This window comes from Arthrobacter sp. YAF17 (assembly GCF_052113365.1).
GTDB lineage: Bacteria > Actinomycetota > Actinomycetes > Actinomycetales > Micrococcaceae > Arthrobacter.
In genome coordinates this window covers 1-104,211 of record NZ_JBFRDB010000013.1, presented here as the reverse complement: position 1 = coordinate 104,211, position 104,211 = coordinate 1, and the positions used below count along the sequence as shown (strand labels likewise).

At 67.8% G+C, this 104,211-nt stretch carries 102 protein-coding genes and 1 tRNA gene; 70 read left to right on the top strand and 33 right to left on the bottom strand.

Features of this window, described 5'->3' with window-relative positions:
* Window positions 1-144: 144 nt before the first annotated feature.
* The gene (locus AB4Y67_RS12485) at window positions 145-633 is read right to left on the bottom strand and encodes an inorganic diphosphatase (RefSeq protein WP_441406094.1); all 489 of its coding nucleotides are present in this window, start codon (window positions 631-633) and stop codon (window positions 145-147) included.
* 153 nt (window positions 634-786) lie between these two features.
* On the opposite strand from AB4Y67_RS12485, the gene dacB reads away from it, so the two are divergent.
* The 15 genes from dacB (at window position 787) to AB4Y67_RS12410 (ending at window position 16,321) form a co-directional block, all read left to right on the top strand.
* Window positions 787-2,307 (top strand): D-alanyl-D-alanine carboxypeptidase/D-alanyl-D-alanine endopeptidase, encoded by a 1,521-nt coding sequence (dacB, locus tag AB4Y67_RS12480; protein WP_441406093.1) that lies wholly within the window; start codon window positions 787-789, stop codon window positions 2,305-2,307.
* Between the two features lie 77 nt (window positions 2,308-2,384).
* Window positions 2,385-3,503: a zinc-dependent metalloprotease gene (locus tag AB4Y67_RS12475; protein ID WP_441406092.1), complete on the top strand. Its 1,119-nt coding sequence runs from the start codon at window positions 2,385-2,387 to the stop codon at window positions 3,501-3,503.
* A gap of 110 nt (window positions 3,504-3,613) precedes the next feature.
* On the top strand, window positions 3,614-4,651 hold the full coding sequence (gene tilS / locus AB4Y67_RS12470) for a tRNA lysidine(34) synthetase TilS (protein ID WP_441406099.1): 1,038 nt from the start codon (window positions 3,614-3,616) through the stop codon (window positions 4,649-4,651).
* 29 nt (window positions 4,652-4,680) lie between these two features.
* Window positions 4,681-5,232, top strand: coding sequence for a hypoxanthine phosphoribosyltransferase (gene hpt / locus AB4Y67_RS12465; protein WP_069950289.1), 552 nt, complete (start codon window positions 4,681-4,683; stop codon window positions 5,230-5,232).
* A gap of 270 nt (window positions 5,233-5,502) precedes the next feature.
* A complete protein-coding gene (gene ftsH, locus AB4Y67_RS12460; protein ID WP_441406091.1) occupies window positions 5,503-7,569 on the top strand; it encodes an ATP-dependent zinc metalloprotease FtsH in 2,067 nt (688 codons plus the stop codon).
* A 9-nt stretch (window positions 7,570-7,578) separates the two neighbouring features.
* Window positions 7,579-8,220, top strand: coding sequence for a GTP cyclohydrolase I FolE (gene folE, locus AB4Y67_RS12455; protein ID WP_441406090.1), 642 nt, complete (start codon window positions 7,579-7,581; stop codon window positions 8,218-8,220).
* A 12-nt stretch (window positions 8,221-8,232) separates the two neighbouring features.
* Window positions 8,233-9,165 carry a dihydropteroate synthase gene (gene folP, locus AB4Y67_RS12450; RefSeq protein WP_441406089.1) on the top strand — a complete coding sequence of 311 codons (933 nt, stop codon included), beginning with the start codon at window positions 8,233-8,235 and terminating at the stop codon, window positions 9,163-9,165.
* Between the two features lie 15 nt (window positions 9,166-9,180).
* A complete protein-coding gene (gene folB, locus AB4Y67_RS12445; RefSeq protein WP_441406088.1) occupies window positions 9,181-9,549 on the top strand; it encodes a dihydroneopterin aldolase in 369 nt (122 codons plus the stop codon).
* Window positions 9,546-10,073, top strand: a complete 528-nt coding sequence (gene folK / locus AB4Y67_RS12440) for a 2-amino-4-hydroxy-6-hydroxymethyldihydropteridine diphosphokinase (protein WP_441406087.1) — start codon at window positions 9,546-9,548, stop codon at window positions 10,071-10,073. The genes folB and folK overlap by 4 nt, the downstream gene beginning before the upstream one ends.
* Window positions 10,073-10,594, top strand: a complete 522-nt coding sequence (locus AB4Y67_RS12435) for a DUF3180 domain-containing protein (RefSeq protein ID WP_441406098.1) — start codon at window positions 10,073-10,075, stop codon at window positions 10,592-10,594. The genes folK and AB4Y67_RS12435 overlap by 1 nt, the downstream gene beginning before the upstream one ends.
* Window positions 10,575-11,087, top strand: coding sequence for a PH domain-containing protein (locus AB4Y67_RS12430; protein ID WP_441406086.1), 513 nt, complete (start codon window positions 10,575-10,577; stop codon window positions 11,085-11,087). Before AB4Y67_RS12435 ends, AB4Y67_RS12430 begins: the two co-directional genes overlap by 20 nt.
* An 81-nt stretch (window positions 11,088-11,168) precedes the next feature.
* Window positions 11,169-12,797 (top strand): PH domain-containing protein, encoded by a 1,629-nt coding sequence (locus AB4Y67_RS12425; protein ID WP_441406085.1) that lies wholly within the window; start codon window positions 11,169-11,171, stop codon window positions 12,795-12,797.
* Window positions 12,790-13,698 carry a Rossmann-like and DUF2520 domain-containing protein gene (locus AB4Y67_RS12420; RefSeq protein WP_441406084.1) on the top strand — a complete coding sequence of 303 codons (909 nt, stop codon included), beginning with the start codon at window positions 12,790-12,792 and terminating at the stop codon, window positions 13,696-13,698. The genes AB4Y67_RS12425 and AB4Y67_RS12420 overlap by 8 nt, the downstream gene beginning before the upstream one ends.
* Before the next feature lie 15 nt (window positions 13,699-13,713).
* Entirely contained in the window at window positions 13,714-14,613 is a 900-nt protein-coding gene (panC, locus tag AB4Y67_RS12415; protein WP_441406083.1) for a pantoate--beta-alanine ligase, read from the top strand.
* 205 nt (window positions 14,614-14,818) lie between these two features.
* A complete protein-coding gene (locus AB4Y67_RS12410) occupies window positions 14,819-16,321 on the top strand; it encodes a DHA2 family efflux MFS transporter permease subunit (RefSeq protein WP_441406082.1) in 1,503 nt (500 codons plus the stop codon).
* Window positions 16,322-16,405: 84 nt separating this feature from the next.
* On the opposite strand, the gene AB4Y67_RS12405 is transcribed toward AB4Y67_RS12410, so the two are convergent.
* From AB4Y67_RS12405 to otnK, 4 genes are all read right to left on the bottom strand, one after another.
* Entirely contained in the window at window positions 16,406-17,239 is an 834-nt protein-coding gene (locus AB4Y67_RS12405; RefSeq protein WP_441406081.1) for an alpha/beta fold hydrolase, read from the bottom strand.
* Between the two features lie 109 nt (window positions 17,240-17,348).
* Window positions 17,349-18,179, bottom strand: coding sequence for a DeoR/GlpR family DNA-binding transcription regulator (locus tag AB4Y67_RS12400; protein ID WP_441406080.1), 831 nt, complete (start codon window positions 18,177-18,179; stop codon window positions 17,349-17,351).
* A 14-nt stretch (window positions 18,180-18,193) separates the two neighbouring features.
* Window positions 18,194-18,841 (bottom strand): class II aldolase/adducin family protein, encoded by a 648-nt coding sequence (locus AB4Y67_RS12395; protein WP_441406079.1) that lies wholly within the window; start codon window positions 18,839-18,841, stop codon window positions 18,194-18,196.
* Entirely contained in the window at window positions 18,838-20,067 is a 1,230-nt protein-coding gene (gene otnK, locus AB4Y67_RS12390; RefSeq protein ID WP_441406078.1) for a 3-oxo-tetronate kinase, read from the bottom strand. The genes AB4Y67_RS12395 and otnK overlap by 4 nt, the downstream gene beginning before the upstream one ends.
* Before the next feature lie 175 nt (window positions 20,068-20,242).
* On the opposite strand from otnK, the gene AB4Y67_RS12385 reads away from it, so the two are divergent.
* Window positions 20,243-21,619: a homoserine dehydrogenase gene (locus AB4Y67_RS12385; RefSeq protein WP_441406077.1), complete on the top strand. Its 1,377-nt coding sequence runs from the start codon at window positions 20,243-20,245 to the stop codon at window positions 21,617-21,619.
* Window positions 21,620-21,674: 55 nt separating this feature from the next.
* Entirely contained in the window at window positions 21,675-23,039 is a 1,365-nt protein-coding gene (locus AB4Y67_RS12380) for an SLC13 family permease (protein ID WP_441406076.1), read from the top strand.
* A gap of 102 nt (window positions 23,040-23,141) precedes the next feature.
* On the opposite strand, the gene AB4Y67_RS12375 is transcribed toward AB4Y67_RS12380, so the two are convergent.
* Window positions 23,142-23,768 carry a thymidine kinase gene (locus AB4Y67_RS12375; protein ID WP_441406075.1) on the bottom strand — a complete coding sequence of 209 codons (627 nt, stop codon included), beginning with the start codon at window positions 23,766-23,768 and terminating at the stop codon, window positions 23,142-23,144.
* A 47-nt stretch (window positions 23,769-23,815) separates the two neighbouring features.
* The gene (locus AB4Y67_RS12370) at window positions 23,816-24,742 is read right to left on the bottom strand and encodes an alpha/beta fold hydrolase (RefSeq protein WP_441406074.1); all 927 of its coding nucleotides are present in this window, start codon (window positions 24,740-24,742) and stop codon (window positions 23,816-23,818) included.
* A 104-nt stretch (window positions 24,743-24,846) separates the two neighbouring features.
* Here AB4Y67_RS12370 and lysS point away from each other — a divergent pair, with 104 nt between their 5' ends.
* The 10 genes from lysS (at window position 24,847) to dhaM (ending at window position 36,306) form a co-directional block, all read left to right on the top strand.
* Window positions 24,847-26,379, top strand: a complete 1,533-nt coding sequence (lysS, locus tag AB4Y67_RS12365) for a lysine--tRNA ligase (protein ID WP_441406073.1) — start codon at window positions 24,847-24,849, stop codon at window positions 26,377-26,379.
* A gap of 2 nt (window positions 26,380-26,381) precedes the next feature.
* Window positions 26,382-26,570 carry a hypothetical protein gene (locus tag AB4Y67_RS12360; protein ID WP_441406072.1) on the top strand — a complete coding sequence of 63 codons (189 nt, stop codon included), beginning with the start codon at window positions 26,382-26,384 and terminating at the stop codon, window positions 26,568-26,570.
* A 137-nt stretch (window positions 26,571-26,707) separates the two neighbouring features.
* Entirely contained in the window at window positions 26,708-27,034 is a 327-nt protein-coding gene (locus AB4Y67_RS12355; protein WP_441406071.1) for a histone-like nucleoid-structuring protein Lsr2, read from the top strand.
* Between the two features lie 450 nt (window positions 27,035-27,484).
* Window positions 27,485-29,977, top strand: a complete 2,493-nt coding sequence (locus AB4Y67_RS12350) for an ATP-dependent Clp protease ATP-binding subunit (protein ID WP_441406070.1) — start codon at window positions 27,485-27,487, stop codon at window positions 29,975-29,977.
* Between the two features lie 139 nt (window positions 29,978-30,116).
* Window positions 30,117-32,240: a prolyl oligopeptidase family serine peptidase gene (locus tag AB4Y67_RS12345; RefSeq protein ID WP_441406069.1), complete on the top strand. Its 2,124-nt coding sequence runs from the start codon at window positions 30,117-30,119 to the stop codon at window positions 32,238-32,240.
* A gap of 606 nt (window positions 32,241-32,846) precedes the next feature.
* Entirely contained in the window at window positions 32,847-33,356 is a 510-nt protein-coding gene (locus tag AB4Y67_RS12340) for an amino-acid N-acetyltransferase (protein ID WP_441406068.1), read from the top strand.
* 233 nt (window positions 33,357-33,589) lie between these two features.
* Window positions 33,590-33,859: a hypothetical protein gene (locus tag AB4Y67_RS12335; protein WP_441406067.1), complete on the top strand. Its 270-nt coding sequence runs from the start codon at window positions 33,590-33,592 to the stop codon at window positions 33,857-33,859.
* 145 nt (window positions 33,860-34,004) lie between these two features.
* Window positions 34,005-35,006 carry a dihydroxyacetone kinase subunit DhaK gene (gene dhaK / locus AB4Y67_RS12330; protein ID WP_441406066.1) on the top strand — a complete coding sequence of 334 codons (1,002 nt, stop codon included), beginning with the start codon at window positions 34,005-34,007 and terminating at the stop codon, window positions 35,004-35,006.
* A gap of 2 nt (window positions 35,007-35,008) precedes the next feature.
* Entirely contained in the window at window positions 35,009-35,635 is a 627-nt protein-coding gene (gene dhaL, locus AB4Y67_RS12325) for a dihydroxyacetone kinase subunit DhaL (RefSeq protein WP_441406065.1), read from the top strand.
* On the top strand, window positions 35,632-36,306 hold the full coding sequence (dhaM, locus tag AB4Y67_RS12320) for a dihydroxyacetone kinase phosphoryl donor subunit DhaM (RefSeq protein WP_441406064.1): 675 nt from the start codon (window positions 35,632-35,634) through the stop codon (window positions 36,304-36,306). Before dhaL ends, dhaM begins: the two co-directional genes overlap by 4 nt.
* 10 nt (window positions 36,307-36,316) lie before the next feature.
* Here the strand turns inward: dhaM and AB4Y67_RS12315 are convergent, their stop codons facing one another.
* The 3 genes from AB4Y67_RS12315 to AB4Y67_RS12305 all read right to left on the bottom strand — a co-directional run bounded on the left by AB4Y67_RS12315 (window position 36,317) and on the right by AB4Y67_RS12305 (window position 38,450).
* Entirely contained in the window at window positions 36,317-37,009 is a 693-nt protein-coding gene (locus AB4Y67_RS12315) for a hypothetical protein (protein ID WP_441406063.1), read from the bottom strand.
* 24 nt (window positions 37,010-37,033) lie between these two features.
* Entirely contained in the window at window positions 37,034-37,531 is a 498-nt protein-coding gene (locus tag AB4Y67_RS12310; RefSeq protein ID WP_441406062.1) for a hypothetical protein, read from the bottom strand.
* A gap of 82 nt (window positions 37,532-37,613) precedes the next feature.
* The gene (locus AB4Y67_RS12305; protein WP_441406097.1) at window positions 37,614-38,450 is read right to left on the bottom strand and encodes an A/G-specific adenine glycosylase; all 837 of its coding nucleotides are present in this window, start codon (window positions 38,448-38,450) and stop codon (window positions 37,614-37,616) included.
* A gap of 249 nt (window positions 38,451-38,699) precedes the next feature.
* Here AB4Y67_RS12305 and AB4Y67_RS12300 point away from each other — a divergent pair, with 249 nt between their 5' ends.
* Entirely contained in the window at window positions 38,700-39,461 is a 762-nt protein-coding gene (locus tag AB4Y67_RS12300) for a hypothetical protein (RefSeq protein ID WP_441406061.1), read from the top strand.
* A 136-nt stretch (window positions 39,462-39,597) separates the two neighbouring features.
* Here AB4Y67_RS12300 and disA read toward each other — a convergent pair whose 3' ends face one another.
* Complete coding sequence (gene disA / locus AB4Y67_RS12295; protein WP_441406060.1) at window positions 39,598-40,674, bottom strand: DNA integrity scanning diadenylate cyclase DisA; 1,077 nt, start codon at window positions 40,672-40,674, stop codon at window positions 39,598-39,600.
* A 439-nt stretch (window positions 40,675-41,113) separates the two neighbouring features.
* Between disA and AB4Y67_RS12290 the strand changes: the two genes are divergently transcribed.
* Complete coding sequence (locus AB4Y67_RS12290) at window positions 41,114-42,727, top strand: peptide chain release factor 3 (RefSeq protein WP_441406059.1); 1,614 nt, start codon at window positions 41,114-41,116, stop codon at window positions 42,725-42,727.
* Window positions 42,728-42,928: 201 nt separating this feature from the next.
* Entirely contained in the window at window positions 42,929-44,284 is a 1,356-nt protein-coding gene (locus AB4Y67_RS12285; RefSeq protein WP_441406058.1) for a protein kinase domain-containing protein, read from the top strand.
* Between the two features lie 99 nt (window positions 44,285-44,383).
* Here AB4Y67_RS12285 and AB4Y67_RS12280 read toward each other — a convergent pair whose 3' ends face one another.
* A complete protein-coding gene (locus AB4Y67_RS12280) occupies window positions 44,384-45,586 on the bottom strand; it encodes a PucR family transcriptional regulator (protein ID WP_441406057.1) in 1,203 nt (400 codons plus the stop codon).
* Window positions 45,587-45,686: 100 nt separating this feature from the next.
* Between AB4Y67_RS12280 and AB4Y67_RS12275 the strand changes: the two genes are divergently transcribed.
* Together AB4Y67_RS12275 and AB4Y67_RS12270 are read left to right on the top strand one after the other, a co-directional pair.
* A complete protein-coding gene (locus tag AB4Y67_RS12275) occupies window positions 45,687-46,757 on the top strand; it encodes a ferredoxin reductase (protein ID WP_441406056.1) in 1,071 nt (356 codons plus the stop codon).
* Between the two features lie 14 nt (window positions 46,758-46,771).
* Window positions 46,772-47,974, top strand: a complete 1,203-nt coding sequence (locus AB4Y67_RS12270; RefSeq protein WP_441406055.1) for a fatty acid desaturase family protein — start codon at window positions 46,772-46,774, stop codon at window positions 47,972-47,974.
* Window positions 47,975-48,201: 227 nt separating this feature from the next.
* On the opposite strand, the gene AB4Y67_RS12265 is transcribed toward AB4Y67_RS12270, so the two are convergent.
* From AB4Y67_RS12265 to AB4Y67_RS12240, 6 genes are all read right to left on the bottom strand, one after another.
* Window positions 48,202-48,837 carry a class I SAM-dependent methyltransferase gene (locus AB4Y67_RS12265; protein ID WP_441406054.1) on the bottom strand — a complete coding sequence of 212 codons (636 nt, stop codon included), beginning with the start codon at window positions 48,835-48,837 and terminating at the stop codon, window positions 48,202-48,204.
* Between the two features lie 16 nt (window positions 48,838-48,853).
* A complete protein-coding gene (locus AB4Y67_RS12260) occupies window positions 48,854-50,983 on the bottom strand; it encodes a heavy metal translocating P-type ATPase (protein ID WP_441406053.1) in 2,130 nt (709 codons plus the stop codon).
* Window positions 50,984-51,068: 85 nt separating this feature from the next.
* Window positions 51,069-52,547 carry a multicopper oxidase family protein gene (locus AB4Y67_RS12255; protein ID WP_441406052.1) on the bottom strand — a complete coding sequence of 493 codons (1,479 nt, stop codon included), beginning with the start codon at window positions 52,545-52,547 and terminating at the stop codon, window positions 51,069-51,071.
* Window positions 52,547-52,864: an SHOCT domain-containing protein gene (locus tag AB4Y67_RS12250; protein ID WP_441406051.1), complete on the bottom strand. Its 318-nt coding sequence runs from the start codon at window positions 52,862-52,864 to the stop codon at window positions 52,547-52,549. Before AB4Y67_RS12250 ends, AB4Y67_RS12255 begins: the two co-directional genes overlap by 1 nt.
* 312 nt (window positions 52,865-53,176) lie before the next feature.
* The gene (gene radA, locus AB4Y67_RS12245; RefSeq protein WP_441406050.1) at window positions 53,177-54,550 is read right to left on the bottom strand and encodes a DNA repair protein RadA; all 1,374 of its coding nucleotides are present in this window, start codon (window positions 54,548-54,550) and stop codon (window positions 53,177-53,179) included.
* 83 nt (window positions 54,551-54,633) lie between these two features.
* Complete coding sequence (locus AB4Y67_RS12240; RefSeq protein WP_441406049.1) at window positions 54,634-55,761, bottom strand: FUSC family protein; 1,128 nt, start codon at window positions 55,759-55,761, stop codon at window positions 54,634-54,636.
* Window positions 55,762-56,014: 253 nt separating this feature from the next.
* Between AB4Y67_RS12240 and pstS the strand changes: the two genes are divergently transcribed.
* The 4 genes from pstS to pstB all read left to right on the top strand — a co-directional run bounded on the left by pstS (window position 56,015) and on the right by pstB (window position 60,161).
* On the top strand, window positions 56,015-57,133 hold the full coding sequence (gene pstS / locus AB4Y67_RS12235; RefSeq protein WP_441406048.1) for a phosphate ABC transporter substrate-binding protein PstS: 1,119 nt from the start codon (window positions 56,015-56,017) through the stop codon (window positions 57,131-57,133).
* Between the two features lie 150 nt (window positions 57,134-57,283).
* Window positions 57,284-58,216 (top strand): phosphate ABC transporter permease subunit PstC, encoded by a 933-nt coding sequence (gene pstC / locus AB4Y67_RS12230; protein ID WP_441406047.1) that lies wholly within the window; start codon window positions 57,284-57,286, stop codon window positions 58,214-58,216.
* Complete coding sequence (pstA, locus tag AB4Y67_RS12225) at window positions 58,217-59,326, top strand: phosphate ABC transporter permease PstA (RefSeq protein WP_441406046.1); 1,110 nt, start codon at window positions 58,217-58,219, stop codon at window positions 59,324-59,326.
* Between the two features lie 55 nt (window positions 59,327-59,381).
* On the top strand, window positions 59,382-60,161 hold the full coding sequence (gene pstB, locus AB4Y67_RS12220) for a phosphate ABC transporter ATP-binding protein PstB (protein WP_441406045.1): 780 nt from the start codon (window positions 59,382-59,384) through the stop codon (window positions 60,159-60,161).
* 79 nt (window positions 60,162-60,240) lie between these two features.
* Here pstB and AB4Y67_RS12215 read toward each other — a convergent pair whose 3' ends face one another.
* Both AB4Y67_RS12215 and AB4Y67_RS12210 read right to left on the bottom strand, forming a co-directional pair.
* Window positions 60,241-61,257 (bottom strand): anion permease, encoded by a 1,017-nt coding sequence (locus tag AB4Y67_RS12215; protein ID WP_441406044.1) that lies wholly within the window; start codon window positions 61,255-61,257, stop codon window positions 60,241-60,243.
* A gap of 1 nt (window position 61,258) precedes the next feature.
* Window positions 61,259-61,876 (bottom strand): DUF47 domain-containing protein, encoded by a 618-nt coding sequence (locus AB4Y67_RS12210; protein ID WP_441406043.1) that lies wholly within the window; start codon window positions 61,874-61,876, stop codon window positions 61,259-61,261.
* A 345-nt stretch (window positions 61,877-62,221) separates the two neighbouring features.
* On the opposite strand from AB4Y67_RS12210, the gene arsB reads away from it, so the two are divergent.
* The 5 genes from arsB (at window position 62,222) to AB4Y67_RS12185 (ending at window position 66,857) form a co-directional block, all read left to right on the top strand.
* Window positions 62,222-63,319 carry an ACR3 family arsenite efflux transporter gene (gene arsB, locus AB4Y67_RS12205; RefSeq protein ID WP_441406042.1) on the top strand — a complete coding sequence of 366 codons (1,098 nt, stop codon included), beginning with the start codon at window positions 62,222-62,224 and terminating at the stop codon, window positions 63,317-63,319.
* 26 nt (window positions 63,320-63,345) lie between these two features.
* A complete protein-coding gene (locus AB4Y67_RS12200; protein ID WP_441406041.1) occupies window positions 63,346-63,765 on the top strand; it encodes an arsenate reductase ArsC in 420 nt (139 codons plus the stop codon).
* A 10-nt stretch (window positions 63,766-63,775) separates the two neighbouring features.
* Window positions 63,776-64,750, top strand: a complete 975-nt coding sequence (trxB, locus tag AB4Y67_RS12195; protein ID WP_441406040.1) for a thioredoxin-disulfide reductase — start codon at window positions 63,776-63,778, stop codon at window positions 64,748-64,750.
* A 194-nt stretch (window positions 64,751-64,944) separates the two neighbouring features.
* On the top strand, window positions 64,945-66,330 hold the full coding sequence (locus tag AB4Y67_RS12190) for an FAD-dependent oxidoreductase (protein ID WP_441406039.1): 1,386 nt from the start codon (window positions 64,945-64,947) through the stop codon (window positions 66,328-66,330).
* Between the two features lie 104 nt (window positions 66,331-66,434).
* Window positions 66,435-66,857 (top strand): arsenate-mycothiol transferase ArsC, encoded by a 423-nt coding sequence (locus AB4Y67_RS12185; protein ID WP_441406038.1) that lies wholly within the window; start codon window positions 66,435-66,437, stop codon window positions 66,855-66,857.
* Window positions 66,858-67,236: 379 nt separating this feature from the next.
* Here the strand turns inward: AB4Y67_RS12185 and AB4Y67_RS12180 are convergent, their stop codons facing one another.
* Entirely contained in the window at window positions 67,237-67,893 is a 657-nt protein-coding gene (locus AB4Y67_RS12180; RefSeq protein ID WP_441406037.1) for a hypothetical protein, read from the bottom strand.
* Window positions 67,894-68,128: 235 nt separating this feature from the next.
* Here AB4Y67_RS12180 and AB4Y67_RS12175 point away from each other — a divergent pair.
* The 5 genes from AB4Y67_RS12175 (at window position 68,129) to AB4Y67_RS12155 (ending at window position 70,598) form a co-directional block, all read left to right on the top strand.
* Window positions 68,129-68,201: transfer RNA gene (locus tag AB4Y67_RS12175), tRNA-Lys, on the top strand.
* 172 nt (window positions 68,202-68,373) lie between these two features.
* Window positions 68,374-68,766: a VOC family protein gene (locus AB4Y67_RS12170; protein WP_441406036.1), complete on the top strand. Its 393-nt coding sequence runs from the start codon at window positions 68,374-68,376 to the stop codon at window positions 68,764-68,766.
* 115 nt (window positions 68,767-68,881) lie between these two features.
* Window positions 68,882-69,391: a MarR family winged helix-turn-helix transcriptional regulator gene (locus AB4Y67_RS12165; protein ID WP_441406035.1), complete on the top strand. Its 510-nt coding sequence runs from the start codon at window positions 68,882-68,884 to the stop codon at window positions 69,389-69,391.
* A 152-nt stretch (window positions 69,392-69,543) separates the two neighbouring features.
* Window positions 69,544-69,702, top strand: a complete 159-nt coding sequence (locus AB4Y67_RS12160) for a hypothetical protein (RefSeq protein WP_441406034.1) — start codon at window positions 69,544-69,546, stop codon at window positions 69,700-69,702.
* A gap of 20 nt (window positions 69,703-69,722) precedes the next feature.
* Window positions 69,723-70,598, top strand: coding sequence for a serine/threonine-protein kinase (locus tag AB4Y67_RS12155; RefSeq protein ID WP_441406033.1), 876 nt, complete (start codon window positions 69,723-69,725; stop codon window positions 70,596-70,598).
* A gap of 45 nt (window positions 70,599-70,643) precedes the next feature.
* Here AB4Y67_RS12155 and AB4Y67_RS12150 read toward each other — a convergent pair whose 3' ends face one another.
* Complete coding sequence (locus AB4Y67_RS12150; RefSeq protein ID WP_441406032.1) at window positions 70,644-71,816, bottom strand: GGDEF domain-containing protein; 1,173 nt, start codon at window positions 71,814-71,816, stop codon at window positions 70,644-70,646.
* Window positions 71,817-71,998: 182 nt separating this feature from the next.
* Here AB4Y67_RS12150 and AB4Y67_RS12145 point away from each other — a divergent pair, with 182 nt between their 5' ends.
* A complete protein-coding gene (locus tag AB4Y67_RS12145; RefSeq protein ID WP_441406031.1) occupies window positions 71,999-73,018 on the top strand; it encodes a PHP domain-containing protein in 1,020 nt (339 codons plus the stop codon).
* 377 nt (window positions 73,019-73,395) lie between these two features.
* A complete protein-coding gene (locus AB4Y67_RS12140) occupies window positions 73,396-74,229 on the top strand; it encodes a putative protein N(5)-glutamine methyltransferase (protein ID WP_441406030.1) in 834 nt (277 codons plus the stop codon).
* 15 nt (window positions 74,230-74,244) lie between these two features.
* On the opposite strand, the gene AB4Y67_RS12135 is transcribed toward AB4Y67_RS12140, so the two are convergent.
* The 6 genes from AB4Y67_RS12135 to AB4Y67_RS12110 all read right to left on the bottom strand — a co-directional run bounded on the left by AB4Y67_RS12135 (window position 74,245) and on the right by AB4Y67_RS12110 (window position 78,450).
* Window positions 74,245-74,724 carry a hypothetical protein gene (locus AB4Y67_RS12135; protein ID WP_441406029.1) on the bottom strand — a complete coding sequence of 160 codons (480 nt, stop codon included), beginning with the start codon at window positions 74,722-74,724 and terminating at the stop codon, window positions 74,245-74,247.
* Between the two features lie 109 nt (window positions 74,725-74,833).
* Complete coding sequence (locus tag AB4Y67_RS12130) at window positions 74,834-75,097, bottom strand: GlsB/YeaQ/YmgE family stress response membrane protein (protein ID WP_441406028.1); 264 nt, start codon at window positions 75,095-75,097, stop codon at window positions 74,834-74,836.
* A gap of 223 nt (window positions 75,098-75,320) precedes the next feature.
* The gene (locus tag AB4Y67_RS12125; RefSeq protein ID WP_441406027.1) at window positions 75,321-76,292 is read right to left on the bottom strand and encodes an aldo/keto reductase; all 972 of its coding nucleotides are present in this window, start codon (window positions 76,290-76,292) and stop codon (window positions 75,321-75,323) included.
* 44 nt (window positions 76,293-76,336) lie between these two features.
* A complete protein-coding gene (locus tag AB4Y67_RS12120) occupies window positions 76,337-76,546 on the bottom strand; it encodes a dodecin (RefSeq protein WP_441406026.1) in 210 nt (69 codons plus the stop codon).
* Window positions 76,547-76,657: 111 nt separating this feature from the next.
* Complete coding sequence (locus tag AB4Y67_RS12115; protein ID WP_441406025.1) at window positions 76,658-77,401, bottom strand: SGNH/GDSL hydrolase family protein; 744 nt, start codon at window positions 77,399-77,401, stop codon at window positions 76,658-76,660.
* Window positions 77,402-77,649: 248 nt separating this feature from the next.
* Window positions 77,650-78,450 carry an IclR family transcriptional regulator gene (locus AB4Y67_RS12110; RefSeq protein ID WP_441406024.1) on the bottom strand — a complete coding sequence of 267 codons (801 nt, stop codon included), beginning with the start codon at window positions 78,448-78,450 and terminating at the stop codon, window positions 77,650-77,652.
* A gap of 117 nt (window positions 78,451-78,567) precedes the next feature.
* Here AB4Y67_RS12110 and AB4Y67_RS12105 point away from each other — a divergent pair, with 117 nt between their 5' ends.
* The 9 genes from AB4Y67_RS12105 to AB4Y67_RS12065 all read left to right on the top strand — a co-directional run bounded on the left by AB4Y67_RS12105 (window position 78,568) and on the right by AB4Y67_RS12065 (window position 86,200).
* A complete protein-coding gene (locus AB4Y67_RS12105; RefSeq protein ID WP_441406023.1) occupies window positions 78,568-79,077 on the top strand; it encodes a tripartite tricarboxylate transporter TctB family protein in 510 nt (169 codons plus the stop codon).
* Between the two features lie 2 nt (window positions 79,078-79,079).
* Window positions 79,080-80,582 carry a tripartite tricarboxylate transporter permease gene (locus AB4Y67_RS12100; protein ID WP_441406022.1) on the top strand — a complete coding sequence of 501 codons (1,503 nt, stop codon included), beginning with the start codon at window positions 79,080-79,082 and terminating at the stop codon, window positions 80,580-80,582.
* A gap of 52 nt (window positions 80,583-80,634) precedes the next feature.
* Entirely contained in the window at window positions 80,635-81,639 is a 1,005-nt protein-coding gene (locus AB4Y67_RS12095) for a tripartite tricarboxylate transporter substrate binding protein (RefSeq protein WP_441406021.1), read from the top strand.
* 36 nt (window positions 81,640-81,675) lie between these two features.
* Window positions 81,676-82,305, top strand: coding sequence for a methyltransferase (locus AB4Y67_RS12090; protein WP_441406020.1), 630 nt, complete (start codon window positions 81,676-81,678; stop codon window positions 82,303-82,305).
* 20 nt (window positions 82,306-82,325) lie between these two features.
* Window positions 82,326-83,114, top strand: coding sequence for a DUF1932 domain-containing protein (locus tag AB4Y67_RS12085; RefSeq protein ID WP_441406019.1), 789 nt, complete (start codon window positions 82,326-82,328; stop codon window positions 83,112-83,114).
* An 81-nt stretch (window positions 83,115-83,195) separates the two neighbouring features.
* Complete coding sequence (locus tag AB4Y67_RS12080; protein WP_441406018.1) at window positions 83,196-84,533, top strand: TRAP transporter large permease subunit; 1,338 nt, start codon at window positions 83,196-83,198, stop codon at window positions 84,531-84,533.
* A gap of 12 nt (window positions 84,534-84,545) precedes the next feature.
* Window positions 84,546-84,803 (top strand): hypothetical protein, encoded by a 258-nt coding sequence (locus AB4Y67_RS12075; protein ID WP_441406017.1) that lies wholly within the window; start codon window positions 84,546-84,548, stop codon window positions 84,801-84,803.
* Entirely contained in the window at window positions 84,800-85,789 is a 990-nt protein-coding gene (locus tag AB4Y67_RS12070; protein WP_441406016.1) for a cyclase family protein, read from the top strand. Before AB4Y67_RS12075 ends, AB4Y67_RS12070 begins: the two co-directional genes overlap by 4 nt.
* A 153-nt stretch (window positions 85,790-85,942) precedes the next feature.
* Window positions 85,943-86,200, top strand: a complete 258-nt coding sequence (locus tag AB4Y67_RS12065; RefSeq protein ID WP_441406015.1) for a metal-sensitive transcriptional regulator — start codon at window positions 85,943-85,945, stop codon at window positions 86,198-86,200.
* Window positions 86,201-86,323: 123 nt separating this feature from the next.
* Here AB4Y67_RS12065 and AB4Y67_RS12060 read toward each other — a convergent pair whose 3' ends face one another.
* Window positions 86,324-87,034: a FadR/GntR family transcriptional regulator gene (locus AB4Y67_RS12060; RefSeq protein ID WP_441406096.1), complete on the bottom strand. Its 711-nt coding sequence runs from the start codon at window positions 87,032-87,034 to the stop codon at window positions 86,324-86,326.
* A 149-nt stretch (window positions 87,035-87,183) separates the two neighbouring features.
* On the opposite strand from AB4Y67_RS12060, the gene AB4Y67_RS12055 reads away from it, so the two are divergent.
* The 9 genes from AB4Y67_RS12055 to AB4Y67_RS12015 all read left to right on the top strand — a co-directional run bounded on the left by AB4Y67_RS12055 (window position 87,184) and on the right by AB4Y67_RS12015 (window position 96,041).
* Complete coding sequence (locus AB4Y67_RS12055) at window positions 87,184-88,716, top strand: four-carbon acid sugar kinase family protein (protein ID WP_441406014.1); 1,533 nt, start codon at window positions 87,184-87,186, stop codon at window positions 88,714-88,716.
* Window positions 88,717-88,752: 36 nt separating this feature from the next.
* Window positions 88,753-89,646 (top strand): NAD(P)-dependent oxidoreductase, encoded by an 894-nt coding sequence (locus AB4Y67_RS12050; protein WP_441406013.1) that lies wholly within the window; start codon window positions 88,753-88,755, stop codon window positions 89,644-89,646.
* Window positions 89,647-89,759: 113 nt separating this feature from the next.
* Complete coding sequence (locus AB4Y67_RS12045) at window positions 89,760-91,226, top strand: GntP family transporter (RefSeq protein WP_441406012.1); 1,467 nt, start codon at window positions 89,760-89,762, stop codon at window positions 91,224-91,226.
* Window positions 91,226-92,101 (top strand): class II fructose-bisphosphate aldolase, encoded by an 876-nt coding sequence (locus AB4Y67_RS12040; RefSeq protein ID WP_441406011.1) that lies wholly within the window; start codon window positions 91,226-91,228, stop codon window positions 92,099-92,101. Before AB4Y67_RS12045 ends, AB4Y67_RS12040 begins: the two co-directional genes overlap by 1 nt.
* A 45-nt stretch (window positions 92,102-92,146) precedes the next feature.
* Window positions 92,147-92,539 carry a DUF1304 domain-containing protein gene (locus AB4Y67_RS12035; protein WP_441406010.1) on the top strand — a complete coding sequence of 131 codons (393 nt, stop codon included), beginning with the start codon at window positions 92,147-92,149 and terminating at the stop codon, window positions 92,537-92,539.
* A 126-nt stretch (window positions 92,540-92,665) separates the two neighbouring features.
* A complete protein-coding gene (locus AB4Y67_RS12030) occupies window positions 92,666-94,000 on the top strand; it encodes an acyltransferase family protein (RefSeq protein WP_441406009.1) in 1,335 nt (444 codons plus the stop codon).
* Window positions 93,997-94,341: a GNAT family N-acetyltransferase gene (locus AB4Y67_RS12025; RefSeq protein WP_441406008.1), complete on the top strand. Its 345-nt coding sequence runs from the start codon at window positions 93,997-93,999 to the stop codon at window positions 94,339-94,341. Before AB4Y67_RS12030 ends, AB4Y67_RS12025 begins: the two co-directional genes overlap by 4 nt.
* Before the next feature lie 127 nt (window positions 94,342-94,468).
* On the top strand, window positions 94,469-95,236 hold the full coding sequence (locus tag AB4Y67_RS12020; RefSeq protein WP_441406007.1) for a hypothetical protein: 768 nt from the start codon (window positions 94,469-94,471) through the stop codon (window positions 95,234-95,236).
* Between the two features lie 22 nt (window positions 95,237-95,258).
* The gene (locus tag AB4Y67_RS12015; protein WP_441406006.1) at window positions 95,259-96,041 is read left to right on the top strand and encodes an SDR family NAD(P)-dependent oxidoreductase; all 783 of its coding nucleotides are present in this window, start codon (window positions 95,259-95,261) and stop codon (window positions 96,039-96,041) included.
* A 198-nt stretch (window positions 96,042-96,239) separates the two neighbouring features.
* On the opposite strand, the gene AB4Y67_RS12010 is transcribed toward AB4Y67_RS12015, so the two are convergent.
* Complete coding sequence (locus AB4Y67_RS12010) at window positions 96,240-97,853, bottom strand: MFS transporter (protein ID WP_441406005.1); 1,614 nt, start codon at window positions 97,851-97,853, stop codon at window positions 96,240-96,242.
* A 376-nt stretch (window positions 97,854-98,229) separates the two neighbouring features.
* Here AB4Y67_RS12010 and AB4Y67_RS12005 point away from each other — a divergent pair, with 376 nt between their 5' ends.
* Both AB4Y67_RS12005 and AB4Y67_RS12000 read left to right on the top strand, forming a co-directional pair.
* A complete protein-coding gene (locus AB4Y67_RS12005; protein WP_441406004.1) occupies window positions 98,230-98,463 on the top strand; it encodes a hypothetical protein in 234 nt (77 codons plus the stop codon).
* 109 nt (window positions 98,464-98,572) lie between these two features.
* Window positions 98,573-98,830 carry a hypothetical protein gene (locus AB4Y67_RS12000; RefSeq protein ID WP_441406003.1) on the top strand — a complete coding sequence of 86 codons (258 nt, stop codon included), beginning with the start codon at window positions 98,573-98,575 and terminating at the stop codon, window positions 98,828-98,830.
* 89 nt (window positions 98,831-98,919) lie between these two features.
* Here the strand turns inward: AB4Y67_RS12000 and AB4Y67_RS11995 are convergent, their stop codons facing one another.
* Window positions 98,920-101,478: an ATP-dependent DNA ligase gene (locus AB4Y67_RS11995; RefSeq protein ID WP_441406002.1), complete on the bottom strand. Its 2,559-nt coding sequence runs from the start codon at window positions 101,476-101,478 to the stop codon at window positions 98,920-98,922.
* 40 nt (window positions 101,479-101,518) lie between these two features.
* Between AB4Y67_RS11995 and ku the strand changes: the two genes are divergently transcribed.
* Window positions 101,519-102,532, top strand: coding sequence for a non-homologous end joining protein Ku (ku, locus tag AB4Y67_RS11990; RefSeq protein WP_441406001.1), 1,014 nt, complete (start codon window positions 101,519-101,521; stop codon window positions 102,530-102,532).
* A gap of 32 nt (window positions 102,533-102,564) precedes the next feature.
* Here ku and AB4Y67_RS11985 read toward each other — a convergent pair whose 3' ends face one another.
* Complete coding sequence (locus AB4Y67_RS11985) at window positions 102,565-102,807, bottom strand: DUF7218 family protein (protein ID WP_441406095.1); 243 nt, start codon at window positions 102,805-102,807, stop codon at window positions 102,565-102,567.
* A 30-nt stretch (window positions 102,808-102,837) separates the two neighbouring features.
* The gene (locus AB4Y67_RS11980; protein ID WP_441406000.1) at window positions 102,838-103,338 is read right to left on the bottom strand and encodes an SRPBCC family protein; all 501 of its coding nucleotides are present in this window, start codon (window positions 103,336-103,338) and stop codon (window positions 102,838-102,840) included.
* A 218-nt stretch (window positions 103,339-103,556) separates the two neighbouring features.
* On the opposite strand from AB4Y67_RS11980, the gene AB4Y67_RS11975 reads away from it, so the two are divergent.
* Complete coding sequence (locus AB4Y67_RS11975) at window positions 103,557-103,988, top strand: SRPBCC domain-containing protein (protein WP_441405999.1); 432 nt, start codon at window positions 103,557-103,559, stop codon at window positions 103,986-103,988.
* The last annotated feature ends 223 nt before the right edge of the window (window positions 103,989-104,211 follow it).

Below are 104,211 nucleotides of genomic sequence, written 5' to 3'. Positions count from 1 at the left end.
GTCCCACGCTCAACCTCGAGACCCCCAAACAACGCATGCGCCAACTCATTGCCACCGCGGCCTAAACCCAGTTGTTGCAACGACCAATTGACTTTGAGGGGGATTTATGGGCGGCAAGTGACCCCGCGTTGGAGTTGAGGATCGTTAGTGCGTGTGCGGAACGAAGCGCTTGATGGATGCCTCGAGCTCGGCCTCGGCGGCGGCGCGGTCGCCCCAGCCCTCGGCCTTGACCCACTTGCCCGGCTCCAGGTCCTTGTAGCGGGTGAAGAAGTGCTCGATTTCCTTGATCAGGAACTCGCTGACGTCGCTGATCTCGTTGATGTGATCGAAGCGGGCGTCGGCCGGCACGCAGAGCACCTTCGCGTCTCCGCCGCCGTCGTCGGTCATGTTGAACACGCCGATGGGGCGGGATTCAACGATCACGCCGGGGTGCAGGTCGAAGTCCTGCAGCAGCACCAGGGCGTCCAGCGGATCGCCGTCTTCACCGAGGGTGTTCTCGAAGAAACCGTAGTGCGTGGGGTACTGCATGGAGGTGAACAGGACGCGGTCCAGGCGGACGCGGCCCGTTTCGTGGTCGACTTCGTACTTGACGCGTGATCCCTTGGGGATCTCGATGGTCACGTCATGCTTCATGGACTGCTCCTTGACGAATTCAGGGGGTTCGCGGCACCCGTGACATCTCCAAAAAGCAGTGCCGGTGCCGCCGACTACTATTGAGGATATAGCGAGAGGCCCTGGTTTCAGGAACTAGTGGGGACATTTCAGGACTAAAGGACCAGCAGCAGCATGAAACGCAGAACGATCCGCGCAGGCATGGCCCCGATCTCCGGGCCGGTGCGGCGGAGCCTCCCGCTGCTGCTCCAGACCCTGCTGGTGGTGGCCGTCGCCCTCCCCGCGGGCATGGCCGCCGCACCGGCCTTCCTCGGCCCCCAAACCCCCGCAAACCCGGCACAGCCCGCCCCGGCCTGGCACCAGGCCCCCGGCACACTGGCCGCCGGCGGCGGCACAACGGACGGGATCGAACCGCTCACTGCCGCGGCCCCCGTCCCGGAGCCCGGCTCCCTCGCCGCACAACTCAACGAAACGCTAAAGGTCGACGGCGCCGGAAGCTTCACGGGGGTGGTGCAGGACGCCGCCACGGGAGAGGTCCTCTTCGACCGTTCCGGCGACCAGGTCCGCGTTCCCGCCTCCAACATGAAGCTCCTCACGGCCGCCGCCGCGCTGCGGACGCTCGGCCCGGAACGCCGCTTCAGCACCAGGGCAGTGGCAGGCGCCGCTCCAGGATCCGTGGTGCTGACCGGCGGCGGCGATGTACTTCTCGGCGCGGGCGAATCAGTCCCGGGTGCGGTGCTGGGCCGGGCCGGGCTCGCCAGCCTGGCACAGGCGACAGTCCGCGCCCTGCAGGACGACGGCGTCACCGGCCCCCTGACGGTGATGCTGGACGACTCCCTCTTCACCGGCCCCCCGCTGAACCCGGCCTGGAGCCCGGAGGACGTCGCCGCCGGTGAGGTGGCCCCGCTGTTCCCCCTGGCACTGAACTCGGCCCGCTTCGACCCGGCCAAGACCACCGGACCGCGCCCGCAGGACGCCGCCATGAGCGCCGCCGAGGCGTTCTCCGCCCGGCTCGCGACGGCGGCCGCCGCCGCGGGGCTGACGGTGGCACCCGGCGTCGTGCGGGTTCCCGCCGGGACGGCACCCGGCGGCGGAACAGGCGGTGGTAGTTCGGACACCGGTGCCGCCAGGGTTCTGGCCGAGGTCCAGTCCGCCACCGTGGGCGAGCAGGTGGACCTGCTCCTGCGCACCTCGGACAACTACCTCACCGAGGTGGTCGGCCGGATGGCTGCGCTCGCGGCCGGGAAGCCCGGCAGCAACGAGGGCGCGGTCGCGGCGGTGCTGGAGCAGCTCGAACAACTGCAGATCCCCGCCGACACGCTGAGCGCCGCAGACGTCTCCGGACTGGCGCTGGCCAACCAGGTCTCCGCCCGACAGCTTTCCGAAGTGGTCCGGGCCATCACCTCGGGTGCGGACACGCGGCTGCGCGCCGGGCTGGCCGGGTTCCCGGTCGCCGGGCTTACCGGAACCCTGGGGGACCGCTACATGGACGCCACCACGGCCCGCGGCGCCGGACTGGTCCGGGCCAAGACTGGCACGTTGAACACGGTGATCGCGCTGAGCGGTTACGTGGTGGACGCCGACGGCCGGCTTCTGGTGTTCTCCTTCATCGGCAACGGCCTGACCCCCGGGGCGGCGAACAAGACGGCGCTGGACCGTACCGCGGCCGTCCTGGCCGGCTGCGGCTGCCGCTGAGGGCGATGAACCCGCCGGCGTTCGCCGCCCGACGAATTTAAGGCGGATTGTCAGGCCCTTGTGATCTGATGGGACCTATGGAGTCCTCTGCCCGCGAGACATCAGCCCAAGCCCAAGCCCTCATCAACTGGGAGCTCGCCGCTTCCACCGCCGCCCGCCTCACGCCTGCCGGGCCCACCCTGGGGGCGGCCGAGATCGGTGCCGCCGTCGACAATCTGCGGCTCATGGCGGACATTTCCGTGCCGCACGTCCACGACATCACCGGACTGGAAGCCGCCCGCGACCTGCGTGATTCCTCGGTCCTCGTCGTGGACCGGGCCTCCTGGTCCAAGGCCAACACCCAGAGCTTCGCCGTCATGCTCCAGCCCGCGATGGAGAAAATGCTCGAGGGCCGCCGCGGCACGCTGAACCCCGGCGCGRCCAGCGTCAGCGGCGCCATCACGGGCAGCCAGCTCGGCGCCATCCTCGCCTTCCTCTCCAGCAAGGTCCTGGGCCAGTACGATCCCTTCTCCGCGCTCGCCGTAAACTCCGCGGCCCCCGCCGCCGGACGCCTGCTCCTCGTGGCGCCGAACATCATCTCCGTCGAGCGTGAAATCAACGTCGAACCCGAAGACTTCCGGCTGTGGGTCTGCCTCCACGAACAGACCCACCGCGTGCAGTTCGCCGCCGCGCCCTGGCTGCGGCACCACATGCTGGACGAGATCGAGAACCTCAGCGGCCAGCTGCTCGGCAACGTCGATTCCCTGATGGAGCGGGCCTCCGCCGCGGCGAAATCGCTCAAGGACCGAACCGCGTCCGGAACCGCCCCGAGCCGTGGCGCCATCCTCGACCTGCTGCAGAACCCCGAGGAAAAGGCCGCGATCTCACGCCTGACCGCCCTGATGAGCCTGCTCGAAGGCCACGCCAACGTGGTGATGGACGCCGTCGACTCCAGCATCGTGCCGTCCGTGAAGACCATCCGGCAGCGCTTCAATTCCCGGGCCACGGAGCGCGGCGTGATCGAAAAGTTCATCCGCAACCTGCTGGGACTGGACGCCAAGATGCGCCAGTACAGCGACGGCGCGAAGTTTGTCCGCGAAGTGGTGGACGTGGCCGGCATGCAAGGTTTCAACAAGGTCTGGGAGTCCGCGGACCACCTGCCGAGCGAGGCCGAAATCCACGATTCCAGGCTCTGGCTCGAACGGATGGGGCACTAGTTCCCGTGACATCCGGTCCCGTATCCGACGGACAGGTTTCCGGCGGCCAGGTTTCCAGCGGAAGGCGCCGGCCGGGCAGGCTCGCACCCGTCGTCGGCACCGCGCGGAAAATGCTGCAGGACGCGCTCTCCGCTGCGGGCTACCCGGAACGGGTCCTGGTCGCCTGCAGCGGCGGGCCCGACTCGCTGGCCCTCGCCGCCGTCGCCGCCTACTTCGCCCGCCGCGGGCACGTGGACGGCCACCCAGTTTCCGTGGGTGCCGTCGTCGTGGACCACCAGCTGCAGCCCGGTTCCGCCGACGTCGCCGCCGCCACCGCGGTGGCGTTGCGGGAACTGGGGCTCGCGCCCGTGCAAGTCAGGGCCGTCGACGTCGCCTCCACCGGCATGGGACCTGAGGCGGCGGCCCGGGACGCCCGCCACGCCGCCCTCGAAGCCGCCGCCGACGGCGCCGGCGCCGGGGCAATCCTGCTCGGCCACACCCTTGACGACCAGGCCGAACAGGTCCTGCTCGGCCTCGCCCGCGGCTCCGGCACGCGCTCCCTGGCGGGAATGCGGCCCGTCCGGGACCGCCTGCTGCGGCCGTTCCTGGGACTGCGGCGCGCGGACACCCTGGCGATCTGCGACGTCGAGGGCCTCCACCCCTGGCACGATCCGAGCAACGCCGATCCCTCATTTGCGAGGTCGCGGACCCGCGTGGAGGTGCTGCCGCTGCTGGAGGAGAAGCTGGGCCCGGGGGTTGCCGAATCGCTCGCGCGGACTGCCGCCATCCTGCAGCTTGACGCCGACTACCTCGAAGACGTGGCGGAAGACGCCTATCTCCGGCTCCGGGAACAGTCCGGGGCCGTCATCAGCCTCCCGGAGGAGGCCCTGCGCGAACTCGCGCCGGCCGTGAGGTTCCGTGTCATCGCTAAAGCAGCGGCCGCCGTCGGAGGCCAGCAGCCTAGCTACCAGCGCCTGCTGGCCGCGGAAGCACTCCTCCGCAGGCAGGGATCGGCCGGCCCCGTGGAGCTCCCCGGCGGGGTCAGCGTCTACCGGCTCTCGCTCGCGCAGCTCCTCGCCGAGGGGCAGCCCGGCCCCGGCGGGGTTCCCCGCGAAGCGTCCCGCTGTGGGAAGCTTGTATTCCGGCCTCAAAAACCGCCCCAAATATAGTCGCCCCCGCATCTACACAGGAGTTATTGGTGGATTCAAACGACGTCCAGGCAGATCTCAAGCACGTTCTGTACTCCAAGGAGCAGATCCAGTCACGGATCACCGAACTCGCTGCCCAGATCGACAAGGACTACGAAGGCCGCGATCTGCTGATCGTCGGCGTGCTCAAGGGCGCCGTGATGGTCATGGCTGACCTCGCCCGCGCCCTTCACAGCCACGTTTCAATGGACTGGATGGCCGTCTCGTCCTATGGTTCCGGCACCCAGTCCTCCGGCGTGGTCCGGATCCTCAAGGACCTCGACACGGACCTCATGGGCAAGGATGTGCTGATCGTCGAGGACATCATCGACTCCGGCCTGACCTTGTCCTGGCTCAAGACCAACCTGGAATCACGCGGCACGGCGTCGGTGGAAATCTGCACCGCCTTCCGCAAGCCCACGGCCGCAAAGGTCCAGATCGACGTCAAATACGTCGGCTACGACATCCCCAACGAGTTCGTTGTGGGCTACGGCCTGGACTACGCCGAGAAGTACCGCAACCTGGACTTCGTCGGCACCCTGGCGCCGCACGTTTACGAGTAGCAGACGGCCGCCCCGTCCGGCCGGAATGGTCCGGCCCCCGGCCCGTCCAACGGCCGGTGGCTGCTCCTGCCGCCGGCCGGTCCAACGTCCGGCCAACGTCCGGCCAGCGGCCGGTTCTGCCCGGCTCCGCTACGCCCTCAGGGAACTTTTGGACTACACCGTGCGTGACTTACAGCGACGGTGTATAGCTAGAAGCTGACGCAGCACCACACGCGCGCAGATCGGTCGCCGTGCAGCACTACCAGGAGGGACGGGGCCTGCCCCGATCAGATGAAAGCTAAGAGTTTCTTCAAGGGCCCGGGCATCTGGATTGTCGTTGTCATCGGCATGCTCCTGCTGGCTTTTGCCACCCTGTCCCCGGGCGGCTCCGCCCGAATCGACACCGACAAGGGTCTCGCGCTGCTGACCGACGGCGGCAAGGTCGAACAGGCCAAGATCTTCGATGCGGAAAACCGTGTGGACCTGGTCCTGAAGGACAACCTGCAGGTTGACGGCCAGGACAAGGGCAAGAACATCCAGTTCTACTACGTCAACGCCCGCGCCGCCGATGTGGTCAAGGCTGTCACCGACTCCCGGCCCCCGAGCGGCTACACCGACCAGCCGGTCGAGAACAACTGGTTCGCCGGACTGTTCTCCCTCCTGATCCCGGTCCTCCTCCTTGGCGTCTTGTTCTGGTTCCTGCTCTCCCGCATGCAGGGCGGCGGCTCCAAGGTCATGCAGTTCGGCAAGTCCAAAGCCAAGATGGTCAACAAGGACATGCCCCAGGTGACCTTCAGCGACGTCGCCGGAGCCGACGAAGCCGTGGAGGAACTCGAAGAGATCAAGGAATTCCTCCAGGAACCGGCCAAGTTCCAGGCCGTCGGAGCCAAAATCCCCAAGGGCGTGCTGCTCTACGGCCCTCCCGGCACCGGCAAGACCCTCCTGGCCCGCGCCGTCGCCGGCGAGGCCGGCGTCCCCTTCTTCTCGATCTCCGGTTCCGACTTCGTGGAAATGTTCGTCGGCGTCGGCGCCTCCCGCGTCCGCGACCTGTTCGAGCAGGCCAAGGCCAACTCACCGGCCATCATCTTCGTGGACGAGATCGACGCCGTCGGCCGCCACCGCGGCGCCGGCATCGGCGGCGGCAACGACGAACGCGAGCAGACCCTCAACCAGCTGCTGGTCGAAATGGACGGCTTCGACGTCAAGACGAACGTCATCCTCATCGCTGCCACCAACCGCCCCGACGTCCTCGACCCGGCGCTGCTGCGTCCGGGCCGCTTCGACCGGCAGATTTCCGTCGAAGCCCCCGACCTGATCGGCCGCGACCAGATCCTCAAGGTCCACGCCAAGGGCAAGCCGATGGCTCCCGACGTCGACCTGAAGGCCGTGGCCAAAAAGACCCCCGGCTACACCGGCGCGGACCTCGCCAACGTCCTCAACGAGGCCGCCCTGCTGACCGCCCGCTCCAACGCCAACCTGATCGACGACCGCGCCCTCGACGAGGCGATTGACCGCGTGATGGCCGGCCCGCAAAAGCGCAGCCGGGTCATGAAGGAACACGAACGCAAGGTCACCGCCTACCACGAAGGCGGGCACGCCCTGGTGGCCGCGGCGCTGCGGAACTCGGCACCGGTCACCAAGATCACCATTCTGCCCCGCGGCCGTGCCCTGGGCTACACCATGGTGGTCCCGGAAAACGACAAGTACTCCGTCACCCGCAACGAACTGCTCGACCAGATGGCTTACGCCATGGGCGGCCGCGTCGCAGAGGAGCTCGTCTTCCACGACCCGTCCACCGGCGCGTCCAACGACATCGAAAAGGCCACCGGGATCGCCCGCAAGATGGTAACCGAGTTCGGCATGAGCGAGCGTGTGGGCGCGGTGCGGCTCGGCCAGGGCGGCGGCGAGCCCTTCCTGGGCCGCGACGCCGGCCACGAGCGCAACTACTCCGACCAGATCGCCTACATTGTTGACGAGGAAGTACGCCGCCTGATCGAGGGCGCCCACGACGAGGCCTACGCCATCCTGACCGAGAACCGCGACGTCCTCGATGAGCTGGCCCTCGAACTGCTGGAACGCGAAACGCTGAACCAGGCCGAAATCGCCCAGGTCTTCACCCAGATCCGGAAGCGCGATTTCCGCGAGATCTGGCTCTCCAAGGAGACCCGTCCGATCCAGGAAATCGGCCCGGTCGAATCGCGCATGGAAAAGGCCGAACGCGAAGCGCAGGAAGAAGCCAAGGAAGCCCGACTCGAGGAACCGCTGGACGCCCTGCCGCCGCACGCCCAGGGCGTTGCCGGACAGGATTCGTTCCAGGGCGGTGTAACGGATCTCGGGACCGATGGCCATCCCGGCTAGGCTTCTTCAGTGACTTCTTTCTTCAATGACGACGACGACGCTCCCGCCACCGATGATTTGGCGGCGGGAGGGTCCGGTCCCGGCACCGTCGTGGACCAGGCCCGGATCCAGGCGGCAGTCCGCGAGATCCTGCTGGCCATCGGTGAGGACCCGGACCGCAGCGGGCTCCTGGACACCCCGAAGCGGGTCGCCAAGGCCTACACCGAGATGTTCGCCGGGCTCCACCACGATCCCGCGGAAATCCTGGCCACCCAGTTCGACCTGGACCACGAGGAACTCGTCCTGGTCAAGGACATTCCTTTCTACTCCACCTGCGAACACCACCTCGTGCCGTTCCACGGGGTCGCCCACGTAGGCTACATTCCCTCGCATGACGGAAAGGTCACCGGGCTGAGCAAACTCGCGCGGCTGGTGGACATGTTCGCCCGCCGTCCCCAGGTCCAGGAACGCCTGACCACCCAGATCGTCGAAGCCCTCGTCGCCCACCTCAAGCCGCGCGGCGCCATTGTCGTCGTCGAATGCGAACACCTTTGCATGTCGATGCGCGGCATCCGCAAGCCCGGCGCCAAGACCGTCACCAGCGCGGTACGCGGGCAACTCCATGACCCGGCCACCCGTGCCGAAGCCATGAGCCTCATCATCGGAAGGTAAGAACACAGAATTATGGATTCCCTCGCCGCAGCCCCCGGAACCGGACCCGCGACCTCGCCCCTGCCCGTCCTGCGCAAGTCGCGCCCGGCAGCGCAATTCAAGGATCTCCCCACGGACCGGACGCTCGTGATGGGGATCCTGAACGTCACCCCGGATTCCTTCAGCGACGGCGGCAAGCACGCCACCGCGGACACGGCTATCGCGGCCGGCCTGCGGATGTTCTACGCCGGAGCGGACATCATCGACGTCGGCGGCGAGTCCACCCGCCCGGGAGCAGCCGAGGTCGGCGCCGAGGAAGAGCAGCAGCGGGTCGTGCCGGTGATCCAGGCCCTGGTCAAGGCCGGTGCCCTGGTCAGCATCGACACGACGCACGCCGCCACCGCCGCGGCCGCCCTCGACGCCGGGGCCGCGATCATCAACGACGTTTCCGGCCTGAGCATGGAGCCGGAGATGGCTGGGCTCGTGGCCCGCAGCAAGGCCCCGTACATCCTCACCCACCGCCGCGGCAATGCCGTCACGATGGACTCCCTGGCGGAATACGGGAACGTCGCGGACGAAGTGGCCGCCGAACTGGCCGGAGTCCGCGAAAAGCTGTACGCGGCCGGCGTCGCCCCCGAACAAATCATCCTGGATCCGGGCCTGGGCTTCTCGAAGAACGAGGAGCAGAACTGGGAACTCCTCCAGCGCCTGGACGTCCTGCAGGCCATGGGCCACAAGGTCCTGGTGGCGGCCTCCCGCAAGCGCTTCCTCGGCAGCCTCCTGACCGTGGCGGGCAAGGCCGCCCCGCCGGCCGAACGCGACGCCGCCACGGCCGCCGTGACCGCCATCAGCGCCTACCGGGGCGCGTGGGCAGTCCGCGTGCACGACGTCGGTCCCAGCCTCGACGCCGTCAAAACCGCCGCCCGCATGATTCCGGCCCTGCCGGCTGCCGCCGGCCACGGCTGAACCGACAGACCACCCATGGACCAGATCACGCTGAGCGGCGTCACCGCCGTCGGCCATCACGGAGTCTTTGATTTCGAACGGCGCAACGGCCAGCCGTTCGTCGTCGACGCCGTACTGCACCTGGACTTCAGCCGCGCCGCCGCCTCCGACGACGTGCTCGACACCGCGCACTACGGTGAAGTGGCAGAGTGCATCCGGGGCTGGATCACGGGAGAGCCGCTGAACCTGATCGAGGCGCTGGCCGTGCGGATCGCCGAGGACGTGCTGCGGAAGTTCCCCGTCGCCGCGGTGGACATCACGGTGCACAAGCCCAAGGCTCCGATCGAAGTCGAGTTCGGCGACGTCTCCGTCAGCGTCCGGCGGACCCGGCAGGAGCAGCCATGAACTACACCCGGGCCGTCCTCGCGCTCGGAAGCAACCTGGGGGCGCGCAGCGACACCCTCTCGGCCGCGGTCGCGGACATCGTTGACCCGCCCGAGGTCCGGCTGCTTGCGATCTCGCCGATCGTCCAGACGAAAGCCGTCGGCGGGCCCTCCGGCCAGCCGGACTTCCTCAACATGGTGATCGCCGTGGAGACCACGCTGACGCCCCAGGAGCTGCTGCAGCACTGCCACGCCGTGGAGCAAAAACACCTCCGCGTCCGCGAAGTGCACTGGGGACCCCGGACGCTCGACGTCGACATCATCACCTACGGGGACCTGGTCAGCTCCGACCCGGACCTGACGCTGCCCCACCCGCGGGCGGCGCAGCGGGCGTTCGTGCTGCACCCGTGGTCGCTCATTGACCCCGCGGCCGAGCTCGACGGCGAACGCGTGGGCGAGCTGGCCGCCAGGGCCGCGGACTTCGCCGACCTCGTGCCCTTCGACGGCTTCGAAAACCTCCACGGCGTGGCCGGAGCGGTGGAATGATGAAGCTGACCAACCCCCTGACCCTGCTTGTGATCGGCTCCGCCGTGGGGGTCCTCGGCTGGCTCGCCGCAGTGCTGACCACCCGCTACGGCCTGAACACCCCCGTGCTGCCGCTCAACGGGCTCATCACGATGGGTGTGATCGTGGTGCTCACGCTCGTGCTGGGCATCAGGGTCCGCCGCTGGCGGAACGGCAACAAGAAGAAAATGCTCAACCCCATCCTGGCCGCCTGGACCCTGGTCCTTGCCCAGGCCTGCGCCTATACCGGCAGCGTGCTGCTGGGCTGGCACGTCGGGATCTTCGTTGACCAGCTGCGGCTCTGGAACCTGCGCAGCGACCAGACCCTCGCCTGGCAGGCCCTGATCATGGCCGGCGGCGGCCTGATGATGATTGTGGTTGGCCTGACGGTGGAACGGTTCTGCCGGATACCCCCCGAGGACGGCGAGGGCGAGTCGGCTCCGGGCCGGCAGGAACAGCGCAAGCCCAAGTCGGAAGGCGAATATGCATACCGAGGCGATTGATCCTCCGGGCATCTCGTGGCTGCGCGTCTCACCAAAGTACGTCACGGTACGGCTCGCCAGCTGGGCCCTGGCCAACCTCATCGTCGTCGGGTTGCTGTGCCTTCCCCTGATCCTTGTCCTCAACGGTTGGTGGAAGTCTTTCCCGCTCTGGCTGGCCATTGCCATCCCGGCGGTGATGCTTGTCCTGGCCCTGTGGCGGCTGCTGCTCATTCCCCGCCAGGTGCGGGCCATCGGATACGCCGAGCGCGAGGATGACCTGCTCATCCGCCGCGGCATCTTCTTCCAGCGCACGCTCGTGGTCCCCTACGGCCGCATGCAGTATGTGGACATCGGCGCGGGTCCGGTGGAACGCGGGCTGGGGCTGTGCACGCTGAAACTGCACACCGCCTCCGCCGGCACCAGCGCGGAAATCCCGGGCCTGCCCGCAGCGGAAGGCGCGCGGCTCCGCGAGCAGCTCTCCGCCCGCGGTGAAGCCCGGCTGGCCGGGCTGTGACGGGTTCGCCGTGCAGGCCGCGCAGTGCAGGCCACGCAGTGAAGGCACAGCAGTGAAGGCCGGCGCAGGGAAGGGGTCCGGGTGAAGCCGGGCGCTGCCCCGGAGGCCGCTGCCGGGGCCGAGGCCGGAACCGCGGACGGTGCGTGGCTGCGTGTGCACCCCGCCTCACCCTTTGTGCGCGGCTGGGTGGCGCTGGCCGCCATTGGATTCTTCTTCTTCCGGGATACTTTCGAGCGGCTGCTCCGGGGCGGGCCCTTGATCGATGAGCAGCTCGCGGGCCGGGCGCCATGGCTGCTGTTGGGCGGCGGCGTGCTGTTGCTGCTCACCGTCCTCGGTTACATCCTGAGCTGGTACTTCACCCGCTACCAGGTGGCGGAAGGCTATGTCCGGCTGAACACGGGCTTCCTCTTCAAACAGCAGCGGCAGGCCAGGCTGGACCGTGTCCAGGCGATCGACATCGTGCAGCCCCTGCTCGCCAGGATCTTCGGGCTGGCCGAGCTGAAGTTCGAGGTGGCCGACGCCGGGGAATCTGCGGTGCGGCTCGCCTATCTCCGCATGGACGAGGCACGGCAGCTCCGCGCCGCGATCCTGGCCCGTGCCGCCGGCGTGGTGCCGGACCCCGCGCACCCCGGCGAGGCAGCCGCGGAGGCGCCCGAACACGCCGTCCTGACCGTCCCGCCGCGGCGCCTCATCGGGTCACTGGTGCTGAGCGAGCAAAGTGTGTTCATCGTCGTCGGCGGCGTTGTTTCCGTGGTGCTTTCGGCCCTGACCGAGAACCGCAGCTTCTACCTTTTCCTGATCCCGGCCCTGCTGGGCATGGCGGCCGCGTACTGGAACGCCATTAACCGGGGCTACAACTTCACCGCAGCCATTTCGCCGGACGGAATCCGGCTGCGCTACGGGCTGCTCGACACGCAGGCGCAGACCCTGCCGCCGGGCCGGATCCAGGCGCTGCGGGTCAGCCAGCCGCCGCTCTGGCGGATCTTCGGCTGGTACCGGATCCAGGTCAATGTGGCCGGCTACGGTGCGGCGGGAAGCGACGGCGAAAGCTCGTCCCGGACCACGCTCCTGCCGGTGGGGACATTCCCCGACGTCCTCACCATGCTCTCCCTCGTCCTGCCCGACCCGGGCACCCCGGACCCGGTGGCGGTCTTCAGGGCCGGCATTACCGGCCTTGCCGGCCCGGGCGGGGTTCCGGCGGTTGCATCGCGAACAGACGACGCCGGTTTCGTCACCACCCCGCGGCGGGCCAGGCTGCTGGCACCCCTGGGCTGGCGCCGCAACGGCTTCACCTCCACCGACACGGCCCTGCTGATCCGCTCGGGCCGCTGGTGGCGCCACCTCGTGGTGGTCCCGCACCAGCGCACCCAATCCATGTCGCTGGAGCAGGGCCCCCTGGCGCGGCGCTTCCGCGTCGCGGATCTGGTCCTGCACACCACGGCCGGGCCCGTGTCCCCGCGCCTCATCCAGGCCGGCCTCGATGAGGGGCGTGCCCTGCTGGACGCGCAGGCGGCCCGTGCCCGGGCCGCGCGCAAGCGGCAGACCAGCGAGCACTGGCTGGACCAGGTCCGGGCACTCGCGCCGGAACCCACCAATACCGCAGCACCCACCGCAACCGCAGCACCCTCCCACACCGCAGAACCCACCCACACCGCAGAACCCACCCACACCGCAGAACCCGACAGGCAGGACGACCGTCAGCATGGCTAAACCAGGACGACTCGGCATCGGAATCGTCGGCGCCGGGAAGGTCGGCGCCGTGTTGGGGGCTGCGCTGCGCGGCGCGGAGCACGCCGTCATCGGTGTCTCGGCGGTCTCGGACGCCAGCCGCGAACGCGCGGAAACCCTGCTACCCGGCGTCCCGGTGCTGGACGTGCAGGACATCGTCGAACGGGCCGAACTGGTGCTGCTGGCCGTCCCCGACGATGCGCTCGGCCCGCTCGTCGAGGGCCTGGCCAAGCTCGGCGCCTGGCAGCCCGGCCAGCTGGTGGCCCACACGTCCGGCCGTTTCGGCGTCGGAATCCTGCATCCGGTCCGCGCCGCCGGGGCCGTCCCGCTGGCGCTGCACCCCGCGATGACCTTCACCGGGATGAGCCTGGACCTGACCCGGCTGCTGGACTGCACCTTCGGCGTCACGGCGGACGCTGCCATGCTGCCCATCGCGCAGGCCCTCGTGGTGGAAATGGGAGCGGAGCCCGTCGCCATCGCGGAGGCCGACCGGACGCTCTACCACGCGGCCCTCGCCCACGGCTCAAACCACCTGGTCACCCTCGTGGCGCAGGCCTCACAGCTGCTCCGGGAGGTCGGCGTCGAAGCCCCCGAACGCATGCTTGGCCCGCTGCTGCGCGCGACCCTGGAGAACGCCCTGGCCTCAGGCGAATCAGCCCTGACCGGGCCGGTGGCCCGCGGCGATGCGGGCACCGTGGCCGCGCACGCCGAAACCCTGCGGGAGCACGACGGCGGGGCCGGCGGCGATATTCTGGAGGCGTACCTGGCCATGGCCCGGGCGACAGCCCGCCGGGCAGGACGCCGCGGACTGCTGAAGCCGGAGCAGCTCGACGTCATCGCGCAGGCGCTCGAGGGCCCCGGCGACGACGGCCGGCAACCCTAAGGAAGGTCCAAAACTTTGGCGATCCAACTCGTGACCACGGCTGCCCGGCTCCGTGCCGAAAGCGCCCGTCTGCTCAAGGAGAAAGGCGGCACCTCGCAGGGCCTGGTGCCCACCATGGGCGCCCTGCACGAAGGCCACGCCGAGCTGGCGCGCACCGCCGTCGAGCAGAACGACGTGGTGGTGGTCAGTATCTTCGTGAACCCGCTGCAGTTTGGCGAGGCCGTGGACCTGGACCGGTACCCGCGGACCCTGGACGCGGATCTGGCACTCCTTGATGCCGTGGGCGTGGACCTGGTGTTCGCGCCGGATGTCGACGAGGTCTATCCCGGCGGGGAACCCCTGGTCCGGATCAGCGGGGGTCCGATGGCCGGGAAGTGGGAAGGCGCCTCCCGCCCTGGGCACTTCGACGGCGCCCTGACCGTGGTGGCCAAGCTGCTGCATTACGGAATGCCCGGCGCGGCGGCGGGCGCCGAAGTGCCGGCCTACCGGGCGTACTTCGGCCAGAAAGACGCCCAGCAGCTGGCCCTGGTCCAGCGCATGGTTGCCGACCTGAACTTCCCCGTGGAGATCATCCCGGTGCCGATTGTGCGGTCGGCGGACGGGCTGGCGCTGTCCAGCCGCAACCGTTTCCTCTCCGCCGAGGAACGCGAGGCGGCCCTGGTGCTCTCACGGGCCCTGCGCCTGATCGAGGAACGGGCCAACGCCCACCAGCCGCTGGACCTGGAGTCCGTGCAGGCGCTCGTGGAGTCCCAGCCGCTCGTGGAACTGGACTATCTCGACGTGGTGGACCTCGCCACCCTCGAACCGCTCGCCGAGAACTGCCGGGACACGCCGTTCCGCGGACAGGGCCTGGCCCTCATCGCGGCCAAGGTGGGCCCGGTCCGCCTGATCGACAACGTCCCGCTGGACTCCTGAGCCACCCCCCACCTCCACTGCAACGCGGGGTCAGACGCGGCCCATGCCGAGGCTTTCCATGGACCGCAGCTGACCCCGCGTTGTATTTGGGGCCGCAGGAATTTTTCTCCACCGTCGGGAATTACCGCGGCGGATCCCCGGTTAGCATTTTCAGTAGCGGTCAACGCCGCAGGACCCCACTTCAAAACTCCCTGAGGGAACCCCTATGTCTACAGACGTCTCTTCACAGACTCCCGGCGATCCCGTGCAGACCTCGCCGGCCGCGCCGCCCCAGGTTGCCGGCGGGGGTGCCGCACTCCCAGCGAAGATGTCCCGCGAATCGGTTACCGTCATCGCCACCCTGCTGGTGGCCACCTTTGTGGTGATCCTGAACGAGACCATCATGAACGTCGCCCTGCAGCGGCTGATGGTGGATCTGGGGGTCACGGCACCCACCGTGCAGTGGCTGTCCACCGGCTTTATGCTCACGATGGCGATCGTGATCCCCACGACCGGCTTCATCCTGCAGCGGCTGTCCACCCGCGCCGTCTTTATGCTGGCCATGGGCCTGTTCTCCGGCGGCACGCTGCTCGCGGCGCTGGCCCCGGGATTCGAAATCCTCCTGCTCGCCCGGATCATCCAGGCCGGCGGCACCGCCATCATGCTGCCCCTGCTGATGACCACCATCCTGACCCTGGTCCCGGTGACACGCCGCGGCTTCGTGATGGGCAACGTCAGCATCGCCATCTCCGTGGCTCCGGCAATGGGCCCCACCGTTTCCGGGCTGATCCTTGAGCACTTCTCCTGGCGCTTTATGTTCGTCTTTGTCCTCCCGATCGCCCTGGCCGCCTTCGCCATCGGCGCTCGGTTCCTGACGAACATCGGCGAAAAGGAGAAGACCCGGCTTGACCTCCTGTCCGTGCTGCTGACCGTCCCCGCGTTTGGCGGGCTGGTCTACGGCCTCAGCCAGATCGGCGGAGGCGAGGGCGGCCCGGGCTCGCCCGCCATCATTGCCCTGGCCGTGGGCGTCATCTCCATGGTGGCGTTTGTCCTCCGCCAGTTGCGGCTGCAGAAGACCGCGGCGCCCCTGCTGGACCTGCGCGCCTTCACGTTCAGGATGTTCACGGTGTCCGTGCTGCTGCTCGTGGTGGCCATGATCGCCCTCTTCGGCGCAGTGATCCTCCTGCCGCTGTACCTCCAGGAAGTCCGCGGGCTGTCGTCCCTGGAAACAGGGTTGACCCTGCTCCCCGGAGGCCTCGCAATGGGGCTGCTGGGACCGTTCATCGGACGCCTCTTCGACAAGGTGGGCCCGCTGCCGCTGACCGTCACCGGCTCGTCAATGCTGGTGCTGGCACTTTTCCAGTTCTCCCGGCTCGACGCCGGCACCCCGGTCGGGTGGATCATCGCGCTGCACGTGGGCCTCAGCCTGGGACTGGCCCTGATCTTCACACCGGCGTTCACCACCGGGCTGAACCCGCTGCCGCCGCATCTGTACTCCCACGGCTCCGCCATCATGAGCACCTTGCAGCAAGTGGCCGGGGCCGCCGGAACGGCGCTGCTCGTCTCGATCTTCGCGGTGGTGTCCGCCGGTTCCGGAATGGTCGCGGGCATGCACGCGGCGTTCCTCACGGCGTCGGTCATCGCCGTCGCCGCCGTCGTGCTGGCCGCCATGATGCGCAAGACCGCCGCCGTCGAACACCCCGCAGCGGAGCACGCCGCGGCCCACTGACCGGTTGACCCAACGCGGGGTCATTCGCCGCCCATCCGGAGCTCCGGAATGGGCGACAAATGACCCCGCGTTGTTTGACGCAGCCTAGCTGGCGAAGAACTCGCTGAGCGCGGTGATGAGCTTGTCCGGTGCCTTGTTGACGCCGTCGTGTCCCATGCCCGGCAGGATCATGTAGCTGGAGCCGGAGAGCACCTCGTGGATCTGGGCGCAGGCCACACCAAAGTACGCGGGGCTCTTCTCGCCGACAATGATCAGTGTTTCCAGCGGCAATTCCAGGAACGGCTCGGCCGGCATGTCCGCGGCGATGATGGCTTTGATCTCCCGGACGCCGGTCTTCATGAGCTCGCGCATCTGCTTGCCCAGGGGGGTGCCGGCGGCCAGTTTGTTCGCCAGGGTCAGCATGGACAGGGGCATCCGGGACAGGGCGCTGCCGGTTTCGAGGCCCCTGAGCAGGACGGCGAGGGCGCGGTCGTCGTCGCCGGCCGCCGTCGCCTTCTCGTATTCGGTGGTCCAGTCGGCGGTGACGCTGTGGTTCACGGAGACGGCGGGGTCGTACACGGCGAGGCGTTCCACCGGCAGGGTGCGGGCAGCGTGCAGCGCCACCGCGCCGCCGAAGCTGTGCCCGAAAACGTCCGTGCTGGAGGTGTGCTTCATCACCGCATCGAGGTCATGGATGTCCACGTCGAGGGTGTAGTCCTCCGGCTGCGGCGAGGAGCTGCCGCGGCCGCGGCGGTTGAAGGTGTGCACCGGGCGGCCCAGGGACGCGCTGAGCTTCTGCGCGAAGCGGGTGTAGTCGGCGGCGGTCACCATTGACGCCGGAACGACGACGACGCCGGAGCCCGCCGAGGCAAGCTCGGCACCCGTGCTGAAAAGCTCGATCGTTCCGCCGTCGGGGGTTCTGATGTTCTCGCGGGTCATGCTCCGAGCCTAGCCGAGGCTGCAGCTACGGCGTAGTAGGGCGCTGGCGGACAGCCCGAAGCGGGGGAGGAGGCAGGGCCCGGCCGGAGGATACGCGCCGAGAGTGGCATCAGTTTGCCGTGTTCTGCCAGTTGTCCGCCGCGGCGCCGGAAGGCTTCGTGCCCGCCCGGACGACGTCGACGCCCAGCCCGTGAATCTGCTGCGCGGCAGTCTCGCTCAGCCCTGCATCGCTGACAATGAGGTCAAGCTCCTCCAAGGCAAGGACGCGGTATTTCGCGTAGCGCCCGAACTTGCTGCTGTCCGCCAGCAACACGGTTGTCTCGGCAGAAGCCATGGCGGCACGCTTCGGGTCGATCTTGGCCTCTACCGGCGTCGTTACTCCGTGCTGGATGTCCCAGGAACTGGATGACAGAAAAGCAATATCCAAGGACAGCTCGGCCAGTGTGAGCGCGGCGAGCCGGCCGATCATGGACTTGTTGTCCCGGTCGACCCGGCCACCAACACAGATCAGATCGACCCCGGGCTGGTCCAGGAAGGACGTCGCTGTGGCCAAATCGTTGGAGACGATCGTGAGGTCTTTGCGGTCCTGAAGGTAGGGGCTCATCGCCTGGACCGTGGTGCCGGCATCAAGGTAGACGGTCATGGAGTCGGAGACCAGGTCTGCGGCATGGCGGGCGATCGCCGCCTTGGCCGTCAGATCAGCTGCTTCCTTCACGGAGCGGCGCGGTTCCTGCAGCAGCTTGGTGACGGCCAGGACGCCGCCCTGCGTCACCTGGACCTTGCCCTCGTCGGCGAGAGCCGCGACGTCGCGGCGGGCGGTCATGTGGCTGACGCCGAGCAGTTCGGTGAGCTCCCGGTAACTGAGCACTCCGTGGGCACGCAGGTGCTCAAGAATCTGCTGCCTGCGCTGCTCGGGAATCAGGGATGTTGACTTTGCCAATGGTGCCTCCCGGGTCAATCTACCGGAGAATGCGTCCAGGGACTGTCCCACCGGTCAGCGAGCTCCCGGATCTGATCGGGGGTGAGTTCGCGGCGCGGGGAGTTTTCGGTCAGGAGCGCGATCCGGCACGCTTCCTCCAGTTCGGCTGCGCGTTCGACGGCGTCACCCAGGTCCCTGCCGGACACAACGGACCCGTGGTTGGCGAGCAGTGCAGCACGGAAGGGTCCCCGAGCCAGCCGGATGTCGTCCCCGAGGGCGGCGTCACCCGGATGCCGGTACGGCAGCAGGGGGGTCTGCCCGACCCGCATAACGAAGTACGGGGTCAGCGGCGGGACGGCGTTGACTCCGGACCAGGGGCTGCGGCAAGACAGGGCGACGGCCTGCGGCGAATGCAGATGGACGATCGCCTGGTGCTCCTCCCCGCGACCGTAGAAACCGACATGCAGGGGGGTCTCTTTCGACGCCCGGGCACCGCCGAGGTGAACACCTGCGAGCGAAATCTCCGCGATGTCCGCCTCGGTGAGGCGGCCCAGGGACGCGCCGGTGCCGGTCACGAGGATTGTGTCCCCGTCCCTGATGCTCAGGTTGCCCGTGGCCCCGGGGCTCAGGCCCATGTCGACGAGGCTGCGTCCTGCTGCGATGAGTTGCTTCCGGACATTCATGCCAAGCGCTCCCAAGCCGAAGTGAAGAGATCGTCCTCGCCGAAGTTGCCGCTCTTGAGTGCGAGGGCGACTGTACGTCCGCCGGCTTCCGCTGCGGACCAGCACACCCCGGGGGCCACTTCGGGGCCGATCTGCAGCGTCTGGATGTCCAGTCCGCGCACAACAGCTCCGCTGGTCTCGCCGCCGGCGACTATCAGGCCCGCGACGGTTCCTTGCCCTATGAGCAGGCTCGCTACTTGTGTCAGCACACGTTCGATGACGGGGGCGGTCTCAACGCCGTCGACGCGGGGGCGGACATCGGCGCGGTCGCGTGCGGCGCACACAACGGGCGTGGAGCCAGGCGGCTGCGCGACGACCCAGGCGGCGAGCTCGGCGGCCGCCGCATCGGGATTAGCGATTGCGGCGTGGACGTCGATCTGGCGTACCGGCTGCGTGCGGGCGGCGTGCGCGATCTGGGCCAGCGTGGCGCGGGACACGCTGCCGCAGAGGATGGCACCGCGTCCACGGGCCGGCGGCGACCAGGCATCCGCGGCCCCTCCGGGTCCGGTGATGCCAAGGGCCAACCCGGAGCCTCCGGACATAAGCAAGTCATCCGCCGTCGCAGTACCGATGGTCGCGAGGTCTTCGTCGTCAATGGCGTCCACCACAACATAGCGGGACTCTGCGGCGTCAATGGCGGAGCGGAGCGCGGCATGCCCTCTGCGCACAGTCCCGTGCATTACTTCACCGACAGGATGGCGCGTCTGCGGGCGCAACAGGTCGGCGACGCGGGAGCGGGTCATGGGGGTGAGCGGGTGGTGGCGCATGGACGAGTTTTCGAGAAGCTCGCCGTCCACGAAGAGGTGGCCGTTGTAGACGGTGCGATGGTTGGCCGGGAGCGAGGGCACCACAACGCAGGTCCGCACACCGAGTTCCTCTGTGATTGCGTCGAGAACCGGGCCGATATTTCCTTCGGCCGTGGAATCAAAAGTCGAGCAGTACTTCACGTAGAAGCGGTTCGCGCCCCAGGCGCGGAGGCGGTGGAGCGCACTAAGTGAAGCGGCCACTGCGGCGTCCTTCGATCCGGACCGGCTCTTCAACGCGACGACGACGGCGTCCAGCTTGGCCAGTTGTTCCGGGGCGGGGGTGCCGTCCTCGATGACGACGGCCACTCGATGACCAGAGCGCCGGAGCATAGTGGCTACGTCCGTGGCGCCGGTGAAGTCATCAGCGATGATTCCAAGCACTTTGATTCCTTTCTGGACCAGCCCGTCCAGGCGGCGGTGGTCGGAATCGACTGTAACACTCGAGCGATACGGTTTGTTAAACTTTGGTACGTTCTTGTACGAATTTAGAATGTGTGTCACAGTGATCCACGGCACGTTCGAAAGTCGGACGTCGCACGAAGATTTGGAACCAACCGTGATCCTCCCTCACCGCGCTCGACGACGAGATCCCATCCGCGTAGCCCTGACCGGGGCTAACGGCGGTTACGGACGCACGTTCCTCGCCCAGCTGGCCCATACTCCCGAAATCCTGCCCGCCATCCTGATCGATCCGGACATCGACGGCGTGCTGCGAATGCTCGCTGAACTGGGTATTCCCGCCCACCGCGCGGCCGGCTCCATCGACCCCGCACAGACGGCGGAGATTGTTGCCGACGGCCGGATCGCCTTGATCGCGTCCGTTGAAGCTGTGGACTGGGCCGGCATCGACGTCCTGGTCGAGGCCTGCGGCCGGGTCGGCGTCGGCTCTGCCTACGCCGAGGCGGCACTGAATAACAACACCCACGTTGTGATGGTCAGCAAAGAGGTCGACACTGTCGTCGGAGTCGAGCTCGGCGCGCGGGCGGCCAGCAAGGGACTCAGCTACCTCCCGGGCGACGGCGACCAGCCCGCCAACCTGCTGCGCCTCGTGGACTGGGTCAGCGCCGTCGGGCTCGACATCGTTGCGATCGGCAAAGCGGGGGAGTATGACCTCCAGTTCAACCCCGAAACCGGCCGCGTCACGCAGGCCGGGGAGACCATCGACGCACAGCAGCTGACCGGGCTGCTGGACCTCGGTGAGGACATCGCGGCAACGCTGCAGAAGCGGGCCGCAGCCGTCGGCTCCCTGAAGCGGGCAGCCGCCGCCGATTCGTGCGAAATGACGGTGGTGGCCATGCGCACCGGCATGATGGCCGACGTCGAGGCGATGCACTACCCGGTGGCCCGCATCGATGAGCTCGCCGACATCTACGCCGCACGCGCGGACGGCGGCATCACCAACAACGACGGCGTGGTGGACGTCTTCTCCGCCCTGCGGCTGCCCGGCGAGGCCAGCTTTGCGGGCGGGGTCTTCGCCATTGTCCGCACTGGCGATCCGGTGACGTGGGAGATCCTTCGCGGCAAGGGCCACGTTGTCAGCCGGAACGGCAAGTACGCGTGCATCTACTGGCCGTACCACTACATGGGTGTGGAGACGCCGTTGACGGTACATGCCGCCGTCGACTGCGCCGCCGCTCCCGCCGCGCAGCCCGGCATGGTCCTGGCCGGCCGCGCAACCCGGGATCTTCCCGCCGGCACCGGACTGGCCGTGGCGGGGCACCATCACGAGATTGCCGGCGTGGCGCCGGTAATGATCGCAACAGACCACGAAGCCTCCCCGTTCTACCTGCTCGACGGCGCCCGCCTGACACGCCCCGTGGCCCGCGGCGAGCTCATCGGACTTGAGGACGTTCACGGCGTGGACGCCGGCGCCCTTGCCCTTTACCTCGCGGGAGCCTCCCGCGAAACCAACCTGATCGGAGTAAATCAATGACGTACTTTGCTTCCCACGCCCCGCACCAGGTGCGCACACCCGGTGAGCGCACGGCATGACCCCCGAGATCATCGCCCTGATTGGGCTGGCGTTAGTCTTCACCATCTCCTCGGTGCGCAACGTCCACATGGGTGCCCTGGCCCTGGTGTCCGCGTTTATTATCGGCATCGGCGTGGTGGGTGAGAGCCTGAAGGAGGTCCTCGGCGGCTTCCCGGTGGACGCCCTGATCATCCTGGTGGGCATCACCTACCTGTTCGGCATCGCTCACGAAACCGGCACCATCAAGTGGCTCGTGGACCGCTCGCTCGACCTCATCGGCGACCGCGTCGCCCTGCTGCCTTGGGGCCTGTGGGCCATTGCATCAGCGGTTGCCTGCATGGGCACCTCCCACGCAGCGTTCGCCGTCGTCCCGATCGCCATGACGCTCGCGCACAGCCACAAAATCAACTCCACCATGATGGGCATCGCCATGAGCTCGGCGATCGTCGGCGGTGCGCTGGCCCCCACCAGCATCGTCGGCATCACCGTGCAGACCGTCGCCTCCGAGGCCAACGTCCCGTACAACGCCGCCCTGATGTTCGCGATCTCCATCGGCGTGAACGCCCTCGTGGTCCTGGTGGCCTTCTTCATGTTCGGCGGGCGCGAACTCATCGCCCGCACCCGGGCAGGTTCCGCCGGCCGCGGCCGGCCCTCCGGCGACAGTTCGCCGCTGGGCGGCGGGTCGGGTGCCCGCACGGAAGCCGGCGGCACGCTGACGCTGACCCGCACCGAGACGCGCGTTGATGCAGCACCGCGAACCAAGCTGGTGCCCATCCAGATGCTTGTCATCATTTCGCTCTTCGTGCTGGTGGGCGGGTTCTTCACCCTCAACCAGCTCGACGTCGACGTCAACCTCGGCGTCGTGGCCCTCACCATCGCCGTCATCATCGCACTCGTCGATCCGGGCGTGGGCCGCAAGGCGATCGCCCGCATCGACTGGAGCACCACGCTGCTCCTCGGCGGCATCATCACCTATGTGGCCGTCCTGACCCGGCTGGGTGCCATCGACCAGCTCGGGGAGGCAGCCCGCTCGGTGAGCCAGCCGCTGCTCGCGGCGTTCGTCATCTGCGTCATTGCCGCCCTGGTCTCGGCCTTCGCGTCAACCATCGGCATCATCGGCGCACTGATCCCGCTTGCGGTTCCGCTGCTGGTGCCCGGCGGCGGGCTCGAGATGACGGGCTTCATCTACGCGCTGGCCATCTCGGCCTCCCTCGTGGACTGCGCCCCCTTCGGAACAACGGGCGCGACGATCGTCGCCTCCACTGTGGAGGAGCACCGTCCCACGGTCAACAGGAACCTCACCATCTGGGGCCTGTCGATGGTCATCATCGGACCGGTGGTCACGCTCGGGGTCCTCGTGGTTCCCTTCCTCTGGGCTTAGTTCCAGGCAACAATCCACAAAACCTGAAAGGGCGGGTGCTGCTGAAAAGCAGTGCCCGCCCTTTCGTCCGTGACTGGCCCCCGGTCAACCGGGCGTTGCCTTCTAGCTGCCCAGCCGCCCGCCGGAGACCTCCAGGTAGCAGGAACCGCAGAGCGACTCGTACCAGACATCCTGGCCGTCGATCGCAACCTGGTCGCCGTCGAAGACCACCGCGTCGCCCGCCCGGCGGGTGTTGAAGATGGCCTTGCGGCCGCACCGGCAGATGGTCTTGAGTTCTTCGAGGGTGTGCGCGATCTCCAGGAGCCGCAGCGATCCTGGGAACGCCCGGGTGCGGAAGTCCGTGCGGATTCCGTAGGCCAGCACGGGAACATTGTCCAGGACTGCGATCCGGAAGAGATCGTCCACCTGCGCCGGTTCGAGGAACTGGGCCTCGTCCACCAGGAGGCACGCCACGGGCTGCGTGTCCACATGCTCCAGCAGCGCATTGGGGTCGTCTCCATGGGCCTGGGCGGTGAACAGCTCGCGGGCGGAGGCGCCGGCCGGGATGAGAAAGTCCACCGAACGGGTCATGCCCAGGCGGGACACGACGTCGGCGTCGCCCTTGGTGTCCACATCCGGCTTGGCCAGCAGGACTCGCTGGCCGCGTTCCTCATAGTTGAAGGCGGCCTGCAGCAGGCCCGTCGACTTGCCGGAGTTCATCGCGCCGAAGCGGAAATAGAGCTTGGCCAAGGGGGTCCTTTCGAAGGGGTCGCCCACCGATTGTAAGGGCGCGCCCCTCAGCGACCCAGCCTGAACCGCCTCCTGCGCGCCGGGAGGGGCTGCAGGCTCCCCTCCCCGGCCAGGAGGAACCGGGCAACCGCCCGGGGCAGCCGGATTCCGGGGCGGAGCGGGCTCTCGTGGAGCTGGCCCGGCAACACGGCACACTCGATGGACGGGATGGCGGCGGCGAGCTGCCGGGCCGTTTCTGTGAAGTAGTCCGGGCTCCAGCCGCCGCACAGCATCAGCGTCGGGGTGGTCACGGCGGCGAAGTCGTCCAGTTCGGCGTCGGCGTCCAGCACCGCCCGTATCTCCGCGACGGCGGTGGGCAGCAGTTCGCGCATCTCGGCGCCCATGCTGGTCCGCGCCGAGAGGATGCTCAGCATCCGCAGCGCGCCCAGCGGAAGCTTGGCGACGGGCCCGCCCACCTCAAGGCCCTGGACCATGTGCGCCCAGGCCTCGTCGAGCTGCCCGGCGGCGACCGAACGCTCCAGCTCGGGCCGCCAGCGCCGGGTGAGGTTCCCCGAGAGGGACACTGCCGCGTCATAGGTGACCATCCGGCGGATCGGCACCGTCCGTGCCGCCTCCAGGGCCACGAAGCCGCCGTAGCTGTGCGCCACGACGTCGCTCGACCCGGTCTCCCGCAGCACCGCGGCCAGATCGTCGACCTCCGTGGCCGACGAATAGCCCGGCGGCTGAGGGGAGGACCCGGTCCGCCCGCGCCGGTTGTAGCAATACACCGGGCGGCCCAACAGGCGGCTGATGTTCCACGCGAACGGGCGGTACAGCGCTGCGGTGATCGCTGTGCCATGCACGACGACGATGCCCGGGCCGGGCGCTGGCCCGGGTGCAGGCCCTCCCGCCGGGATCTGGCCGGCAGGCGGGCGGAAGGAGAGCAGCTCCAGGTGCCCCTCGCCGTCGTCGGTGTTGATGGTCCGCGTCTCCACAGCCCTGAGTCTATTCCGCGGAGGCTGTCCTGCGACGGGTGTCCCGCGGTGGCCGTTACCGGGCCGGACCTGCGCCGGCCGAATCCCCGGTAAACTTGGGGATTGTGACTTCCCAAAACACCTCCGCCCCGAACACCGCCGCCGATTCCCACGACGCCAGCGAACAGACGCGCATCCGCATGGAGAAGCGCGCCAAGCTGATCGAGCGCGGCATCGAGGCGTACCCGGTAGGTGTGGAGCGCACGCATTCACTGAATGATGTCCGCGAAAAGTACGCGCACCTCCAGGCTGACGAAACCACCGGCGACGTCGTCGGAGTGACCGGCCGCATCGTCTTCGTCCGCAACACCGGCAAGCTCTGCTTCGCCACGCTCCAGGAGGGCGGGGTTGACGGCAAGGCCGTCCGGCTGCAGGTCATGCTGAGCCTGGCCAACATCGGCGAGGACGCGCTCGCCGACTGGAAGGCCCTAGTGGACTTGGGCGACCACGTCTTCATCAAGGGCGAGGTCATTTCCTCGCGGCGCGGCGAGCTCTCCGTCATGGCCGAGTCCTGGTCCATGGCGTCCAAGGCGCTGCGGCCGCTGCCCGTGCTGCACGCGGAGCTCAACGAGGAAACCCGCGTCCGCCAGCGCTACGTGGACCTGATTGTTCGCGATGAGGCCCGCGAGATGGTCTACACCCGGGCCGCGATCACGCGTTCCATCCGCGAGACCCTGCACCGCCAGGGCTACGTCGAGGTGGAAACCCCGATGCTGCAGCTGGTGCACGGCGGCGCCACGGCCCGCCCCTTCGAGACGCACATGAACGCCTTCGACCAGAAGATGACCCTGCGGATCGCCACCGAGCTGTACCTCAAGCGCACCGTCGTCGGCGGAATCGACCGCGTCTACGACATGGGCCGCGTCTTCCGCAATGAGGGCGTGGACTCCACGCACAGCCCCGAATTCACCACCCTGGAAAGCTACGAGGCCTGGGCTGACCAGTTCGTGATGGCGGACCGGATCAAGGAACTCATCCTCGACGCCGCTGACGCCGCCGGCGTGGGCCGCGTCCTGCAGACCGAGGCCGGGGAGATCAACCTCGACGGCGACTGGGCATGGATGGCTGTCTACCCGGGACTGTCCGACTTCGTAGGCCAGGACGTCACCCCGGACACCCCCGTCGCCGAGCTGCTGGCGCTGGCCGCCAAGCACGAGGTGAAGGTGGACGCCAACTGGGACGCCGAAAAGCTCGTAGTGGAGCTCTTCGGCGAGCTCGTCGAACCGACTTTGCTGAATCCGACCTTCGTCTACGATTACCCGCCGTCCGCCCAGCCGCTGGCCCGCCAGCACCGCGAGGATGACCGGCTGATCGAAGCGTGGGACCTCATCATCGGCGGCATGGAGCGCGGCACCGCGTTCTCCGAACTGATTGACCCGGTGATCCAGCGTGAACGGCTCACCGAGCAGTCCCGCCGCTCCGCCGCCGGCGACGTCGAGGCCATGCAGCTGGACGAGGACTTCCTCCGTGCCCTCGAGTACGGAGCCCCGCCGATGGGCGGAATCGGTCTGGGCATCGACCGGCTGGTCATGCTCTTCACCGGCGCCGGTATCCGCGAAACAATTCTGTTCCCGCTGCTGAAGCCCGAAGGACACTGACCATGGACTACGTTGCCGTATTGCTTCCCTCCATGGTGGTCGGGCTGATCTTCTGGTTTGCCATGAAATCGATTTTCAATGCCGACAAATCGGAGCGCCAAGCCGAAGCCCGTGCCCAGGCGGAGGCCGATGGAATTATCTCCGCGGCGGATACCCTCCGCAACGACGGTCATTCCAACGGCCCGAACTAATAGCAGACTATTCCGCCTTGGGTTTTCCTTTGGAAGCGTTTTTTCGCTTTGACTCGTTGCCATAAAGCAGAGGATACTTTTAACCAGATACATCCTGCTTTTCGTAAATACTCATCCTTTTGGAAAGAGAGTCTTTAATGGCACAGAAAGTGAAAATCATCCTTGTCGATGATCTGGATGGGGGATCCGCGGACGAGACCGTCCGGTTTGGCCTTGACGGCGTCAGCTACGAAATCGACCTGTCGGCGGGCAATGCTGCAGAACTCCGCTCGGCAGTTGAGCGGTTTGTAAACCACGCACGCAAGACCTCAAGTGGCCGCGCAACGCGCACCAAGATTGCATCCGGCCGCAATCAGGACTCGGCCCAGATCCGGCAGTGGGCCCGCGATAACGGCTATGCGGTAAACAGCCGCGGCCGTATTCAGGCTGAAATTCAGGAAGCCTACCAAAAGGCAAATTCCTAGCAGCCGAGCCGGGAACGCTGCGTCGCGGACGGAGCGCCGGGCCGCAATACCAATGACTGGCCCCCGCCTTCGGGCGGGGGCATTGTCATGTGTGCCCGCAGTGGCCGGAAACGTCGCTGTCCATTCCGGGTCGGCGTGCGTTCCTGCCCGGTTACCGGCCAGGAAAGAGGCCAGCACCCCGGGGACGCGCCGGCTGGTCCGGGGTGTCCGAGGAGGTAACTGGGCAGGAGCGCGCCGGGCCAGGAATCGAGGCCTGCAGCCGGCCCGGCCGCTCCACCCGCTTCCGACGCCGGACCGTCCGCCATCCTGTCGCAGGGCCACCGCCGGCCCGCGTTCACACCCCCGTGTGACGCCGCTTCGGCGTCCGGGTTTCCCCTGTGGCGAACAAGCCCCAAATCTTGAACCCGGCCACGTAGCATCAAAGTACGTCGTAGCTAGGAGTGTGGCGAAATGTTTGAGCGATTTACGGACCGTGCCCGTCGCGTAGTTGTGCTTGCCCAAGAAGAGGCACGCATGCTGAACCACAATTACATTGGTACCGAACACATCCTCTTGGGTCTGATCCATGAAGGTGAAGGTGTTGCTGCCAAAGCCCTTGAGTCCTTGAGCATTTCGCTCGACGGCGTCCGCGAGCAGGTGCAGGAGATCATCGGGCAGGGCCAGCAGGCCCCGTCCGGACACATCCCCTTCACCCCGCGCGCCAAGAAGGTCCTGGAACTCTCGCTCCGCGAGGCCCTCCAACTGGGACACAACTACATCGGCACCGAGCACATCCTGCTCGGCCTCATCCGCGAGGGCGAAGGCGTTGCCGCCCAGGTGCTGGTCAAGCTCGGTGCGGACCTCAACCGCGTCCGGCAGCAGGTCATCCAGCTGCTCTCGGGTTACCAGGGCAAGGAAACCACGGGTGCCGGCGTTGGCCCAGGGCAGGCCGAAGGCACTCCCGCCGGTTCCGTCGTCCTGGACCAGTTCGGCCGCAACCTGACCCAGGCCGCCCGCGAGAACAAGCTGGACCCGGTCATCGGGCGCGAATCGGAAATGGAACGCGTCATGCAGGTCCTTTCCCGCCGCACTAAGAACAACCCTGTCCTGATCGGTGAGCCCGGCGTCGGCAAGACCGCCGTCGTCGAAGGCCTCGCCCAGGCGATTGTCCGCGGCGACGTTCCGGAAACCATCAAGGACAAGCAGCTCTACACGCTGGACCTCGGGTCCCTCGTGGCCGGTTCCCGCTACCGCGGCGATTTCGAAGAGCGCCTCAAGAAGGTCCTGAAGGAGATCCGCACCCGCGGCGACATCATCCTGTTCATCGATGAAATCCACACCCTGGTGGGTGCCGGTGCCGCCGAAGGCGCCATCGATGCGGCTTCGATCCTGAAGCCCATGCTGGCCCGCGGCGAGCTCCAGACCATCGGCGCCACCACGCTGGACGAGTACCGCAAGCACATCGAGAAGGATGCCGCGCTGGAGCGCCGTTTCCAGCCGATCCAGGTCAAGGAACCCTCCGTCGCTCACGCGATCGAGATCCTCAAGGGCCTCCGTGACCGGTACGAGGCGCACCACCGCGTCACCATCACCGACGGCGCCCTCGCCTCGGCGGCGAGCCTCTCCGAGCGCTACATCTCGGACCGCTTCCTGCCGGACAAGGCGATTGACCTGATCGATGAGGCCGGCGCACGGCTGCGTATCCGCCGGATGACGGCCCCGCCGGAGCTCAAGGTCATGGACGAGAAGATCGCCGCCATGAAGCTGGAGAAGGAATCCGCGATTGACGCGCAGGACTTCGAAGGCGCCGCCTCGCTGCGCGACAAGGAGCAGAAGCTCATTGCCGAGCGTGCCGAGAAGGAACGCCAGTGGAAGACCGGCGGCATGGACGACATCTCCGAGGTGGATGAGGACCTGATCGCCGAGGTGCTGGCGAACTCCACCGGCATCCCGGTCTTCAAGCTCACCGAGGAGGAATCCTCGCGTCTGCTGAAGATGGAAGACGAACTGCACAAGCGCGTCGTCGGCCAGGACGAGGCCATCCGGTCCCTGTCCCAGGCGATCCGCCGCACCCGTGCAGGCCTGAAGGACCCCAAGCGTCCGGGCGGTTCGTTCATCTTCGCCGGCCCCACCGGCGTCGGCAAGACCGAGCTCGCCAAGGCCCTCGCCGAGTTCCTCTTCGGCGAAGAAGATGCCCTGATCACCCTGGACATGTCCGAGTACTCGGAGAAGCACACGGTGTCGCGCCTCTTCGGTGCCCCTCCGGGCTACGTGGGTTACGAGGAAGGCGGACAGCTGACCGAAAAGGTCCGCCGTCGTCCGTTCTCCGTGGTCCTGTTCGACGAAGTGGAGAAGGCGCACGCCGACCTCTTCAACTCGCTGCTGCAGATCCTGGAAGACGGCCGCCTGACCGACTCCCAGGGCCGCGTGGTGGACTTCAAGAACACCGTGATCATCATGACCACCAACCTCGGCACCCGGGACATCTCCAAGAGCGTTGCCACCGGCTTCCAGTCGGGCACGGACACGCAGACCGGCTACAACCGGATGCGGGCCCGCGTCACGGAGGAGCTCAAGCAGCACTTCCGCCCCGAGTTCCTGAACCGTGTTGACGATGTTGTGGTCTTCCCGCAGCTGACCCAGGACGAGATCATCGAAATCGTGGACATGTTCGTTGGCCGCCTGGAGAAGCGCCTCAAGGACAAGGACATGGGTATCGAGCTCACGCCCGCGGCCAAGGTGCTCCTGGCAACCCGCGGTTACGACCCCGCCATGGGTGCCCGGCCGCTGCGCCGGACCATCCAGCGCGAAATCGAGGACCAGCTCTCCGAGAAGATCCTCTTCGGCGAAATCCACGCCGGCGACATTGTTGTAGTGGACGTGGACGGCGAAGGCGACGACGCCAAGTTCACCTTCGCCGGCAACACAAAGCCGCGCATCCCGGAGATCGCTCCGAGCGTCTAAGCACTAAACCAAAGGCCCCGTCACTCCCCGCAAGGGAGCGGCGGGGCCTTTGCGTTATGCCGACACCCAATCTGAAAGTACCGTTTCACTCTTAGTGAACTTGATGTGATCCAGCGCACAGGGGGTGTTGAATCGGTGCATGGCTTCCAACGATTCAGAGACCCTGAGCGAAAAACCCGAAACACCGTTCCACGACCTGGACCACTACCTCGCCATCCCGAAGGTAAGCGGCCTGGCGCTAAGCCCCGACGGCAGCAGGCTGGTCACCACGGTGGCCACCCTGAACGCCAAAGGCACCGAATACGGCACCGCACTCTGGGAACTGGACCCGGGAGGGCAGAAGCAGGCCCGCCGGATCACCCGCAGCGCCAAGGGCGAGGCGGGCGCAGTGTTCGCCGCCAGCGGTGACCTGTACTTCAGCTCCGCCCGCCCCGACCCGGAAACCCCCGAGGCCGATCCCGTGAACGCCCTGTGGATGCTGCCCTCGGACGGCGGCGAGGCCCGCGTTGTGCTCACCCGTGCCGGTGGAGTCAGCGGACTCCTGGCCGCGAAAGACACCGGCGCCCTGTTCGTCAATGCCTCCGTGCTCGCGGGATCTACAGACGAGGACGGGGACGAGGAGCGCCGCAAGGCGCGGAAGGACAACAAGGTCGCCGCCATCCTGCACAGCGGCTATCCCGTGCGCTACTGGGACGCCGACCTGGGTCCCGCCCAGCCGAGGCTCTTCGCCGTCGAACCGGGCGAGGATCAGGAGCCGGGCAAACCGGCAACTGTTGACGCCGCGGCGCCGCTCAAGCTCCGCAACCTGACCCCCGACGCCGGGAGCGGACTCCGTGACGCCGATTCCGTCGTCAGCCCGGACGGCAAGACCATCTACAGCAGCTTCAACAAGCCGCTTGCCCGCGCGAATTCACGGTCAACCCTAGTCGCGATCGACGTCGCCACCGGCACCCGCAAGGTCCTGCTGGATACCGAGGGGATGAGCTACTTCCCGGGGCCGGTCAGCCCCGACAACCGGACGCTCGTGGTGCTCAGCGAGAGCGACACCACGCCGGAAGAGGCCCCGCAGGTCAAACTGCACCTGCTCGACGTGACCGGCGGCGCGCCCGCGGCCGAAACCGCCCTGAGGCCGCTGGCCCACGACTGGGACCGCTGGGCACGCCCGGCTGCCTGGCTGCCGGACGGATCGGCACTGCTCGCCACCGCCGACGACGACGGCGCCTCGCCCGTCTTCCGGATCAGCGTGACCGGAGACGGGGGAGCCGGCCAGGTCACCCGCCTGACCGCCGACACGGCCGCGTACACCGACGTCGTGGTCGCCCCCGACGGGCGCGCCGCCTATGCGCTGCGGAGCTCCTATGAATTCCCGGCGGAAGCGGTGCGGATCGACCTCGCCGGCGGCGACGTCGTCCGTCTCCCTGCCCCCGCAGAGCGCCCGCATTACAAGGGCTCCCTGGAACGCGTCGAGACGACGGCGGCCGACGGAACCCGCGTGCCGGCGTACCTGGCACTCCCCGAAGGCGCCACCGCCGGAAGCCCTGCACCTTTGCTGCTCTGGATCCACGGCGGCCCGCTGGGCTCCTGGAACGCCTGGACCTGGCGCTGGAATCCCTGGCTGCTGGTGGCCCGGGGCTACGCCGTGCTGCTGCCGGACCCGGCGCTTTCCACCGGTTACGGCCAGCACCACATCCAGCGCGGCTGGGGCGAGTGGGGCAAGGCTCCGTTCACCGACCTGATGGCCATCACCGACACCGTCGTGGAGCGGCCGGACATCGACGAGACCCGCACGGCGGCCATGGGCGGTTCCTTCGGCGGCTACATGGCCAACTGGGTGGCTGGCCACACGGGCCGCTTCAAGGCGATCGTCACGCACGCCAGCCTCTGGGCCCTCGACCAGTTCGGTCCCACCACGGACGCCGCGCAATACTGGCTCCGTGAAATGACGGCCGAGATGGCGCTGGAGAACTCCCCGCACCTGCACGTGGAGAACATCAGCACCCCCATGCTCGTCATCCACGGCGACAAGGACTACCGCGTCCCGATCGGTGAGGGCCTGCGCCTCTGGTACGAGCTCCTCTCCAAGTCCCAGCTGGCGGCCGACGAAAACGGCGAAACGGAACACCGCTTCCTCTATTTCCCGGACGAAAACCACTGGATCCTGCAGCCGCAGCACGCCAAGGTCTGGTACGGCGTAGTGGAGCACTTCCTCGCCAGGAACCTGCTCGACAAGGACCTGCCTGTGCCTGCTGAGCTGGGTCTCTAGGCCGGGCGCAGTTCCTTCTCGCCTTCGGCTCGGAGGCTGGGACATTTACCGCGTGCTCGCTCGTACACCCGCCGTCCCCCTGACCTCGCAAGCTCGGCCAGGGAACCCGGACGGCGGGGCACTCGCTTAGACGCACGCTACATAAATATCCCACCCTCCTCCGCCTAGTGCGTCAGTCACCGATCCAGAAAAGCAATTCAGATAACCCCCTCCCAGGGGCGGTCACCAAAGGGGCGGCTCACCTTCCTGGACGCTGGAGAACTTAACTCATTCGCGCTATTTATGATCTTCTTCGCTGCCAGTTGCCACCCTTGAAGTCCTCAGTTCCGCGGAATTGGTGACGTTGCAGCCCAAGCCGAACGCGAATAGTTCGCCTATCTTCTGAGCGGTGACACAAGCACGAGCGGCGGACGGAGCGGGCATTTGTGTAGGCGCCGTCTAAGGGAGGGCCCACGCCGGCAGGGTTCCCTGGCCGAGCTTGCGAGGTTAGGGTGCCGGTGGGGAGAACGACCGAGGCGCCGGCAAATGGCTGTCCGGCCTCCGCGAAGGTGAGGCGCTGACAGACCTTGGAAAGAGCAGACAAGCGACCCCCAGTAGGATTGGGCTGTGACTGAGCCAATCCGCATCCGCCTTGCCCGCACCAGCGATGTCGGGGCGATCAAGACGCTCGTGGCCCCCCTGGCCGATCAGCGGATCCTCATGGCCAAGGAAACGGTGGCCTATTACGAAAGCCTGCAGGAGTTCCGGATCGCCGAGTCCTCTGACGGCGAAGTGATCGGCTGCGGGGCGCTGCACGTTATGTGGGAGGACCTCGCCGAGGTGCGCACCCTCGCGGCATCGGATGCCTGGCGGGGCAGGGGCGTGGGCCATCTGCTCGTGGAGCGCCTGCTGGAGGACGCCCGGGCTCTGGGCGTCTCCCGCGTGTTCTGCCTGACCTTCGAGGTGGACTTCTTCAAGAAGCACGGCTTCGAAGTCATGGCCGACCAGACCGCCGTCGACCCCGTGGTGTACTCGGAACTGTTGCGCTCCCATGATGAGGGTGTTGCCGAGTTCCTGGACCTCGCCCGGGTGAAGCCGAATACGCTGGGCAACACAAGAATGATCAAGACCCTGTAGTTCCAGCGTGACCGGCGTCAGTTCCGAGCCGTACACGCCCCCCGTCCCGCCCGGAGCCCGTCCGCCTATCGCCGAGGTAAGAGTTTGCGCCCATGGCTGGCCCCGACATCGGCGTGAAGTCTCACCTCGGCGCGGGCGACGAGCGCGGGCGACGAGCCCGGTAACCAGGGCCCAGCGGGGGCGGAAGCGTCGCCGCAGCAAGGGGAGCACGGGTCTTCCCATCAATAAATTTGATGGATAAACTGATCCCGGTCCAGGGGGTGGACTTCCCGAGTTTCGGAGGCAAGAAATTGCACGATCGCGTGATTTTTCCAGATTTCTCAGCATTCCAAATGACTATCGCGGACGCGGCATCACCGGGGCGCGCCGAGGACCCGGGCGCCGGGGACGACGAAGACCCGGCGCCGGAGATTAATGGCGGGCGGCTCAATGCGCCGCCCTTCTCCTGGCTTGGCAGCGACGCCTGGCCGAACTTCCCGTTGTGGGCGGACAAACCAACCTGACGCACCCGCGGATCCCGGGGCGGGCTGCCGTCCGAAAGAACCCCGGTTCCGCGTAAAAGGTTGTGAAACCGGAGCCTACCGCTCGCATAGGCCCCGGTAGTAGGGTTCAAGCAAGCAGCCAGGACACCATCCAGGGAGCACAGCCATGAAGAAGCTCATCAATGATCCCCGCGCCGTGGTTGACGAGTCAGTGGAGGGCTTCGGGCTTGCCCATGCCGACCTCGTGACCGTCTTTGCGGACCCCAAGTACATCGTGCGCAAAGACGCGCCGGTGGCAGGAAAAGTCGGGCTCGTCTCCGGCGGCGGCAGCGGGCACGAGCCCCTGCACGGCGGCTACGTCGGGATGGGAATGCTCGACGCCGCGGTGCCGGGCGCTGTATTCACCTCACCCACACCCGACCAGATCCTCCCGGCCACCCTCGCCGTCAACTCAGGCGCCGGCGTCGTGCACATCGTAAAGAACTACACCGGCGACGTCCTCAACTTTGAGACGGCTGCCGAGCTGGCCCAGGCCGAAGGTGTGGACGTCCGCACCGTGCTGGTCAACGACGACGTCGCGGTGGAGGACTCGCTGTACACCGCCGGACGGCGCGGGGTGGGCGGGACCGTCCTGGTGGAAAAAATCGCCGGTGCCGCCGCCGAGCGCGGAGACAACCTTGACGCCGTCGCCGCCGTCGGAGACCGGGTCAACCAGAACGTCCGCAGCATGGGCGTCGCGCTGACCGCCTGCACCGTCCCGCACGCGGGGGCGCCAAGCTTCGTGCTGGAGGAAAACGAAATCGAGATCGGCATCGGCATCCACGGTGAACCCGGCCGGCACCGCATCGCGATGGAGAACGCCGACGGGATCACCGACCGCCTGCTGGAGCCGGTGGTCAGCGACCTCGGGCTCACCTCCGGAGACAAGGTGCTCCTGTTCGTCAACGGCATGGGCGGCACCCCGCAGAGCGAGCTCTACATTGTCTACCGCCGTGCCGCGCAGCAGCTGGCAGAGCAGGGCATCACCGTGGCGCGCTCGCTGGTCGGGAACTACATCACCGCCCTCGAAATGCAGGGCTGCTCCATTTCCGTCCTGCGCCTCGATGACGAGATGACGGCGCTCTGGGATGCGCCCGTCCACACCCCGGCCCTCCGCTGGGGCGTCTGACCGTGGGGCTGGACGTCACCTGGGCTGTGCGGTGGCTGACCCTTTCAGCCCAGGCCATGGCGGACCACCGGGAAGAACTCATCGAGCTGGACAGGCCGATCGGCGATTCTGACCACGGCGAGAACATGGACCGCGGCTTCAAAGCGGTGATGGTCAAGATTGCCGAGACGCCCCCGGAAACGGCAGGGGCGGCCCTGAAGCTGACCGCCATGACCCTGATGTCCAAGGTGGGCGGGGCCGCCGGTCCGCTGTACGGCACGGCCTTCCTCCGGGCAGCCACGGCACTGGGCGAGGCGGCCGACATCGACGCCGGCACGCTCGCCGCCGCCTTCCAGGCCGCCAGGGACGGGATCGTGGCCCGCGGAAAGGCCGAATCAGGCGACAAGACGATGGTTGACGCCTGGACCCCGGCGGTCGACGCCGCCGCTGCCGCCGCCGGGGACAGCGACGTGCGCAGGGTCCTGCTGGCCGCCGCGGAGGCCGCCGAGGCCGGGGCCGTATCCACCGACCCGATGCTCGCCCGCAAGGGGCGCGCCAGCTACCTGGGGGAGCGCAGCATCGGCCACCGGGATCCGGGCGCCGTCTCCAGCGCGCTGATCCTGCGCGCCGCCGTCGGGGCGGCCGAATGACGGTCAAGCTCGTCGTCGTCTCCCACAGCGAAAAGATCGCCGACGGCGCCGTCGAGCTTGCCGCCCAGATGGCGCCCGACGTCCTGATCCTTCCCGCCGGCGGTACCGACGACGGCCGGATCGGCACCAGCCTCGAGCGGGTCATGGCGGCGCTGGAACAGGCGGCGGACGCCAACAGCGACGGCACTGTCGTCTTGACGGATCTGGGTTCGGCGGTGATGACAGCCGAGTCCGCGCTGGAGTTCGTGGCGGATCCTTCGTCCGTGCTCCTGGCCGATGCGCCTCTCGTCGAGGGGCTCGTCGCCGCCGCCGTGGCCGCCCAGGCCGGAGCAGACGCCGCCGGCGTGAAGGAAGCCGCGGAGGCGGTCTACCGGCCGCCGGTCGCGCCGCAGCACCCCCACGAGCACCGGGCCCCGGAGGCGACAGGGGACTTTGAACTGGTCAACCAGGCCGGCATGCACGCCCGTCCCGCGGCGAAGATCTCCGGCGGGCTGTCCGGCCTGGACGCCGAGGTGACCATCAACGGCGCCGACGGCGCGTCGATGACGGAACTCATGATGCTCGGGGCGGCGAAGGGGACGGTGCTGCACGTTGAGGCCAGCGGCCCCGATGCCGCCAAAGCCGTGGACTATCTGCGCGGACTGATCACGGCAGGGTTCGGGGAACCCTAGCGGCCGGATCTCACGCCGTACCGGCCGCGGTCAGATCCGCCGCCGGCGCGGTGTCCCGGGATCCGCTCCACGCGATCCACCCGCCGCCGATTGCCATAAGTAACGCCCCTGCCGGCTGCGTCGGCAGGCTGCTGCCCGTCGTCGCCTGGCCCAGAACGACCCCCAGGACATAGAACATGACGGCCCCGGCCACCCAGAGCGCCCCGGCCCAGCGGGGGAGCACGTGGGAACGCCACACCGCGACCCCCAGCAGCACGTTGCCGAGGAATGCGAGCACGAGGCCAAGCATGAACGCGCCTGTCATTTGCCACGGGAACTCCAGCTGCATCACGTCGTGGTGTCCGGCCAGGTAGGCCTTTCCGATGGCCGGCGTGGCAAAGGTCGAAATTGCGGCCGGCACCAGCAGCAACGCCGTACCCGCGACGGCGATGACCATCGCGGCCAGCGCCAGGCGCCCGACCCGGCTGTTCGCCAGGCAGCAGCCGAGGGCGAAGACACCAAAGATCGCGAGGATGGTGCCGCCCGTGCCGCCGAAGATGTGGCCGACCTGGTACGAGCCGGAACTGACGAACCGAGCCCAGGCATCCGGGTCCTTCTCCTGGTCCGGCTGCGGCTCCAGCGTGGCCCAGGCAGTGACGAGCGCCGAGACCGGCAGCGCCCATAGACCCGCCCGGATCCAGTGGCTGATGTTTGACGAGTTCACGTTGTACTCCTTTCACCGCATGGGTTAGCCGGCCTGCTGGAGGCCTTCCGCATCCAGCAGCACTCCGGCTGAAATGAACCGGCCGCACTGCGCGCCGTAGGGGTAGGCGGCGCGCGGTGTGAACGTCACCGTGCGTACAGGCAGCGGCAGGCCGTCGGGGCCGGTGCCGCTGGAAGTGGCCTCGACGGGGGAATCCGTCAGCGGATCGAGCAGGAGCATTCCCACCAGGGTGCCGTCGGGGGAGGCGGTTGCGGAACAGGGCCGGTCGCCGTCGTAGGGTCCCGGTTCGCAGCCCTGATCGACCGGGGTGCTGCCCGGGCGGAGTTCGAGTTCCGCCTCGGAGCAGCGGCCGTCCTGGCAGGCTTTGAGCCGGAGTGTCCCGACCGACCCGGCGTACTCCCGTGCCACGGTCAGGGCAACCACCGGAGCCTGGGCGATCGCGGGGCACGCCGTCCCGGGCTGGCACCCGGTGACCAGGAGTGCCGCGCAACCCAGACCCGCCACTGCCGCGAACGTGCGCATGTTTCAGGGTAGTTCCGGGACGTCCGTCCAGCTAGGGGCGCCGTGCGGCCGGCCCGGTGGGACTGGACCGGGCGGACCGGGATCAGGCGGGAAGCTGGAGGCCGGAAGGATGCAGCTCTGCCAGCCCGTCGCCAAGGAGCCCGGCCAAGGCGCGCTCCAGCTGCTCCGGGGCGGAGTTGAGCCGGTGCAGGGCGGCCAGCGGAATTCCGATCCCCTCCGGTTCGAAACCAAGGTCCGCCGGGGCCCGGTGGAACAACTCCGGGGCCACGGGCGAATCGGCCACGCGGAGCACTGCCATCACGGCGCCCCGCACCTGGCGGTCGGTTCCGTGCCACGACTGCCCCTTCGGCGTGTACGTCGGTGGCGGCTCACCGGCCGCAAGCCAGGCGCACGAGCCGCTGACCGGGCATTCCCGGCACTTCGGTGACCGCGCAGTGCACACCAGCGCCCCGAGTTCCATAACGGAGGCGTTCCAGCGGACGGAGGAGCCGACGTCGTCCGGCAGCGACTGCGCGGCGAGCCGCATCTCAGCGGCGGTCAGTGCCTGTGCCGGCAGGGCCGCGCCGGAAAACAGCCGCGCATGGACGCGGCGGATATTGGTGTCCACCACGGTTTCGCGGCGCCCGAAGGCAAAGGCGGCGACGGCCGCCGCGGTGTAGCTCCCCACTCCGGGCAGCTCCAGCAGGTCCGGGTACGTGCCGGGGACCTTGCCGCCGTGGTTGGCGCCGATGGCGACGGCGGCCGCGTGCAGCCGCAGCGCGCGCCGCGGATATCCCAGCCGTCCCCAGGCCCGGACCGCTTCGCCGGCAGGCTCCCGGGCCAGGTCGGCAGGTTCCGGCCAGCGCCGCAGCCATTCCTCCCAGACCGGCAGCACGCGCACCACCGGGGTTTGCTGCAGCATGATTTCGCTGACCAGCACGCCCCAGGGTGTGCAGTCGGCAGCCCGCCACGGCAGGTCACGGGCGTTCGCCTCGAACCATTCGGCGAGGGCGTCGTGAATGGCGGGCAGCGGGAGGCCCCCGGGAGTATCTTCCGGGCGGGCGGCAGCAGCAGGGGCAGCGGGGGAATCGGCAAGAGCTTTGATGGATTCAGCGTAATAGATGAGGGCCACACTCCGCCCGCGGCGTGGGAGGGCGCCATACCCGGCGCGGTTCTCTAGCCTAGAAGGATGGGCAGGCAAGACAATTCAGGACCGCAGGGTTCCCGGCCGAGGGCTTCCGGCGGCGGAGCAACCGCGGCGCGCAAGCCTGCCCGGAAACCGACTCAGGGGCCGGCCCGCAACCCGACCCGGAAGCCGGGCCGGAAGCCTGTCAGCCCCGTCTACCGCCGCCGCCGGCTGTTCGTGGGCGCCGCCCTGCTGCTGGTGATCGCCGTCGCCATCGGCGGGTTCGCCGCCGTCTCCAGCGTCCTCAACGCCGGGCAGTCTTCCTCCGCCGGCCAGTCTTCCCCCGGTGGAGGACCGGCGCCGTCCGGCCAGGAAACGGGACCGGCCGCCGGGCAGGAGAGCACACCCTCACCTGCTGCTACTCCGGAGGGGGACGGCTGCGAGCAGAACCTCGTGACAGTCACCGCCGCCACGGACAAGCCGGCCTACGCGGACGGCGAGAACCCGTTGCTCACGCTCAAGGTGACGAACAACAACCGGGTGCCGTGCGAGATCAATATCGGGACTTCGCAGATGGAATTCCTCGTGACCAGCGGTTCGGACCGGATCTTTTCATCCACCGACTGCCAGGCGGACGCCACCGACCTCGTGAAGACCATCGCGCCGGGGCAAAGCGAGACCGCCAACTTCCCCTGGGGGCGCAACCGCTCGCTCGAGGGCTGCAAGGTCATCGAGGCCAAACCGGGAGCTGGCGGCGCGTACTACGTCTTCACCGCACGGCTCGCGGGCAAGACCAGCCCCAAGGCCGTGTTCCAGCTCAACTGACCCCCTCGACTGCTCCGTAGGTGCAGTTTTGAGAGCCCAAAAGGGCGCCTGGGCCCACGCCGGCAGGGTTCCCTGGCCGAGCTTGCGAGGCGACGGGGCCGGTGGGGAGCAGCCGGCGGGGGTTGGCCCGCGGGAATCAGAGGAAGCGGTCCAGCAGGCTGGCCTCGGCCATCCGGCTCAGGCCCTCGCGGACCGTCCGGGCGCGCTGGTCGCCGATGCCGTCCACCGTCATGAGGTCATCGATCGTGGCCGCCATCAGGAACTGCAGGCCGCCGAAGTGGTCCACCAGGCGGTCGGCGACGGCCTTCGGCACAGCCTTCAGCCCGGACAGCAGCCGGTAGCCGCGCGGCTGGACGACGGCGTCGAGGTTGGCCTCGCCGCCGGCGAAGCCCACGATCCCGGCGATCTTGCCCAGATCGATCAGCTCGGTGGGCCCCAGGTTCACGAGCGACTTCACAGCGAGGTCGATGTCCTCGGCGGAAGCATCCGGGCCCGAATAGTCACGGATGATCACGTCACTGCCGGGGCCGCGGCCGACGGTCAGTTCGTCCAGCTGGAGTGAGAGCAGCCGGCCGTCCTCGCCAAGTTCCAGCACGTACTGGGAGATCTCCTCGGAAATCCGGCGGACCATCTCCTGGCGCTGCAGGGTCACGGCAACGTCGCGGACCGTCACCATGGCCTCGATTTCCAGGGCCGACAGGGAACTGGTCACCTGGTCCAGGCGCGAACGGTAGCGTTCCAGCGTCGCCAGGGCCTGGTTGGCGCGGGCCAGGACCTTCTCCGAGCCCTCCAGGACGTGGCGGAGCCCGTTCACGTAGAGGGCGATGATCTGCATGGACTGGCTGACCGAGATCACCGGGACGCCCGTCTGGATGGCCACGCGCTCGGCGGTCCGGTGCCGGGTGCCGGATTCCTGGGTCTCGATGCTGGAGTCGGGCACCAGCTGGACGGCCGCGCGCAGGATGTTGCTGGCATCCTTGTCGCAGATGATGGCACCGTCCATTTTGGCCAGTTCCCGCAGACGGGTGGGGGAGAAGTCGATGCCGATGTCGAAGCCGCCGGAACAGATGGATTCGATGGTCCTGTCGATGCCGAGCACGATCAGGGCGCCGGTCCGCCCGCGGAGGATGCGTTCGAGGCCGTCACGGAGGGCGGTGCCCGGTGCCACTCGGCCCAGCGTCGCCTTGAGTGAATCTTCAGGGCTCCGAGCCATAGATATTCCCTTCAAAGGTGCGGACCTCGGTCCGCAGGTGCGCCGGGTTCCACTGTTTTTCCAATGTGGCCGGCAGGATCAAAAGTACTCGGTTCCCCGCTCTCACCATAGTAGAGGTAAAGCGGGCCAACTTCCGCACGGACAAGCCCCAAAGTGGTCCAAAAAGATGTCCGCCGGAACGCCTCCGGAACGCTTGTCCGGACCCCGTTCCCGGACCGCACTTTTGACCCCCGATGCTCCCGTGCCGGGGCCACTTCGCGACGGCGGCACGGGCTGCGATAAACTTGGAGCCTTGGGGTGCACCGTCTGCCCGGCGCCGCTCCCCACCTACATCCAGCAGTTCCGCAGAACTCCCGGACAGCCCGCGCTCCCGCCGGGCGAGCCGGATTCCCGCAGGCCCGGGACCGCAACCATTCAAAGCCGCAGCGAAAGTAGCACCGTGTCTCAAGAAGTCCTTAGCCCCGCCCGAGTCCAGGAGATTCACAAGCAGGCGGCCCGGCGTCGGACTTTCGCGGTCATTTCACACCCCGACGCCGGCAAGTCCACGCTTACCGAGGCGCTCGCACTGCACGCGAAGGTGATCGGCACCGCCGGCGCCTCCAGCGGCAAGGCCAACCGCAAGGAAACGGTCTCGGACTGGATGCAGATGGAAAAGGACCGCGGCATCTCCATCAGCTCCGCGGCCCTGCAGTTCGCCTACCGGGACACAGTCATCAACCTGCTGGACACCCCCGGCCACGCGGACTTCTCCGAGGACACCTACCGGGTGCTCGCCGCCGTCGACTGTGCCGTGATGCTCGTGGACGCCGCCAAAGGCCTGGAAACCCAGACCATGAAGCTCTTCGAGGTCTGCAAGCAGCGCAACCTGCCCATCATCACCGTCATCAACAAGTGGGACCGGCCGGGCCTGGATGCCCTCGCCCTCATGGACGAGATCACCGAGCGCACCGGCCTCCAGCCCATGCCGCTGACCTGGGCCGTGGGCATCTCCGGTGACTTCCGCGGTGTCTGGGACCTTCGCAACGACCGCTTCGCCCAGTTCAAGCGCAACAACGCCGGCGCCAACATCGCCCTCACCGAGTACTTCACCCCGGACGAGGCAGCGGCGAGCCAGGGCGATGACTGGTCCAACGCCGTCGATGAGGCAGGGCTGGTCATCGAGTCCAACCTCGATTTCGATATCGACGCCTTCCACGCCGGCAAGGCCACCCCGATCCTCTTCAGCTCCGCGGCCTTGAACTTCGGCGTCAAGGAGATCCTCGACGCCCTCGTGGACTTCGCCCCGCCGGCCGCCCCGCGGCCCGACGTCGACGGCGCCCCGCGGCCCGTCGACGCGCCCTTCGCCGGCTTCGTCTTCAAGGTCCAGGCCGGCATGAACAAGGCACACCGCGACCATGTCGCCTTCATCCGGGTCTGCTCCGGCATCTTCGAACGCGGCATGGTGGTGACCCAGGGCCGGACCGGCAAGTCCTTCGCCACCAAATATGCCCAGCAGGTCTTCGGCCGTGAACGCGAGGTCATCGACGAAGCCTTCCCCGGAGACGTCGTGGGCCTGGTGAACGCCTCCTCGCTGCGGGTGGGCGACAGCCTCTTCCTTGAGCAGCCGGTGGAGTTCCCCGCCATCCCGCTGTTCGCCCCGGAGCACTTCCAGGTGGCGCGCTCCAAGGACCCCAGCCGCTTCAAGCAGTTCCGCCGCGGCATCGAGCAGCTGGAACACGAGGGAGTCATCCAGGTGCTCCGCTCGGACATCCGCGGCGATCAGGCGCCGGTGCTGGCCGCCGTCGGCCCCATGCAGTTCGAGGTGGTGGAGGACCGCATGGCGCACGATTTCAGCGCGCCGATGCGGCTGGAACGCCTGCCGTACTCCATTGCCCGGATTTCGACGGCGGATGCCATGGAGGCGCTGGCCACCGTGCCCGGCGCCGAGGTGCTGCTGCGCTCCGACGGCGAATACCTCGCCCTGTTCAATGACGTGTGGGCCCTGCGCCGGATCGAGAAGAACCACCCGGACCTGACCCTGCTGCCGATCGGCACGCACAACCCCGCGAAGTAGCGGCCGGCACCCCGGGACCGGCGGGAGACAGCTCCCGCCCGGGTCTTCCTGAATCCCGTTTCCGCGGTACCATAAGTAACCTTGCTACTTTGCGGGCGCCGTACGGTTTGCGGCTTTGAACTGATCCCGCGACCTCGTCGGCGGGCCCTGCCTCCAAGGGATAACGAACCCTCTTTGACTGACTACAACAGAAAACTCGGCATGGAACCAGGATTCCTGCTGAGCGGGCGCTACCGGATCGAATGCCTCATCGGCAGGGGAAGCCAGTCCACCGTGTACCGCGCCCATGACGAACTCCTGCAGCGCGAGGTGGCCATCAAGCTCTTCCGTGATGACGCGGACGATCTTGAACACACCCGCCGGCAGGGGCAGGAGATCCGTATTCTCGCCGGCCTGAGCCACCACGCCCTCGTGACGCTGTTCGACGCCGGCGCCGACCTGAGCGACCCGGAGGCGCGCCTCACTTACCTGGTGATGGAACTGGTCCGGGGGCCGGACCTCCGCCACCGCGCCGCCCAGGGGCCGCTGTCCGCGGCCCACATGGCGCTGATCGGCCACGACCTGGCGGACGGGCTCGCCTATATTCACTATCACGGCATTGTGCACCGCGACGTAAAGCCGGCCAATATCCTGCTGGTGGACTACAACAACGACGACAGGCGTCCGAGGGCCAAGCTCAGCGACTTCGGCGTTGCCACCAAAACGGGGAACGGCCGGGTGCACGACGACGGCGGAACCTCCGGCACGCCCGCGTATCTGAGCCCGGAGCAGGCCGCCAGCGAACCCGCCGGGCCGCTCAGCGATGTGTATTCCCTCGGGCTGGTGCTGCTCGAAGGGCTGACCGGGAAGATGGCCTACCCCGGGGCGCCTGTCCAGTCCGCCGTCGCGCGGCTGCTGCGCGATCCGCAGATTCCCGAGGAGCTCGACCCCATGTGGGTTGCGCTGCTGTCCTCCATGCTCGCCCGGAACCCGGCAGAGCGCCCGCAGGCCCGGGAAGTTTCGCTGGCCCTGCGTCAGGAAGTCATCAACAGCGCGGCACGCCACCGCCGGGATGCCCCCGGTGCAACCGACGAGGAAGACCGGATGCGCGCGGTGGAACGCTACCGGATCCTCGACACCCCCGCGGACGGCACCTTCGACCGGGTAGTGGGACTCGCGGCACGGATGTTCTCCGTGCCGGTGGCGATCGTCAGCGTCGTTGACCATGACCGGATCTGGTTCAAGGCCCACCACGGCACCGACGTCACGGAGATCGGCCGCGACCCGGGGCTGTGCGCCTCAGCGATCCTGCAGGATGACGCCTGGGTTGTTGAAGATGCCGTGAAGGATCCCCGCACCCTCGCGAATCCGCTGGTGGCAGGCGACTTCGGGCTGCAGTTCTACGCCGGCGTCCCGCTGCGCACGCCGGACGGCTACAACCTGGGCACCTTCTGCATCCTGGACCGGGAGCCGCGGGAGTTCAGCGCCGACGACGTCCGGGCGCTGGAGGATCTGGCCGCGATCGTTATGCACGACCTGGAGCAGCGGCTGCACAGCCGGGAAGCGATCCTCAGCTAAACGGGCACGACGGCGGGCACGACGGCGGACTCGACGCCGGGCGGCGTCCCGCTAACGCCGGCGCTGCTTAACGCTTACGCTGTTCAACGCCTGCGCTGTTCAACGCCTCCCGGCGTGCAGCGCCAGCTCCAGTTCGAACCGTGCCTTCGGATCCTCCAGGGTGTCGCCGAACAGCTCGCGCAGCTGCGCCGCCCGGTAGCCGACGGTCTGCGGGTGGATGCCGAGCTCTGCCGCCACCGGGGCGCGCTGGCCCCAGTGCCGCAGCCAGGACAGCAGCGTCTCCGCGAGCCGCTCGCGCTGGGCCGGCCGGAGTCCTTCCAGCGGCGCCAGGCGGCGGTTGGCCAGCTCGGCGATGGCGGAAGGTTCCGCGCCGAGGATCACCTCGGCCAGGTGCTCGTCGGCCCAGATCGGAGGGTCCTCCGGGCCGTCGCGGGGCGGCAGGACCGAGGCCGCGAGCACTGCCAGCCGGAGGGAATCGGGGACCTTCTCCCAGCCGCCCGCCGGGCCCACGGCTGCGCCGCGGCCCCGGAGCGCCTTCTCCAGGTCCGCCCGCGCGGACTTGGACTTCCGCGCCGGAACCAGGGCGACGGCGTCGGTCTCCCGTTCGATGACCAGCGTTCCCGGCCCCAGCCGGAGCCGCAGCCCCGCGGACCGGTCCACCGGCAGGGTCACCACCACCATCCGCTGCGGCAGCGACCAGTCCGCCATCGCAGCTGTCTGACGCAGGGCCGCCTCATCGGCCTGCCCCAGCAGCAGCAGGTCCAGCAGTTCGGTACGCCGGCGGTCCACCGCGCCGGCCCGCTCCGACTGTTCGAAGGCGTACGCCTCGGCACTGACCGCGGACAGCTCGTCGATGTAGGCCAGGATCGATTCGCCCAGATCCACCACCACGGTCTGGCCGAGGTGGTGCTCCACGGACACCCGGGACATCTCGCGGAAGGTCACGCGGGCCCCCATCCGGTAGGCGCTCAGCAGCGCGTCCATGCTCCGGCCCTGCCGGAACTCGCCGCTCCCCAGCCCCGCCACGAGTTGCCTGCTCTCCTCGGACAGGGCGGGCAGCCTGGTCCCCGGCAGCTGCAGGAAGCGGTCCAGGGCGGCCGCCACGCCGCGGCGGAGCCCGCGCCCGAAGCGGCCCTCGATCGGCCGGGCGTAGGCCGGCACGAGCTGCGGCACGGCGTCGATGATGGCCTCGACGATGCCCGGCATCATCGGCCGGAGCACATCGCTGACCTCGCGCGGCAGGGCCAGCCACGGGGGGTCGTAGGCGGGGGAGCCGGGAGTGCCGGTGGGGGAAGTGTTCATGAGGCTGATTCCAGTATGTTGTCGCGGGGCGATAGTTTCTTCTGGTCGATCGTATGCCTTGGGTGAAGAACTATGACCCCGTCTGACATAAGATTGATAAATGATCCGGCTCCGTAAGCTGGCGCGCGCCGCATCTCTACTGACCACCCCACTAGCTCCAGAAGACATTCTGTCGCTGTTCAACCCTGTGTTTTCTGCCCGCCAATTGCGCGGCGTGGTCACCCGGGTGGTTCCAGAAACGGCCGATTCCGCCACCATTTTCTTCCGTCCCGGCCGCGGCTGGCAAGCGCACCTTGCCGGCCAGTGGGCCCGTATTGGCGTCGAGCTCGACGGCGTCCGCCACTGGCGGTCGTACTCGCTCAGCGCCCCCGCCGGCAAAGACCCGGCCATCACTGTCAGCGACATGGGTGCCGTCTCCGGGACCCTCGTGCGCAACACCAAGCCCGGCGACGTTCTCTTCCTGGCCCCGCCGCAGGGAGACTTCGTCCTCCCCGAACACCCCCGGCCCCTGCTGATGCTCACGGCCGGCAGCGGCATCACCCCGGTCATGTCCATGATCCGCACCCTCGTGCCGCACCGCCCGGACTCCGACGTCGTCCTCATCCACACCGCCCGGACCCCGGCGGACGCCATCTTCCGTGAGGAACTGGCCGAACTGGCGGACCAGTTCCCCAACTTCCGTGTCATCCACTGGTTCACGGGCGAACGCGGCCGGCTCGACTTCAGCTCCATGGCGGGGCTCGAGCAGCTCTGCCCGGACTGGCGCCAGCGCGCCGCCTACGCGTGCGGCCCCGAAAGTTTCCTGGACGACGCCGAGGCGCTCTGGGAAGCGGAGACCGCCACCGCCGAACCTTCGGACGCCACCCTCACCATCGAGCGCTTCAGCACCAAGCTCGCCGGCGGAGAAGGGCACGACGGCGGGCTGGTCACGTTCGAGGCGTCGGACCGCGAAGTCGAAGCCGACGGCGACACGCCGCTGCTCGACGTCGGCGAGGACGCCGGCGTCCTGATGCCCAGCGGCTGCCGCATGGGCATCTGCCACAGCTGCCTTATCCCCCTCCGGGCCGGCCAGGTCCGTGACCTGCGCACGGACGAAGTCCATGGCGAGCCCGGCCAACTAATCCAGACGTGTGTTTCGGCAGCCGCCGGACCCGTTAACCTCGACCTCTGAGGAGTACCCACAGCATGACGATTGTTTCCGACAAGCCCGACGTTTCCGAGGACGCTCCCCAAGGCGCTGACGACTCTGCCAAGGCGCCTGCTGCCGTGAAGACGCGGCGCGGCGCCCTGGCCGAGACCGGCAGCCCCACCGTCCGGCCGCCCGCTGCGGCGCACCTCTCCGACGAGCAGGTCGCCGAACTGGGCCGCGAACTCGACGCCATCAAGGACGACATCCTTGCCAAGCGCGGAGCATCTGACGCCGCCTACATCCGCCGCATGATCAAGATCCAGCGCGGCCTGGAGATTTCCGGCCGCGCCACGCTTCTGGTCAGCAAGCACAAGGCTGCCTGGGTTGCCGGGACCACACTGCTCAGCTTGGCGAAGATCCTGGAAAACATGGAGCTTGGACACAACATCCTGCACGGCCAGTGGGACTGGATGCGGGACCCGGACATCCACTCCACCACCTGGGAGTGGGACTTCGTGACCCCGGCACGCTCCTGGCAGCACACCCACAACGATCTGCACCACCGCTGGACCAACGTCGTCGGCAAGGACAACGACGTCGGATACAACCTCCTGCGGATGGACGCGGAGCAGGAATGGAAGCCGTTCAACCTGGGCAACCCGCTCTACAACGCCCTGCTGGCCCCGGTCTTCGAATGGGGCATCGCGATCTATGATCTCGAGCTGAACGACTACAAGGAGGGCAACAAGTCCAAGGAAGCCCTCACCAAGGACCTCAAGGCCCTCGGCCGCAAGGCCCTCACGCAGTTCACCAAGGACTACGCCGCCACTCCCGCCGTCGCCATGCTGACCGGCTCCGGCAAGCAGGCACTCTACGGCACCCTGACGGCCAACGCGGTCCGCAATGTGTGGGCCCACGCGGTGATCTTCTGCGGACACTTCCCCGAGGGTACGGACACCTTCACCGAGGAAATGGTCGAAGGCGAGACCCGCGGCGACTGGTACGTCCGGCAGATGATCGGCTCCGCCAACATCTCCGGCTCCAAGTTCATGCACCTGATGACCGGCAACCTTTCGCACCAGATCGAGCACCACCTCTTCCCGGACATTCCGTCCAACCGCTACGCCGAGGTGGCGCCGAAGGTGCAGGAGATCTGCCGGCGCTACGGCCTGCCCTACACCACGGGACCTATCTGGAAGCAGGTCGGCTCCACCTGGGCCAAGGTCTTCAAGCTGGCACTGCCGCCCAAGAAGGCCTAAGCACCGGGCCCACAAGGGTTGAAGGATTGACGCAAGGGGCGTCTGCCATCGCGGCAGGCGCCCCTTGCGCGTGGAGTCGTGCGTTAGGCGACGCTCCTGCCCAGTTACCTGCCGTGGGCGGCCCCGCCGGCAGCGGAAAACCCCGGAAATCCGGGCCGCAGCACGCCGGTGAGTCGAGGTAACCGGGGAGGAACGTCACAGCGGAGGCGTCACAGCGGGGGCGGCGCTCAGGGTTTGCTGGCCAGTCCCAGAACGTGGGCCAGCCGCGGGTTGCCCGGGAGGACCGAAAAGCCGAACCGCTCCAAGTCCTGCACCGTGAAGCCGGCCCCGGCGACCGCGGCCGGGGTGTCGCGGTTGGGGTGGCATCCGCCTGCCATCCGGCTCCATAAAGGGGTGAGCAGGTCCTCGGCGGCCGCCAGCACCCGTTGGGCCGAGCGGACATGTTCATAGAACAGCAGCAGGCCGCCCGGCCGCAGGACCCGGGCCATTTCCGCCAGGACGACGGACTGGTCCGCCACGCTGCACAGCACCAGGCTGGAGACTACGACGTCGACTGAGGCGTCCGCCGCCGGCAGTGATTCAGCCACGCCGTCTTCCACGGTGACAGGCACCCGCGCCCGGCCGGCAGCGGCCCGGGCCAGCTCCCGGAGCAAGGGGTCCGGTTCGATGGCCAGCACGCCCGTCACAGCGGCCGGGTAGAACGGAAACGTCGCCCCGTAACCCGCCCCGATTTCGACGACGACGCCGTGCGCCGCTGCCACGAGCCGCCGTCGGTGGTCCGCCGCCCCGCGGGCGTCCATCCGCGGGCCTACCCGCGCATAGGATCTCCCGAATGATGACTCGCGCGGACTGCTCTCAGGCACGGGTGTTTCCTTCCGGTCAGCCGGCGTCGGCCGGGTTGAGTTTGAGGCCCCGCAGCAGCTGGGCGTTGAGGGCCACCACGATCGTGGAGGCGGACATCAGCACAGCGCCGGCGGCGGGGGAGAGGACGATCCCGGCGAAGGCCAGGACGCCGGCGGCCAGCGGCACGGCGATGATGTTGTAGCCCGTGGCCCACACGAGGTTCTGCCACATTTTCCGGTTGCTTGCCCGGGACAGGTCCACCATGGACAGCACAGCCCGGGGGTCGTTCCCGGCAAGGACCACACCGGCGGACTCCACCGCGACGTCGGTTCCGCCGCCGATCGCGATTCCCACCTCGGCCCGGGCCAGGGCGGGGGAGTCGTTGACCCCGTCCCCCACCATCGCCACCCTGAGGCCGCGGGCCTGGAGTTCGGCCACTTTCTTGTCCTTGTCCGCGGGGAGGACCTCGGCAAAGACCTCGTCGATCTTCAGTTCGGCGGCCACGGCCCGGGCTACCTGCCGGGCATCGCCGGTGATCATGGCAACCTTGATGCCGCGGCGCTGCAGGGCCGCGACGGCCTGGCGGGATTCCGGCCGGACCGCGTCCTCAAGGCTCACGGCGCCAATCACGGTGCCACGGTCCACCACATGGAGCACCGCGGCGCCGCGCTCCCGCCAGGCGGCCGTGACGGAGGCCAGCTCCGGCGGTTCCGCCGCCCCGAGCTCCCGGAGCAGGGCCGGACCGCCCACCCGGACGGTCCGGCCGCCGACCGTGGCACGGACGCCGCGGCCGGTCAGGGAGGTGAAATCGCTCGCTTCCGGGACCGGCAGGCCGCGCCCGCGGGCGGCGGCCACAATGGCGCGGGCCACCGGGTGCTCGCTGTCCGACTCCGCCGCAGCAGCCAGCGCGAGCAGCCCGTCGCCGTCGGCCCCTTCGGCGGCGGCAACGCCCATAAGTTCCGGCTGGCCCTTGGTCAGGGTCCCCGTCTTGTCGAACAGCACGACGTCGACCGTCCGCATCCGCTCGAGCGCCATCCGGTCCTTGATCAGCACACCGGCCCGGGCCGCCCGCTCGGTGGAAATCGCGATGACCAGCGGGATGGCCAGGCCCAGGGCGTGCGGGCAGGCGATCACCAGCACCGTCACGGTGCGCTCCACGGCGTCGGGCAAACTGCCCAGCAGCGTCCAAGCGATAAACGTGAGGACGCCGGCGCCTGCGGCGAAGTAGAACAGGAAGGCGGCGGCACGGTCGGCGAGGGCCTGCGCCCGCGAGGAGGAGGCCTGCGCTTCGGCGACGAGCCGCTGGATCCCGGCGAGGGCGGTGTCCTCGCCGGTGGCTGTTATCTGGACCCGGAGGCTGTTGTCCGTGGCGATGGTCCCCGCCACCACCGGATCGCCGGGGGTCCGCAGGACAGTCTTGGACTCGCCCGTGATCATGGATTCGTCGAATTCGGCCTGCCCCTGGGTCACGGTTCCGTCCGCCGGCATCCGGCCTCCGGAGCGGACCAGGATGGTGTCGCCGCTCCGGAGCTCGGCCACGCGAACCGTCTCCGTTCCGGAACCGGTGATGCGCTCGGCCTCGTCCGGGAGCAGCGCCGCGAGGGCATCGAGGGCGCCCCGGGCCGAGCCGAGGGCGCGCATTTCGAGCCAGTGCCCCAGGAGCATGATGTCGACAAGGAGTGCCAGTTCCCACCAGAAGTCGAGAGCGAAGCCGCCGATCCCCAGTGTGGTCGCCCATGAGGCGGTGAACGCCACCGTGATGGCCATGGCGATCAGCAGCATCATTCCCGGTTTCCGGGTTTTCAGCTCATTGAGGCCGCCCTTGAGGAAGGGCTGGCCGCCGTAGAAGAAGATGACGGTTCCCAGCACGGGAGGAATCCAGGCTGAGCCGGGGAAGACGGGAGGTTCGTAGCCGAGCAGGTCCCCGAACATGGGGCTGAAGAAGACCACCGGGACGGCCAGGGCCAGGGTCAGCCAGAACCTGTGCTTGAACATTGCCACACTGTGCCCGGCGTGCTGGCCGTGGCTGTGAACGAGGTGCTCGTCGTCCATCTGGCGGGCCGGGCCGGCGTCGGGCATGCCGCGCGGCTGGTGCCCGGTGTGTCCTGCCGGCGGGGAGTCCAGTTGCTGGCCGTCGGCGGGATGGCTGCCGTGCCGGTGTTCCATGATGCGCTCCCAAGGAGATTCATCGTTTGTTGAGGATCAGCCCACCATACCCCTGGGGGGTATGTCTGGCAAGAGGTTCCGCCGGTCAGCGGACCTCGATCACGCCCATCATGCCCAGGTCCTCGTGGTCCAGGATGTGGCAGTGGTACGCAGAGCGGCCGCTGAAGTCGCGGAACGCGATCCTGACCGTGGCGCGCCCGTTCGCCCGCACGTTCACGACGTCCCGCAGGTCCACGGAGTCCACTACCCGGCCGTTGTCCTCGATGACCTGCATCGGCCACACATGCAGATGGAAGGGATGGTCCATGGGGCTGGTGTTGATCAGCGTCCATTCCTCGACCGACCCGGCCGCCACGACCGTGTCCGTGCGGGCCTCGCTGTATTCGCGGCCGTTGATGGTGAATCGCATGCCTCCCATGCCCCCGCCCATGCCTCCCGGGCCGCCGCCCATGGCCAGGACCAGCTGCCGGCGGGCGGCCACGGGTGCGGAGCGGAGGTCCTCCTGGGCCCGCCTGGCAGTAACGGCGCCGGGCGGTGCCCCGGGTTCGCCGTCCACCCGGACGACCGCCAGGGCGCCCGTGCCCCTGGCGGGGAGCCGTCCCTGCCCCATCATTCCCGGCATCCCACCACGGTTGTAGGGGAGTGCCAGCAGGACCGATTCACCGGCGGCGGCCGTCATCAGCAGGTCCGCACGGTTGCCCGGCGCCAGCAGGAGTTCGCTGACGGTCTCCGGATCGGGGGACCGTCCCGAGTCCAGGCCCAGCAACTGCAGCTGCTGGCCGTCCAGCCGGAGCCGGACAAAGCGGGCCACACAGGCGTTGACGATCCGCCACCTCTCCCGTTCGCCGGGGCGGGCGGTCAGGAGCGGAGTGCTTTGACCGTTGAGCAGGAGCAGTTCACCTTCCCGGCCCGCCATGCGTTCCATCGGCGACACCGCGGCGATGTTCCCGGCACTGTCCAGGGTGGTGTCCGAGACGACCAGAATCCGTTCCCTGCTCACGGGGATGTCGTCCGGATCCTCAACGATGATCGCCCCGAAAAGCCCCGCGAAGATCTGCCCCGCAACCGTGCCGTGGTGGTGCGGGTGGTACCAGTACACGCCCGGCGGGTGGTCCGGTGGCAGCCGGTAGCTGTAGTCGAAACCCTCTCCGGGCCTGACCGCCACGAACACGTTGTCGCCGTTGGCCTGGGGCGACACGTGCAGGCCATGGACGTGCAGGTTCGTCGGCCCGTCGAGGCTGTTCACGAGCCGGATGGCGAGCTCGTCGCCCGGCCGCAGGCGGAGCGTGGGCCCCGGGACGGTGCCGTTGTAGCAGAAGGCGCCCGCCCGGCGGCCGCCGAGCACCACCTGCCCGGGGGCGGCCTCAAGGGTGAGCGCCAGCCTGCCGTCCGCGCTGCGGAGTTCCGGGGGGCCATGCAGCCCGGAATCTTCCGCGGGAAGCGTGCCGCCGGTCGGCTGCTGCGTGGAAGCCAGGGACCACCACAGCCCCGCGCCGCCTGCCACCGTTGCCGCCGTGCCCAGGCCGCCCAGGAGAAGGGCATCGCGGCGGCTGATCGGCCGCACTACGGCTCCTCGCCAAGCACTTTCAAATTCTCGCGGTATTGTTCTGCGGTGAGCTCGCCCCGCGCGAAGCGCTCATCCAGGATCAGGCGCGCCCGGCTCTTGCCGCCCGGAATGCCGGGGCCGCCCGGGGTGGTCCCCGGCGGGCCGTATGGCGGCGGTGCGTAGGGTCCGGCCCCTCCCGGTTGCGCGGGACCTCCGCGGCTGGTTCCGCCGGTGAACAGCCGGACCGCAAGCAGCACCAGCACCGCGATCCCGACCAGCAGCAGCAGACCCCAGAGCCACATCAGGCCCAAGCCGTCCCAATTGCGTCCCATCATGGCCAGTTCCCTTCGCCCGTGACCGTTTAGTCCCTTAGGCAATGGTCTTCCGGATACCCGGCGGGGGATAGGGTCGTAAGTCGCCATCCGGGACGCCCGGCCGACGTTCCTTCCCGGTTACCCGGCGAGTTTCCCGGCTTTGCGCACCGGGGCGCGCGGAAAGCCGCGGATTTCCGCCGCGGGCAGGGACCGGCCGGCGGAGTAACTGGGAAGGAACGTCGGGGCTGGGCCGCGAAGTAACTGGGAATGGACGTGAGTTGGAAGGACCAGCCGGACAGGACCGCGACGCCGAAGCAGCGGGCTACGAAGGCCTCAGCTGATCAGCAGTCCCAGCGCCTCGGCCAGGTGCCCGACCTCGCGCACCGAGAAGCCCGCAGGCACCGGGCCGGGGCCGTTCGGGCTCGCGGGGACCACGGCGTGGGTGAACCCCAGCCGGTGGGCCTCCTGGATGCGCTGGTTGATGCCGGGCACCGGGCGGACTTCTCCGGCCAGACCCACTTCACCGAATGCGATGAGCCGCTGCGGCAGGGGTTTCTTGGACTTGGCCGACGCCACGGCCAGCGCGACGGCCAGATCCGTCGCCGGCTCGCTGAGCTTCACGCCTCCCACGGTCGCCACGTAGGAATCGTCCTTGCTCAGGAGGCAGCCGGCCCGCTGCTGGAGGACCGCCAAAAGCATGGCCACCCGGGAACTGTCCAACCCGCTGGTTGCCCGGCGCGGCTGGGAGCTGGCGCTTTCGGCCAGCAGGGACTGCACCTCCGCGAGCAGGGGCCGGCGTCCCTCGAGGGTCACCGTGATGCAGGTGCCGGACACGGGCTCCTTGGTCCGGGAGACGAACAGCCCGCTCGGATCGGCCAGGCCCACGATGCCGTCCTCGTTCAGGTCGAAGCAGCCGACGTCGTCGGTGGGACCGTACCGGTTCTTGACCGCCCGCAGCAGCCTCAGCCGGGAGTGGCGCTCGCCCTCGAACTGGCACACCACGTCCACAAGGTGCTCGAGCAGCCGGGGTCCGGCGATCGAGCCGTCCTTGGTCACATGGCCCACCAGCAACGTGGTCATGTTGCGGCGTTTGGCCGCGGCAATCAGGGAGGCCGTCACCTCACGGACCTGCGAAACTCCGCCGGCGCTGCCTTCGACGTCGGCGCTGCTCAGCGTCTGCACGGAGTCCACGATCAGCAGGCGCGGCTCGAGCTTCTCCACCTGGCCCAGGGCCTGACCGAGGTCCGTTTCGGCAGAGAGGTACAGGGATTCGGCGACGGCGTCGATCCGCTCCGCGCGGAGCTTGACCTGAGCGGCGGATTCCTCGCCGGTGATATAGAGGACGTCCTGCGCGGTGCGGGCAAACTTGGCCGCGACGTCGAGCAGCAGGGTCGACTTGCCGACGCCGGGTTCGCCCGCCAGCAGGATCACGGCGCCGGGAACCAGCCCGCCGCCGAGGACGCGGTCCAGTTCGTCCACGCCGGTGGGCAGGAAAGCCGCGGTGGTGGCGTCGACCTCGGAGATCCGGCGGGCCGGCTCCAGCACGGTGGTGGCCGCCGTCGTGCGTGCCACGGCGCCGCCGGTTTCCTCAACGCTGCCCCAGGCCTGGCACTCGCCGCAGCGGCCCACCCACTTGGCCGTTGTCCAGCCGCACTCGGCGCATTTATAGCCCGGCGCCTTGGTGGTCCGGGAAGTCTTGGTAGCCATTGCTCCACCCTATCCGCGCCCAGCGACAACCTTGCGCCGGCCCGGCGCCGGCCAGACGCGCCGCGGACGCGGCGCAGCGGAAGCTACAGCGGCGGCAGGATGTCGCGGGCCTCCGAGGAGTCCACGCCGGCTGCCTCCAGCAGGTCCACCATCAGCGGACGGAACAGCATGACCACGGTCTCGCCCTCCAGCCGCTGCACGTCCAGCAGCCGCGGATGCAGCCGGCCGGCGATCTCCCGCAGTTCCGTCCGGGCCGTCCGCAGGTGGGCGCGGCGGACGCCGTCGTGCACTTCCGCCAGGCCCAGGGAGAGCTCGTCGACGGCGTCGGCCGTGTCCTGCAGGACGTCGGCGATGTTCTGGGTGGCCTCATCGGACAGCGCCGCATGGTTGATGGCGCTGGTCAGGCGCCGGGCAAAGACCCGGCTGTTGCGCAGCGCGAGGTCGATGTAGTCCAGTGACTGCTCCATCTGGTCCAGTTCCTCCCGGTGCCGCCGGTGGGCCGGCGCCAGCGTGGCCACCTCACCGGAGGCCCGCAGGGACTGCCGCATGGCATCGACCAGCGGCTGGCAGTTCCGCCCCCGGATGAGCGCGTGCCAGGCCTGGGTGGAGTCGCTGTAGCTCAGCGCGGAGGCGCACTCGCGCAGCACCTCTGCGAGCTCGTGCAGGAGCTTCTTGACGTCGTTGCGGGGTTCACGCCGCGGGTCCTTCGGGACGAGGATCGTCACCAGCAGGGCGAACACGCCGCCCACGATCGCATCGATGCTGCGGGTGAACGGCCCCCCGGCCGGCGCCGGCAGGAGCACCACCAGCACGGACTGCAGCCCCAGCTGGGTGGTGAAGATCGTGCCGCTGTCCAGGAAGCGCGCCAGCAGGATGGAGAACAGGAGAACGACGGCGGCCTGCCAGATTCCGGAGCCCAGCCAGTGCAGCAGCAGGTCGCCGACCACGATGCCGATGGTGCAGCCCAGGCCAACCTCGATCACGCGGCGCAGCCGGGGGTCCCGGGAAAAGCCCAGGGCAATCAGGGAGGACGTAGCGGCGAACAGCGGGCCGCTGTGGCCCAGGACGTACTCGGCAAACGCGTAGGCGCCGACGGCGCAGCCGGTCATCTGGATGGCCGGCCCCAGGGAGTTCCGGCTACGGACCAGGCCGGTGCGGACCCGTCCGCGCAGGAATCGGGCACTTGCTGAGAGTCCGGGGGCGGGGGCCATGCGCTCCAGTCTATTTGTTTGTTCCTCGTGCGCAGGCCGCGCCACAATCCCTACGGACGTGACGCAGGTAACGCAAGAGGAACCCGGCGGATGTAAGCCAATGTCCCGGCGTCGTTAACCCTTCGTTTACCTTGGACCGGCATTCTCTTCATCTGGGGCACCTACCTTCAGTAAAGGTACAAACCGTACGCATCCCCTGCCCGGCCTTCTCCGGCCCGGCACGCATAGAAAATCCCTGGAAGGGGTACATCTAGTGAAGGCACTCCGCTTCGGCCGCCACGCGGCAATCGCTGTCATCGCAGCCGGCGCTCTCGCGCTGACCGCCTGTGGTTCTGACAACGCAACGGGCACCGCCCCCGCAACCGCCACGGCATCGGGACCCAAGGTCACCGGCACCCTGACGGGTATCGGCGCCTCATCGACCGGTGCGGCGATGGACGCCTGGAAGGCCGGCTTCACCGCCGCCAACCCGGGAGCAACGGTTCAGTACTCCCCGGACGGCTCCGGCGCGGGCCGGAAGGCGATCATCGACGGCTCGGCCCAGTTCGCCGGCTCCGATGCCTACCTGAAGGACGAGGAAGTCGTCAGCTCGCAGGCCAAGTGCGGCCCCGAAGGCGCCCTCAACATCCCCGTCTACATCTCCCCGATCGCGGTGGCCTTCAACCTGCCCGACGTCAAGGAACTGAAGCTCGACGCCGCCACCGTCGCCAAGATCTTCCGCGGCGAAATCGCGAAGTGGAACGATCCCGCGATCGCCGCCCTGAACGCCGGCGTCACGCTCCCGGATCTGGCCGTCACCCCGGTCAACCGCTCCGATGACTCCGGCACCACGACCAACTTCACGGAGTACCTGGCCGCCGCAGCTCCCGAGGTCTGGACGGACAAGGCCGCCGGCATCTGGCCTGCAACCCTTCAGGGCGAGAACGCCAAGGGCACGTCCGGTGTGGTCAAGACCGTCACCGACACCCCGGGCGCCGTGACCTACGCCGACGACTCCGCCGTCAGCGGCAAGCTCGGCGTTGCGCAGATCAAGGTCGGCTCCGAATTCGTGACGATCTCGGCCGATGCGGCCGCCAAGGCCGTCGAGGCCGGCAAGCCCGTCGAAGGCCGCTCGGCCAACGACGTCGCGATCAAGCTGGACCGCACGACCACCGTGGCCGGCGCCTACCCGGTTGTCCTGGTTTCCTACCACGTCGTCTGCAGCACCTACGCTGACCAGAAGACCGTGGACCTGGTCAAGGCTTTCGAAAACTACGTAGTCTCCGAGGCAGGCCAGAAGACCGCGGCCGATGCCGCCAAGTCCGCCCCGCTGTCCAAGACCCTCCAGGACAAGGCCATCGCGGCCATCGAGTCCATCAAGGTCAAGTCCTAGGGATTACCTTCCGCCGCAAGGCATAGTGGAAACACCAGCCTGACCCAGGTTCCCTGTTCCGGTCAGACGGTCACCGACCGTCCGCCCGGGGCAGGGAACCTGAGCGTTTTGTCCGAAGTACCAAAAGATTCGAAGCCGAAGGACCCTGAAGTGACCACCACCTCCCTGACCTCGTCACGGGGCGCAGGCCGCGCCGGAGACAAAGTCTTTTCCGGAGCCACCCTGGCCGCAGGGTGCCTCATCCTGGCCGTGCTCTTCGGAGTGGCGCTGTTCCTCGTAGTCCAGGCATTCCCCGCCCTCACGGCCTCTCCTGACAAGATCAAGGGCGGCGAAGGGTTCTTCGCCTACATCTGGCCGATCGTGATCGGCACGCTCATCGCGGCCACGATCGCCCTGGTGATCGCCACTCCGATCGCTATCGGCGTCGCACTGTTCATCTCGCACTTCGCCCCGCGGCAGCTCGCCTCCGGCCTCGGCTACGTCGTCGATCTGCTCGCCGCCATCCCCTCCGTGGTCTATGGAGCCTGGGGCGCGGCGTTCCTGGCCAAGGAAATCTCGCCGGCCTACAACTGGCTGGCCGGCAACATGGGCTGGCTGCCGATCTTCCAGGGCCCGGCCTCCGCCACCGGCAAGACCATCCTGACCGCGGGAATCGTACTGGCCGTCATGGTCCTGCCCATCATCACCTCCCTGACCCGCGAGATCTTCCTGCAGACCCCCAAGCTGCATGAGGAAGCCTCCCTGGCGCTGGGAGCCACGCGGTGGGAAATGATCAAGATGGCGGTACTGCCGTTCGCCCGCCCCGGAATCGTCAGCGCCGTCATGCTGGGCCTTGGCCGCGCATTGGGCGAGACCATGGCTGTTGCGCTGGTACTGTCCTCCGGCGCCCTCACCGCGAGYCTGATCCAATCCGGCAACCAGACCATCGCCGCCGAGATTGCGCTGAACTTCCCTGAGGCCAGCGGGCTTCAGGTCAGCACCCTGATCGCGGCAGGCCTGGTCCTGTTCGTGATCACCCTCGGCGTGAACATGATTGCCCGGTGGATCATCACCCGGCACAAAGAATTCTCGGGAGCCAACTAAATGACCGCCACCCTGACCCCCGTCAAGAAGCGCTCGGCCCTCACCAAGGGCCAGCTGCCCAAATGGGCCCCTTACGCAGTCCTGGGCCTGGCCCTGATCCTCGGTGCCGCCGTCATGGCCCTGATCGGCTTCAACGCCTTCGGCTGGGGCATCGTCTCTGCCATTCTTTTCACGGCCGGCCTTGTCGGCTGGAGTGCCGCCGCCGAGGGCAGCCGCAAGGCCAAGGACAAACTGGCCACGTGCCTCGTCGTCGGTTCGTTCCTGGTTGCCCTGCTGCCGCTGATCTCCGTGATCTGGACAGTGCTCGTGAACGGCCTTCCCGGACTCACCGACCCGGGTTTCCTGTCCACGTCGATGAACGGCGTCACCGGAGCCTTCGACAACAAGAGTGTCGAGGAAGGCGCGCCGGTGGTCGGCGGCATCTTCCACGCACTGATCGGCACCCTGCTGATCACCGCGGTCGCGACGGTCATCTCGGTGCCCGTCGGCCTGCTGACCGCCATTTACCTGGTGGAGTACGGCAACGACCGCCCGCTGGCCCGCTCCATCACCTTCTTCGTGGACGTCATGACCGGCATCCCCTCGATCGTGGCCGGCCTGTTCGCTGCGGCCTTCTTCTTCGCCGTCATGGGGCCGGGCACCAAGACGGGTGCCGTCGCCGCCGTCGCGCTGTCCGTGCTGATGATTCCCGTGGTGGTCCGCTCCAGTGAGGAAATGCTGAAGATCGTCCCCAACGAACTCCGCGAGGCGGCCTACGCCCTCGGTGTGCGCAAGTGGCGGACCATCCTCAAGGTGGTCATCCCGACGGCGATCTCCGGCATCGCATCGGGCGTCACCCTGGCGATCGCCCGCGTGATCGGTGAGACCGCGCCGATCCTGGTCACCGCCGGCTTCGCGACGTCGATCAACTACAACGTGTTCAGCGGCTGGATGGCCTCGCTGCCCACGTTCATCTACACGCAGATCCTCAACCCGACGTCACCGTCGAACCCGGACCCGTCCTCCATGCGTGCCTGGGGCGCGGCCCTGGTCCTCATCATCCTGGTGATGCTGCTCAACCTGATTGCCCGCCTGATAGCCCGCATGTTCGCCCCCAAGACCGGCCGCTAGCCCGGTTTCGGAACCCCCACTCTTCAGCCCGTACCCCAGCAAGTGAAGGAACATCATGTCTAAGCGCATCGACGTCAAAGACCTGAACGTCTACTACAGCAAATTCCTGGCCGTCGAAGACGTCAACATCAACATCGAAGCCAAGTCCGTCACCGCCTTCATCGGCCCGTCCGGCTGCGGCAAGTCCACGTTCCTGCGCACCCTGAACCGCATGCACGAGGTCATCCCCGGCGCCCGGGTCGAGGGCGAGGTGCTCCTCGACGGCGACAACCTTTACGGGCCCGGCGTCGATCCGGTGACGGTCCGCTCGCAGATCGGCATGGTGTTCCAGCGCCCCAACCCGTTCCCCACCATGTCCATCCGGGACAACGTGCTGGCCGGCGTGAAGCTCAACAACCAGAAGATGTCCAAGGGCGAGGCCGATGCCCTTGTGGAGCGCTCACTGCGGGGCGCCAACCTGTGGAACGAGGTCAAGGACCGCCTCGCGAAGCCCGGCTCCGGCCTGTCCGGCGGCCAGCAGCAGCGGCTCTGCATCGCACGCGCCATTGCGGTGGAACCCCAGGTCATCCTGATGGACGAGCCCTGCTCCGCCCTGGACCCGATTTCCACGCTTGCCATTGAGGACCTCATCAATGAGCTCAAGGACCAGTACACCGTGGTGATCGTGACCCACAACATGCAGCAGGCCGCCCGGGTATCCCAGAAGACTGCCTTCTTCAACATCGCGGGCACCGGGCAGCCGGGCAAGCTGATCGAGTACGGCGAAACCCACACCATGTTCAGCAACCCGACCCAGAAGGCCACCGAGGACTACGTCTCCGGCCGCTTCGGATAGGCGCTACTGCTCATCGATTGCTCCGTAGGCGCCCTTTTGAACCCTCAAAAGGGCGCCTACGGAGCAATGGGCGTGTCTCTTAGAGCTCCGCGAGCGGTGACAGGGCCAGGGCCAGCACGAACGCCGCCGCCGCGGTGACTATCGGCGTGAGGACCCAGAACAAAAGCACTCCGATCACCACTTTCCGGTTGGTGTCGGGGAAACGCTGGTTGGATCCGGACCCCAGTACGGCCGAGGTGACCGTGTGTGTGGTGGAGATGGGCAGGTGGAGCCCGATCGCGCCCACCAGCAGCATGACGGAGCTGAGCAGCTGTGCCAGGGAGCCGCGCAACGGATCCATCCGGATCAGCCGGTAGCCGATGGTGTAGGAAATCCGCCAACCTCCGGCCAACGTCCCGGCGGTCAGAAGAACCGCGGTGAACACGGCCACCCAGACCGGCAGTTCTCTGACGTCGGACAGCCCCGACGCCAGCAGGGCCAGGATCAGGACGGCGCTGGTCCGCTGGCCGTCCTGCAGGCCGTGGGCGAAGGCCACGGCGCCCGCCGCGATGCTCTGGCCACGCCGCGACCGGCTGTTGACGACATTCGGCGGCGTGTACCGCGCAGCCCAGGTTGCAGGCCAAACCAGCAGATAGGCGCCGGCGAAGGCCAGCGCCGGTGAGAGCAGCAGCGGGAGCACCACCTGGAAAAGCAGAGACGTGTCGACGCCGCCCACGGCATTTCCGCCGACGGCGACGCTGGCGACGCCCGCCCCGGCCAGCCCGCCGACCAGCGCGTGGGTCGACGACGACGGGATGCCCCGCCACCACGTGTAGATGCCCCAGAGCACGGCACTGACAAGGCCGGCTATCAGGATGGCCAGCCCGTTTTCGCCGGCGGGGAGCTGCACCCACGTCCGGCTCACGGCGAGGGCCAGGGCGGCGCTGAGCCCGGCGCCAACAAAGTTGAAGAACCCCGCCAGCAGCACCGCAACTGTGGGGGTGAGGGCGCGGGTCCGCACCGCCAGCGCCACCGACGCCGAGGCATCCCTGAAACCGTTCAGGAAGGCGAATGCCCCGGCGAGGATGACCACCAGGGCAAACAGGAAGATGGTCACGTCAGGATTCCTTGACGATGATGCTGCCCACCTGGGTTGCGATCCGGCGCATGTCCCTGGTGACGCCCACCAGTTCGTCGGCGATGTCCCTGGTGCGGGCGTACCGCGCCGCCTTCATTTCATTGAGCATGTCCGCCACCCAGACCCGGTGCGACCGTTCTGCGCGCTTGGAGAGGCGGAGGATCTCGATCCAGTAGTCCTCAAGATCGTCCAGGTTGTCCAGATTGCGCATGGCGTCCACTGTGAGCTCCGCCTGCCGGCTGATGATTTCCAGCTGGTCGGCGGCGCGTTTGGGCAGACGGTCCAGCTTGTAGAGCGACACCAGCTCGGCGGCGGCATCGAGTTTCTCCATCGCCTCGTTGAGGTACCGGGACAGGGCATACATGTCCTCGCGGGGGAGCGGGCTCACGAAGGTGGTCCGCATATGCGTCAGCAGGGCAAAATGCAGCTCCGCGCACTTCGCCTCGTGGTTGTGCATGTCCTCCACCAGCCGCTCGTTCTCGCTGGCGGGCGCGCCGAGGATCTCCGACAGGGTGCCCGTAGCGAGCACAATCTGGCGTGCCAGCTGGGCAAGGAGGTTCAGCCCGGCGGGCTCCTGGGGGAAAAGGCGCAGCTTCACGTGTGATTACCGGTCTTTGGGAGGGAGGTGCACGGGTGTTGTGTGCCGGGCGTGTGAGGTGATGAAGACCCGTGCATGGGGCCTACTTTACCGTCCGGACTGAGAGCGCCGGGAAGGCGCCCGGGCGGCCTCCGGAATATGACGGCGGGCCGGTCGGTCGGGCAGGCGCCCGGTCACTGGCGGGCCCCAGACCGGATGGTGCGCAGCAGGCTTCGTCGAGGGCCTGCACAACAGTGGCAAAGAATTCATGGGCCTACTTGGCGCACAGATTGACAATCGTCGATATAGTTGGAAATACTTCATATCGACAAGCATCAATCTAAAGCTGAGCAGCACAGGAGTCCCGTGAGCATCCAGACTGATCCATCGCCCACCCTGAAGGGTGAATCTGCCGGCGTCGGAAAACTCTCCACCCTGGACCGTTTCCTGCCGGTATGGATCATCGCCGCCATGGTCCTGGGGCTGCTCCTGGGCAGCTTCATCCCTGGCCTGAACACCGCCCTCGAGGCAGTCAAGGTCGGCGAGGTCTCGCTGCCAATAGCCATCGGGCTGCTGGTGATGATGTACCCGGTGCTGGCCAAGGTCCGCTACGACCAGGCGCACCGCGTCGTTGGGGACCGCAAGCTTATGGTCACGTCCCTGGTGTTGAACTGGGTCCTCGCGCCGGCATTCATGTTCGCCCTGGCCTGGATCTTCATCCCGGACCTGCCCGAGTACCGCACGGGCCTGATCATCGTGGGCCTGGCCCGCTGCATCGCCATGGTGATGATCTGGAACGACCTTGCCTGCGGCGACCGTGAAGCGGCGGCCGTGCTGGTGGCCATCAACTCCGTCTTCCAGGTCATCGCGTTCGGCGCGCTCGGCTGGTTCTACCTGCAGCTCCTGCCGTCCTGGCTGGGCCTGCCCACCACCAGCGCGGACTTCTCCTTCTGGGCCATCACCGCCTCGGTCCTGGTATTCCTTGGAATCCCGCTGCTGGCCGGATTCCTCACCCGCACCCTTGGCGAAAAGGCAAGGGGCCGGGACTGGTACGAAGGCACGTTCCTGCCGAGACTTGGCCCCTGGGCACTCTACGGCCTGCTCTTCACCATCACGCTGTTGTTCGCCCTGCAGGGCGGAACCATCACCTCCCGGCCGCTCGACGTCGTCCGGATCGCCCTGCCGCTCCTGGTCTACTTCCTCGTCGTGTTTGGCGCAGGGATGCTGATCGGCAAGTGGCTGGACCTCGGCTACGCAAAAACCACCACACTCGCCTTCACCGCCGCCGGCAACAACTTCGAACTCGCCATCGCCGTGGCGATCGGCACCTTCGGAGTCACGTCCGGGCAGGCGCTGGCCGGCGTCGTCGGCCCCTTGATCGAAGTTCCCGTTCTTGTTGCACTGGTTTACGTGGCACTCTGGGCCCGCAAACGCTACTTCACCGCCAGCTCGCTTTCGATCTGACCTCAACAAACTTCAGGAGAAACCCCGTGACCGCCGAATCCGCCAAGAAGCCCTCCGTCCTGTTCGTCTGCGTCCACAACGCCGGCCGCTCCCAGATGGCGGCCGCGTTCCTCACCACCCTGGGCGAGGGCCGAATCGAGGTCCGCTCCGCCGGCTCGCAGCCAGCCGACAAGGTCAACCCGGCCGCCGTCGAGGCCATGGCCGAACTGGGAATCGACATGTCCGCCGAGATCCCCAAGATCCTCACCACCGAGGCCGTCAAGGAATCCGACGTCGTTATCACCATGGGCTGCGGCGACACCTGCCCGATCTTCCCGGGCAAGCGCTACGAGGACTGGGAACTCGAGGACCCGGCCGGCCAGGGAGTCGAGTCCGTCCGCCCCATCCGCGACGACATCAAGGCCCGCATCGAGGACCTGATCGCGTCCCTCACGCCCGCCAAATAGGAGCACGGCCATGACTGAACAGCTGATCATCATCGGGTCCGGCCCCGCCGGCTACACCGCGGCGATCTACGCCGCGCGAGCCGGGCTCAAGCCGCTCGTCCTCGCCGGGGCGGTCACTGCCGGGGGTGCCCTGATGAACACCACCGAGGTGGAAAACTTTCCCGGCTTCCCCGGCGGCATCCAGGGCCCCGAGCTCATGGACGGGCTCCAGCAGCAGGCCGAGAAATTCGGCGCGCAGGTGGTGTTCGACGACGTCACCGAAGTGACGCTCACCGGGCACCTCAAGCGCGTGGTCACCGGCGCCGGAGAGACGCACGAGGCGCCCGCCGTCATCCTCGCCACCGGCTCCGCCTATAAGGAACTTGGCCTGCCCGAGGAGAAGAAGTTCAGCGGCCACGGGCTCTCCTGGTGTGCCACCTGCGACGGCTTCTTCTTCCGCGACCAGGACATAGTCGTCGTCGGCGGCGGCGACTCGGCCATGGAGGAAGCGACCTTCCTGACCCGGTTCGGGAAGTCCGTCACGGTGGTGGTCCGCAAAGGAGAGCTCCGGGCCTCCCGGATCATGGCGCAGCGCGCCAAGGACAACCCCAAGATCAGCTTCGCGTGGAACTCCGCCGTCACGGCCATCCACGGGAACGGCAAGGTCACCGGCGTCACCCTGACCGACACCCGCACCGGCGAAACCCGGGAACACGCCGCCACCGGCATCTTCGTCGCGATCGGCCACGTCCCGCGGACCGAACTGCTGCACGGCCAGGTGGACCTCGACGCCGAGGGCTACATCAAGGTGGATTCCCCGACCACCGTCACCAACCTCTCCGGGGTCTTCGCCTGCGGGGACGCCGTGGACCACCGCTACCGGCAGGCCATCACCGCCGCCGGCACCGGCTGCGCCGCCGCCCTGGACGCCGAACGCTACCTCGCCGCACTCGACGACGCCGACAGCATCGCCACGGCCCTCGTCGAGGAACCCACCCACTCCTGACCCCCGCAGAGGAAAGGAGGTGAGCTGAATGGATGCCGGCTGCTGCACCGACTCGACCTGCACCGACGCCAGCCAGGACTGCTGCGACAGCGACCTGGACTGCTGCTGAGCACCACCGCCGCTTGCCGGTCCCACAAGGACCGGCAGGCACCCGCTAATAACCGCCCACCCCACCGGATGAACCAGAGGAAACCATGGATGTAGCCACCAACCTACCCGTAGCTGTCATCGGAGCCGGGCCAATCGGCCTCGCCGCAGCGGCGCACCTGCTCGAGCGCGGCCTGGAGCCGCTCATCTTCGAGGCGGGCCCGACGGCGGGCGCCGCCATCGAGCAGTGGCGCCACATCCGACTGTTCTCTCCGTGGCGGTTCAACATCGATGCCGAGGCCGTCCGCCTGCTCGAAGCCGCCGGCTGGGAATTACCCCGCCCCACCGCCCTGCCCTACGGCGGGGAACTGATCGATAACTACCTCGCCCCGCTGGCCGCGCTCCCGGCCATCAGCTCAAAGCTGCAGACCGGCGCCCGGGTCATCGCCGTGACCCGGGCCGGGATGGATAAGACCCACACCCGCAACCGCGAGACCACCCCGTTCACCGTCCGGGTCGAGCACGCGGACGGAGAAGTCCGCGACCACGCCGCGGCAGGTGTCATTGACGCCTCCGGCACCTGGTCCACCCGCAACCCGCTGGGCACCTCTGGGCTTCCCGCCATCGGCGAAGACTCCGCGGCGGACCGGATCTCCGCGCCGCTCCCGGACGTCACCGGCCGTGACCGCGCCGCGTTCGCCGGCCGCCGGGTCCTGGTGGTCGGCGCCGGCCACTCCGCCGCCAACACGCTTATAAGCCTCGCCGGCCTGGCCAAGGAAGAACCTGGCACCCGGATCCTCTGGGCCGTCCGCGGCCCGTCCGCCGAGAAGGTCTACGGCGGCGGCGACGCCGACGGACTGCCCGCCCGCGGCCAGCTCGGTGCCCGCCTGCGCCGCCTCGTCGAGGCAGGAACCATTGAACTGCACACCGGATTCGGCATCGGCTCGCTGAAGTCCCTCGCCTCGCGCGTGAGTGTCGAGTCCGTGGACGGGCGGACCCTGGACGCCGACGTCGTCGTTCCGTGCACCGGGTTCCGCCCGGACCTGGACATCCTGCGGGAACTCCGGCTGAACCTGGACCCCGCCGTCGAAGCACCCGTGGAGCTCGGCCCGCTGATCGACCCGGAATTCCATTCCTGCGGCACCGTCCCCCCTCACGGCGCGGCGCTGCTGGCCCACCCGGACAAGGACTTCTACATCGTGGGCATGAAGTCCTACGGCCGGGCGCCCACGTTCCTACTGGCCACCGGCTACGAGCAGGTCCGCTCTGTCGCGGCCGCGCTGGCCGGAGACCGCGAGGCCGCGGACAGGGTCCAGCTCGAGCTGCCGGAGACCGGCGTCTGTTCCTCGGACATCGGCACCAGCTGCGACGTCCCGGCCGCCGCCACCGCGGCTTCCGCCGCCGTAACCTCCGGGGGTTGCTGCGGGGCGCCCGAACCGGTCCTCGTCGGGTTCCCCACCGGGCTGGCCCACGGCCGCTCCGGCGAAAACTGACCAGCCGGGCAGGCGGCCAGGTTCGCGCCTCCGACATCGTCATCACCATGGGCTGCGGCAGCCCTGCTCAGCAACACCGAGGCGGACAAGGAAGAATCAACCGCATGACTGAAACCACGAAAAAGCCCAGCGTCCTGTTCGTCTGCAGCAAGAACGGCGGGAAGTCCCAGCTCGCCGCCGCACTCATGAACCAGCTCGCGGACGGTTCCGTCACGGTGCACTCGGCCGGGACCAAACCCGGCACGTCGCTGAACCCCCAGTCCGTGGACTCGCTGGCGGAACTCGGCATCGACATCACCGGCGAACACCCCAAACCCTTCAGCGACGAAGAACTGAACGCGGCCGACGTCGTCATCGTCCTGGGCAACGAGGCAAAAGTCGAAGCCCCCGAGGGAAAGCGGTTCGAGGTCTGGGACACGGACGAGCCCTCCGAACGCGGCATCGAAGGCATGGAACGCATGCGCCTGGTCCGGGACGACATCAAGGCCCGGGTCCAGAAGCTGTACACGGAGCTCGCCGGGAACTGACCGCAGCCACGGGGCGGCACGAACATGGGCTGCGGTCCGGGGGCACTTTGACACGGACGCGCCGCCGACGCCGAACCCAGGGGCCGGAATTGCGTTCAAAGGCCCCCCGCACGGCTGGCGGCGGTGTCCGGCGGCTGCCCGTACGCACGTTTGCCCGGCATCCAGCCGGCAGCCGGCAGCCGGGCAAAAAAGGGCATGAAAATGGTGCCGAACCGGATACGCCTCTCGGCGGTAGGCCGCTCTAGGCGGCTAAATGTTGAAGCCCGGGGGTTTCGCGGTTCGGCACCGCTTTTAGTTTTCTACGAGGTTGGGGACAAGTCAACATTGACAGTCCGCGGGCGGCATGCGTACCGGGGGGGCCGGCGGCATGCCAGGGGGCTCAGTCCAGTTCGCCCAGCCGCCACGCGTTGGCGGCGTGCTCGAGGTCCTCGGCGGTCTTCACGAGGAGATGCGAATTGCGCGTGAGCTTGCTCGCGTGACTCTCGTTGCCGTGTTCTGCGCCGTCGGCGAGGGTGGCCTGGCCCAGCGCCACGACGCGGCAGAACGCGGCGGAACGTTCCAGCGCGACGTCGAAATCGCCGTCGAACGCGCCCGAGAGGATGGCGTCCGCCATCGACTTCATCTCGTCCGCTCCGGGGGGCTCGGCGGCGCCGGCCACCACGTGCGAGACCTGGGCGGTGTCCTTGCCGGCTCTGAAGTACACGGAGATCCGCTCGGGGTCCTGGATGGTGGCGGCACGGAGGGCGTACAGGCGCCAGAGAGCGCCGGGGAGCGAGCGTGCGGGGCTTTCGGCCCACATTTCGGCGATGGCCTCCAGACCCTGTTCGTCGGCGAGCTTCACGAGCCGCTTGGTCACAACCGGGTCATCGCTGTCGCGTCCGCGGCGCACGAGTGCCTGCGCGGCGAGATGGGCGGCCTCGGAGATGCGGGCAGGGTCGGCTCCGCCCGCGAAGGGCTCAAAGTCGATGGGGGCGAAGGCCTTCGGCTTGTGGTGCCGGTGCGGTCCGGGGGCGCTGGATCCTGCTTGCTCGCTCATGCCACCACGCTACTCCAGTGCCGTCGGGGAATCGAGCATACGGCCCGCAGGCCGGAGGCGGCTCCGAAGCCGGAGGCCGGGCCGGCGCCGGAGACCCGCCCGGCGCACGACGGCGGCGTCCGGGCCCGTGCGAAAAACCGGCCGCGGTCTGGGGTACAGTATTAACGTCCAGAAATGGACTGGGCTGATCGGCCCTAAAACAGCGGATTCATCCGCGGTTTCAGGGCATCGGCTGGGGCCTTTAGCTCAGTTGGTAGAGCATCGGACTTTTAATCCGTGGGTCGTGGGTTCGATCCCCACAGGGCCCACTCTTTTAGCGAAGAGTGGGAAAACCCCGGCATCCTGGCGACAGGATGCCGGGGTTTTTTGCGTCCGGCCCCGGTTTGCTCCCGCGTGGGCGTTAGGCGGTCCGTGCGTTCGAGTGTGATCTTGATGCTGGCAGCGATGGCCCGTGCGAAGCTCCGGGGATATCATGCCGTCATGGACGCCCGGCTCTTCGCCTACCTCAGCTACCGAGACGCGCCGGCGGCACTGTCGTGGATGGAGCACGTCGGGTTTTCCTTGGTCCGCCGTCAAGATTCCGGCGCCGGCGAAGTCGCACACGCCGAGGTCCGCATGGGTGACGCCGTCATCATGGTCTCGAGCGCCGATGCGGACTACCAGCGACCCGCACTGATCGGCAGATCCACGGGCGGCGGCCTCTATCTCCTGGTCGATGACGTTGATGACTTCTACCGGAAGGCCTTGTCGGGCGGGGGGAGTGCCGTGATCCCGCCGGAAGAGACGGAGTGGGGCACGCGCAGGGCTAGGGTGCTTGACCCCGAAGGTCAGGAGTGGAGCGCCGGGACTTACGAGCCCGGTGCCAGCTGGTAGGGGCCGCGGCTCAGCTCACCGCAGGCATCTCTCCGCTCTACCAGGGCCCTGGCGTTACCCGGCCGTCCTCGCGATAGCACGATGGGCTAGTAATCAGCTGGGCTAGGATTGCCGGATGAGCGCGAATAGCCCCTCCGGTTCCGGGTATTGGTATGGACCCGACGACGGCCTTGACCCGCCCGGCGCCGTCCTCCAGGCCCTGCGTGAGTACCGCATTGTGGAAGTCGCCCGGCGGCGCTCCACCAGAGACTCCATGGGAATGGGCGAGACGGACCTGCTGGCGTTGAGGTACCTGCTTCGCGCCCAGGCTGCCGGCGAGCAGGCGGGACCCAAGGACCTTAGCCGCGTCCTGGGAATCACCACGGCCTCCACCACCTCGTTGATCGACCGGCTCGTAAGCAGTGGACATGTCCGCCGTGAGCCACACCCCACGGACCGGCGCTCGCTGGTGATCGTCCCCACGGCGGCTACGGATGCAGAGGTCCGCGCCACCCTGGGGGAGATGCACCGCAGAATGATGACCGTCGCGGAAGGTCTCAGCAGCGAGGAGGCGAGAACCATAGTCAAGTTCCTGAGGCGCATGAGTGAAGCCATCGCGGAGCCGTCAGCCGACGTCGGAGATTAACCGGCGCGTCAACTAGCTAGTCTGACTAGTTATATGTATGCTTACCAACTATGTCTGATATTAGCTTTTCCGGCGGCGCCGTGGCTGAAATGGCACCAGCCGTTCTGCCTCCCGCGCAGGCCTTGGCTGCACCGAGCCACTGCGGGATGCCAATGGAGTGGAAAGCCCCGGCCGCGGCCACTATTTCCGTGTACTCCTTCGCGCCGGTCGATGCCGCGGCAGAGCTGCCGCCGGTCTGGCGCTGCGGTTGCGGCTTCCAGCTGGACGGCATAGTGCATACGTCCGGCATTCTGTCCGAGCTCAGCCGGTGACCCTGCCCTCAACTGCGGTCTTGGCGGAACGGCCCGCGGTCACCGCCCCCGCGGTCATTTCAGCCGGACTCGGTGCCAGAGTGCTGGCGCTTCCGGACGCCCCCTCGGGGCGTTTCGTCGTCCATGAGCTCCTGGGGCGGGGTGCCACCGCGACGGTGTTCCGCGGGACGGACCTGCACGACGGACGGCCCGTCGCGATTAAAGTCGCCGAAGGCCCTGACCCGCGGCAGGCGGAACGGATCCACGCCGAGGCGCGCATCCTGGCTTCGCTGGACCACCCCGCGGTCGTCACCTTCATCGCCGAGGGCATCGTCCCGGCAGGTGACCAGTGGGCGGGCCGCCCGTTCCTCGTCGAGGAGTATGCCTACGGCGGAAGCCTCGCCGAGCGGATCCGCAACGGCGCCGCAGCCGCCGGCGACGTGGCCCGCTGGGCTGAGGCGGCACTGTCCGGGCTGGCACACGTCCATGCGCGGGGCCTGGTCCACCGGGACATCAAACCCGCGAACATCCTGCTGAGTGAACTGCGGCGTTCCGCCGTCCGGATCGCCGATTTCGGCATCGCCACCCCGACCGGCACTGAGCTGGAGCCGGGGGATTCCTCCGGCACCGTGCACTACATGAGCCCGGAGCAGGCCGCAGGCCGGCACCCGGGCGCGCCCGGCGACATCTACTCCCTGGGACTCGTGCTGCTGGAGTGCCTCACAAGGGCCAAGGCGTTCCCGGGAACCCCGGTGGAATCCCTGGTGGCGCGGACCCTTCGTGATCCCGCGATTCCGGCCGGCCTCGGTGCGGCCTGGGTATCGCTGCTGGCCGCCATGACCGCCATGGATCCCGCGGCCCGGCCTTCGGCTGCCGCGGCGGGCAGGCTCGCAGCCAAGCTTCCGCGCGCATCCTGAGCTGCCGGGCGGCTCGGACTCAAGGCAGCTCAAGCTCCGGGCGGCTCAGCCTGCCTGGGTGCCCGCCCCTGTGAACCCGATGACCGCCCGGTTGCGGCCCGCCGCCTTGGCCTCATACAGGGCCCGGTCCGCTTCCCGGAGGAGGCGCTGCAGCCCCGCGTTCCGGTCGCGCGAGTCAACCACGCCAAAGCTCGCCGTCGGCGCGTCCATGCCGTCGGGAAGGGAACTGTTTTCGGCCAGCGAGGCGTTGATCCTGTCGGCGATCCGGACGCCCTCCTCGGCGTCGGCGCCGTCGAGCAGCAGCGCGAATTCTTCGCCACCGTAGCGGCCCACCAGGTCAGCGTCCCGCACGGCTGAGCGGCAGGCGTCGGCGAAAGCCCGGATGACGCCGTCGCCCGCGTCATGTCCGAATCGGTCGTTGACTGCCTTGAACCGGTCCAGGTCCGCCATCACAACCGCCGTGTCGACGCCGGCCGCCAGGTTGGCCCGGAGCCTGCGGTTGGCCTGGTGCATGAATTCCCCGCGGTTCAACAGCCCGGTCAGCCCGTCACGGTAGGCCAGCTCCTGCAGGTCCTCGGTGCGGCGGGCGTAGTTCAGCGATGTGATGCTGGAAGAGACCACCACCAACAGGACCATGGCCATCAGCAGGGTCACGCCGGTGCCGAACAGCACCTGGAACAGCGGATCCGCCGGGCCAAGCACGGCCAGCCCGACTGTCCGGCTCAGGTAATACGCGGCACAGCCCGCTGTCGCGACGGCGAGGGACCGGACAAGGTGCCAGGACTCTTCCCGCTCGCGCCACAGTTCCACGGACGCCAGTCCGATCGCGGTGCCCATCAGCGCCAGGAGCACCACGCTGCCGATCCGGGCGTTTTCTGAATAGCGGACTGCGGCGTCAACGGCGACAGCCGCCGTCGCCGGGAACCCGAAAAGCCCGGGCCGGACCCGCCGGCCGGCCAGCGAGCGGGTGCCGGCCCAGACGCAGCCCGAGCCGAGCACCATCACACCGTTGCCCAAGCTCGTGGCCCAGCCGACTGCCTGGACCTCGCCCAGGAAGTACAGGACGGCGGCCACGAAAAAGGAAGCGACAGCCCAGCACCACCACCCGGCGAAGGGAGCCCGGCTCTTGCGGTAGGTGTCGAAGTAGAACAGGACCAGCATGGTCAGCGTCATCACGGCGAAGACCACCATGAGCGTAGACCGGTCGAGCAGCACCATAATTCTGAAGATTTCCCAGCTGCCAGGCCGGCCCTCCCCATGGACCGCCGGCGTAGTTCCCCACCGGATCAGGCCCCGGCCGGGACAAGTCTCTCAGAACGAAGGCACCGCTGCCCAAAACGCCGCGACATTCGAACACCCCGGAGGTCCCCGGCACCCCCGCCGGGGTGCAAGATGGTGCCATGGATGCCGTCGACGCGCTCAATGAGATTGCCTTCTGGCTCGAGCGCGAGCTCGCGCCGACGTTCAAGATCCAGGCGTTCCGGAAAGCCGCCGGGATCATCGCCGGCCTCGAGGCCGAAGAACTGGCCGCCCGGGCCCGCGACGGCCGGCTGAAGCGGACCAAAGGGATCGGCGACCGGACCTTCCAGGTCATCAGCCAGGCGCTCGACGGCGACGTTCCGGAGTACCTGGGCGGACTGCGAAGCCGGGGAGCCCAGCCGCTGGTGCCGGGCGGGAACGAGCTGCTGGCCGCGCTGCGCGGAGACCTGCACAGCCACAGCGACTGGTCCGACGGCGGATCCCCGATTGAGGCCATGGTGGACGCGGCCAAGATCCTGGGCCGGGAGTACCTTGCCCTGACGGACCATTCGCCCAATCTCAAGATCGCCAACGGGCTGAGTGCCGGGCGGCTCGCGGAGCAGCTTGCCATTGTCGAGGAGATCAACGCCGACGGCGGCGGCGTCCGCCTCCTGCGGGGCATCGAGGTCGACATCCTCGAGGACGGCACCCTGGACCAGACCCCGGAGATGCTGGACCGGCTGGATATCGTCGTCGCCAGCGTGCATTCGAAGCTTCGCTCCGACAAGGGCACCATGACCCGCCGGATGCTCGGCGCCGTCACGGACCCGCACACCAATGTGCTCGGCCACTGCACCGGCCGTCTGGTTCAAGGCGGCCGGGGCACCCGCCCGGCGTCGGAGTTCGACGCCGAAGAGGTCTTCGCTGCCTGCGCGGAGCACAACGTCGCCGTTGAAATCAATTCACGGCCCGAACGCCAGGACCCGCCCGGCGCCCTCATCGACCTGGCCCTCGACGCCGGCTGCCTGTTCAGCATCAACAGCGACGCCCATGCCCCGGGACAGCTCGATTTCCTGCAGTACGGCGCCGAACGGGCCGAGCGCAACGGCGTGCCGGCTGAGCGGATCGTCACCACGTGGCCCCTGGACCGACTGCTGGACTGGGCCGGCTCGGGGCGCTGACGGGCGCGCGGATGCTCTGCCGCGGGCTTCGTTCCGCGGGACATGCGCTCCTGCTGATTAGAGGGTTGGACATAGGGCAGTTATGCCCGGGCCCGGGTGCGGGGAATGGGCATGTCCCGCGGTCAGGGGTTCCCGGGCATGTCCATCCGCGGCCACCTGCGTGGGGCATAGTGGTGTTATGCCCGGTCCTGGGTCCGGGGAATGGGCATGTCCCGCGGTCACGGGTTGCCGGGCATGTCCATCCGCCGCCTCCTGTGCGGGACATGCGGCCTTCGGCAGCCGTGATTCGGAAGCCATTTATCGCATGGACCTGGTGCCATCCTGCCACTTCGGTAGCATGAGATTTCCGGCACACTAACGGAAAGGGGATCCTTGGCATGACCGCCCCTCCCGCGCCCCGGCCCGAGGTCATTACGCGGCGCAATATCGTCAAGAGGCTCCGTGCGGCCGGCTGTGTCTTCGCCGAGGAGGAGGCCAGGCTGCTGGCCGAGGCCGCAGCCACACCGGATCACCTCGACGCGCTCGTGGAGCAGCGGGTTTCCGGCCTGCCCCTCGAGCACCTCCTCGGCTGGGCGGAGTTTTGCGGACTCCGGATCCAAGTGGACACCGGAGTCTTTGTGCCCCGCCGCCGCACGGAGTTCCTGGTCCGGGAGGCCGCGCGGCTCCTGGGCGCATCCGGCGGCACCGGACAGGCGCCGGTCGTCGTCGACCTCTGCTGCGGCTCCGGGGCGGTGGGGACCGCGCTCGCGGCGCTGGCCGGTCCCGTGCATCTTCATGCCTCCGACGTCGACGCGGCAGCCGTGCAGTGCGCAGTCCGCAACATCGTGCCGTGCGGCGGTGAGGTCCACCAAGGGAATCTTTACGGGCCGCTCCCGGAGCGGCTGCGCGGAAGGGTCGATGTCCTCGCCGTCAACGCCCCGTATGTTCCCTCCGCCGAAATTGGCACCATGCCGCAGGAAGCCCGCCTCCACGAGCCGCGGGTTTCCCTCGACGGCGGTGAAGACGGGCTTCAGGTGCAGCGGCTGGTGGCGGCCGGGGCGCCGCAGTGGCTGGCCCCCGGCGGGCACCTGCTGATCGAAACGAGCCGGCGGCAGGCGCCGCAGACCGTGGATCTTTTCATCCGCAGCGGCCTGACGGCCCGGGTGGCCAGCTCTGAGGAGCTGGACGCCACGGTCGTCATCGGGACACCCGTGCGGGGTGTGCCCTCGTAGCCCGAACGGCTTGGGTTAGGACAGCTTGTCGGGGTCGACGTTGGTCGCGGGACCGGCGCTGGTGGCTCCGCCTTCGTCGGACCAGTCCTGGCCGGCCTGGTCGTTCAGTGCCGGGTCCGACTCGACGTCGGACGCCGTGGAGGTCCCGAGGTTGACGGTTTCGGGATGGGCGCTGTGCGCGGGGATGCCACCGCCGGAAGCCGTGATGCCGCCGTCGTCCGCCTTGCCTGCAGGCTCGGTGGGGGAGGGGTCACGGCGGACCGCGGAACCAATGACCGTCCCCGCCCGCCGGGCGGCTTCGCCGAGCTGTTCGGACACCTCGGGGGCCTTTTCCTTCACCGCGTCGGTTGCCGCGGCCACCTTGTCCTGGACGGGCTGGCTTTCCCAGAGGGCTGCCGCCCGTGCCTTGAGCTTCTCGTAGGCGGCGCGTCCGGACCGCGACCCGAGAACGTAGCCCGCTGCGATTCCTGCTCCGAAAAGAAGTTTGCCTTTCATGCCGTACTCCTGTTCCTCGATGGTGCTGGGTATTAAAAGTGGTGGGGGCCGTGTGCCAAAAAACCGGCCCCGGGAAAAATCCCGGGACCGGTTTCCGGTCGCGTTGGCTTTAGCGGGCCGAACGCTTGGTGATCATGCCGTAAACGAGCRGGACGATGATCGCACCGCCGATGGCCAGGAGCCAGGTCGACAGCGAGAAGAACTCATTGATGCCCGTGTTGAAGAGCAATCCGCCAATCCAGCCGCCAAGAATAGCGCCGACGACGCCGAGCAGCAGCGTGATGAGAATGCCACCGCCCTGCTTGCCCGGGAGGATTGCCTTAGCGATTGCGCCGGCGATGAGGCCCAGAATCAGAAATGCGAAAAAACCCATTTTTATCGTTCCTTCTTCTTCATTGAGGAGGCACCCGGGTTGCCGGGTGCGCTACATCCTTCTTCCCCCAATACTAATCATGCTTAGTATCAAAGAGCCATTCGAGAGGAAGGGAATCCTCCTCGCCGCGGCTGCCGTGGGGTTTTACGCCCCTAGTTGTGGCTGGTAACAGCTCTCCTTTCTCCGTGGCTGGCCATCCGCCGATCTCGATTAATTGCGGGTGTCACCACGCATAGTCCTCCGGTGCCGTCCTGTATCCGGGGAAAATGTCATCGAGGCGCTGCAGCGCCTCGGGCTCGAGCGCGAGGTCCAGGGCGCGGAGGGCTGAGTCGAGCTGGTCCTGGGTGCGGGGGCCCACAACCGGGGCGGTCACGGCCGGCTGGTGCAGCAGCCATGCCAGGGCGACGTCACCCGGTTCCCGCGCCAGTTCCCGGGTGAAATCCTCGTATTGGCGGATCTGGTCCTGGTGCTTCTTGAGGGTTTCGAGGGACCGGCCCTCGGTGCGGCGCACACCGTCGCGCCCCGGCTTCAGCACGCCGCCCAGCAGCCCGCCCTGCAACGGCGACCAGGGCATCAGCCCGAGCCCGTACTGTTGCGCGGCCGGAATGACCTCCAGCTCGACGTTGCGGGTCAGCAGGTTGTAGATGGACTGCTCGCTGACCAGACCGTAGGTGTGGCGGCGCGAGGCAGCCTCCTGCGCCCGCGCGATCTGCCAGCCGGCAAAGTTGCTGCTGCCCGAATAGAGAATCTTTCCCTGCTGGACCGCGACGTCGATCGCCTGCCAGATTTCGTCCCAAGGCGTGGCCCGGTCCACGTGGTGGAACTGGTAGAGGTCTATGTAGTCCGTCTGCAACCGCTTCAGGCTCGCGTCGAGGGCGCGTCGGATGTTCAACGCGGAAAGCCGCGACTCGTTGGGCCGGTCCGTCATCGTGCCGTAAAGTTTCGTCGCCAGCACGGTCCGTTCACGCCGCTGGCCGCCGCTGGCGAACCATCGGCCAAGGATTTCCTCCGTACGGCCCCGCTGGCCGGTACCGCCGTAGACGTTGGCGGTGTCGAAGAAGTTGATGCCCGCACTCAGTGCCGAGTCCATGATGGCGTGGGCATCCGCTTCTTCGGTCTTTGGGCCGAAGTTCATGGTTCCGAGGCAGAGCCTGGAGACTTTCAGGCCCGAGCGGCCGAGTTGCGTGTACTGCACGCGATGGTCCTGCGAAGGCGGGGCGTGCGGGGCGGCGTCGGAGGCTACCGTTCCAGCCGGAACCCGAGCTTGATGGTCACTTGCCAGTCGGACACCTCGCCGTTTTCGAGGTGTCCGCGGATTTCCTTGACTTCAAACCAGTCCAGGTTCCGCAGGGTCTTGGCGGCCTCGGCGATGCCGTTGCGGACGGCGGCATCAACGCCCTCGTTCGACGTTCCGACAATTTCAGAAATGCTGTAAGTGTGATTAGACAACTTCGCTCCTCGTGATCGCCATCGAGACCCGGCGGTGGGCCGTTCCTGCAGATTAGCCGACAGATCGCAACGGGACTAGGGTCCGGAGGCAGCGCCTCAGACTGCAGGGCTTCAGGATCCGTAGACCGGGCCCGGCTCGGGACGCTTGGCAGTCCGCAGCGGGGCATCGGACCGTTTCCGGACGCGGCTGACCATCCAGGGAAGCAGGTAGTTGGTGAACCAGGCGAGGTCTCCGGCTTTGCTGTCCCGCCAGCTCGCTGCGGGCATGGGCTTGGGTTCCAGCGGCCTCAGGGTGTGGGGGACGTCCAAGGACTCCAGCACCATGGCGGCGATGGTGTGGTGTCCGATCGGCGAAAAGTGCAGGCGGTCGGGATCCCACATCCTCGGGTCGGAGAGCTGCCGCAAGGCCCAAAGATCGGCGATGACCCCGTGATGGCGCGTGGCGATGGTCCGGATGTTCTCGTTGAAGACGGCCACCCTGCCCCGGTTATGGCCCAGCAGCGGAGTATCGCCCCAGTCCGGGCCGGTGAACAGCACGACGGTGGCGCCGGTGGCACTGAGCATGCCCACTGCGGCGTCTAGGGTGGCAGCCAGCCGGTCCGGATCGCTCCGGTGGAAGACCAGGTCGTTTCCGCCGGCGGAGAGCGTGACCAAGTCCGGCTTCAGTGCGATTGCGGGTCCGAGCTGCCGGTCCAGGATGTCACGCAGGACCAGGCCGTTGACAGCGAGATTGGCGTAGCGGAAGTCCGCCCTGCCCTCGCTGAGTTCTTCGGCGACTCGGTCCGCCCAGCCCCTCATGCCGCCCGGACTCAGTGGTTCCGGATCCCCGAGACCGGCCGTAAATGAATCCCCCATGGCGACATATCGGCTCCACAGCCCCGCGGTCCTGATCCATGGAGCGCCCTGCCTCCGGCCCTGCCCCGGCGCGGGGCCCCGTCCGCCGGCCCAGCCGGCGCCAGGATCCAGGAAACCGGCGGCGTTCACACTCCCAGCAATACGCCGGGAATTCAAGTTTCACTAGGTACTAAGGTCCCTAGCGGGAGCCGGGCATCCGACGGCGCTCGGACGGCTGCCGATGGAGCCCGGCTCCGGCGGGACTCCTTCTAATACACGGAGCCTTCCAGCAACTCCGAGAGCCTGCCTGCCGCGCGCCGCAGCTCCGGAACGCCGGCCCGGAGCGTGGCTTCGGTGGCAGCCTCAACCGGGCTCGTCAGGGAAATGGACTCGCTGGGCGGGCCGGCCCGGTGAGGTACGGCCACAGCGACGGACAGGACTCCCGTGGCGCGTTCATCAGCCGAGTATGCGTAGTCGTCTCCGGGACCGGGCAGCCGGGAGCGCAGCACCTCGGCCGTAAATGTGGCGTCCTCGTGGCCTGCCGCGATCGCTGCTGCCGCCACCTGCTGGAGCTCCTCTTCGGAAGCCGAGGCAAGGAGAATCTTGCCCGCCGCCCCCAAAGTGAGCGGAAGCCGCTTGCCCAGGGGGAGGTCGTAGCGAAGGGGGGCTTCGCCATCGACGCGGGCAACCAGGATTCGCTCGAATCCGAGACGCGTATACAGCGATGCCGTGAGCCCGGTCTGGGATGCCACCTGCTGCAGGACGGGACGAGCCGCGACGACCAGTGGATCATTCTCCAGGTAGCTTCTGGCTGCGGGCAGCACGGCCGGCCCGATCCGGTAGGACTTATCCGTTTGGCTGACCATGCCGAAGTCCTGCAGGACCCGCAGGATTCGCAGTGTGGTGGGCGAGCTCATGCCGCATGTCCGGGCCAGGTCGCTGAGGCGCTGCGGGCGCTCTGCGCGCTGGAGCTCGGCGAATACCTCCATGGCCCTGGAGAGGGAGCGCATATTCGAGCCCTTCGGCTCATCCGCGGACCTGCCCGAGTGCGTGGATGTCAGCGTCGTCATCATTTCATTCTATGTAACTTCCTTGCGCTTGACAGCCCCTGTGTCGGGTGTCACTATTTCTCTGTACGCAATATAATTTCATTCTATGAAATTTATCAGGTGAGTTAGAAGGAAACGATGACAACGGAGTCCATCAAGACGAAACCCGAGAGCGAGAGCCGAGCCCGAGTGGCTCGCTCCGTGCTGGTGGGTATCAGCGCGTTCGCCGCCGTCGGCGCCTACGTCCTGGTCAATTCGGTCGGCCTCGGCCTGTGGACCTCGCTGGGGCCGGGCCCCGGCCTGTTCCCGTTCGCCATGGGAGCGGTGCTGGTCGCGATGTCGGCGCTCTGGCTCATCCAGGAACTGCGCAGCCCCAGCGAGACGGGCGAAGGTGTGGACCGGCGACTGGTAATTGAGGTCGTCGTGAGCCTGGTCATCCTTGCGGCGGTGATGGACCTGCTCGGCTTCCAGCTGAGCATGTTCCTGTTCCTGATGTACCACCTGAAGGTGCGCGGACGCCGGTCCTGGGTCTCTTCCCTGGTCACGRCCCTCGCCGGCAGCGTTGGTGCGTTCTACGCCTTCAACTACGGCCTGAACGTGTCGCTGCCCGTTTCGGCCTTCCCCCTGCTGAACACGATCGGACTCTAGACGTGGAAATCTTCAACGAACTTATGGGCGGCTTCGCGGCCGCCATGACCTGGCAAAACCTGCTCTTTGCCTTCCTGGGCTGCATCCTCGGCACCATCATCGGCGTCCTGCCCGGAATCGGACCCGTCGCCGGTGTCGCCCTCTTGATCCCCCTCACGATGAACCTGGATGCGACCGGCGCGATCATCATGCTGTGCGCCATCTTCTACGGCACCGCCTACGGGGGAACCATCACCAGCGTGCTGCTGAACACGCCCGGTGAGGCCGCTTCTGCCATCACGACCATTGACGGCTACGCGATGACCAAGATGGGCAAGGCGGGGGCGGCACTGACCATCGCCGCCGTCGGATCCTTCGTCGGCGGAACGATAGCCACCTTGGGCCTGGTCGCGGCCGCGAAACCCCTCGGGGAACTCGGCCTGCTCGTCGGACCACCCGAATTCTTCGCCCTGATGGTCGTCGGCATATCCCTCCTCGTCGCCCTGGCCGGCAAATCCATGGTGAAAGCAGTCATCTCCGGCGCCTTGGGCCTGCTGATCGCCATGGTCGGTATCGACCCCGTCGCCGGCGCACCCAGGTTCACCTTCGGTATGGACCGGCTCCTGGACGGCGTCAGCTTCGTCGCCGTGATCGTGGGCGTCTTCGGACTCTCCGAACTTCTCTCCCACCGCAAAAACAGTGCAACGCCCACAGTGCATGCACCGAATTTCCGTTCCCTGCTCCCCAACCGCGGGGAATGGCGCCGGAGCGCACCGGCCATGGCCCGCGGCACCGGCATCGGCTTCGGACTCGGACTCATCCCCGGCATGACCGGTTCCGTGTCCTCCCTGCTGGCGTACGGCGCCGAAAAGAAGTTTTCCCGCCACCGCAACGAGTTGGGCAAGGGCGCCATCGAAGGTGTCGCCGGCCCGGAAACAGCCAACAACTCCCACGCCAACGCCGCACTGATCCCGCTCTTCACCCTCGGCATCCCGGCATCACCCACCATCGCCGTGCTGATGGGAGCATTCCTTCAGCAGGGCCTCACCCCGGGGCCGACCCTCTTCACCGAGCACTCCGAAATCGCCTGGGCGATCATCGCGAGCCTCTTCATCGGCAACCTCCTCCTGCTGATCCTGAACGTCCCCCTGGTCGGGCTGTGGACCTCCATCCTCCGTGTGCCGACAACGATCCTGACCGCCCTCATCCTGCTCTTCATGGTCATCGGCGCCTACACCATCAACTTCAGCGTCTTCGATGTCTTCGTGATGATCGGCTTCGGCCTCCTCGGCCTCGCCCTGCGGCACCTGGATATTCCACTGGCGCCCATGGTGCTGACGCTGGTGCTCGGACCGCTCATGGAACGCTCCCTCCGGGAATCCCTGGAAATCTCGCAGGGCGACTTCGGCATCTTCGTCAACCGCCCCTTCTCTGCAGTCCTCATCGGCCTCGGCCTCCTCATCGTCTTCAGCCCGCTGCTCAAGCTCCGCAAGCCCAAGGCACTGAACGAAGACCCCGAAACCTAAAACCACCCCTCACATGCACTACCCCCAAACACCCCTTCAAAGGAGAAGAACAATGATCACCCGTCCCCGTATCGCCGCTGCCTTCGCAGCAGCAACCCTGATCGCCCTCACAGGCTGCGGTGCCAACGCCGGAGCCACCACTGCCGCCGCCGACGACTTCCCGAAAAAGGGCAAGTCCATCGACATCGTCGTCGCCTTCGGCTCAGGCGGGGCAGTCGACACGGCAGCCAGGCTCATCCAGCCCATCCTGGAGAAGGAGCTTGGCACCAACGTTGAGGTCATCAACAAGCCCGGCGCCGGCGGTCAGATCGGCTACACCCAGCTGACCAGTGCCAAAGCCGACGGATACACCATCGGCGCCACCGGCTCCCCGTCAGTGGTCGTTTCACCCCTGGATCCCTCCCGCGGCGCCAAGTACACCCGCGAGAGCTTTCAGCCCCTCGGCCGTCAGGTCATAGACCCCGCCGTCATCGCCGTACAGCCCGACAGCCCTTACCAGACGCTGAAGGAACTCCTGGACGCCGCCAAGGCCAACCCGAAGTCCATGACCGCCTCCACCACGGGCCTGCAGACCGGCGAACACTTCGCCATGGCGCAGATCCAGGAAGCTACCGGTGCCGAGTTCGCCCCGGTCCACTTCTCCGAAGGCGCATCCCAGGCCACCACCGCGTTCCTCGGCAAGCACGTGGACATCCTCGTCGCCAACGTCAGCGACGTGACCGACCTGACCAAGCAGGGCAAGGCCCGCGTCCTGGGCGTAATGACCTCCGAGCGGTCCCCGTCGTTGCCCGACGTCCCCACCTTCAAGGAATCAGGCTACGAAGTTGAAGCCGGCACCGTCCGCGGCTACTCCGCCCCGGCCGGGCTGCCCGAGGGTGTCGCGAAGAAGCTGGAAGCTGCCCTGCAGAAGGCCATCGAAGACCCGGCCGTGGTGCAGAAGATGAAGGACCTGGGCCTGCAGACCAGCTACCTCAACGGCGGCGACTACAAGCAGTTCTGGGCCGGCCAGGAAGAGGACTTCAAGAAGGTCCTCCCACTGGTTCAGAAAAAAGACTAGTCCCCCCACCAACCCCCATCCACGGAAGACACCACCATGACAACGCCCGTCCTTGAGGACATCGACGCAGACTTCGCCCGCCCCGACAAGGACGTGCTCGAGCGCCTCGCCAAAGTGCCCGCCGCCAACATCGGCGACGCCATGGACCGCCTCGGAATCGCCGACTCAGCCATCCAGGCCATCTGGCCCGGCGCCCGCCTCGCCGGACCGGCCTTCACCGTCTGGACACGCCCCGGCGACAACCAAGGCATCCACCGCGCCCTGCAGCTCGCCCGCCCCGGAGACGTGATCGTCGTCTCCGGCGGCGGGGACGAATCCCGGGCACTGCTGGGCGAACTGATCGGCGAACGCGCCATCAACCTCGGCATCGCGGGCTTCGCCCTGGACGGGGCGGCCCGCGACGCCGAAGCCCTCGCGGAAATCGGCATGCCGGTCTTCGCCCGCGCCACCACCCCCGCCGGCCCCTACAAGAACGGGCCCTCCCGGCTCGGCACCCCGATTTCCTTCGGCGGGGTTCCCGTCCTGCCGGGCGACGTCATTATCGGCGACTCCGACGGCGTGGTTGTCATCCCCCGTGAACAGGCAGCAGCCGTGGCGGAAGCCGCCGAGGCCGTCTTCGCCGACGAAACCAGCCGCCGGGCCGCCATCATCGCCGACCGCCACTAGACAGAAAAGACACCTAACAAATGACAGCGTGCACCGTTATCGGCCTCGGCGAAGCCGGAGCCACCTACGCCGCAGCCCTCACTGCCGCCGGCCACACGGTCACCGGGTTTGATCCCGTGGCCCCGACCACCCCGGCCGGCGTCACTCGTGCAGCTACCGCTGCCGAAGCCTGCGGCGGAGCTGACATCGTCCTCGTTCTCACGGGGGCCGGCGCCGCACGGGCAGTCGCGCAGGAGTGCCTGCCGGTCTTGCCCGCGGGGAGCTGCTACGCGGACTTCACCTCATCCTCCCCGCAGGCCATGCGCGAACTCGGCCAGCTTCCCAGCCGGGCAGCCTTCGCCGACGTCGCCATCCTCGGGCCGGTCCCCACTCAGGGTGTACGCACACCGCTGATGGTCAGCGGCCCCGGCTCCCGGGCCGTTGCCGAGCTCCTGTCCCCGCTGGGGGCCGACGTCGAAATCGTCGACGGCGAGCCGGGTGCGGCCATGGCCCACAAACTTCTCCGCAGCGTCCTGATGAAGGGCCTGGCCTCGGTGGTGGTCGAGGCCGTCACCGCGGGCCGGGCCGCCGGGCTGGAGGACTGGATCCGGGCCCAGATCGCCGGTCAACTCGCCGGAGACGGCCAAGCCGTCATCGACAGGTTCTTGACCGGCACCGCCAAGCACGCCGTGCGCCGCTCCAAGGAAATGCAGGACACCGCCAGCTACCTGTCGGACCTGGGCGTGCCGGCCGAGATGACGTCAGCCTCCGCAGCCGCCCTGACCCGCATGGCCCAGGAAGAGGTGCCGGCGGCCGCTGCCTTGCGCTGACCCCAGCATGAGGCAGAATCAGGGACAGGAACCAACGATGAACCTTCCAGCAGCAAAAAATTCCCCGGCAGGAGCGGCAACATGATCGGCATCTGGGCTCTTGGAGCCTACCTGGCCGTCATCCTGCTCTGGACGACACTGCTCAAGCGCAGCGTGGGGGAAGCCATGATCCTCGGCTTCCTGGTGGTGCTTCCCTTCACCGGTCCCGCCGCTGCACAGATCGGAGGGGAAGCGCTGTACTCGGCCGTGACCGACGAAATCGTCTACGCGACGATGGCGTTCGTCTTCATGGGGTACCTCCTGGACAAAACCGGCGTGCTGGACCGGCTCATCGACCTGCTGAACTCCCTGATCGGCGGGGTCAAGGGCGGACCCGCGTGGGTCTCCACTGTCGCGTCGGCGGGCCTGGGCGGAGTGGTCCACAACCAGGCCGCCATCGCCGCAACGGTCGGATCCGTCACCATCCCCTGGATGGAAAAGTCACGGCTGGACAAGCCCGCGGCGGCGACGCTTGTCGCGGGCAACGCGGGAATGGGGATCACCTTCCCGTTCAGCGCCTCAATGTTTGTCCTCGTCGGGTCCGCCACCGTGGGGCCCCTGCTGGACATCGACGACCTCGTCCTGCCCTTGCTCATCGGCGGCCTGTGGTGCTTCCTGCACCGGCTCATCGTTACCTGGCTGCTGATCCGCAAGAGCGGAATGACGCCGATGGATGCCGCTCACCGGCTGCCGTTCCGGGCAGCGGTGGGCCGCGGTTGGGCCACAATGTTGCTGTTCGTGGTCGTGGCCATCCCGCTGATCATCACCTCCGGCGCGATCGCCACGGCACTTTCGGACTGGACCGGGGGAGACATCAGCAAGGCCGTCAGCGTCATCGTCTGGATCCCTGTGGTCCTCATCATCACCGGAGCCCTGCTGGGTAGAAAGCAGCTGCCTGGCAGCGGCCGCGGCTGGTGGTTGCTGCTGCAGAACTCCGCCCCCAGGTTCGGGATCGTCGGCATCACGGTCGTGTTCGCCTTCGCCGGAGCCAACGCCCTCGCCGCCACCGGCCTCCCCAAGCAGATGACCGACCTGCTGAACGGGATGAACCTGCCGCTGTGGCTGCTGGCCATCGTGATCGGGCTGATCGTCATCGCCGTCGCAGCTCCGCTGTCGGCTACGGCGACGATGGCCGCCGTGGGAACGGTGGGCGTCGCCGCCCTCGTGGCCGCAGGAGTGCCGGCAACAACAGCGGCCGTCGCCGTGCTGGTCTTCTCCTCCTGCGAAGCGGCCGTTCCCCCAGGAGGCGCGCCGCTGTACGTGGCGTGCGGCATCGCGGACGTGGACCCCGTCAAAACCTTCGCCCGCCTCCTCACCCACTACGCCCTGCCGCTGCTGGGAATCGGCGTCCTGATCATCCTCGGCGTCCTCCCGATCTAAAGGAAAAACCACATGCACAAGATCCGAAAGGCTGTCGAAGTCGTCTTCGTCCTGACCCTCGCAGCCCTCCTCTTGGGAGGCGTGCTGTTCGTGGCCGGCCAGGCCATCGCCCTGATCGCCGGCCAAGGAGCATGGCTGGAATTTTTCAACGAATCCATCAAAACGCCGATGTGCATGGCGGCCTCCGTTTGCGCGATCGCCGGCTTTATCCTCAACTACAACCGCTACCAAAAGCAGGGACAGACCCCCCAGAAAGCCACGGCGCGATGACCGAAGCCACGGGCGGCAGTCCCTACCCGACCTTCGCCGAACTGCTGGAGCGGGAAGGCGGACTGGCTGGCACGTCGTGGGGCCTGTTCTCCGAAGCCGACCGAGGAACGCCGTCCTTCATCAGCCACGACACCATCCTGAAAGCCAAGAACTGCATCAGGACCGGCACAGTTTTCGGGTTGGACTACGCGGCCGACTCCTTCGCGCCCGGAATGTCCCTCAAACGCCGTGCACCCCGGCACACCATCTACTCCTCGCACCCGGCACACCGGGATGACTACCTCGACGGCTACTACCTCCAGGGATCCACCCAGATCGACGGACTCAGGCACCGCCGCGCAGACGACGTCGGGTTCTACAACGGCACGCCCGATGACCGAATTACGGAAGGCACACCGGATCTCGGCATCCAGGAGTGGGCAGAGAACCCCATAGCCGGCAGGGGAGTGCTCGTCGACCTCGACGGCTACCGCACCGGCCAGGGCGCCCCCATCGACCACGCAGCAGGAGAACCCCTCGGCCTCGACCTGATCCAGGCCTCCATCCAGGCCCAAGCCCTCACTATCCGGCCGGGAGACATTCTTATGCTCCACACCGGCTGGTGCGAATGGTTCCTGGACCTGAGCCCCGACGGGAAACGACAAACCCGCGACAGCCGCAGGGCCACAGGAGTCGCCCAATCACAGGAATTCGTCGCCTGGGCATGGGACCACCGGCTGGCGCTAATCGCGGCCGACAACTTCGCCCTCGAATGCCTGCCGGCGGTGCCCGGAAGCCCTTACCTGCAGTCTGCACCGAACGACAACGGGATGATGCACCAGCAGCTCCTGGCCAAACTCGGCATGCCGCTGGGCGAACTGTGGCGGCTCGGACCCCTCAGCAGGCACATGAAACGCACAGGCAACTGGGACGCCTTCATCAGCATCAAGCCGCTCAACATCACCGGAGGTACCGGGTCACCCGCGAACGCTACCGCATTGACGTGAAAGCGGTGGCGCCGGCCGGCCGAATCACCGGAGTCGCCCGGAGACAGCCCCCCGCCGCCCGGAGCCTAGGCCGGTGGTCGACTTCGTTCCCCAAGGGGTAATACGCAGGGGGGTATATTATGGATCGAACCCTGATGGCCCCCGGAGGAACAAATGCAACTCGATCCCGCCGACATGAAGCCTGTTATCAACAGGCTTCGCCGCGCCCAGGGGCAGCTCGCCGCCGTCACCCGCATGATCGAAGAGGGCCGCGACTGCAAGAGCGTCGTCACCCAGCTGGCCGCTGTTTCAAGCGCCCTGGACCGGGCCGGATTCTCGATCATCGCCACGGGCCTGCAGCAGTGCATGCAGCAGGAGGACCCCAGCCTGGACCGGGCCGAACTCGAGAAGCTCTTCCTCTCGCTCGCCTAAGCACCGGCTGAGCCCTGGCCCGACGCGCCTTCGGCGGAGCCGGCCGGGTGCTACCCGGCGCCGGCCGGTCAGCCGGCCCAGTCGGTCCGCCAGTCAGGCCTGCCGGCCCAGCCGGACCGCCAGTCAGGCCTGCCGGTCCGCCAGGACGAAGGTCTTGAGGTCGTCCAGTGTCTGTTGCATGTGGGCGTCCATCGCATCCCGCGCCTGGCGCGGATCACGGGTCGCCAGCGCATCCACGATTTTCTGGTGATGCCCGATCGCGTGCGCCTGGATTTCGCGCACCTCTGACGTCTGGGTCCGCCGCTTCTCCAGCACCCGGTGCAGCGGGGCGAACAGGACGGCCACAAAAACATTCTCCGCAGCGCGCAGGATGAGGTCGTGGAACGCCAGGTCCGCGGACACAAACGCGGCCACATCGTGCCGTTCGTGCGCCGCGCGCATCGATTCCAGCAGCCCGGCCAGGGTCTTGAGGTCGGCATCGCTGATCCGGCCGGCGGCCAGCTCGCAGGCGCCCGACTCCAGCATCCGGCGCAGCTCGATCAGTTGAACGGCGGCCGCGGCGTCGTTCTTTCCCTCTGAAGCCGCCCTGAGTACCGCCTCCAGGGAGGCCCAGCGGCTCAGCGGGTTGACGAAGGTCCCCCGGCCACGCTCCACGCTGAGGATCTGCTGTGCTTCGAGGGTCTTCATCGCCTCACGGACCGTCATGCGGCTCACCTCGTGGCGGGCGCTCAGCTCCAGCTCGCCGGGGACGGACGCGCCGGGCGGGAATTCGCCGGCAATAATGCGGTCCAGCAGTTCGTCAGCGACGACGCCGACCAGCGACTTCCTAGCCAATTTTCCCCATTCGCCGTCACCGAGTTGCCTGATGGACAAGTCTACTTGCGCGTCTTTGTGCCGTATGCCACACTAGCATTCAAATGTTAGATGTCAGACATCTTACAAATAACCCCAAACGCAGCAGACTTTCCCACAATGGAGTGCAAGTGCCCTTTGAATCAGAGCTTTTCGAATCAGATGTGCTGGCCGCCTTCCCGGCAGAGGTGCAAATCCCTGCACGGACCGTGGCCGGTGCCCTCGAGGCCTCGTCCGAGTCGTCCCCCCGCATCCTGGTGGTGCTCGACGACGACCCGACCGGCACGCAGTCCGTCGCCGACCTGCCGGTCCTCACCCGCTGGGAGGTCGCGGACTTCACGTGGGCCTTCAACCACCGCATCGACGGCCGCCGCCAGGACGCCGTCTACGTCCTGACCAACACCCGGAGCCTGGACCCCGCCGAAGCGGCCGCCCGCAACGAGGAAGTGGTCCGGAACGCCCTCGCGGCGGCCGCCCTCGAATCCGGCGGCGCCGGTTCCGAGAGTGCCGGTCTCCGCCTCGCGTTCGTCAGCCGCAGCGACTCCACCCTCCGCGGCCACTACCCGCTGGAACCGGACACCATCGCGGCGACCGTCGCCGCCGTCAGCGGCGAGGCGACGGACGGCGTCGTGATCGTCCCCGCCTTCCCCGACGCCGGACGCGTGACGATCGGCGGCGTGCACTACATGCGCGGCACCGGCGAGAATGCAGGAAAACTCACACCCGTGGCCGAAACCGAATTCGCCCGGGATGCCAGCTTCGGCTTCGCCAACTCCGAACTGGCGAAGTACGTGGAAGAGAAGTCCGGCGGCCGGTTCCCGGCGGATTCGGTGATCGTGCTGGACCTGAACATCATCCGCGCCGCCGGCCCGGACGGCGATCCCCAGATCTCGGCCAAGGCGATCGCCGACGCCATCGACTCCGCCGCCGACTCCACCCCGATCGTGGCAGACATCGTGACCGAAAACGATTTCCGCGCCCTCGCCCTGGGCCTCGAGGAAGCCGAACGCCGCGGCAAGAAGCTGCTCTACCGGGTGGGCCCGCCGTTCGTCCGGGGCCGCATCGGCCAGGAAATCCGACCCGCGCTCAGCGGCGAGGAGGCGTACGCGGGCAACACGCCCTCCGGCGCCGGCGGCCTGATCGTCGTCGGCTCGCACGTCGGTGTCACCACCCGCCAGCTCAAGGCCCTCGTGGAACAGCACAGCGCCGCGCGCATCGTGGAGATCGACGTCGAACAGCTGCTCGGCGGCGACTCCGAGGGCTACCTGGCCGGGATCGTCGGGGAGGTGGTGGAGTCCCTCCACAGCGCCGACGTCATCCTCCACACCAGCCGGCTGCTCATCAAAACGGACGACGCCGCCGAAAGCCTGCGGATTGCCCGCACGGTGTCCGCCGCCGTCGTCGCCGTGGTGAACCGGACCCTGAAGACGTTCCCGCCGCGCTTTGTCATCGCCAAGGGAGGCATCACGTCCTCGGACGTGGCTGCCCACGGCCTGGAAATCCGCCACGCGATCGTTCGCGGCCCCATGCTGCCGGGCATCGTCAGCCTGTGGGAGCCGGTGGACGGACCCGCCAAGGGCATCCCGTACATCGTTTTCGCCGGCAACGTGGGCGACGACGAATCCCTGGCCCAGGTCACCCGCAAACTCAGCAACACTTTCTAGCCTGCCCCCGAAATCCAGATTTCAACGGAGAAAACCATGAATTACAAAGTCACCGTCCTCGGCCTGGGCGCCATGGGTCTGCCCATGGCTGCCCGGCTGGCAACCCAGCTGACCGTCCACGGCTTCGACATCGCCGAGCCGCGCCTGAAACTCGCCGAAGAAGCCGGCATTAAGACCTTCTCCTCCGCCCGTGAGGCGGCCGAGGGCGCCGACGCGCTGCTGCTGGCAGTGCGCAACGGGGAACAGCTGGACGACGTCCTCTTCGGCGAAAACGGCGTCGCCTCCGTGCTCAAGCCGGGCGCCGTCGTGATCCTCGGCAGCACGGTGGGCACCGACGCCATTCCGGCCACGGTCGCCCGTCTCGCGGAGTTCGGCGTCTCCCTGGTTGACGCCCCGCTCTCCGGCGGGCCGAAGCGTGCCGGCGAAGGGGACCTGCTGATCGTTGTCGGCGCCGAACCGCAGGCGCTGGAAACGGCCCGCCCGGTCCTGGAACTGCTTGCCTCCACCCTGACCGTCGTGGGCGACAAGCCCGGCGACGGCCAGGCCCTCAAAACCGTGAACCAGCTGCTCTGCGGCATCCACATCGCCGCCGCGGCCGAGGCGATGGCCCTCGCGGACGCCCTGGGCCTGGACCAGGCCAAGACCCTCGCGGCCCTGGAAGCCGGTGCCGCCGGTTCCTTCATGCTCTCCAACCGTGGCCCCCGCATCCTCGAGGCGTACACCGAAGACGGCGCCGAGGTCCTCAGCCGCCTGGACATCTTCGTCAAGGACATGGGCATCGTCGGCAAGGCCACCCGTGCCGCGGGCCTCGCCGCCCCGGTGGCCGCCGCCGCCGAGCAGCTCTACCTCCTGGGCCAGGCCCAGGGGCTCGCCGCGGCCGACGACTCCGCCGTCATCAAGGTCGTTGCCCCCACCAAGCGCACCGCCTGAGCCCGCACCACCCCAGATTCCCCAAACTCGACGACGGCGGATCCCCCCTTTCCGCCGTCGTCGGCGAAACACCCGGTCACTGGCTACAGTGACGTCAAAGGAGACACCCCCAGATGAACCCCCTGATCAACTCTTTGATGGTGCGGGCGGCCGACGTCGCGCCGATCAAACCGGCCGTGCAGCTCGGCACTCCGCTGCTGCTGACCATCGCGGCCATCGGCATTGCGATCCTGCTGGTCATGATCATCCGCTTCAAGATCCAGGCGTTTGTGGCGCTGCTGACGGTCAGCATCCTGGTCGCCGTGGCATCGACGATCCCGCTGAAAGACGTCTTCACGGTGGTCGCCACCGGTGTCGGCGGCACCATGGGCAAGGTCGCCCTGCTGATCGCCCTCGGCGCGATCCTCGGCCGCATGATCGAGGTTTCCGGCGGCGTGCAATCGCTCGCTGACCACTTCACCGCAAAGCTCGGCGCCAAGCGCGTCGCCGTCGCCCTCACCGGCGTCGGGTTCCTCGTCGCCATCCCCGTGTTCTTCGAGGTCGGCGTCATTGTGCTGGTGCCGATCGTCTATGCCTTCGCGAAGATCGCCAACGTGCACCCCGTCAAGTTCGGCCTCCCGATGGCCGGCATCATGCTGGCCATCCACGTGGCCGTACCGCCGCACCCGGGCATCGTGGCCGGAGCCGGCGTCTTCGGCGCGGACATCGGCCTCATCACGCTCATTTCGCTGATCATCTGCATCCCGCTGGGTTTCCTGTCCTACTGGGTGGCGTCCATCATGAACCGCAAGGACTACGAACTCCTGCCCGGAGTCAAGGCCCAGCTCGACGAATTCGGCTCCAAGGACATCATCCACGAGGGCCATGAGGGCAAGGACCACCACGTCGTCGCACCTCCCCGGCCCGGGCTGATCATCTTCCTTATTGCCGCCCCGATCATCCAGATCCTTCTCGGGACCGTCGGCACCCTGACGATCGACAAAGAGAGCTACTGGTACGGCGTGGCAGCGTTCGTCGGCAACCCCTTCTTCGCGCTGCTGGTCGCCGTCGGCCTCTCCTTCTTCCTGCTGGCCGTCCGCCGCCAGTGGTCCTTGCGCGAGACCGGCGAGATCTTCGAAGGCGCACTCCCGCCCATCGCCTCCATCCTCATGGTGGTCGCAGCCGGCGGCGTATTCGGCGAAGTGCTGCGCACCTCCGGCATCGGAGCGGCGCTGTCGGAGACCCTGGATCAGCTGGGCCTGCCCTTGATCGTCCTCGGATTCATCATCTCACTGGCCCTCCGTGCCGCGCAGGGTTCCGCAACCGTGGCCATCGTGACGACGGCGGGGCTGCTCACGTCCGCTGTCACTGCCGGCGGCTACACGCCGGCGCAAACCGCCGTCATCGTCATCGCGATCGGCTTCGGCGCCCTCGGGCTCTCCCATGTGACCGACGCCGGTTTCTGGACCGTGGTTCGGTACTACGGCCTGACCGTCTCGGACGGCCTCAGGACCTGGACCGTGCTCACCACCATCCTTGGCCTTGCCGGCTTTGCCCTGACCTTTGTGGCCTGGATCCTGGTGGGAGGCCTGAGCGCCTGATGCGTGTACGTCTCGATCACCTGGTCGCTTCAGCCCTCCAGCAGGGATCGGCCGTTCCGGCCTTCACCTGCTACGACTTCACCACAGCGCTTGCCGTAGTGGCGGCTGCTGAAGAATCCGGCCGCGGCGCCATCCTGCTGGTCTCGCCCAGCACGGCGGCCACGCCGAACGGACTCCGGCTGATCGCGGCGCTGCGCGGGCTCGCGGACTCCGCATCTGTCCCGGTCGCCGTACAGCTTGACCACGCCTCCGATCTCGGGGTGATCGTCGGCGCCGTCGCCGCCGGGGCCGACTCCGTCCTGGTGGACGGATCGTCGCTGGAGTACGAGGACAACATCGCCCTGGTCCAGGCAGCGCGGGCTGCGCTTGACGGTGCCGGCGGTGCCCGCTCGGAGGACGTAGTGATCGAGGCGGAACTCGGCGGCCTGGCCGGCGACGAGGACAAGGCCTTCGGGGCCGACGCCGAGGGCAGCGCCCCGGCGGCCGGACTCACCGACTCCGCGCAGGTTGAGGACTTCGTGGCCCGCACCGGGGCCCAGCTGCTGGCCGTGGCCGTGGGCAACGTCCACGGCCGGTACCAGGGCGAACCGGAGCTGCGGTGGGACGTGCTGCAGGACATCGCGGTGCGGACCCGCGTTCCCCTGGTGCTGCATGGCGCCTCGGGCATCCCCACCGCCGAGCTGGTCAAGGCCGCCGCCATGAACGTTGGCAAGGTCAACTTCAATACCGAGCTGCGCACCGGCGTCCTGGAAACCCTCGAGGCACGCACCGGGGCGCACCGGAAGGACGGCGAAAACCTGCAGGGACTGCTGGCCGAATGGGACGCCTCGGCGGGGACATTCGCGGCCACGGCGCTGGCCACGCTTTCCCGCTGACTCGGCACAACCGCTCCGGCACCGGGGGAGGCTAGGATCAGGAACATGATCCTGGCCTCCCTCGTTTTTGCGCTGCTTGCGGCCCTGCTGCACGTCTATATCTTCACCATGGAGTCCATCACCTGGACGCGGCCGGCCACGTGGAAGCGCTTCGGCGTGGCCTCGCAGGCGGACGCCGACACCACGCGGCCGCTGGCCTACAACCAAGGCTTCTACAATCTGTTCCTCGCCGCCGGCGCGCTGGCCGGCACCGGTGCGATCGCCCTCGGACACCCCGCAGTCGGGTGGACCCTGGTCTTCAGCAGTTGCGGATCCATGCTCCTGGCCGCGATCGTTCTCGCCCTGAGCGGACGCAAGTACCTCCGTGCGGCCGCCACGCAGGGTGCGACGCCGCTGCTCGCCGTCGTACTCGGCGTGCTGGGGTTGCTGACCGCCTGAACCCGCCGCAAAAGCAGGCCCGACGGCACTGGCCGCACGCCCGGACAAGGCCGACAATATAGGCAAATCAGAAGCGTTGACGCCCAACAGCCCATGCGGTGAGTTGGCAGGTTCCTTGGGGGCTCAATGGTTCCACGGCAGCCGGCGGGGAGCGGGCAGGCACTGCGGCCCGACCGCGACCTGGTGATCGACCTCGCCAGGTTCTTCTGCCTTGCACTCGTGGTGGTGTCGCACACCATGATGGTGAGCCCCGTGCTGCACCCGGACGGCACCGTGACCTCCGACAACACCCTCGGCAACCAGCACTGGTTCGAACCCGTGGTCTGGGTCCTGCAGGTCATGCCGCTGTTCTTCGTTGCCGGCGGCATCACCGGCCTGCAGTCCTGGCGCCGCCTCCGCGCCCGGGGCGGCAACACCTTCGACTACATGCAGGCGCGGATGCTGCGGCTCATCCGGCCCGCCGCAGTCCTGCTCGCCATCATGTTCACCGCGCTCTGGGCGGCGCTGCTGGCCGGGGTGGACCCGCAGGTCATCCAGTTGCTGGTGTCCGGGGCAGGCATGCCGCTGTGGTTCCTCGCTGCCTACCTCGCGGCCCAGCTGAACCTTCCGCTACTGGCCCGGCTGCACGCCCGCGCGCCCTGGCTGACCCTGGCGGGACTCACATCGCTGGTGATCGCCGTCGACTGCCTGCGGGGGGTGATGCCAATGCTGGCTTACCTCAACATGGTCTTCGTTTGGTGCGCCGTGCAGCAGCTTGGGTTCTTCCTCGCCGACGGGACGCTGGCCCGCGGGCGCATTGCGTTGGCGGGCATCGTCCTGGCCAGCAACCTGGTCCTGGGGCTGCTTGTGTGGCTGGGCCTGTACTCCGGGAACATGCTGGTGAACCTGAACCCGCCCAACCTGACCCTTTTGCTCCTCGGGATCTCGCAGGCCGCCACCCTGCAGCTCCTCCGGCCAGCGCTCACAAGAGTCGCATCCCTGACCTCGATGCGGCGGTTCATCGGGCTGGCCGGGCGGCGGTCCATGACGGTCTACCTCTGGCACCTGCCCCTGCTCGCGGCGTTGTCCGGACTGCTGGTGCTCACGGACTTTCCCCAGCCGGCGGGCGGAACCGCCGCCTGGTGGTGGGGGCGGCCGCTGGTGCTCCTGGCGCTGACCGGCCTGCTGCTGCCCGTAGTGGCGCTCTTCGGCCGGCTCGAGGAACGCCCGACGTCGCCCGGTACTGCCCGGTCCCGCCCGGCGGCCGCCGTGGTGACCGCCGCCGTCGTCGTCTTTGTCCCGGTGGCCGACGCGGCGCTCAACGGACTGACGCTGGGACTGCTCGGCGGGGGAGCGGCGTGCTTCGCGCTGGCCGTGCTGCTGCTGGGGCGGATCCCCGTCCGGCTCGTGGCCGGCCCTGGTCCCGCCGGATCGGGACCGCCATTGCCACGCCCGCCATTAAGTGCCAATGTCGAACCATGACGGAGAACTCGGCAGCCACTGAAGACACGTTCAGCCCGAACGTATCCACTACCCGGAATGATGAGCTGCACCGCTACGAGCTCCACGTCGGCGGGAAGCTGGCCGTCCAGATCCGCTTCATCGATGAACCGGGCCACGTGGACTTCATCCACACAGATACGGCCGAACAATTCCAGGGCCAGGGACTGGGCAAGGTCCTGGCGCACTTCGCGCTGGACGACGTGGTGGCGTCCGGCAAACGGATCATCCCCAACTGCCCCTTTATGTACCGGTACCTGCGCAAACACGACGCCTACAACCAGTACATCGACTGGCCGGAGCGGGCCCCGGCCGGAGCCTGACGCCGCACCGGCTCTCTCGGCAGGCCGCATGGGCGGCCTTTCTCTGCTTGTGACCGGACCAACAACGCCGTAAAGTTCTAGAAGAGTTATGCAGTTGGCTCTTGGACGTGTCCCTTTGGAGAACCCCATGAACCATAAACTGCGTGTGCTTGTCCGTGTGGATGTCGATCCCGGACACGTGACCCTCGAAGTCACCGGCTGCCTGACCCAATCAGACTTCCCCGCACTGCTGCACATCATGCGGCGCGCGGGCCGCCTCGGTGCAGGCGCCGATGTCGTCATCGACCTTCACGGCGCGTCCCACCTGGACCCGGAGATCCTGCTGCAGCTGAGGTCCATTGCCGATGCCAGCGGAGCTGCCCAGGAGCCGGGCGCCGGGTCCCCGGGCGGGACCGCCGCCGGAAATCAGCCGTTCCGCGTCACCATGGCGGAGCCCGCGGAGCTGCCGATCTGCCTGTTGCACGTCGGCTCCGACGGCGAAGTCCTCGCCGGCCTCGAGGGAGAACTCGCGGCGGTCCCGCTGCTTGCCCCCGCCGAGACCTTCGCCGAGTCCTTCGACGGCGGCCCCGGGGACGCCGCCGTCCCGGGGCAACTGAATCCGGGACTGGACGGGGCCTGCAGCCCGATCCCTGACGAGCTCAGCACCGTCAACGGGCTGACGCTCTCCGACTACTTCGAGGGGAGTCTTGACCCGGCCGCCACGGTCCGGGCCTTGTCCGACGTCGCGCTGGGCCAGCTGGCCGACGCCCTCTACCGGCACCTCGACACGGCCAGCCCGTCCTTCGGCGCGCACACCTGGTACGAGCTGGCCACCGAGGAGCTGCAGAACCGGCACCTGGGCGCTGCGGAGGACCCGGCGGAGGACGAGCTGGCCGCCGGGCAGGCTCTGGCGTAGCCCCGGGGGTTAGGCTTTCGCCATGACTTCACGTGCCGCGACACCTGCTGACACCACTGCCCTGATCACCGGAGCAACCGCCGGAATCGGGGCCGAATTCGCCCGCCAGCTCGCCGAAAAGGGGCACCACGTGGTGCTGGTGGCCCGCGACGCCACCCGGCTGCAGGCCACGGCGGAGGAGTTGGAGAAGCGGTACGGCATCCGTGCCGAAGTTCTCGCCGCGGATCTGACGGACGACGGCGGCGTGGCGGCCGTCGTCGCCCGGCTCACTGACCCGGCGCGTCCGGTGGAAATCCTGGTCAACAACGCCGGGATGGGCCTGCTGCGTTCCTTCGCGGAGAACGACATCGCTGACGAGACCAAGCACCTCAAACTGCACGTCGAGACCGCCATGCAGCTGACCCATGCCGCGCTGCAGGGCATGCTCAGCCGGCACTCCGGAAGGATCATCAACGTCGCCAGTGTGGCAGCGTTCCTTCCCCGGGGAAGCTACTCGGCGGCCAAAGCATGGCTTGTCAGCTTCAGCCGCGGGGCCAACCTGGCCTACTCCAAACAAGGTGTCACCGTGACAGCCGTCTGCCCTGGCTTCACCCACACCGAGTTCCACGACCGGATGGGCATGGACAAAACGGTAACGCCGCGCTGGATGTGGCTGCAGGCCGAACGGGTGGTCCGGGAAGGCCTCGCAGACAACGCGAAGGGCAAGGCCGTTTCCATCCCGACCAAGCGTTACAAGGTGCTGACCGCGGCCACCAGGATCCTCCCCGACCGGCTAGTGGCCGGGCCGCCCCGGCGCGCCAAGTAGGCAGCAGCGCCGGTGGCGTGCGGCATTGCGGTCCGCGCCACTCAGCCGCAATAGCCGGACACGCCAAAGGCCTGCCTCGGGTGATTCCCCAATGGGTAATCACGCAAGGCAGGCCTCAAAGGGCGGGACTTGACTACAGGTCCTGGGTTAGCCGTCCGGGCTCAGGATGAACCCGGACGTGCTGCCAGAGGGGCAAGCTCAGGCTTTGGCCGGAACCTTGTCGGTGTCACGCGCCGACGTCGGACCGGCGGCTGAATCAGCTGCCGCGGTGGTGAACGGCATATCCATCTCCACGAGGTCGATCAGCGGGTTCTCGTCCTGGTTCGCGACGATTTCCTTGGCCTCGGCCTGGGTGTCCACGCTGGGCATGGAGCCCGGCAGGGGGCGCTGGGCCGATTCCTTGAGGAAGTAGATCGCGATTGCACCGATCGCGGAGGTAGCCATCAGGTAGTAGGCCGGCATCATGTCATCGCCGGTGGCGCCGATGAGGGCGGCGACGATGAACGGGGTGGTGCCGCCGAAGATGGCCACAGAGAAGTTGTACGCGATGCCCATGGCACCGTAACGGCTCGCCGTCGGGAACTGCGCCGGAAGGGCCGAGGCCAGGTTGGCCACGTAGAACGTCACCGGGAAAGCGATCATGCCCAGACCCATAAGGGTGGACCAGATTTCTCCGATGCCGATCAGCATGAACGCCGGGGCGGCCAGGACCACGGTGCTGAGCGCACCGATCCACAGCACGGGGCGGCGGCCGATCCGGTCAGACAGCTTTCCGGTCAGCGGGATGCAGAAGCTCATGATGACCAGCACGGGGATGGTCAGCAGGGTGCCGTGCACGGGATCGTAGCCCTTGGACTCGGTGAGGTACGTCGGCATGTAGGACGTCAGGGCGTAGCCTGCGGTGTTCGCGGCTGCCACCACGATCATGGCAACGATGAGTGAACGCCAGTAGGCCTTCACAATGCCCACCGGGCCCTTGGAAGCGGCGGCGTCGGAGGCGGCGGCGTCCTTGGCGACGTTTTCCTGGGCGTCGAGGGTGGCCTGGAACTGCGGGGATTCCTCGATCTTGTTACGGAAGTAGATCGCGATCAGACCCAGCGGGCCGGCAATGAGGAACGGGATCCGCCAGCCCCACTCCTCCATGGCGGCCTGGCCCAGGGTCAGCTGCAGGCCGGAGACGAGGGCGGCGCCAAGGGCGAAACCGAGGTAGCTGCCCATGTCCAGGAAGCTGGCGAAGAAGCCGCGGCGCTTGTCCGGGGAGTACTCGCTCACGAAGGTGGTGGCACCGGCGTACTCGCCGCCGGTGGAGAAACCCTGGACGAGCTTGAGCAGGACCAGCAGGGCAGCTGCCCACATGCCGATCTGCGCGTAGCCGGGCAGCAGGCCGACGGCGAAGGTGCTCGCAGCCATCAGCATCAGGGTCCAGGCGAGGACCTTCTGGCGGCCCACCTTGTCACCGAGCCAGCCGAAGATGACTCCGCCGAGGGGGCGGGCAATGAAGGTGGCGGCGAAGGTGCCCAGCAGGAACAGCGTCTGAACGCTCTTGTCCGCCTCGGGCAGGAACACCGGTCCCATGGTGGTGATCAGGTAGCCGAACACGCCGACGTCGTACCACTCCATGGTGTTACCCACGATGGTGCCGCCGAGTGCTTTCTTGAGCATCGGCTTGTTGACGACGTTGACGTCGGACTCTTTGAGTCGACGCCGCGTCCGCAGCCTTGGTTTCTTTACACCCGTGGGTGCAGCTTGGTAGGTTCCGCTGGCGTTCATCACGCCTGCTGAAGAGTCGGTCGTGCTTCGGTCTTTGGGCATTTGGGCCGCTCCTAAGGAGGTCATTTGCTTGCGACTTGTAGCTGCCCCGCTCTGGGCAGGCTTTCAATTTTACGTGATTTCTATGGTGTTTCCGAGTTTGGTGCCGTATGATCCGGTGTTTCGGCCCCGGGAAGGGGCTCATTGGCGGATTTCTTTTCCGCTGTTTCGCCGCGCCAATGCTGGGAAACCCCGGCCTGCACCGGGGCGGGCGCAAAGTTTTTCCCCAGAGGGCGGCCTGGAGCCGGTTTTTCGGCCCGAAACAGGCCTCGGGGATGCCCGCTGCACCGCGAAAAAGGGGTACCCGCGGGAGCCGGAATGCGCTTAGGGTTGGAGTCAGCGCAGCACTGATCAAGAAGCCGCACAAGGAGAACAGTCCATGACTGGCAAAGACACGAAGAACAGCAGCAACAGCGGAGCCGAAGGGGACGGCAAGCCCCAGGCCAAGGAGGGTCAGGGGAAGGGCATCAAGTCGCGCCTCACCGACGCCCAGAAGGAGATGCTCGCCAGCAAGTCCCGGGGCGGCGCCGGCTCACAAAGCGTCGGCCACAGCCACAAGCCCACGCACGTCAGCGGCAAGCAGGGTCCGACGGAAAAGAAAGTCCGCTGGTAGCCCTACAGACATCGCACGCGGGCCGACCTAGGATAGTTGGACACTTCATTTCACAGCTTAATTCGACGGCGTAATTCGACAGCCTGATTCGATAGCGGAAGGAAGAGCAATGGCGGAACACCAGTTCGGAGACGACATTAATCCCGAGGTAGCCAGTCATCTGGCGGAGTCCATGGATGAGGCGCCCGGCCCGGAAACGAAACGCCCCGCCCCGCCTTCCGCAGCCGAAGGGAAACAGTGGCCGGACGGCAACGGCAAGCACCGCCACCCCAAGGAGCACGACGTCAGGCATGGCCGCCTGGCGCAGGGGGCCGCGGTGAACGCGGTTCACCGGATCACCCCGCCGGACACCCCGCACTCCTCCTGACCACAGCCGGCGGCTCAGGGCCGGCGGCGACAGCCCCCACCAGCAGCCCGGGACGGTCCGCAAGGATCGTCCCGGGCTTTTCGCTGCCCTCAGCCGTCCTCCACCACCACGTCCGCCGGTGTCTTATCCAAGCGCCAGCCGCGCCAGACCGGGTGCCGGAGCTTTCCGCTCCCGGTCCATTCCCCGTAGGTGACCTCTCCAACGAGCCGGGGGCTCACCCAATGCGCGTCCGAGGCGTCGGCCGCCGGCACCTCCTCGAACGGCGAGGTCTTCCGCGGCAGGGAATCGAGCTGCTGGCGGAGTTCAGCCAGCTCGCGGGTGCTGAAGCCGCTGCCGACGCGGCCGACGTAGCGCAGCCTGGAGCCGTCCGGAATCCCCAGCAGCAGTGAGCCCACCGACTGTCCGCGCTCGCCCTTGCCCGGCCGCCAGCCGCCGACCACCACTTCCTGGGTGCGTTCGAACTTGAGCTTGAGCCAGGACCTGCTGCGCTGCCCGACATAGCGGCCGTCCGTGCGCTTGGCCATCACGCCCTCGAGCCCCAGCTCCTCGGCGCTTTCGAGGATGTGCCGGACATCGCCGTCGATCACCCCGGAGAGCTCCACCGGACAAGCGGACGGAGTGAAGAACGCTTCCAGCCTGGCCCGGCGATCGCCGAGCGGAAGATGGCGGAGGTCCTTGCCGTGCTCCGACAGGAGGTCGAACAGCATCAGCCGCACCGGCGTCGACGCCCGCGCCTTCGCGACGTCGGAGGCCCTGGTGAGCTTCATCCGCCCCTGCAGCAGCCCGAAGTCCGGCCGCCCCGAGGGGCCGACGGCGATGATCTCGCCGTCGGCGATAAACTCCTGCTCCGGCCAGCAGGAGCGATCCGTCAGTTCGGGATACGAGGCCGTCATGTCGTTGCCGTTGCGGCTGATCAGGCGGATCTTCTGCGCGTCCCCGAGGACCAGGGCCCGCACGCCGTCCCACTTGAGTTCAAACTGCCAGTCCTTGTCCGGCAGGTCGGCGGTGGTTCCGGAGCTGGCCAGCATGGGACTGAACTCCTCCGGAGCCGGAGCCGGAGCCGGAGCCGGAGCCGGAGCCGGAGTCGGGGCCGGAGTCGGGGCCGGGGCAGCGGGCTGGCCGGGCGCCGTCGCCGTCGGCGGCTCCTCCGGCGGCGGGGCGGTGTGCCCCTTCGTCGCGCCGAGCGGGTCCATCAGGTGGATGAGCCACTGGTCATCGCCCCGGCCGGTGTGGATCAGCGCGTACCTGCGGGCGCCGCCCAGGCCGCCGTCGTCCTGTCCGGTGAGGGTGGCAATGACCTCCTTGCCCGCGATCCACTTCTCGACCTCGTAGTACCCGCTGTCCCAGATGCTCATGGTCCCGGCGCCGTACTGGCCCTTGGGGATGGTGCCTTCGAAGTGCAGGTAGTCCAGCGGATGGTCCTCGGTCTGGACCGCGAGGTGGTTTTTGGCCTTGTCGGTGGGGACGCCTTTGGGCAGCGCCCAGGACACCAGGACGCCGTCGCGCTCCAGCCGGAGGTCGAAGTGCAGCCGGCTGGCGTGGTGTTCCTGGATGACGAACTTCTCCCGGACGGTGCCGCCGTCGGGGTCGGTTTTGGACCGTTCCGCCGTAAACGGCTCCGGGGTCGAAGCCGCGTCCCGCTTGGCACGGTACGTCTCCAGCCGCGGGTCGGTGTCGCCGCCGTCGCCGGCCGGTTCCCCGGAGAGGTCGTCCGGATGGCCGTCCGGCGCGGCCGCCGGCCGGCCCCGGCCGGAGATGGCAGCGAAGGGATCCTTGCCGGATTTCACCCGCTTCACCACCTCCTGGTAGTCGAGCTGGTGCAGGGTCGGCGAGTTGAGGTCTCGCCAGGTCCGGGGCGCCGCGACTGTCGGCCGGAGCCGCCCGCGCAGGGAATAGGGGACGATGGTGGTCTTCGCCGCGCTGTTCTGGCTCCAGTCCACCAGGACCTTGCCGGCGCGAAGGGTCTTCTTCATGTCGCTGACGGCCAGCTCCGGGTGGTCCGCTTCCAGGGCGCGGGCCAGTTCGTGGGCGAACCCGGAGATCTGCTCGGATTCCTTCGTGCCGTCCAGGGCGGCGTACAGGTGGATGCCTTTGCTGCCGCTGGTCACGGGTACGGGATCCAGGCCCACATCCTGCAGGATGGCGCGGGCGAGCTTCGCGACCTCGACACATTCGGCCAGCCCGGCACCTTCGCCCGGGTCCAGGTCCAGCACCAGCCGGTCCGGCGGCATCTGGTTCCCGTGGGAATCCACGCGCCATTGCGGCACATGGATCTCGAGGGCAGCGATCTGGGCGAGCCAGGCCAGCGTGGCGCGGTCGTTGACCAGCGGGTACTGGATGGTCCGTTCCTTGTGGGAGATGGAGGCCCGCGGCACCCACCCCGGCGTCGAATGGTCCAGGTTCTTCTGGAAAAACATCTCGCCCGGTGCATCGGCCGTCCCCACGCCGTGTACCCAGCGTTTCCGGGTGGCCGGGCGGTTCGCGGCGGCCGGGATCAGCACGTGCGCCACCGCGGCGTAGTAGGCCAGCACGTCGGCCTTGGTGGTTCCGGTCTCCGGATAGAGGACCTTGTCCAGGTTGGTGATCACCAGTTCGCGGCCGCCGACCCGGACCCGCTCCCTGGTGCTGGCCGGCGTGGTTTCAGCCAAAGGGCTTCACCTCCCCGCAACTGTGATGTTCACTTGATCCATGAGAGCCATCTGGAAAGGCGCCATAGCGTTCGGGCTGGTCAACGTGCCCGTCAAGGTCTACAGCGCGACCGAGGACCACGACATCAGCCTCCACCAGGTCCACAACGCCGACGGCGGACGGATCCGCTACCAGCGCCGCTGCGAGGTCTGCAGCAAGATCGTGGACTACGAGGACATCGACAAGGCCTACGAGGACGACGGCCGCACGGTGGTCCTCAGCCGCGAGGAGCTCAAGTCCATTCCGGCCGAGAACAGCCACGAGATCGACGTCGTGCAGTTTGTGCCGGCCGACCAGCTCGACCCGATGTCGTTCGAGAAGAGCTACTACCTTGAGCCGGACTCCAAGTCGCCCAAGGCCTACGTCCTGCTGCGCCGGGCGCTGGAAGACACCGACCGGGTGGCGATCGTCCAGTTCGCCCTGCGGGACAAGACCCGGCTGGGGGCCCTGAGGATCCGCGGCGACGTGCTGGTGCTGCAGGCGCTGCTCTGGGCCGACGAGGTGCGGGAGGCCAGCTTCCCCTCCCTCGAGACCACCATCCGCATCTCCGCGCAGGAACGTGAAATGTCCGCCGCGCTGGTCGACTCGATGGCAGCGGACTTCGAACCGGGCCAGTTCACCGACGACTACCAGCTCCAGCTGCGCCAGCTCATCGAGGCGAAGCTGGAGAAGGGGGAATCGCTGGACACCGAGGAGACCTTCGGCGTCCCGGCTGCCGAGGCCGGCAGCGGCGAGGTGATCGACCTGATGGAGGCACTCAAGCGCAGCCTGGAGAAGAAACGCGGGGGAGGAGCAGCGCCCGGGGACGGCTCCGCCAAGCCCGCCGCCAAGTCCTCCGCCCGGTCTTCCACAACCGCCGCGAAGCAGACGGCGGCCAAGGCTGCACCGAAGACTGGCTCCCGGACTGCGCCCAAGACCGCCGCCAAGGCCGGGGCGGCCACTGCGGCGAAGACCGCCGGCACGAAGGCCGCGGCCCCGAAGGCAGCCGCGAGGAGCGCGCGGAAAGAGGCCTGAGCCGTTGGGGGTCAGGCCGGCGGCCACCGGAATCAGGAGTCCCTGAGCGCGGAAATGAGCTCGCTTTTCTTCTTCGCCGAGTAGCCTTTGAGGCCGATCTCCTTGGCGCGTTCCTTCAGTTGCGCGACGGTCCAGTCGTCGTAGTCCCCGGCCTTCCCGCCCTTGCGGCCCACGGCTGACCGGCCCTTCGCGGCCGCGGCGTTGGAGATGCGGGCGGCCTTCTGCTTCGACGCCCCGTCCTCCAGCAGCGCTTCGTAGACCTCCGGGTCCTTGATGCTGGGATTCTCGCTGCCCCGCGGGCATGGCTATCTCGGCAGCCGGGTGTCGGGTCCGCCGGCGGACTCGTCTACTTCGCCCCGGGCAACCGAGGACCGCCATTCGCCGGTTTCGATGCCGCGGGATTCTATGAACTCCTTGAAACGGCCCAGGTCCGCCGTGACCTGGCGGCTGTCCGCGCCGACGGCCGAGCCGGCCTTTTCCACGAGCCCCTCGGGCTCCCATTCGAGTTCGACATTGACGCGGGCGCGCTCGGCCCCGAGGGATTCGAAGGTCACGGTTCCGGCGTTGCGGGGCTTGTCGGTGCTGACCCACGCGATTTTCCGGTCGGGGGTCTGCTCGGTGATCTGCGCTAGGTACTCGCGCCGGACACCGGCAATGTCGGTGCGGAAATGGAGGGAGGTCTCGTCGATCTGTTCGACGGCCTCCACGCCCTTCATGAACTCGGGGAAGGTCTCGAACTGCGTCCATTGGTTGTACGCGGTGGATACGGGAACGTCGACTTCAATGCTGTGCTGCACGGTTGCCACGGGTGTCTCCTTCGGCCGGGAACAGGTCCTGCGGCGGGCCACGGTAGTGGTGCCGCGGTTTCCAAACTATCGGCGTCGCAGGGCTGTGACAAGCATGTACTAAGTCTGCTTAGTACTGCGTGGGTGGGAGTCGGCTGCCGGCTCCCTGTCCGTGTGCCGGCACCCGGAGTAGTCTCGGTGCCGGGCGGGCTGCCGCCCGGCACCGAGGAAGGGAAGCCATGGCAGACGACTATGTGGCGACGTCGACCGTCACCATCGATGCTCCGCCGGCGCGGGTCTGGCAGGTGATCACCGATCCGGCGGCTGTGGAGGAGTTCATGTTCGGGACGGAGCTTGTCACGGGCTGGACGGTGGGCGGACCGATCGTGTGGCGCGGCGAGTGGGAGGGCAAAAACTACGAGGACAAGGGCGAAATCCTCGAGATGGAACCCGGGCGGCGCCTGGTTCACACCCATTTCAGCCCCCTTGGCGGCCGCGAGGACGTTGCGGCGAACTACCACACACTGACCTGGACCCTCGAAGACCTGGGCGTGACGACGCGGCTCACGCTCTCGCAGGACAACAACGCCAGCGCCGAGGCCGCGCAGCACTCCCAGGGGATGTGGGACCGGCTCGTGGCTGACGTCAAGAACATCGCGGAACGGGCGTAAGGGAGTCCTTAAACAGGCGCGGCCGCCGTCCGGCCCGTCCCCGGCAGGGAGGCGCGGCCGCCGTCCGGCCCCTCCCCCGCACGGCGGAATCTTCGTCTTCTTCGCGATCGACAACTTCCTGATGTTCGTCGTCGCCATCGCGGCCGGAACCGTCGTGAGTGCCTTCGCAGTGATCGGGCTCAAGCGCTACGCGGTTAAGAAGCCGGTTGATACGGTGGAGCAG

Excerpts from the sequence above, each read along its gene's own strand:
- AB4Y67_RS12345 (WP_441406069.1), top strand. The coding sequence starts at position 30,117 with ATGGCTTCCAACGATTCAGAGACCCTGAGCGAAAAACCCGAAACACCG.
- trxB (WP_441406040.1), top strand. The coding sequence starts at position 63,776 with ATGACTGAACAGCTGATCATCATCGGGTCCGGCCCCGCCGGCTACACC.
- AB4Y67_RS12285 (WP_441406058.1), top strand. The coding sequence starts at position 42,929 with ATGGAACCAGGATTCCTGCTGAGCGGGCGCTACCGGATCGAATGCCTC.
- folK (WP_441406087.1), top strand. The coding sequence starts at position 9,546 with ATGAACTACACCCGGGCCGTCCTCGCGCTCGGAAGCAACCTGGGGGCG.
- AB4Y67_RS12280 (WP_441406057.1), bottom strand. The coding sequence starts at position 45,586 with ATGAACACTTCCCCCACCGGCACTCCCGGCTCCCCCGCCTACGACCCC.
- ku (WP_441406001.1), top strand. The coding sequence starts at position 101,519 with ATGAGAGCCATCTGGAAAGGCGCCATAGCGTTCGGGCTGGTCAACGTG.
- folB (WP_441406088.1), top strand. The coding sequence starts at position 9,181 with ATGGACCAGATCACGCTGAGCGGCGTCACCGCCGTCGGCCATCACGGA.
- AB4Y67_RS12260 (WP_441406053.1), bottom strand. The coding sequence starts at position 50,983 with ATGGAACACCGGCACGGCAGCCATCCCGCCGACGGCCAGCAACTGGAC.
- AB4Y67_RS12030 (WP_441406009.1), top strand. The coding sequence starts at position 92,666 with ATGGTTCCACGGCAGCCGGCGGGGAGCGGGCAGGCACTGCGGCCCGAC.
- AB4Y67_RS12025 (WP_441406008.1), top strand. The coding sequence starts at position 93,997 with ATGACGGAGAACTCGGCAGCCACTGAAGACACGTTCAGCCCGAACGTA.
- AB4Y67_RS12015 (WP_441406006.1), top strand. The coding sequence starts at position 95,259 with ATGACTTCACGTGCCGCGACACCTGCTGACACCACTGCCCTGATCACC.
- pstA (WP_441406046.1), top strand. The coding sequence starts at position 58,217 with ATGACCGCCACCCTGACCCCCGTCAAGAAGCGCTCGGCCCTCACCAAG.
- tilS (WP_441406099.1), top strand. The coding sequence starts at position 3,614 with ATGCTGCAGGACGCGCTCTCCGCTGCGGGCTACCCGGAACGGGTCCTG.
- folP (WP_441406089.1), top strand. The coding sequence starts at position 8,233 with ATGGATTCCCTCGCCGCAGCCCCCGGAACCGGACCCGCGACCTCGCCC.
- AB4Y67_RS12270 (WP_441406055.1), top strand. The coding sequence starts at position 46,772 with ATGACGATTGTTTCCGACAAGCCCGACGTTTCCGAGGACGCTCCCCAA.
- disA (WP_441406060.1), bottom strand. The coding sequence starts at position 40,674 with ATGGCTCGGAGCCCTGAAGATTCACTCAAGGCGACGCTGGGCCGAGTG.
- AB4Y67_RS12075 (WP_441406017.1), top strand. The coding sequence starts at position 84,546 with ATGCACAAGATCCGAAAGGCTGTCGAAGTCGTCTTCGTCCTGACCCTC.
- AB4Y67_RS12145 (WP_441406031.1), top strand. The coding sequence starts at position 71,999 with ATGGATGCCGTCGACGCGCTCAATGAGATTGCCTTCTGGCTCGAGCGC.
- AB4Y67_RS12240 (WP_441406049.1), bottom strand. The coding sequence starts at position 55,761 with ATGGCCCCCGCCCCCGGACTCTCAGCAAGTGCCCGATTCCTGCGCGGA.
- AB4Y67_RS12110 (WP_441406024.1), bottom strand. The coding sequence starts at position 78,450 with ATGACGACGCTGACATCCACGCACTCGGGCAGGTCCGCGGATGAGCCG.
- AB4Y67_RS12180 (WP_441406037.1), bottom strand. The coding sequence starts at position 67,893 with ATGAGCGAGCAAGCAGGATCCAGCGCCCCCGGACCGCACCGGCACCAC.
- AB4Y67_RS12300 (WP_441406061.1), top strand. The coding sequence starts at position 38,700 with ATGGGCAGGCAAGACAATTCAGGACCGCAGGGTTCCCGGCCGAGGGCT.
- AB4Y67_RS12350 (WP_441406070.1), top strand. The coding sequence starts at position 27,485 with ATGTTTGAGCGATTTACGGACCGTGCCCGTCGCGTAGTTGTGCTTGCC.
- AB4Y67_RS12035 (WP_441406010.1), top strand. The coding sequence starts at position 92,147 with ATGATCCTGGCCTCCCTCGTTTTTGCGCTGCTTGCGGCCCTGCTGCAC.
- AB4Y67_RS12080 (WP_441406018.1), top strand. The coding sequence starts at position 83,196 with ATGATCGGCATCTGGGCTCTTGGAGCCTACCTGGCCGTCATCCTGCTC.
- AB4Y67_RS12005 (WP_441406004.1), top strand. The coding sequence starts at position 98,230 with ATGACTGGCAAAGACACGAAGAACAGCAGCAACAGCGGAGCCGAAGGG.
- AB4Y67_RS12170 (WP_441406036.1), top strand. The coding sequence starts at position 68,374 with ATGGACGCCCGGCTCTTCGCCTACCTCAGCTACCGAGACGCGCCGGCG.
- AB4Y67_RS12485 (WP_441406094.1), bottom strand. The coding sequence starts at position 633 with ATGAAGCATGACGTGACCATCGAGATCCCCAAGGGATCACGCGTCAAG.
- AB4Y67_RS12090 (WP_441406020.1), top strand. The coding sequence starts at position 81,676 with ATGACAACGCCCGTCCTTGAGGACATCGACGCAGACTTCGCCCGCCCC.
- AB4Y67_RS12395 (WP_441406079.1), bottom strand. The coding sequence starts at position 18,841 with ATGAATGTCCGGAAGCAACTCATCGCAGCAGGACGCAGCCTCGTCGAC.
- AB4Y67_RS12410 (WP_441406082.1), top strand. The coding sequence starts at position 14,819 with ATGTCTACAGACGTCTCTTCACAGACTCCCGGCGATCCCGTGCAGACC.
- AB4Y67_RS12360 (WP_441406072.1), top strand. The coding sequence starts at position 26,382 with ATGGACTACGTTGCCGTATTGCTTCCCTCCATGGTGGTCGGGCTGATC.
- AB4Y67_RS12045 (WP_441406012.1), top strand. The coding sequence starts at position 89,760 with ATGAACCCCCTGATCAACTCTTTGATGGTGCGGGCGGCCGACGTCGCG.
- dhaK (WP_441406066.1), top strand. The coding sequence starts at position 34,005 with ATGAAGAAGCTCATCAATGATCCCCGCGCCGTGGTTGACGAGTCAGTG.
- AB4Y67_RS12430 (WP_441406086.1), top strand. The coding sequence starts at position 10,575 with ATGCATACCGAGGCGATTGATCCTCCGGGCATCTCGTGGCTGCGCGTC.
- AB4Y67_RS12275 (WP_441406056.1), top strand. The coding sequence starts at position 45,687 with ATGATCCGGCTCCGTAAGCTGGCGCGCGCCGCATCTCTACTGACCACC.
- AB4Y67_RS12405 (WP_441406081.1), bottom strand. The coding sequence starts at position 17,239 with ATGACCCGCGAGAACATCAGAACCCCCGACGGCGGAACGATCGAGCTT.
- AB4Y67_RS12190 (WP_441406039.1), top strand. The coding sequence starts at position 64,945 with ATGGATGTAGCCACCAACCTACCCGTAGCTGTCATCGGAGCCGGGCCA.
- AB4Y67_RS12095 (WP_441406021.1), top strand. The coding sequence starts at position 80,635 with ATGATCACCCGTCCCCGTATCGCCGCTGCCTTCGCAGCAGCAACCCTG.
- AB4Y67_RS12435 (WP_441406098.1), top strand. The coding sequence starts at position 10,073 with ATGAAGCTGACCAACCCCCTGACCCTGCTTGTGATCGGCTCCGCCGTG.
- radA (WP_441406050.1), bottom strand. The coding sequence starts at position 54,550 with ATGGCTACCAAGACTTCCCGGACCACCAAGGCGCCGGGCTATAAATGC.
- AB4Y67_RS12150 (WP_441406032.1), bottom strand. The coding sequence starts at position 71,816 with ATGGTGCTGCTCGACCGGTCTACGCTCATGGTGGTCTTCGCCGTGATG.
- AB4Y67_RS12010 (WP_441406005.1), bottom strand. The coding sequence starts at position 97,853 with ATGCCCAAAGACCGAAGCACGACCGACTCTTCAGCAGGCGTGATGAAC.
- AB4Y67_RS12020 (WP_441406007.1), top strand. The coding sequence starts at position 94,469 with ATGAACCATAAACTGCGTGTGCTTGTCCGTGTGGATGTCGATCCCGGA.
- AB4Y67_RS12310 (WP_441406062.1), bottom strand. The coding sequence starts at position 37,531 with ATGCGCACGTTCGCGGCAGTGGCGGGTCTGGGTTGCGCGGCACTCCTG.
- AB4Y67_RS12140 (WP_441406030.1), top strand. The coding sequence starts at position 73,396 with ATGACCGCCCCTCCCGCGCCCCGGCCCGAGGTCATTACGCGGCGCAAT.
- AB4Y67_RS12000 (WP_441406003.1), top strand. The coding sequence starts at position 98,573 with ATGGCGGAACACCAGTTCGGAGACGACATTAATCCCGAGGTAGCCAGT.
- AB4Y67_RS12165 (WP_441406035.1), top strand. The coding sequence starts at position 68,882 with ATGAGCGCGAATAGCCCCTCCGGTTCCGGGTATTGGTATGGACCCGAC.
- AB4Y67_RS12040 (WP_441406011.1), top strand. The coding sequence starts at position 91,226 with ATGCGTGTACGTCTCGATCACCTGGTCGCTTCAGCCCTCCAGCAGGGA.
- ftsH (WP_441406091.1), top strand. The coding sequence starts at position 5,503 with ATGAAAGCTAAGAGTTTCTTCAAGGGCCCGGGCATCTGGATTGTCGTT.
- AB4Y67_RS11975 (WP_441405999.1), top strand. The coding sequence starts at position 103,557 with ATGGCAGACGACTATGTGGCGACGTCGACCGTCACCATCGATGCTCCG.
- AB4Y67_RS12380 (WP_441406076.1), top strand. The coding sequence starts at position 21,675 with ATGACCCCCGAGATCATCGCCCTGATTGGGCTGGCGTTAGTCTTCACC.
- AB4Y67_RS12335 (WP_441406067.1), top strand. The coding sequence starts at position 33,590 with ATGGATAAACTGATCCCGGTCCAGGGGGTGGACTTCCCGAGTTTCGGA.
- AB4Y67_RS12070 (WP_441406016.1), top strand. The coding sequence starts at position 84,800 with ATGACCGAAGCCACGGGCGGCAGTCCCTACCCGACCTTCGCCGAACTG.
- AB4Y67_RS12085 (WP_441406019.1), top strand. The coding sequence starts at position 82,326 with ATGACAGCGTGCACCGTTATCGGCCTCGGCGAAGCCGGAGCCACCTAC.
- AB4Y67_RS12160 (WP_441406034.1), top strand. The coding sequence starts at position 69,544 with ATGGAGTGGAAAGCCCCGGCCGCGGCCACTATTTCCGTGTACTCCTTC.
- AB4Y67_RS12420 (WP_441406084.1), top strand. The coding sequence starts at position 12,790 with ATGGCTAAACCAGGACGACTCGGCATCGGAATCGTCGGCGCCGGGAAG.
- AB4Y67_RS12065 (WP_441406015.1), top strand. The coding sequence starts at position 85,943 with ATGCAACTCGATCCCGCCGACATGAAGCCTGTTATCAACAGGCTTCGC.
- dacB (WP_441406093.1), top strand. The coding sequence starts at position 787 with ATGAAACGCAGAACGATCCGCGCAGGCATGGCCCCGATCTCCGGGCCG.
- AB4Y67_RS12250 (WP_441406051.1), bottom strand. The coding sequence starts at position 52,864 with ATGATGGGACGCAATTGGGACGGCTTGGGCCTGATGTGGCTCTGGGGT.
- dhaM (WP_441406064.1), top strand. The coding sequence starts at position 35,632 with ATGACGGTCAAGCTCGTCGTCGTCTCCCACAGCGAAAAGATCGCCGAC.
- pstB (WP_441406045.1), top strand. The coding sequence starts at position 59,382 with ATGTCTAAGCGCATCGACGTCAAAGACCTGAACGTCTACTACAGCAAA.
- AB4Y67_RS12355 (WP_441406071.1), top strand. The coding sequence starts at position 26,708 with ATGGCACAGAAAGTGAAAATCATCCTTGTCGATGATCTGGATGGGGGA.
- AB4Y67_RS12050 (WP_441406013.1), top strand. The coding sequence starts at position 88,753 with ATGAATTACAAAGTCACCGTCCTCGGCCTGGGCGCCATGGGTCTGCCC.
- AB4Y67_RS12135 (WP_441406029.1), bottom strand. The coding sequence starts at position 74,724 with ATGAAAGGCAAACTTCTTTTCGGAGCAGGAATCGCAGCGGGCTACGTT.
- AB4Y67_RS12185 (WP_441406038.1), top strand. The coding sequence starts at position 66,435 with ATGACTGAAACCACGAAAAAGCCCAGCGTCCTGTTCGTCTGCAGCAAG.
- AB4Y67_RS12115 (WP_441406025.1), bottom strand. The coding sequence starts at position 77,401 with ATGGGGGATTCATTTACGGCCGGTCTCGGGGATCCGGAACCACTGAGT.